This is a genomic window from Streptomyces sp. NPDC127038, from assembly GCF_042725875.1.
In the GTDB taxonomy this organism is placed as follows: Bacteria; Actinomycetota; Actinomycetes; order Streptomycetales; family Streptomycetaceae; genus Streptomyces.
Genome location: NZ_JBHXDQ010000002.1, coordinates 1 through 115,343, shown reverse-complemented (window position 1 = coordinate 115,343; position 115,343 = coordinate 1). Strand labels below are relative to the sequence as shown.

Sequence of the window (115,343 nt, the reverse complement as noted above, 5' to 3'; positions counted from 1 at the left end):
GAGCGGCGGCGGGTGACGAGTCCGGCCCGCTCCAGGCGGTCGATCCGCTTGGTCATCGCGCCGGTGGTGACCATCGTGTGCGCCGCGAGTTCACCCGGTGCCCGTTCGTAGGGTTCACCGGCGCGGCGCAGTGCGCACAGCACGTCGAACTCGCCCTCGCCGAGCCCGTAGCGCTCGTAGACGAGGCGCAGCTCCTCGCCGAGGCGGTCCGCCAGGCGGTGCAGCCGGCCGATTACGCCCTGGGGGGTGACATCGACGTCGGGGCGCTCGCGGCGCCACTCCGCCTGGATGCCGGCCACACGGTCGAGGGGTTCTCCGTACTCCATGCCCCCATGGTAGCTTCCCGGGAAGGTATATTAGCTTCCATGGAAGCTAATATACGAAGGGTGGCCCTGACCGCGTTCGCGCCCGTGGCCTGGGGAGCCAACTATTTTGTGACGCACGAGTACCTGCCCGCCGACCGGCCGCTCTACGGGGCGGCTCTGCGGGCGCTGCCCGCCGGACTCGTTCTGCTCGCGCTGCGCAGACGGCTGCCGCACGGTGCCTGGTGGTGGCGCTCCGCGGTGCTCGGACTGCTCAACATGAGCGTGTTCTTCGTCCTCGTCTACGTCGCTTCCCAGCTGCTTCCGACGAGCGTGGCCTCGACGGTCATGGCGGTCGCGCCCCTGACGATGATGCTCATCGCCTGGCCCCTGGTGTCCGAGCGGCCCCGGCCCGCCCACCTGGCCGGCGCCGTGACCGGGCTCGCGGGGGTCTGCCTCATGCTGCTCACCGGGGTGGACGCCGTGAGCCTGCCCGGGGTCCTCGCCTCGGCGGCCGCCATGCTGGTGTCGTCCTTCGGTTTCATCCTGGCGAAACGGTGGAACGCCGGTGCCGACGTGCTCGCCTCCACCGCCTGGCAGCTCATCGCCGGGGGTGTGTTCCTGCTGCCCGTGGCCGCCGTCGTCGAAGGCGCTCCGCCCGCGCTCTCCGGACCGACCCTGCTCGCGTTCGGCTACGTCACCCTGATCGCGACGGCGCTCGCCTTCGTCGCCTGGTTCACCGGACTGCGGCAGCTGCCGACGGGGACGGTCGGACTGATCGGACTGCTGAATCCGGTCACCGGGGTACTGCTCGGCACGGTGGTCGCCGGAGAGGTGCTGACCCTGCGGCAACTGGGCGGACTCGTCCTGGTCCTGACCGGAGTCGTCCTGGGCGGACCGAGGCGCGCGGACCTACCCGCGGCCAGGGAGGCGCCTCGGCGCGGACGGCCGACGGCACGGACACCGGGTCGGTCGAGCCCGTGCCCGGGACGGACCGGTGCACTCCCTGACGAGGCCGCAACTGGTTGCCCCGACCGATTGCCCTACCGGTAGCCCCTACCGGTAGCCCCTACCGGTTGCCGCGTACGAGGAACTCGTTGCCGTCGGGGTCGAGCAGCAGGACTCCCTCGCCCAGGACCTCACCGTCGGCGGGGCGGGTCGCGCCGAGCGAGACCAGACGGTCGATCTCGGCGTCGACGGCGGCGCCGTCGGGAAGCGACAGCTCGAAGAACAGCCGGTTCACGCCCACCTTCGGCGCCACCGGGGGACCTCCCCAGGTGATCTTCGTGCCGCCGTCCGGTGACTGGATCGCGGTCTCCTGGTCCTGGTCCCAGACCAGCGGCCACCCCAGCGCCTCGCTCCAGAAGCAGCCGACCTCCCGCGTGCCGTCGCAGGCCAGCGCTCCGATGAAACCGGTGTCGGCGAGGAACTTGTTGCCCGCCTCGATGACACAGAACTCGTTGCCGTCCGGGTCGGCGAGCACCACGTGTCCCTCTTCGGGGCGCTGGCCCACGTCGAAGTGCTCACCGCCGAGCTCCAGGGCCCTGGCCACCGTCTGCCGCTGAGCCTCCGGGGAGGCACTGGTGAGATCGAAGTGCGCCCTGTTCCGGCCGGACTTGGGCTCCTGGCTCGGCAGGAACCGGATACGGAACCCGGCGCCGTCGGGCGGCACGATCACGACGCCGCCGTCGGCAGCGCCGTGATCGTACGGAGCCCCGGCCGGGCCCCAGCCCAGGACGCCCGACCAGAACCGCGCCAGATCCGACGGCCGACCCGCGCGAAAACAGATCGCGAACAGCTGACTGGTCATAACTCGAACAACTCCGATCCGCCGACGGCCGACTCGACCCCGTACCGGGGTACGCGGGCGCAGCCTAGGGACGACCGAGCGACCCCCGCATCCGAATAACCGCTGACCGAGGGCCAGTTGAATCCGGTGGTCCCGAGGCACGGCCCGAGTCCAGCTCAAACGTCGACGTCCTGTCGGGAGTTCTGGCCGCCGGTGCTCCTCCGGGCAGTGCCCGGCGACCCATCTCCCCGTGATGAGGAACGTCGTCCCGTCCCTGCCTCTTCCCGGCGAAGCGTCTCGAATAAGGACAACGTAACCCCGTGCCCTCGCAATACGGCCAGGTGTGGCATATCGCCAGGCCGGGGCGCCTTGTTCTGACGTTCCGGGGCCGTGGCACCGCGTCGCCGTGGTGAGTGCACCGGCGAGCGTCGTCGTTGCGTTCGTGCTGGTCCGCCGCCTGTCGACCGGTACCCGGCGCCAGGTGTGGATGAGGGGCCGGATATCGACGGGGCTCTGAACCGCCCGGAGGGATCTTCCGTCTCGTCTGGCCGGCGGGCAAGTGATCGCCCGGCCGACAGTCCGCGTACCACCCGCTCGACACACGAATCGGAGGCGACCCGGTTCCGCCCCGCGGCCGGTAGGGCCGCACGGGGAGGTCGGCGGGCCCATGAGTCCTCCGCGCCGCACGGCGCGGAGGTCAGACGGAAGAGGCTTGATCCGTGAGCAGAGAATCCCGTCCGCAGGACCTGTGGACGACGAAGGCGTTACGGCGGTCACCGCGGTGGATCACCGTCCTGGTCGCCGTCCTCAGCGCGGCAGCGGCCCTGCTGAGCGTTCCGCTGACCGCCGCGCCCGCGCACGCCGTCAACGGTGACGGCACTTCCCGCTTCGCCTCGTACAACATGCGCGGCTCCGACAACGGCGGCCGCTGGGACTCGGAGCTGGTCGAGCTGGTCCGGCGGAATCCGGTGGTGGCACTGCAGGAGGCCGGCTCCGGTCCGCCGCCTCCGGGGCCCCAACTGCAGAACAACTTCGAGAGGCTCCGGCTCCACAGGACCCGCCCTTACAACCAGCCCGACGTGGTCACGGTCACGCGCTGGCCGCTGGGTTCGGAGGGCCGGGGTGAGAGCCGCTTCGTGTACTTCCTCCAGACCGATCCCCGCAGGATCACCGGTACCAGCCAGGACACCTGGGACGGCGGCCGGGTGAACCTGGCGACCGTCACCGACGCCCGTGCCGACGAGGTCGAAGTCATCGAGAACCCCTCCTACGACCCGGACCCGAACGCCCCGAACAACCGCTACCGGGCCCGTCCGTTGCTGGGCCTGCGATTCGGGAACACGTGGTACTGGAACATCCACGCCCGCGGCGAGGACGTGGTCGAGCACAACGGCCGGCCCGGACTGCTCGACGAGCTCCGCGACTTCGCCGCCAGGCCTGCCCAACGCGGCCGGAGCTGGGTCCTGGCCGGCGACTTCAACCGGGACATCCTCAACCGCACCGACAGCGACGCCCGCGACCGGACCCTGCACCTGCGCGCCGACGAAACCCTGCTACGCACCAACCGGCCGACGTACATCGACGGCGACAGGCCCAGCGAGCTGGACTACGCGATCACGCACGGTCTGCCCGGCGGCTTCAGGGCGACCGTCCCGCGCGGTGCCGGATCCGACCACGCGGAGGTGCACTACGCCCGGACGGCACTGCCGGACCAGGGACCCACCCCGTCACACACCTACTCCGCCGCTCTGGGCACCATCACCGGCAACCAGATGCAGCTGAACCCGAACGGGACGTTCGGCGTCGGCCCCGCCGACTTCGGCAGCAGCCAGACGTTCCGGCAGAACACCACCGGCGCGGGCGCGCACACCCTCCAGGCGGGTGCGCGGGGCTGTGTCTCCGTGGCGTCCGCCGTCCGCCGGGACGTCTCCGACGCCCGGATCGTCGCCGGTCCGTGCGACGACCCACGGGCACAGTGGACGATCACCGACCCACGGCCCGACCCGCAGTGGAACGAGGACAACGGGGGACCGCAGCTCTGGCGGAACGTGGCCTTCCCCACGCTCTGCCTGACGCCGTCCAACAGGCAGGTGACCGCGACGGCCTGCAGCGCCGACGACGTTTCCCAGCGCTGGTGGAGCAGCGCCGTCGGACTGCCCAAGGACTGGCCGACGACCGCCGACAACGTGCGCCTGGAATCCGCCTTCATGGGCGGCCGCCTGCGGCGTTCCGGATCGGTGCCCGGCACCGGCGTCTACACCCAGCCCGCACCGCCCTGGTGGTGGTGGATCTACTGGCTGGCCTACGAGCGCAAGGACTACGGCTGGAACATCCAGCAGATCGAGCCGAGCGACAACCTGGTGCGCTTCCAGAGTCTGGACGGTGACAACCGGTGCCTGGGCGTGCTCAGCGAGCGTGCCCCGTCGGGGACCGACGCCGTGCTGCGGACGTGCGACGACGCACGCGGCTTCGACGCGGCCGGCCAGCGCTGGCTGGCCGAGACCTATGCGGACGGCACCATCCGCTACCGCAACGAGGCCGACCACCTGTGCCTCCTCGCCCCCGACGCCACCCACGGCAACGTCACCCTGGCGTCGTGCAACGACACCCTGGCCCAGCGCTGGAAGGTGGAGACTCCCTAGGGTCTGTCCGACGACCTCTGGTCACCGGCCCGGTGTGCCGTGTCCAGGGTCCGGTGTCCAGGGAGTGTGCCGGCCGCCCTGTGCGAGGGGTTGGTGTCCCGCGTCCAGTACTGGGCCAGGGCACCCTCCTTGTACGGGGCGGGGCTGACGCTGAGTTCGCCGGCGAACGGGCGGTCCAGGACGAAGACCAGGAGCAGGCTGAAGCCGACGAGCCCGGCGACCGAGGCGACGAAGAGGACCTGCACCCTCAGTTTGCGCATGCCGTAGAGGAAGGTGAGGGGCACCAGGACCATTGCGCCGCCGAAGGCCAGGACCTGGAGCAGCGGGGGGAGTTCCTGGCGGGCCATGGTGATGCGGGCGCGGCGCTGGGAGGCGACGTCGTTGAGGTGGGTCACGGCCTCCTGGTAGAAGACCTGCTCGCTCTGGCTCTTCGGGTCGTACTGCTGGAGCGCCTGGAAGGCGGCGCCGAGGTGGACTTCGGTGGCTCCGTAGCTCGGGTTCCCCGCGCGCATCCGGGGCCACTGGTCCTCGACGACCGCGTGGACGTATCCGTTCATGGTGGAGTCGAGGCGGGTCCGCACCTGCGCCGGGAACGCGGCGGCGTCACGGGTGATGAGCGCCGCGTCGGTGGCCTCGGTGGCGACGATGGTCTGGGTGTCCTCCAGTTGGGTCCACAGGGTGACGATGACGAAGGCGAGGATGATCCCGTAGATCGCGCCGAACATGCCGAGGGTCACCCCGACCATCTCGTTGTGTTCGCCGCGGGCCACCGAGGGATATCTGCGGCGCAGCAGCACGCTGCCGCAGACGGCGAGGAGGACGGTTCCCCCGACGATCGCGACGGTCAGCGTGAAGGTGCTGAAGTGGTTGAGCAGCCAGAGCGAGAGATGCGTGGAGTCGAGAGGGGACACGCCTGCCCAAACGCCCGCCGCCGACAGGCGCTACGGGTGTGGCCTGCAAGTTCACACCACCGGGTGAGGGACCAGCCCGTCGTAGGTCCGGAACGTGTAGGTCGCGTCGTAGGTCATCAGATTTCCGGTCGGCGCGGGCAGTCCCAGGCGGCGGTCGAGCGCCGGTGTGAGGGGTCCGCAGTGTTCGGCGGCCGGGGCGGTGAAGCTGTCGTCGTAGGCCGAGAACTCGATCACGGGCGGATCCTGCGAGATCCACACCGAGGGCCCCGAGCGCTTGAGCCGGAAGTCGAGCGGGGCGCTCGCTCCGATGGTGCATCCGTGCGCCAGCAGCGGGCTCGACAGCCTCAGGCGCAGGCTGAACTGCCCGGTGTAGAAGTCGGATCGGCCGCCGTACACGGGCTGTATCGCCAGGCGGAGCAGTCCCGCGCGGTCGCCCGCCGCGGTGCCGGTCAGACCGCCGGGAACGGGGGTCGGCGTGCTGCGCATGGCACCCCAGACCTGTCCCGGAGTGCCGTCGGGCATCGGTCCTTCGGCGTGGGTCATGGTGATCGGGGCGAGGGCCACGTGGATCTTGCCGATCGTCAACAGCGGCGCCGCGGTGTGGACTTCGCAGCGCCAGCGGGACGGGTCGGCCCCGGCGGGCAGGGCGGGGCAGTCGCTGAAGTCGGCCGCGGCCGGGGTGGCGGTGGAACTCCCCTCCGCCCAGGCGTGGTTCGGCGTGTACGCGCCCACCAGTCCCGTCAGGGCGGCGGCACCGGCGAGGGTGAGCGCGGCGCGGCGGGCGAGGGAGGGGCGACGGCTGTCGGGTGTCGTGTTCAACATGGTCACAGCGTGCTCGCCGCGCCCCGGTCGCCGCCATCGGTGACGTCCCCGCCTCGACCCTGAGACGACCCTGACGGCATGTCAGGGGTCGGCGGGGGCAGGGCTCGTGTCCACGGGCGCGTGGAGCCGCGGGGGCGGGATAATCCCGGTGTGACCCTCACCGAGCGACAGCTCACCCTGGCGACCCTGGACCGTCAGCTGCTCCTGGAGCGCGGGCGTCTGGACGTGACGGAGGCCGTCCGGCGCGTCTGTGCCGTACAGGCCCAGGCCCCCGCATCGCCGTACCTTGCCCTGTGGAACCGCGTCGAGGGCTTCGTGCCGGAGGATCTGGACGCGGCGTTCGCGGACCGGCGGATCGTCAAGGCGACCCTCATGCGGATCACCCTGCACGCCGTCCACGCCGACGACTACGCGCCCTACCACGCGGCCATGGTCCGGAGCCTGCGGGCCTCGCGGCTCTACGACCGCCGCTACACCTCGACCGACCTGACCGAAGAGGACGCCGACGGGATGCTGGCGGAACTCGCCGCGTTCTTGGCGCGCCCGCACGTCGGAGCCGACGTGGAGCGGGAGTTCACGGCAGGCTTCGGTGAACGGGCACAGCGTGTGTGGTGGGCGCTGCGGACGTACGCGCCGATCCAGCACACGCCGACCGGCGGACCGTGGTCCTTCAGACTGCCGAACACCTATCTCGCCTCACCGGTCGACCCGGGGGAGGAGACGCAGGAAGCTGCGGCGGCCGGTGTACGACGGCTCCTGCTCGACCATCTCCGGGCGTTCGGACCGGCGACGGCGCGGGACTTCGCCCGGTTCACCCTGCTGGGACGCCCCGTGATCACGCAGGCGCTGAGCGAGCTCGGCGACCGGGTCGTGCGGGTTCACGGACCGGGCCGGGCCGTCCTGTACGACCTGCCGGACGCCACCGTGCCCGCCGAGGACACCCCCGCACCGCCGAGGCTGCTCCCGATGTGGGACAGCACGCTCCTGGCCCACGTCCTCCCCGGGCGCGTCCTGTCCCAGGACCACCGGCCCCTCGTCGTCCGGCGCAACGGCGACATCCTGCCCACCCTGCTCGTCGACGGCCGGGTCGCCGGTGTGTGGCGCGCCCTCGACGACGGGCTGGAACTGACCGCGTTCCACGAGCTGGGCAAGGCGGCCTGGCGCGGCCTCACCGAGGAGGCGGAGAGACTGGCGGCCCTGCTCGCGGAACGCGACCCTGCTCCGTACAGCCGGTACAACCACTGGTGGGACAAGGGGATCCCGGGCGTCGAGACCAGGATGGTCAAGGGCGGCTGACCGGGCGCGAACGGGACCGGGCCGCGCCCGGAACGGGGTTCTCAGCCGACGCCGGGCGGCCCCTGCGGTGAGATCAGGCCGCTCTCGTAGGCGAGCACGACGGCCTGCACCCGGTCCCTCAGGTCCAGTTTCGACAGGATGCGGCCCACGTGCGTCTTGACCGTGGTCGGGCTGAGGAAGAGCCGGTCCGCGAGTTCCGCGTTGCTGAGGCCGGTGGCCAGCAGGCGCAGCACCTCCAGTTCACGTGGGGTCAGCCCGGACAGATCGCGGTGCGTGCCGGTCCGCGGGGACTCCTGCCGGTGCGCGAACCGCTCGATCAGCCTGCGGGTGATCGTCGGCGCGAGCAGCGCGTCACCGGAGCGCACCAGGCGCACGGCCGCAACGAGATGCTCGGGAGTGACGTCCTTGAGCAGGAAGCCGCTCGCTCCGGCGGTGAGCGCCGCGTACACGTAGTGGTCGAGGTCGTACGTCGTGAGGATGATCACCCGGGTGGCCACCGGGCCGTCGGGTCCGCCGCCGAGAATGCGCCGGGTGGCCTCGATGCCGTCCATCCGTGGCATCCGGATGTCCATGAGGACGACGTCGGGGCGGGTGCGTGCGACGGCCTCGACCGCCTCGGCCCCGTCCGCCGCCTCGGCCGTCACCTCGATGCCGTCGGCGGCGAGGATCATCCCGAACCCCGTACGCACCAGGGCCTGGTCGTCCGCGATCACGGCGCGCAGGGCGGGCCCGTTCACACCGCCTCCCACGGCACGCGGGCCGTGACCCGGTATCCGCCGGTGGGCGCCGGACCTGCGGTCAGCTCGCCGCCGTAGACCGCCAGCCGCTCGCGCAGGCCGATCAGTCCGCGGCCGTTGCCGTCCACCGACGGCGAGTCCCGGACGGCTCCCGTGTCCGTGACCTCCAACTCCAGCCAGGAACCGGCGAATCCGATCCGCACCGCCGCCTCGGCCCCCGCCGCGTGCTTGATCGTGTTCGTGAGGGCCTCCTGGACCACGCGGTACGCCGTGAGCTCCACCCCGGGCGGCAGCGCCCGGGGCGGCAGAGACACCGTGAGGCGCACCGGTGTCCCGGCGGCCCGCACCCGCTCGGCGAGCGCGTCGAGCCGGCCGAGACCGGGCTGCGGCTCCAGGCCGTCGGCGGTCTCGGCACTGGAGCCCGGACCCGCCAGCAGACCCATCACATGGCGGAGTTCGGCCATCGCCGCACGGCCGCCTGCCTCCACCGCCAGCAGGGCCTCCTTGGACCGCTCCGGGGCGGCGTCCATCACCTTGCGCGCCGCGCCCGCCTGTATGACCATCACGCTCACATTGTGGGTGACGACGTCGTGGAGCTCGGCGGCTATCCGGGCGCGCTCCTCCTCCACGGCCCGGCGCATGGCCGCCTCCTGGGCCCGCTGGAGGTCGGTGAAACGCTGTCGGCCGGCCTCCAGCCGCAGCCGCCCGAGCCGGACGAGACTGGCCAGCACCCCGACGACCAGGAGCACGACGGCGGGGCTCGACCAGCCCGGCAGCATGGGATCCGTGTCCCGGAACGCGACGCCCGCCAGCACGGCCGTGAAGATCAGCGCCGTCAGGGCCCGCGCCCGGTAGCGGCTGTGCGCGACGGCTCCGTACGCGGCGACACTCCAGGTCAGCACGTTGATCCAGGAGACGGCGCCCCCCAGGGCCAGCACGGCGGCGGCGATCACCCCGAACGCGAGCAGCGGAAAGCGGCGCCTGGCCATGAGCGGCAGCGCCGACAGGACGACCAGGACGGTGGGCGCGTTGGACCGCGGGTCGTCCACGTCCCCCGGGCCGGGAGCCGGAGGCGCCGGGGGCGTGAGCGCGTCCCGGCCCACGGTCACGGCCCTGGAACTGATCCGCACCGGCCCGTCGCCCGGGTAGCGCGCCGCCACGACCAGCGCGACCACCGTCAGCACGAGCGCCAGTACGACGTCCACGCGCACCGCACGCCGGGACAGCGGTTCGGGCTCACCCTCCGGCCCCATCGCGGCACGCATCCGCGCCCACCACGTCCCCGACCGGAGTCCCTCACACACCCGCGCCCACCACCAGTCCGGCCGCAGCCCGTCGGGCGCCCGTCCCGTCCCCGGCCGCGTCGCCCCGCTCATGTCCGCCCGTCCCGTGGCCGGCAGCGGTACGTCACGCACCCGCGGCCTCCCCGAAGCCGTACGCCGTGGGTCCGCTCCCGCCGGCCGTCCGCCCCTGACCCCTCACCCGGCCGCTCGTACGGCTCCTCGTGCTCCATCCGCACATTGTGCGGGCCCCGGCCACGGGTCCACGTCCCCCTGCGCGACCGGCCCGCCCGTCCGCGGGGAGTACTCCTCCAGGATGACCCCGCGGCCTGGTCCTCCCGGGGGAGGGCCCCATGTCGGTGCCACGGCCGACGCGCCCCGCCCGCGTCCGCCCGTACGTTCACCGGGCCCGCACCGGGCAGCGACCTCCCGACCGACGAAGGACGGACACACCCATGACTCACGTGATCGAACTGGAGGGCGTGGCCAAGCGGTACGGCGGCGCCGACGCCCCGGCACTGGGGCCGGTCGATCTCGCCGTGGCCCAGGGCGAGGCCCTGGCCGTGACGGGGCCGTCCGGCAGCGGCAAGTCCACGCTGCTCAACCTCGTCGCCGGTCTCGACCGGCCGAGCGAGGGCTCCGTGACCGTGGCCGGGCAGCGCATCGACCGGCTGAGCGAGCACGCCCTGGCCCGGTTCCGGCGCGAACACATCGGCATGGTCTTCCAGTTCTTCAATCTGCTCGACGACCTGACCGTCGCCGACAACATCCGGCTCCCCGCCCAACTGACCGGAACCGCCCGGCGCGTGGCCGCCTCCCGCGCCGCGGAGCTCATGGAGGTCCTAGGCATCCAGAAGCACGCCCGCGCCTACCCGGGCCGGTTGTCCGGCGGGGAGCGCCAACGGGTCGCCGTCGCAAGGGCCTTGGTGAACAGGCCCGCCCTGCTGCTCGCCGACGAGCCGACCGGCGCACTGGACACCGCGTCGGGGCAGGAGGTCCGCGACCTGCTCGTGGACCTGCACCGTGGTGGGCAGACCGTCGTGCTGGTCACGCACGATCTCGAACTGGCGCGGGCCTGCGCGCACCGCACCATCCATCTGGTCGACGGTCACGTCGCCGTCGACACGGAAGCGGAGGCCGTCCGATGACGCGGTTCGGCAACGGGGCCCTGGGGCGGGTCGTACGGTCCGGGGTCGGCAGACGGCGCGTCCAGACGGTCGTGATCGCCGTGGCCACGATGATGGCGGTCGCCTCGGCCGTGGTCGCCGGTTCCCTCCTGGTCGCCACGAACGCGCCCTTCGACCACGCCTTCGCCCGGCAGCACGGGGCGCATCTCACCGCGGAGTTCGACCCGCACCGGGCGAGCGCGGCCCAACTGGCGGGCACCCGGCGCCTGGAGGGGGTCACGGCGAGCGCGGGACCCTTCCCCTCCATGACGATCAGCCCGGTGGGCACGGACGGCGGACACCTGCCCGCGCTAACGCTCGTCGGACGGCCCGGAACCGGGAAGGACGTGGACGAGCTGGACCTGAAGTCCGGCCGCTGGGCCCGGAGTCCGGGCGAGATCGTGCTGTCCCTCGGGTTCTCCGGCCCGCTTCTCAAGCTCGGCTCGACACTGATGAGTTCGGACGCCGCCGACGCCCGGAGCCTGACCGTCGTCGGCTTCGCGCTGTCGGCCGGCCAGAGCGGCGACATGTGGGCGACCCCCGCGGAGGTCAGGTCCCTGGCGACCGGGGGCACCACCCTCACCGACCAGATGCTCTACCGCTTCGACTCCGCGGCCACCACGTCGCAGATCGCGGCGGACCGGAAGAGGCTCACCGCCGCCGTGCCGTCAGGGGCGCTGGTCGGCACCCAGTCGTGGCTCGACACCAAGCGCGCCACGGAACGGGGCACCGCGGCGACCATCCCCTTCCTGTTCGCGTTCGGCGTGCTCGGCATCGTCATGTCCGTGATCATCGTCGGCAGTGTGATCAGCGGCGCCGTCGGCACCGGTCTGCGCAGGATCGGCATCCTCAAGGCCATCGGATTCACCCCGCGCGAGGTCGTACGGGCCTATGTGGCCCAGGCGTTGATCCCCGCCGCGGCCGGCATCACGCTCGGCGTCGGCCTCGGCAACCTGCTGGCACTGCCGCTGCTGCGCGACACCGAGTCCGCGTACGGCACGGTGTCGCTCTCGGTCGCCTGGTGGGTGGACGTCGTGGTGCCGGCCGGCGCGCTGCTCGTGGTGGCCGTCGCGGCCCTGGTACCCGCGCTCCGGGCCGGGAGACTGCGTACGGTCGAGGCCATCGCCGTCGGCCGGGCGCCGCGCACCGCCCGCGGCCAGTGGGCGCATCGCGCCGCGGGACGGCTTCCGCTGCCCCGCCCGGTGACGTACGGACTCGCGAGCCCGTTCGCCCACCCCGTGCGCGCCGTCGCGATGGTGCTGGCGGTCGCCTTCGGAACCGTCGCCGCGACGTTCGCCGTCGGGCTGACACAGTCCCTGGACGCGGTGGCGCACGCGCAGGATCCCGAGAACCGCGCCGATGTCACAGCCGTCAGCGGCGGCCCCGGCCCCGGCTCAGGACCGGGCGTGGTGGAGAGGAAGGGGAAGCCGGGGGCCGGCCCCGCGCGGTCGGCGACCCCGGGCTCGAACCGGCAGCAGGGGGCCGCGGGTTCGAACCAGGATCGGACTCCCGCGGACCCGGCCGCGATGCACGCCGCGATCGCCGCCCAGCCCGGCACCGCCTCGTACTACGGCACGGCGACGGGCGACGCCACGGTGTCCGGGATCTCCGGCACCGTCCGGGCCGTCCTCTACCAGGGAGACTCCCGACCCGGCGGCTACGAGATGATCGCCGGGCACTGGCTCTCCGGGCGGGGCCAGGTCGTGGTGCCCAGCCGCTTCCTGGAGCGGACGGGCACCAGGATCGGCGGGACCGTGCGGGTCACGTTCGAGAAGGAGACGGTGACCCTGAGGATCGTCGGCGAGGCCTTCGACACGTCGGACGACGGCACGCGGGTCCACGCGGACCTCGACAGCTTCACGAAGGCCGAGCCGACGGCCTTCCACATCGAGGTCAAGCCGGGAGTCGCGCCCGCCGACTACGCCGAGAAGCTCAGCGCGGCGGTCAAGCCGCTGGGCGGTGACGCGTTCGCCGAATCCTCCCCCGAGGGAGGGAACATGATCGTCCTGCTGGAGGCGATGGCTGCCCTGCTCACCCTGATGCTGGTCTCCGTCGCGGGGCTCGGCGTACTCAACTCCGTCGTCCTGGACACCCGCGAGCGCGTCCACGACCTCGGGGTGTGCAAGGCGCTCGGCATGTCCCCGCGTCAGACGGTGAGTCTCGTCCTCGCCTCGGTGGCCGGGATCGGTGTGGTCGGCGGAGCGATCGGCGTCCCGGCCGGGTTCGCGCTGCACGACTATGTGCTGCCGGTCATGGGACGGGCCGTGAGCACCGGCCTGCCGCCGTCGGTCCTCGACGTGTACGACCCCGCGCAACTGGCGCTGCTGGGCCTGGCCGGGGTGCTCGTCGCGGTGCTGGGGGCGCTGGCCCCGGCGGGATGGGCGGCGAAGGTCCGCACGGCCACGGCGCTGCGAACGGAGTGACGGGCCCGCGCCCTTCGACCGGGACCGGACCTGCGCCCTTCGGCCGGGGCGGCCTGCACCCTTCGGCCGGGACGGCCGGTACGCGAGCCGGACGGCGGTTGCGACCGCGTCCGGCCGCACCCGGCCGGTCAGTTGCCCGTCACCCGGCCGGTCGGCCGCGCGTCACGCGCCCGGCCAGGTTCCAACTCCGCGGGCCGGTCAGCCGCGAGACACCCGGCCGGTCAGCTGCACGTCAGCAGGCCCGCCTTCTGCTTGGCGTTCAGGACGCGGTGCACGCTCTGACCGACCTGTGTGCGGAAGGCCGAGCTCTGCGTCATCCGGTTCTGAACTGCCTTGGTCATGGCCGGGATCAGGTTCGGTTCGACCGTCAGGACCACGTCACCGCCGGCGGAGATGAACTTGACGGCACGGTCGCCCGGGGCCACGGCCCTGACCGCCACCGCGTTGCCGAGGTCGTCCGAGATGACGACACCCTTGAAGCCCATGTTCTTGCGGAGCATGGTCTGGATCACCGTGGGGGAGAACGCGGCCCGGTTCCTCGCGTCGATCTTGCTGTACGTCGCCGAGGAGATCATGACGAACGGCGCCCCGGCGTCGATACCGGACTTGAACGTGCTGACGCTCGGGCTCGAACTCGTGGTCACGGTGTCCACGACGTTGGCCGTGGTGTCGGTGTTGCCGCGGACGAAGCCGAGTCCGGGGAAGTGCTTGAGCGTGGCCAGCACCCCGGACTGGAGCGAACCTTCGAGGAACGCGTTGCTGTGGGGCGCCACCACCGCCGCGGTGTGGCCGAACTCGCGGTTGAACTTGCCGATCGGAGCGTTGGCCGTGCCCAGGCTCGCCGGCACGACGTCCGCGACGGGCGCGAGGTTCAGGTTGACTCCGGCCGACTTGAGCTCCTTGGCCCACACGGCGGACTCGCTGCGCAGCTTCGTCGTCGTCCACGTTCCCTGCGTCAGCGCGCTCGGCATGGTCGAGAAACCGGGCCCGGTCAGCACCTGGACCTGGCCGCCCTCCTGGTCCGTCGAGACCAGGAGTCCCACGCGGTGCCCGGCCACGCTGTCGGCCTTCGCCTGGAGACCGTTCACCAGGTTCTTGGTCGCCGCCGTCCCGGCGTTGCTGCGCCCGGCGAGGAACACCGAACCGACGTGGTACTGGCGCATGAGCGCGATCCGCGCGCTGTTCGGAGCGGACGGCGTGACCGACCCCATGAAGAGCTGACCGACCCGCTGTGCCGTCGTCATCGCCGAGTACGTCCTGTCGGCGCAGGTGGACGCCGCGAGCTTGGAGGCCGGAACGGACGGGTCGATCGTCGCGGCCTGCGAGATCTGCACGCCCCCGACTCCGGCCGCCGCGATGCACACGGCAAGCGAGGATGCGATCCAGACACGTCGGTCGACGCCGGAGCGACGGGTGGGCGACTGGTGTGAAGCCATGGAGACACTCCGAGGATGCCTGCTGGGGGGCCGCTTGTGGCGTGAGCGGAAGGGCAGTTGCCGTGTCCAGCGTACCTCCGTACCGATCGGCCGACTCCGGACGTGCGGGACCGCCCCCCTGCGCCGCGCGAAGCAGGGGGGCGGAGGCCGACGGAGTGGACGGGAGTTCCCGGCGCGGTGACAATTGCGTGGGGACGGGGACGGCTCAGAGGGTCACCGGCCGGCCTCCCTGACCTGCTGGCAGCGGGTGCAGTAGCGGGCCTGGGGCACGATCAGCAGCCGCTCCCGGGCGATGGGCCTGCGGCACAGATGGCATCCGCCGTAGCGGCACTCGTCCATCCGCTTCAGCGCGGCCTCGACGTCGGCCAGAACCATGCGGGCGGACGCCGCGAGCTTGACGCGGACCTCGGTCTGGGAAGCGGCCTGCCGGTCGAGGAACGCGTCGGCCCGGAGCGCGGCGGCCGAGAGCTGCTGGAGCTGTTCCCGCCGGAACAGGCGCTGTTCGTGCAGGTTCTCGCGCAGTGCGGCGAAGTCCTCGACGGACAGACTCGTGTCGCGGTCGTCGATGGTCTGGCGGTTCACCAAGTCACCCCCTGGGCAAGGCGGGAGGAAGAGCGGACTGCTGTCTGTCAGACGGTGTCGCGCTGACAGGGGACGCAGAAGCGCGTGTGCGGCAGGATCTCCAGGCGTTCCACCGGAATGGGCTTGGAGCAGTTCCCGCAGAGGCCGTAGCTGCCGTCCCCGACCCGGGCGACGGCGGCCTCGACCTCCTTGAGGACGCGCCCGATCGTGGCCTTCTGCGCGGCCATCACCTGTTCCTCCGCGTCCGGCCCCGCCTCGCCGATGGCCCGCAGCTGGGTGAGGCGGGAGGCACGTTCGTGTTCGAGGCGCTGGAGGGCCTCGTGCGCCGTCAGCCGTTCGTGACGGGTCGCGGTCTGGGGCGAATCGAGCGACATGACCGTTCCTTCTTCGAGCAGGAGGGGGATCGCCCCGGCGGACGGCGGGCAGGCAGCCGCCGGGGCGATGTCAGGGGCCGCGGGGGCCGTGACGTCTCCACCCTGGCCGTGGTGCCCCGTGAATCCCATCGGGCGCGATACCCATCCGCGGCGGCCCCCGGGTCCGTCACGGCGTGGGCGGCCCCGGCCCGGGAAATGGGCATGGGAACCCATGTACGGGAAGACGCGCAGCGGGCAGCCTGGTCGGCAGGCCGGTCGGGACGAGTGGCCGCGGCTCGGGCGGGGACCTGTCCGGTCGATCGCGGTGGAGAGTGCCGACGGCGCTCGGCGTCTCCACCGTGGTCGACCGGAGAGGTCCCGGGGTGCACGGTGGCCGAGAGTAGAAGGCAAAGCGTGTCACTCAGCGAGAGGCGTCATCCCGGTGTCCATGTTCTGGCGGATCTACGCGCTCAACGCGGTCGTGCTGGGAAGCGCCACCGCGCTGCTGCTGTGGGCTCCCGTGACCGTCTCCGTACCGGTGGTGCTGACCGAGGCGGTCATCCTCGTGGCCGGCCTGGCCGTCATGCTGGTGGCCAACGCGGCCCTGCTGCGGATCGGCCTGAGCCCGCTCGACCGGCTCACCCGGATGATGACCACGGTCGACCTGCTGCGCCCCGGCCAGCGGCTGCCGGAACGGGGCCGCGGTGAGATCGCCGAGCTGATCCGCACCTTCAACGCCATGCTCGAACGCCTCGAACACGAGCGGGCCACCAGCAGCGCCCGCGCCCTGTTCGCGCAGGAGACGGAGCGCCGCCGTATCGCCCAGGAACTGCACGACGAGGTCGGCCAGAGCATGACCGCGATCCTGCTGGCCCTCGAACGGGCCGCGGGCGAGGCGGACGAGCCCCTGCGCGGTGAGCTCCGGCAGGTGCAGGAGATCACCCGGGGGAGTCTGGACGAGGTGAGCCGGCTGGCCCGCCGGCTCCGGCCCGGCGCACTCGACGACCTCGGTCTCATCAGCGCCCTGACCTCGCTGACCAGCGAGTTCGCCACGCATGTCGGACTGCGCGTGGTGCGACGCTTCGACACCGGCCTGCCCGCGTTCGACCCGCAGACGGAGCTCGTGCTGTACCGCGTCGCCCAGGAAGCCCTGACCAACGCCGCCCGGCACGCCGAGGCGGACCAGGTCGAGGTGAGTCTGCGCCGCACCGGCGAGGCGGTGGTGCTGGCCGTCGTCGACGACGGCCGCGGCACCGGCGTCGCCCGTGAAGGGGCCGGCATCCGCGGCATGCGCGAGCGGGCCCTGCTCATCGGGGCCACGCTGGATGTCACCTCCCAGCCGCAGACCGGCACCCGGGTCGAACTGACCGTGCCCCTCCTCAGGAAGCAGCCATGAGCACCCCCCACAGCTCCGTGATCCGTATCCTCCTCGCCGACGACCACGCCCTGGTACGGCGCGGGGTTCGGCTCATCCTCGAACGGGAACCGGACCTGGAGGTCGTCGCCGAGGCGGGGGACGGGGCGGAGGCCATCGAGCTGGCCCGCACCCACGAGGTCGACCTGGCGGTGATGGACATCGCCATGCCCCGGCTGACCGGCCTCCAGGCCACCCGGGAACTGCTCGCGCTGAAGCCCGGGGTACGGGTGCTGATGCTGACGATGCACGACAACGAGCAGTACTTCTTCCAGGCGCTGAAGGCCGGCGCGGGCGGCTATGTGCTCAAGTCCGTGGCGGACCGCGACCTGGTGGCGGCGTGCCGGGCCGCCATGCGGGACGAACCCTTCCTGTATCCGGGCGCGGTCACGGCGCTCATCCGCAACTACCTCGACCGGGTCCGCCACGGCGAGGAACTGCCCGAGCGGGTGCTGACCGCGCGCGAGGAGGAGGTCCTCAAACTCGTCGCCGAGGGCCACTCCTCCAAGGAGATCGCGGAGATGCTCTTCATCAGCATCAAGACCGTCCACCGGCATCGGGAGAACATCCTGCACAAGCTCGGTCTCCGTGACCGGCTGGAGCTCACCCGCTACGCGATCCGCGCCGGCCTCATCGAGGCCTGAGCCCGCCCAGCGCCTCAGGGTTTCGTACGTACAGCTTTCAGCGGACGGTCACCGACAGACGGGGGGACGGGGGGATGCGGACAGGGGGACGGGGGGTGGTCCGCCGCGCGTGCGGCGTTCAGGGCATCCGTGGCCCGGGCCCGACGGCGCGGCCGAACGCGCTGCTCGCCGTCCTCGTCGGCCTCCTCACCTTCCTCGCCCTGCTCGGCCCGTCCGCCCTCGGCAGCGCTGAACACCCCCGGGCAGCGGACGCCGACACCGTGCACAGCCTCGACAGCGCGTACAGCGCCGACGGAATTCGCAGCGTCGACAGCGTGCACGGCGCGGGCGACGCCGACAGCAGTCACACCGCCGCCAGCCCGCACAGCCCGCACAGCCCGCACAGCCCGCACAGCGTGCACAGCCCGCACAGCGTGCACAGGGCGGACGACGGTGACCCGGGTGTCCGTGCAACTGCCGTCCGGGGCCATCGGGACGCCGTCGGCCAGCGGCACGTTCCTCCGTTCTCCGCCCCGGGGGCGTCGCACCGCACGGCAGGGGGCCCGCTCCGGCCCGGACGGAGTCCGGTCACGGCGGCAGGCCCGCCCGCATCGGAACGACCGGCACTCCGCCATGGGGTCCGGGCACCCCCTCGCTCTCCGGCATCCGAACCCAGTCCTTCCCTCTCTCCCTTCTGACCGCGGCCACAGTCCTGGCCGCGGTGTGCCTGCCGGAGGCCCGCCGTGAACCGATCCCAGCGCATCAGAGGGCTGATCGCCCTCGCCGCCGTCGCCCTTTCCCTCTACGTCGCGCTGACCGTGCCCGTCCATCTGGGGCTCGATCTGCGGGGCGGTACCCAGATCGTGCTGGAGACCCGCCCCACCGACGACGCCGACGCCGGCGGCGAGGCGACGGACCGCACGGTGGAGGTGCTGCGCGGCCGGATCGACGCGCTCGGTGTCGCCGAGCCGACCATCGTCCGCTCCGGCAGCGACCGGATCGTCGTCGAACTTCCCGGCCTCCAGGATCCGCGGAAGGCGTCCGACGTGCTCGGCCGCACCGCCCAGCTCACCTTCCACCGGGTGCTCGGCACGGCGGCCGACGCCCACGAGACGCCCCAGCCGCTGCCCAAGCGGCCCCACGAGCGGGTGATCGCCGACGAGTCCGGTCAGCCGCTGCGCCTCGACGCGGCCGCGCTGACCGGCAAGGACGTCGAGAAGGCGGTCGCCGGCTTCGACCAGCAGGGCGGTGCCGGCTGGCACGTGACCGTCGACTTCAAGGGAACGGGTGAGAAGGGCTGGGCCCGCCTGACCGGCGACGCGGCCTGCCACCCGGCCGGAGCCCCGGCCCGCCGGGTCGCCATCGTCCTGGACGACAAGATCATCTCTTCGCCGCAGGTGGCCCCCTCCGTCGCCTGCCGGTCCGGCATCGACGGCGGCACCACGCAGATCACCGGAACCTTCGGCGACAGCGAGGCCAAGGAACTGGCCCTGCTGATCAACGGCGGCGCCCTGCCGGTGCCCGTCGAGACCGTCGAGCAGCGCACCGTCGGTCCCACCCTGGGCGCGCAGGCCATCACCGCCAGTGCCTGGGCCGCCGCCATCGGCACCGCTCTGACCGCGCTGTTCATCATCGCCGTCTACCGGGTCATGGGCGTCCTGGCGACCGTGGCGCTGGCCTGCTACGGACTCATCTCCTACGCCGCCCTCGCCGTCCTCGGCGCGACCCTCACCCTTCCGGGCCTGGCCGGGTTCGTGCTGGCCATCGGCATGGCGGTGGACGCGAACGTGCTCGTCTTCGAAAGGGCCCGCGAGGAGTACGCCTCGCGCCGGTGTCCCACCCCGCGGTCGTCCCTGACCGCGGGATTCCGCAGGGCCCTCAGCGCCATCGCCGACTCCAACATCACCACCCTCATCGCCGCGGGCCTGCTGTTCTTCCTGGCCTCGGGGCCCGTGCGCGGGTTCGGCGTCACGCTGGGCATCGGCGTGCTCGCGTCCATGGTCAGCGCGCTGGTGGTCACCCGGGCCCTCGCCGACCTCGTCGTCGCCCGCCCCCTGCTGCGCCGCCGTCCCCACCTCACCGGCCTCGCCCACATCGGCGCCGTCCGCGCCCGTCTCACCCGGAGCGGGCCGGACCTGATGCGCCGGTCCCGCCGGTGGCTGGCCGTCTCCGCCGCCGCGCTCGTCCTCGCCACCGCCGGTATCGCCGTGCGCGGCCTCGACTTCGGTGTCGAGTTCACCGGCGGCCGCCTCATCGAGTACGCCACCGCCGGGCCCGTGGACGCCGACCGGGCCCGTACGGCGCTCGCGGACGCCGGCTTCCCCCGGGCCGTCGTCCAGACCTCGGGCGAGAGCCGGCTCACCGTCCGTACCCATCAGCTGACCGACGCCCAGGCGGCCACCGTCGACGGCACGGTCGGGGGGCTTGCGGGCCGGGCCGACAAGGTCCGTGACGAGGCCGTCGGGCCGAGCCTCGGCAAGGAGCTCCGCCAGGGTGCCCTCATCGCCCTCCTCGTCGCCCTGGGCGCCCAGCTCGTCTATCTCGCCGCGCGGTTCCGGTGGTTCCTGGGAACCGCCGCCGTCGCCGCCCTGGCCCATGACACCGTGATCCTCGTCGGCGTCTTCGCCTGGCTCGGCAAGCCCGTCGACGGCGTCTTCGTGGCCGCGCTGCTGACCGTGATCGGCTATTCGGTCAACGACTCCGTCGTCGTCTTCGACCGGATCAGGGAACTGGTCCGCCGCGACGGCAAGGAGCCCTTCGCGCGCATCGCCAACCGGGCGCTCCTGGAAACGCTGCCCCGCACCGTCAACACCGGCATGGGCGCCGCGTTCATCCTCACCGCGCTGGCCGTACTCGGCGGCGACACCCTGACCGACTTCGCCCTCGCCCTCCTCATCGGCCTGGTCGTGGGCACCTACTCCTCGATGTTCACCGCCACACCGCTGGCCATCGTCCTGCACCGGCGCACATGAACGGTGCCGGAGCCGCGCGATCCCGGGAAACGCTCCGCATATCGTCAGCTTGACGATATGGTGGCGATGTCGTCGGGCGGGCCCGTGCGGACGCCGTACCGCCGTGCGTCCGTACGCCCGCACGCGCATCCCTGGAACCCGCAGACCTCGGAGGATCCTGTGACACTCGGCGAAGACACACCCGGCACGGTGGCCGTCCGGTGCGAACGGCTCGTACCGGGCGACCCCGACTGGCTCCAGGACTTCCACCGGGCGCACTCCATGCTGCTCGCTCCGCTGGCCGCCGCGGCGGAGCGAGAGCCGGCCCACCTGCCGGACGGCGTCGACCCGGTGGCGGCCCTCGCGGCCTGGGAGTCTCTCCGTGCCGCGCTCCCCGAAGCGCTGGGCTCGCACGTTCAGGAGTCCGCCGGTGACCTGGCCGGACCCGGGGAAGGCACGGAACGTGCGGACGCAGAGGGGCCGGCGAGCGACCGCGTGCACCGGCAGGCCGTGGAGGAGCGCGACCGGGCCGCCCGGGGCAGTGGCCTGCGGGCACCCGACGGACGCGAACACATACCCGTACACCTGGTGGAGCTCTCGACGGGCGACCTGGACGCGCTCGCGGCGCTCCTGGACCGCCTGACGCGGGTCCTCGCCGAGCGGTTGCCCGGGGCCGCGCTGCTGGACCGGATCGCCGGGCAGCACCCGTATCCGCTCGGCCCGTCCACGGGGTCGAGCCTCTGCGGCCATCTGCGCGTCCTGCTGGACACCCTGCGTCCCGAGCCGGCGCCGGAGGACCTGGCGCTGCTGCGGCCGCTGCTCGCGCCGGCCGCGCGGGAGGACGCCGGTGAACCGGTCCCGCGCGTGCTGACCGCCGAACAGGAGGCCGCCTACATGCGCTTCGCGTACCGCGTCGCCGAGGCCGTCTGCCCCGGCGACCTCCGGGAAAGCGCGGCCTTCGCCTGGCGGTACTGACCGTGTCCTCCATCCTCCGGCGGCCGACCGGTCAAGTGCCGTTCGGGGCCGTGCAGTCGGCCTCCGGGGGCTTTCCGTTCGGCCAGGCCAGCGCGACGAACCGGGCCGTCCTGGAGTCCGGTTCCAGTTCCACCACGGCCAGCGCCTTGTCGTAGGGGTTGCCGTGGCTGTCGAGACAGATCCAGCCGCCCGTCCCCTCGACCTTGTGGGCGGAGTGGATCAACTGCCAGGTGCCGGCGACGTCGGCGATGCTCGGCACCGTCTCGGGACGGTCCGTCGGGTGACTCCCGGAGAAACTGAGACGGATGCCCTGGATCGCCGTCCACACGGTGTCGTACATGACCATCGTGCGCGAGTCGGTCAGGTCGGTCGGTCCTATCGGGCCGACGGGTCCCCTGGAGGCCCGGTCGACCAGCGTGACGAGCTGCTTGACGTCCTTGGCGGCGCCGCCGTCGACGCGCTTGCCGGTCCACATGTCCGGGTGCGCGAGCGACACATAACGCACCGTCACCTTCTTCTTCAGCGCGGTCCACTTGAGGTCGGAGTCGGACAGCAGGGCGTTCGCCTCGGAGCCGGTGACGAGGGTGAAGGGCCGGGAACAGCCGCGCTTTCCCAGTCCGTTGATGAACTGCTGAAGCTGGGTGTAGCGGCCGGCGAAGTAGATGGTGTCCGCGTCCGACTGGCAGATGTTCTGGATCACGATGTCGAAGACGTTCGAGGTGTTGCCCGGGTCGACGATGTCGGCGGGTGAGGTGAAGGTCTCGGGCGTGTGCCGGGCCGAGGACGCGGTGATCCGCTCGAAGGCGTGCTTGAGGGTGCTGATGTAGTTGTCGTCGTCGCGGCTGTCCTCCACGACCACGGCCTTCTCCGCGCGGTCCCGGCCCGGGTAGGCCGCGAGCGCGTCGGCCTCACCGGTGTTCGTCGGGACGGTCCTGACCAGCCCCGGGTAACGGTCGGGCGCCTGCTTGTCGTTGGCGAGGTCGTCCGCGGTGATGGCGCCGCCGACCACGGGGATGTGCAGATCCCGGGTGAGGTGGGCGATCGTGTCCTTGGTGGCCGGGACGCTCCGGTCGAATCCGGTGACCGCGCGGAGGTTGTCGCTGGACGAGGCCGCCATACGGGCCAACTGCCCGGTGACACGAGGCCAGTCGAAGCTGTCCGAGCCCGGGTTGGCGAGCACCAGCCGGATCTTGGGGGCCTCCGACTCGTCGTGGTTCGCGTGGTACTGGGCGAGGTAGGCCCCCTGGACCTGGCGCAGGATCCGGTCGGTGTCGACCGCCTTGGTGAAGCCGGTCATCGGGACCATCACCGCGACGGTGACGTGCGGATGGCCGTCGACGGCGTCGTTCTCGGTCTTGATCCGGGCCGAGACCTCGTCCAGCCACGGCGCGTAGCTGAACGCCCCGTCGGTGACACCGGTGCACTCCCCGTCCGGTGTCCTCTTGTGCACGCCCTCCGCGCAGGTGAGATCGGGGCGGGTCATCATCCAGCCGCCCCAGACCGCGCCCACGACGACGGCCACGGCCGTCACCAGGACGAGCGCCCTGGTGAGCCGCCCCATACCGGCGAAGCGTTCGGCGATGCTCACGCGTTCCCTCCCTGTCCGCAGTCCAAGTCCGGTGCCTGCACGCCCAGTCGAAGCTGCCCGGGCCAGCCGAGCCAGGCCCGGCGCAGTACGCCGTCGGTGTCGGCGGTCTCCTTGCGGAGAGCCTCCAGCTGTGCCTCGATCTCGGCGATGTGGCCCTCGTCCGGGACCGCAAGGGGGGAGGACTGCGCCCACAGCGCGTTCAGGAGCCGGGAGATGGCCAGGTGGACGCCCGCCGCGTTCGGGGCCGCCGCCGGATCGCCGCAGGACCCGCAGGCCGCTACCGCCGGTGCCTGGGCGCCGGCCGGCCGGTCCGGTGGGCGGGGGGCCGCGCAGACCACGTTCAGCACGGCCAGCCAGTCGGAGAGTCCGCCGTCGAGGAAGCGGCGGTGCAGGGCGTTGCCCACCTCCGCCGAGTCGCCCAGCGCCAGCGCGTGGTGAAGGTACTTGGCCTCGACGTCGACCGGGTGGGGGCCGTCGCCGGGCAGCGGGTGGAGGTCTCTGAGGAAGCGGTGCAGCCGCCCCCAGTCGGCCCAGGACGTCTCGGCCCGCAGGAGCAGCAGCAGAAGGTCCCGCAGGGCGCGGTCCGCCACGAACGGGGCGGCGGTGTCCACCACCGGCCAGCGGTACGGGACCGGGTGGCCGGCCGCCACGTACGCCAGGGTGTCGTCGACCCGGTCGACGGGGTCGGTCTCCGGCCGGTGGGAGGTCAGCAGGCCGATGGCCGCGGTCCGGTCGAGCGCGGTGGCGAGCAGCCGCAGCCGGTCCAGCACGGCCGGGTCCATCCGCAGGGCGCCGCGATCGGGCGAACCGTGGCCGGGGAACAGCTGGTTCACCAGCTCGCGCAGCAGCCCGGCGACGGGCCCGGTGCCGTTCGGCGAGCGGAGCTGATCGACGATCGGGCCCAGCCCGCCGCCGGCGTCGTCGTAGGCGTCGAGCAGGGCGGACGCGACCCCGGCCCGGTCACCGCTCAGCCGCTCGACGAGGAGCGGGAGGCCCGGCGGGTAGAACCTGGTCCCGAGCATCGTCTGGATCTGCCGCCGGCCCACGCGTGGCAGGCCCATGCTCACCCACGGCCGGTCGGGGGCGGGGTCGGCGGTGAGCGGCGACGGGGTTCCCGGCGTGCCCCGGCCGGTGACCACGAACACCGGGTGCGTGGCGGCGCGGCGGCCGTCCGGCAGGTGGCCGAAGGCCTCCTTCAGCGCCCTGGTGAACCGGTCGCCGGGCAGGGCGTCGATGTTGTCGATAAGCAGCAGCGGGCGGGGGACGTCGTCCATGCGCCGCCACAGGTTGTAGTGATCGTCGATGTCCGCGAGCAGGGCCGCGGTCAGGAGTTTCTCGGCCTCCTCCCGCCGCTGGTCGCGGTACTGGAACGCCTGCCCGAACCAGTACAGCTTCTGCACGGGGTCGCCTTGGTACCGCAGTTGCTGGAGCCGCTCGTTCCACCAGTGCAGGGCCGCCTGGTCGCCGCGTGGGGCGAAGAACGCCTCCCGCGCGCTCGTGGCGGCGGTCTGGAGCAGGGTGTCGGCGCCCGGAGGCATGGCCGTGACGGCGGTGGCCACGGGGGCGAGGGCGTCGAACCACTGGCGGAGGAGCTCCTTGCGGCGCCCGCGGTCGGCGCTGTCCGCGGTGACGACGGCACGCAGCCGCTCCATGCGTTCCATGAACAGCGCGGCGGGGTCCTGTCCGTCACCGGTGGGCTCCGGTACGGCGGTCGCGGTCAGCCAGCTGGTGACGACCAGCAGTCCGAGCGGGAGCCGGCGGAACTTCAGGGTGGACCTGAATCCGTCGCCCCCGAGCTGGAGGTGACCGGACAGCAGGTACAGCAGACTGGTCAGATGGGAGGCGTTCGGGCGGTCGTCGCCGGGCAGGTCGCCCAGCCCGTCGAACCCGAAGGCCGGTGCCGCCAGGTCCGCGCGGACCAGTGGCACCCGGTTCAGATAGCTCGCGGCGAGCTCGTCCAGGAGGGCGGTCTTCCCGCCGCCGCGTCCGCCGACGAGATGCACGACGGGCGCGCCGCCGCGGTACGGGAACCGCCGGTTGTTCTCCCGGCCCAGCCCCACCAGCCGCGGAACGAGGTCGTCCAGAACGGCTTCCTGCCCATAAAGCCTCACGTGCCCGGTCTCCCTGTGCCTCATAGTCGTCGGACGTGTCGGGGAGATTCGGGTGAAGTGGGCTGATTGTGCTGAATTCTGTGAAGTTGATGATCATTAGTGCGCTGAACTGATCCCCCTGTGACAGCGATACCCAGCCGCCCGTGGCGAAATGCGGCCGATGGTGCCGCCGTGAGCCGGGGAGGTCCCTGGTGGGAGCCGCGGGCGGAGAGCCCGGCCGGCACCAGTGTGGCCGGATGCACATCGTCCGCCGGCGAGGGATCCGGGTACGGGCGAACAGCCGCTCCCGCTCGACCTGTTGGGCCCTGCGACGGGTGGGACGACCGCCCCGCGCCCGTTGTGCCACGGGCCGTCGGGCGTGCGCCGGGACCACCGGTGTCCCGAGCGGCACCGGAGGGGGCCCGGAGGCCCGTACACTCGGCAACCGCCTCCGTGTCCGGCGCGAGGCCCCGAGAGGAAGGACGCGTTGTCCGTGTTCCAGGAAGCCCCGATCTACCGCCAGCTCGTCGCGGAGCGCGGTGACGTCCCCGCGCAGGTCCGAGGTGAGGCCGAGCGGATTCGCAGCGACCTGCAACGGGTGATGCCGCCCCTGCGGAACTCGGCGCCCGCCCCGGCCGAGAGCTCCTGGACCGGCGCTCCCGCCGGCCTGGCCCTCCCGCCCGGGAACCAGCAGGGCTGATCGGCCGTACCCGGCCGCGCCCGCACTCCACCGACTCGACCGCCCGGAAGCCCACGGCTTCCGGGCGGCTGTCGTGATGGCGCGCGACCGATGGGGGGCTCTGCCCTAGGGCGGCGCGTGACCGTTCACGGCCGCCTCGGTGACCGGGCTGCGCCGGCCGAGCGGGTCGACGACGACCAGGGCATAGCGGGCGTACGCCGGAACCGGTGCGGCGTCCTGCCACGACAGGGCGTCGGAGGCGAGGGACAGGACCGCGAGCTCCCGCGGCACGCTGTCGGGCGTGCCCCGGTAGATCTCCAGCCGGTAAGGGCCGCCCGACGCGGGGTGCGTCACCGGAAGGCCGCTGAGGGCGAGCGTCACCGAGCCGTCCGCCGCCGTGGTGAGCACCGGAGCGGCCGGAGCCGCGGGCGGACCCGGCGGAACGAGCAGGGACACGGCCGGCAGGGACGGTTCGCTCCAGATCCCCTCCGCCGCGTCCCCGATCGCTCCCCACACGGGTTCCACGCCACCGTCGACGGGCACGGGGGTGGTCCCCGGCGGCAGCGGCGGCTCCGGTGGACAGCGCACCTCGGCGTACCAGTCGGTGGGCACGAACGGGCCGAGCGCGCTCGCCGGAACCGTCACCCCGGCCGTCCACGGCGCGCCGCCGCCCGGTGCCGTCAGCTCCCCGGTCGTCCACACCGGCGCGAAGCGGCGGTCGGCGCCGGTACGGGTGCGGCGGATCCGGAACTCGGGCGTGCCGCCCGCCGCCGCGGCGAGCAGCTCGGGCCGCAGACCTCGGGCCCGTACGGTGAGGGCGACGCCGCCGTCCGCGGTGGTCACCGCGTCCAAGAGGGGCGGCTGCGGCCGGTCGGCCCGGGGGACGGCGACCGGGACGAGCCCGCACGTCGCGAACGGGGCCTCCGCGCCCCCGGCCGTCAGCGGCACGATCCGCAGGAACTGGACGCCGCGCAGTCCTCCGGGAAGCCGGGTGGAGAAGTGGATCCTGCCGTCGGCCTCAGGCGTGCCGCCGGTCTCCCCGAGGAACGTGAACACCCCTTTGTCGGTGAGGCTGCCGCCGACGGCGTGGAGCAGCTGTGCCTGCGTGGCCCGGACGGGGCCGTCGGGGAGCGTGACGGGCGGGACGAGCGACCCGGCCAGGCGACGCGCGTCACCGAGGTAGACCCGGTAACGGGCGGCGCCCTCGCACGGCGGCCAGCGCAGCGACAGTTCGGCCGTGCCGGTGGAGTCGGCCCGCGCGGTCCAGACGAGCGTCGGCGAGGTGGGCACGTTCCGGGGCGCGCGGGCGTCATGGGCGGGCACGAGGACGGTGGACCGCTCCGACTCGGTGCCCTCGGCGTCGACGAACCAGGAGACGACCGGCACCCGGCGCTGCTGACCCACCGCGAACGCCGTCGGCCGGGCCTCCAGAAGCACCTCCTGGTTCTCCGCGACGGACTGGACCGGCAGCGCGATCCCGTCGGCCTCGACCCGCAGTTCGCGGACGGGCACGCTGCCCGGGGCGGTGTGCCCGGAGTCCGGGACGGCGCAGCGCAGCCGGAGCGTGCCCGGGACGCGTGGCCCGCCCGTCCCGTCGTCGGCGTCCGCGGCGAAGTACGCCTCGATCACGGGCGGCGGCGGGGCGGGCCGGGCGGGCAGGGGCGCGGTGAGGTCTGCGCCCTCGGACCACTGGCCGAACTCGTCGGCGCCCCACACCCGCCAGCTCGCGCCCTCAGGGTCGGCGGGGACCGCTGTGTCCGCCAGGATCCGGCGGTTGTTGCCCGCCCAGTTCGGTACGAGCGCCAGCGCACGGCTGACGTAGCCCTGGCCGAAGGGCGGCTCGAAGCGGTGCAGCGGCGCGGCCGGTTCGGGAGCCGTCCGGACGTATCCGACCATCCCGCGGGCCGGCTCGTCGCCCAGGGACAGCGTCTGCCGCCAGCTCTCCGGTCCGGGCCGCCCGGGATCCGGCCGGGGGTTCCACGCCCCCGGGGAGCCGACGGCGAGCCGGAAGGGGTCGGGAGGGTCCTGCTGCGCGTCGCCCGGGGCGACCGCGAGCGCCAGGAGCGTACGACAGCTCCAGGGGCCGGACTCACCACCGTCCACGGAGGACAGGCCGGCGATCAGGGCGGGCGCGTCGGGGAAGAGATCGTCGAGCGTCCGATCCAGGCCGCCCGGCGGTGCGAGCGCGGGGCCGAGCATGTCGCCCAGGGTGACGGGGCCGGTGAAGGCACTGCCCGGTTCCCGGACCACCCGCTGCTCCTGCACCGCCCAGCGGGCCGCGATCAGCCAGACGTTGCAGTCCTCGACCGGCCCGGTGGCCTCGTACGGAACCAGCGTCGCCAGCCCGAGATAGCGGGCCGTCTGCGGGTCCACGGACATGGTCAGCAGCGAGGCCGTCACCGGGGCCGTGGCGCGGCCGGTGCGCCCGTCGTCCAGGGTGAGCGGATCGCCGAAGGAGGTGAGGGCCGGGGCGGTGGCGGGGTCGCTCCAGCCGGCGGCGAGCCAGGGGTCGATCAGCTCGGGCCCGATCCTCTCCATGATCCTGTCGGTGTCCGCACCGGGATCGGGCCCGGAGGGATCCGGCCCGTACGTGTCCGGCGGGCCGAGCCGCGGAGGGACGGCCGAGGCGACACGGTCCCGTGCGGCGTCCCGCGGAGGGGTGCCGGGGTCCGGGGCGTACCAGTACGGGGGCAGCTTGACGGGCAGTCCGAAGATCTCGGGGCGCAGGTCGCCGAGGCCCGAAAGGTTCACGTTCGACTGCCGGACTCCCCGTGTCCCGTCGATCGTTCCGGCTCCCGTGGCCCGCAGCCGGACGACGGGTGTGTGGCCGAAGCGGAAGTACTTCGAGGTACGGGTGGCGATGACACGGTCGCCCCCGCCGGCCGTGCGGTGTGCGTCCAGCAGGTCCACCCGCAGCCCCCGGTCGTCGGGCACGGAGACCTCGGCCCAGATGTACGGGTCGTCGGCCGGGCTGCCGAAGAGCGTCCCCTCGGCCCGCCCGCCGGCCTCCTCCAGCTCGAACGGGACGGACAGCCGCCGTCCGCCGGCGTCGCGCCAGACGACCGGCATCGGCTCCGTCTCGACGCCGGTCAGCCGCCACGCGGCGAAGGGGTGCAGCGGGAGTCCGAGCCAGGGACTGACCCGCACCCGGAGGTGGAAGCCCTCGGCGAGCCAGGTCGTGTCGCTCACGGCGAGGGCGCTCGCCCGGAACAGGGAGGGCTGGGCGACCGGAGTGCTCATGGCAGGTCCTCCGCGAATCCGGGCGTCGCCGTGACGGGGCAGACGACGTCCGCGGTCGTCGCCGTGGTGGCGGCCTCCAGCGGTACGTCCTGCACCGTCACGGACAGGGCGAGCGGTCCGGACGGCCGGAACGGGTCGGCGGTGAGGAAGAGGAGCCGGTCGCCGGACCCGCCGCGGATCACCGTCTCGAAGGTGTGCGTGCCGCAGCGCAGACCGCCCACCCGCAGCCGGCCGCCGTAGCCGCCGATACCGAGGGAGTCGGTCCGGTGGACCGGTTCGGGTGCCTCCACCAGCACCCCGTGCAGGGCCCAGGTCCCGCCCCGGTCCACCCACAGGGCGCTCGTGCGTCCCGAGTCGACGGGCGTGGACCGGCCGATCCCGAGCCGCACCAAGGCCTGTTCGAGAGCGCCGTCCGCCGTGGTGTCGCCCGGCGCCTGCGGCACCCGCACGGCCGGCAGATCGCCGGCGAGCCCGCCGCCGGTACCGTCGGGCGTGAACCCGAGGTCTTCGAGGAGCGCCGCGGGACCGCTGTAGCGTGAGGTGCCGAAGATCCCGCCGAGGATCTCCGCGCCGCCCGTGTTCCCGGTGCCGCCGGAGTCGCGGAACGGGAAGGCCAGGGAGAGTTCGTACGTGCTCCGCGGCTGGAGCGCGGGTCTGCCGCCCGCCGTGGCGCCGGGCTTCGGATAGGCGCAGGCCCCGAATTCGCCGAGCGCCTTCTGGAGCAGCTGGTCCGCCTGCGGCTGCGCCTCCGAGACGACGGTCTTCCACAGATGCAGCGCCGCCGGGAAGGACTGCTCCTCGAACGGGTCCGGGTTGCCCTTGGTCGGGTCCGTGCGGCGGACCCGGACGATTGTGTCGTGGTCGTAGGCGGCCGCGAGGGCGGGCACGTGGTCGACCTCCAGCTGGACGCCGACGGGGTCGCCGTGGAACCAGTCGGCGGTCCTGTCGCCGGGCAGCCAGGACAGGACGTAGCGCTGGAGGTAGACGGGGTCGAAGCGGTCGGTCCGCTGGTGGACGCTCGGGGCCGCGACGAAGGCGTCGTAGTGGGCCTCGGCCGCGGCGCGTGAGGCGGGCGTGGGGGGTGTCGGGCCCTGTACGTACTGCTCGCCGGCGCTGGGGGCCGGGCCCGACATGTCGGCGGTGCGGAACCAGTAGCGGTCGGTGTGGTGGACGAGGTTCCCGTCCTTGCCCTCGCGTCTGCCGCGGCCGTCCATGCCGACGTCGACGCGGTAGACGGTGGCGGGCCGGAGCATGGGCCGCGGTGTCACGTTCGCCGCCTTCGCCGCCGCGGTGCTCCCGGCCTGAAGGCCCGCGGACGTGGCCGACTCGGCGGTGTCCCAGGCCGTTCGGGTGACGGCCCGGAGTCCGAGCACCTGGGGGGCGAGCGCGGGGTGGTAGCTGAGGGCGACTCCCGTGTACGGCGCGCCGTCCCGCAGCTCGTAGCGCCGTACGAACGTGTCGCCGAGTCCCGGTCCGTCGTCCGCGGGCGTGTACGGGAACGGCGTCGACGAGCCGTCGGGTGCGAGCAGCCGGACGTCCATCCGGTCCGCGAACCCGTCCGGCCAGAAGGGGAGTTGCAGCAGCAGGCACGGCTCCTGGAGCTCCTCGGAGAACGCGAGGAAGACGTCGAACCACACCTCCCCGACCCCGGGGGCGCTCTCGTCCGGGTCGCTGTCGAGCGGCAGCCCGTCCACGTGGGGGAGGGCGAAGGCGCCGGTGAACGGGCGCTCGGGCGTGTCCAGTTGCTCCCCGAAGGAGACGGGGGTGCCGAGCCGCAGGGGGAAGGTGTACGGGTGCAGGCCCGCGGTGGTGTCGTCCAGCGGGAGCCGGCCCCAGACGGCGTCGGCGCGGGCGTCGAACACCGAGGCGTACGCGCCGGTCGCGGGTTCGGTGGGCAGCCGCCACGGGGTTCCCGGACCGGTCCGGTCGCCGAGTTCGCCCAGTGCCCATCCGGGGTCGGGCTCGTACCGGGTGCGGCAGCGGTGCGCGATCTTCTGGGCGGGGTTGTTCGGGTCGAGGGCTCCGCCGTCCGCGAGTTTGCGGGTCCACAGGGCCGACTCCCAGGTCAGCAGGGCCAGTTCACGGGCGCCCCGCTGGCCGGGCGCACCGGCCTTGATGTCCTGCCAGGCGGCGTCGAGCGGTCCCGCCACCGGTGTCTCGGCACCGGTCGCCGGGTCGACCGCGGTCAGGTCGAGCGAGGTGAGGGTGTACGTGTGGCTGATCCGGTCGTTGCCGACGACACCGTCGCCGATCTCCGCGGCGGCCCAGGCGAGGCCGTCGGTGAACGGGCCCGGCCCGAGGCCGTCGGCCGGTCCGCCGGTGAACTGGAGCAGGGGGATGGCGTCGGGCCACACGGTGGGCAGGGAGTCGGTCGGCGGCCGGGTGTCCGAGCGCACGGCGTCGGCCGTCCTGGTGTAGCGGTGGTCGGCGAGGCCGACCGATTCGAGCGGCCAGTCGACCGGGTCGGGGATCGTGTCGCCCTTCGTGCCGAGTTCGACGCCGGCACAGCCCTGGAGGCTGAAGAAGAACAGGTCGACCTCGCCGCACACCTTGAACTGGACCCAGGTGTCGCCGAGTTCGGGTGCGATCTGGAAGGTCACCTCGGCGCTGGCGCCGATGGAGACGGGTCCCAGGTGCAGACTGCCGGAGAGGTGGCCGACGCCGGCCAGCAGCACCGGGCGGGTGCCGAGGGCCAGCAGGACGGAGGCGTTGACGTCGACGTGGATGAGGGGGATGCCGTACCGGGCGGTGAACCCGGCGCCGAAGCCGAGCGAGAAGCCCGCCGGTGACAGCGCGGGGTCGCCGCCCAGGCGCGGGATGCCGTCACCCTCGACCATCAGATAGGCCCAGGCGCCGATGGGGAAGAAGTCCGGCAGCACCCGTACCTGGAGCGGTCCCGGACCGCGGCCCAGTACGTCGTCCGAGCCGAGTCTGACGTACCAGTCGCGTCCCCGGGCGGGGAAGCGGGCGCCGAAGGGCGCGTCGGCGGTGAACAGGACCGGCACCTCGTAGTGCGCGCGCAGCGCGGCCGTGACGCCGTCGTCGTCGACGGTGAGCGCGCCGACCAGGCTGCCGCCGGCCGACGGCGGTCCCAGGTCCTCGGTCATGCGCACCCGGGGCGACAGGAACCGGCCCTGGAGGGAGGCGCGTACGGCCACGTCCGGCAGTCCGATCACCAGGACGCACTTGGCGCTGAAGGTGAAGCCGAGGTCGGGCGCGGTTCCGACGACCGCGCCGAGGCCGAACACGCTGCCGTCGGCACAGGTGTAGGCGTCGGTCCGGAACGGGTCGAGGCCGAGCTGGAAGAGGACCGGATCGACGCCGGGGCCGGGCCGGGGCAGCGCCGCGTGGACCCCGAAGACGCCGCCGAGTCCGTAGAGGCCGAGTCCGCTGTTGCCGAGGGGGATGGGCCCCGGCAGGTCGGTGCGCAGCGAGAGAACCAGCTGGTTCACGCCCGACCCGCAGGGCTTGTACGTGAGCGCGGCGGCCGTGGCGATGTTCAGCGGGACGATCCGCGCGGCGAGGGCGAGGTCCAGCTGCCCCGCGCCCAGGGAGGCCCGGCCCTCGCCCTCGAACAGCCCGGGCATCTCAAGCGCCGCGTCGAGTCCGCGCAGCTGCGGATGCAGGGCGCCGCTCGGGGAGAGCGTGACGCGGACGGTCGCGCCGCTGACCTTGACCGGGCCGAGGTCGAGCGCGAAGCGCAGATCGATCTCGAACCACTGGGAGCCGTGGCCGGAACGGCTGCCGAGCACGTCGAAGAGGTCCTTGAGGGTTCCGGGCGAGTCGACCCGCCAGCCTCCGGGGTCCTCCACGTCCAGGTCGGCCTCGCCGTACGAGAGGTGGAAGCGTTCGAGCCCGGACTGGGCGAAGTCGACCAGCAGCCGGACGTCGCGATAGCGCAGGCGCATCGGGACGTCCGGTTTCATGCCGATGCTCATGAACCCGAGGTCGATGTTCTTGACGAGCACGTCGACGCTGTAGTCGACCCGCAGACAGAGCTTGGTCCCGGCGGGGGAGAAGCCGGAGTCCACCTCGACGGCGTGCACGGTGACCGTGCCGTTCTCGGTGAAGGCGCTCAGCCCCACGGCCGCCACGAGCAGCGCGTGGAGGGTCGCCCCGAAGCCGTCGTACTCGGGCTGCTGCGCGGTCGGCGGGTCGGCGTCGGCCATGAAGGCGGCGGCGACCGCGGCCGCGGTGACGACGACCATGCCGGCCGTGCCGGGACCCTTCACGACGAGCAGTCCCTGATCGCCGTCGGCCTCGACGATGAGCCCGAAGTCGAAGTCGCTCGTGCCGGACCTGCGGGTGAAGCGGCCGGTGACGCGCAGCGGGCGCCCGCCGAGCCACTCGATCGATCCGACGCCGGGAGGCCCCGGTGTGATGTCCGGGCTCCAGGAGACGCGGATCTCGATCATGGCCGGGAGTGCCGTGGCGAGCGAGGTGGCACCCGGGTCGTCCCAGACCACGGTGGCGTCGAAGGCCGGGCGTGATCCTTCGGCCGGGACACGGGCCTCGGTCCGCCCGTACAGACCGACGGGTGTGCCGAGATCGAGGTCGACGGGGATCGGTCCCGCACCGACCAGAGGAGTGGTCGCGGGCAGGAAGAGCTCGGCTCCCCGGAGGGCGATGCCCTGCCAGCCCGGCGTCTCGGAGGGCGGCGGCCCGCCGGTCCCGCCGGTCCCGCCAGTGCCGCCGGGGGCGGGCGGGGGTGCGAGCGTGGGCGAGGAGTCGACGGTGAGGCCGCCGGGCAGACGCAGTCCGAAACCCTGGCCGCCCAGCAGGAAGGCGGCCGGGGCCGTACCGACCGTCAACAGGCCCTGCCCGGCCGCGTCGAGGGCGACGACGCCCTGCCGGGCGACCCCGCCTGCGCTGCCCTCGATCCGTACGGCCAGCGGATCCGTGCCGTTGAGCGTCAGGGCGACGCTGCCGCCCGCCGGGTCGGGGACGAGGCGCTGCTCGCCGGTGACGGGGTCGGTCCGGACCGCGGCCGGACCGCAGGCGGCCGGCAGTTTCAGCAGTCCGCTCGCCGGTATCAGGTCCAACTCGAAGCCGGTACGGGCCGCCACCGGTCCGGTCAGCCGCAGCGTGAAGGGGATCGCGGGTCCGAGCGGGCTGACGGACAGCCGGGCGAAGCCACCGGCGGAATCGTCGGCCGTCGCCTTCAGCGTCCCCGAGAACGGACCCGTGACGGGCCCCGTCGGTGCCGCCGGATCGGGTGCCAGATGATCGAGGATCCCGCGTATCTCGGCCGGAAGGACGATGCGGGACAGAGCGTCGGGGAGGAGCGGTTCGAGGAAATCGAGCATCGTCACGGTCACGACAGACCTCTTCGTAAAACCGGCACCTAGGGAAATGCTGCGCTTCCGCCGGGTGATCCGCAACCGTACGGCGGATCAGACGCCTGCGTTTGGCGGACCAGACACCTGCGTTTGCGTGTCCTGTTGCGGGAGAGAACCATGGATCGCAGGTGAACGGCAGCGAATTGACGCCTGCAAGAGGGTGCGTGCCATGGGAGCCAAGGTCTACTTCATCAAGGGCGACAGCTATGCGCGCTACGCGCTGGACCCTGATCCCGGAACCGTGGAATACGTCAAATCGATCGGCGCGAACTGGGGCAGCATGGCCGTGCGCGGATTCGGCCAGGGAATCGACGCCGCCGTGAACGACGGTGCGGGATACGTGTATTTCTACCAGGGCGGCAACTACGTCCGTTACGACATCGCGGCGAACAACATCTCCGACCTGGTGGGTGAACCGCCCTATCCGTGGCCGCTCACTGACGGGTGGTCTAACTTCCTCACCGGCACCGGATTCGAGAACTACATCGACGGCGCCCTCGACGTGGGAGACGGCACGTGCTGGTTCTTCCACGACGACATGTGTCTGCGCGGGGACGCCTCCAGCGGCATCATCACCGGCCCCGACCCGATCGCCTCCCTGGCGCCGAGCCTCGACTACGCGGGACTCGGCTCCGACATCGACGACGCGGTACGCCTCCCCAACGGCAAGGCGTACCTCTTCAAGGAGGACATGTACGTCCGCGCCGACCCGCTGACGCTCACGGTCGACAGCGGCTACCCGCTGACGATCGCGGACGAGTGGGTCGGCTGGCCGTCGACGTTCACCGCGCGGGACTTCGACGCGGTGTGGATCAATCCGAACCACCCCTGAGTCCCGGGCGCCGAGGGGTCCCGGCCGCCGACGGATCGTCAGCGCACGGGGAACCCGAAGGTGTGACCCTGCGACTTGAGCCAGGGAAGGAGCCGGCGCAGGGCCTGGACCGTCTCGGAGCGGTCGCCGCCCGCGTCGTGGAAGAGGAGCGTCGGTCCGTTCGGCAACTCCCGCTGGACCGTGGCGACGACGGCGTCCGTGCCCGGCCGTTCGAAGTCCTTCGAGTCCACGTTCCAGCCCAGGGGCCGCATGCCACGGGAGGCGGCCAGCTTGCGGCTGTAGGGGGTGAAGGCCCCGCCGGGCGCCCGGTAGTACATGGGCCGTACGCCCCCGGACGCCTTGGTGATCATGCGCTCGGCGCCGAGTATCTCCTGCGACTGGTACGCCTCGGACTTGGTGTCCATGGCGGTGTCGTGCGAGACCGAGTGGTCGCACAGCCGGTGGCCTTCCGCGACGACCTTCTTCACCAGGTCGGGGTGGGCCTGGGCCTGCGTGCCCACCATGCAGAAGGTCGCCTTGACCCCGTACTCCCGCAGCACGGCCAGTACTTGGGGGGTCCACACGGGGTCAGGGCCGTCGTCGATGGTGATGTTGACGCCGTGCGGTCCCTTGTCCGAGGCGTGCACGATGGTCACCGCCACCGCCGCGGGTTTGGCTCCGGGCAGCCCGGCGGACGAGGAGGGGCGGGGCGACGAGCCGTGCACGGCGCCGGCCTGCGCGGTCCACATCGAGGCACCCGCGGCCAGCAATGTCACCCCGAGCGCCGCCCCGGCCACCTTGCCGTACCAGCCCCGCCTGCTGCCGTGCCGTGCCATGTCCGCCCCACTCTTTTGCAGTTGCCCGGTCGCCGCCCGACCACCTGGCAGGACGAGCGGAGGCCGCCGGGGGATCCGCCTGTTACCGATCACGGACAATTCCGGGAGGGTTCCAGGACAATACGGCGCGCGGAGCGGGGCAATAGGGCCGCTCGATAAAGAAGTTGAGCGGTTCGGCTCCCCTCAATACGGTGACCCGATGTCATCCATCAGGCAGGTCCAGGTCACCTTCGACTGTGCGGAACCCGAGCGTGTCGCCCGCTTCTGGTGCGAGGTGCTGGGATACGTCGTGCCGCCGCCGCCCAAGGGGTTCGCCAGTTGGGAGGGATTCAAGGCTTCCCAGTCGCCCGATGACCGGGATGCGTGGTTCGTGTGCGTCGATCCCGAAAACGGTGGACCGCGCCTGTATTTCCAGCGCGTTCCCGAAGGCAAGGTCGTCAAGAACCGGGTGCACCTCGACGTACGGGTCGGCACCGGACTCGTGGGTGAGGAACGTCTGGCCGTACTCGAGGCCGAATGCGCGCGACTGGTCGCGCTCGGCGCGGTCCATGTACGCACCCTCGTCGCCGACGAGGAGAACGAGTCCTGCATCGTGATGCAGGACGTCGAGGGCAACGAGTTCTGCCTCGACTGAGGTCACCCGTCCCGCCGTGTCCTCCTTGTGATCCGGCACCCGTGGCCCCGCCGCGCGGTGCTTCCCGGGCGTTCACCGCGCGGGGGCGAGACGCCTCCGCCGCGGTGATTCCCCAGCCCGGAGGGCGAGTTCGGACCTCCGGGTCCGCCCCGGCCCGGGAACACCGGCGGAGCGAGCCCGGGCCACCGCGCCTCCCGGACCCGGCCGGCGGCACGTTACCCGAAGAAATTCCTGCTCACAGGCCTTCCGCGTGGCCTTCGCACTGCTCTATGTTCTCCATCCATGCTCCTTGCCGATGATCAGCGCGGCGGCCGTCGGCTCGGCCTCACCGCCTCTCTCACCACCGCGGTCGTCCTCGCGGTTCTCTGCGCCGTTCTCGGTTACGCCGACGGGACCGGGCTGTTCGCTCCGGAGAACTGGCCGGACGCGGGGTTCGTCCCCCGCGACGCGGTCGGCCCCGCCTGGGCCACCGTGGTGTTCCTGCCGTTGCTGATCGGCGGCAGCGCGCTGGCCGTCCACCGGCTGGTCCGCGCCGCCGCCCCCGCGGCACGTGCGTGGTGGGTCTTCGGCGCCGTCTGGTCGAGCCTGGTCCTGGCGGCGTTCCTCGCCAAGCTGGTCTACAGCGTGCTGCTCCTGGCGGTCGCCGGGCCGGGCGGGCTGCATCTGTTCCCGACGGCCGGCGCGCTGCTCGCCGAGTGCGGGATGACCGGTGCCAAGTACGCCGTGTTCGGGCCGCTGGTCGCGGGCCTGGCCGCCGCGGCGTGCCGGATCGCCGTGGGCCGCGTTCGCGCCGAGGGCGCCGAGGTCACCGAGAACGGGAAGGACGACGCGCGCGGTGAAGGCGGCGCGCGGACGGAGAGCGACGAGCACGCGGAAAGCGATGATCGCGGCGCGGGCGGTGGACGCGTCGCCGCAGGAACGGGCCGCGGTCTGGCGGGCGTCGCGGGCATCGCCGGGTTCGCCTGGCTCCCGGCAGGCGCTGCCGTCGCGCTCCAGGCGGCCGGCGGCGGCTTCGCCTGGGCCTCCGGCCCCGTACCCGGCGGCCTCGGTACGGCCACCCTGCTCACCGGGGTCACGGCGGTCGTCGCCGGCATCGGGCTCTGGCGCCGCGTCGTCTCCCCGGGTCTGACCCGCGCCGGCACCGGCGTGACGCTCTGGTCGCTCGCCACCACGCTCACCGCCGCGGGCGCCGTCGGGTTCGCCCCGCTGTGGCTTCTCGACGGCTTCCTGAACGGCTTCGGCGGAGCGCTCTTCCCGGTCGCGTCCGTGCTCGCCCACCTCGCGCAGGGCGTGACGGCGGGCGTGTGCGCGGGCGTCGTGTGCCTGCCCTGGGTCGCCGAGCTGGCGTGGCGGCGCCGTACGGAGCCCGCGGCCGAGCGCGGCGGCCTCGCGCTCGCCGTCCGCTGGGCACCGCCGGTCGCGATCGCCGCCGTACTCGCCCTCGCAACCGGCACCCTCGCACCGGGAACGGTGATCGGAGTGGCCTCCGTCGACGCGCCGACCCAGCCCGCCGCCCTCGGGGACCGGACCGGTCTGCTGCCGCTGACCGTGCTGCGCCAGGACGGCGAGGACCCGGTGATCGGCGACAGCACGGGGCGCCAGGTGCTCCTGCGCGGGGTCAACGTCAACCAGCTCATCGACTACGGACAGCCCGACCCGGCCAAGCCCACGGTGTGGCCCCCGGAGGACTCCGACTACGCCCTGATGGCCCGGTACGGGTTCGACGTCCAGCGTCTCGCCCTGTCCTGGTCGGCCCTGGAGCCGAAGCGGGGCGTCTTCGACGACGCCTATCTCGCGCGGGTGCGCACCGCGGTCGACCAGGCCGCCGCCCACGGCATCCACACCGTCCTCGACATGCACCAGGACACCTTCTCGAAGTACGTCAGCGCCGCACCGGGAACACGGTGCCGCGCCAACGCCTCACCGGAGTTCGGCAACGACGGCGCCCCGAAGTGGGCGACCCGCACCGACGGCGCCAAGGCCTGCGGCTTCCTCGGCCGCGACCTCGCCCCCAACGTGCAGCAGGCGTTCACCAACCTCTACGACGACACCGACGGCATCGGCACCGAGTTCGCCCGCGCCTGGGCCCACCTCGCCGACAGCTTCGCGGACGAGCCCGCGGTCGCCGGCTACGACCTCCTGAACGAGCCCGGCCCCGGCAACGCCCCGGGTGTGACCTCCTCGATCCTGCTCGGGCGCCTCTACCAGCAGGCGATCACCTCGATCCGGACGGCGGAGTCGAAGGCGCCGGGCGGCTTCCACCACCTGGTGTTCTTCGAGCCCTCGATCCTCTGGTCGGGTCTGGGCTTCGACACCACCCCGCCCGCCGGGTTCGCCGACGACCCGCTTCTCGTCTTCTCGCCCCACCTGTACAGCGAGTCGATCACCATGGACCAGGGCCTCGGCGTCACCCTGACCTCGGTCGAGCAGGGCTACACGACCGCCGAGCGCACCGCCCGCGCGTACGGGGCACCGCTGTGGTCGGGCGAGTGGGGCTGGTTCGGGGAACCCGACGACTTCCGCGCCCGGTTCGACCGCTTCCTGGAACGGCAGAACACCGACGTGCTGGGGTCGGCGATCTGGGTGTGGAAGAAGGCCTGCGGTGATCCGCAGAACGACCCCGCGGCCACCACCTCGGGCGGCGGTGTGGTGCTCTACACCTGCCCCGACGGCAAGCCGCTGCCGAGCCCGGCCCACGAGATCACGGCACTGTCCCAGGCGTACCCGCGCAGCGCTCCCGGTCGGCTGACCTCCCTGCGCTCCTCCCTCACCGGGCGAGATCTGCGGCTGGCGGGCACAGGGACCGGCACCCTGGACGTGTGGGTTCCCGGCGCGCCACGGCCCGAGGCCGAGCAGCGCGGTCTCACGGATATCCGGATGGACCGGCAGCCCGGCGGCTGGCGGCTCACCGCGCGGACCTCCGGTCACTACACCCTCCGCGTGGCGTAGGGACCGCACACCCTCCACGTGGCACCGGGACCACCGTCGCCCGGCCCCGCCTCGGGGGCGGGCCGGGCGACGGTCCAGAGGCTGCTTCTACCGGCGTCCAGGGCGCTCGACCGATGGTCCGGGGGCTTCAGCCGACGGTCCAGCGGCTGAGCTTCTCGGGGTTGCGCACCACCCAGATGTGCCGGATCCGGTCGCCCGCGACCTCGAAGCCGAACACCGTGACGGTGACGCCGTCCTGCTGGGCCACCAGGCCGGGCCGGCCGTTGACCGTGCTTTCGAGCAGCGTCATGCCGTCGGCCCTGCGGCGGGCGAGTTCGGCCCAGGCGTACGCGATCCGCTCGCCGCCCTCGATGGGGTGCAGGAAGGTCGCGGCGAGGCCGCCGCCGTCGGCGACCGCCGTCGCGTCGGGATCGAGCAGGCCGATCAGGGCCTCGATGTCCTGGGCCTCCCACGCCTCCTTGAAGGCACCGACGACACCCGCGTGCCGGCCCGTCACGGCCGGGGAAGGGCGGGCGGCCCGCACCCGGCGGCGGGCCGAGGAGGCCAGCTGGCGGCAGGCCGCGGGCGAACGGCCGACGACGACGGCCACTTCGGCGAACGAGTGGCAGAAGACGTCGTGCAGGACGAACGCGACACGCTCGGCCGGGGTCATCGATTCGAGCACGACCAGGAACGCCAGGCTGACCGACTCGTCCAGCGTCACCCGGTCCGCGGGGTCGACGCTCGCGCCGCCCGTCCGCCCGCTGATCCACTCGTCGCGCCCCGGCAGCGGCTCGGGAATCCACTCACCGACATAGGTCTCGCGCCGCACCCGTGCCGAACCGAGCACGTTCAGGCAGACGCGGCCGGCGACCGTCGTCAGCCAGGCGCCGGGGGACTCGATGGCGTCCTGCTCCTCGCGGGACAGGCCGTACCAGCGGGTGTACGTCTCCTGGACCGCGTCCTCGGCCTCCGTCAGCGAGCCCAGCAGCCGGTAGGCGAGATTGACCAGATGACGCCGCTCGCTCATCACCGCGTCCAGGCCCGGACCGGGCCGGCCGTCCTCTGGTTCGGATCGCGTGGTCATGGTGCCGACAGCTCCCTCGGTCGTATCCGCTCTCACCGGTACGACAGGACAGCGCACCGGAATGTGAGGTCCGCGCCGCAGCCCGCCTCGGGCGGGGACCTCACATTCGGCCGGGCTGCGTTGTCGAACGGGTGAGACCGGCACATCATCCAGCGGACAGGAAGACCGGAGACATCATGACTGCCTCGACACCGGCGACGTCGTCCAGCACCCCGGCGGCACCGTTCACGACCCCGGCGACCGACGAGCGGCTGGAGCGGGTGGCCGCCGTGCTGAAGGAGAAGAACTTCGACGTCGAGATCCTCGACGACGCCGCCGCGGCGCGGGCCCGCGTCAAGGACCTCGTGCCCGAGGGCAGCTCCGTGTTCACCGCGGCCAGCGAGACCCTGCGGCTGTCCGGGATCGACGCGGACATCAACGACAGCGGGCGCTACGACTCCGTCAAGGCACGTGGGCAGGTCATGGACCGCGCCACCCAGATGGCCGAGATCTGGCGGATGCTCGCCTGCCCCGACGTCGTGGTGGGCAGCGTCGTCGCGGTCACCGAGACCGGCTCCCTCGTGGCGGCCTCGGCCAGCGGAAGCCAGCTCCCGGCCTTCGCGGGCTCGGCGCCCCGCGCGATCTGGGTCGTCGGGGCGCAGAAGGTGGTCCCCGACCTGGACACCGCGCTGCGCCGGCTCGACGAGTACTGCGTCCCGCTGGAGGACGAGCGCGCCAGGAGGGTCTACGGGGTGCCCAGCGCCCTCAACCGCCTGCTCGTCCTCAACGCCGAACCCCACCCGGGGCGCGGTACCGTCCTGCTGCTGCGCGAAGCCATCGGATTCTGATCCGGCGGCACCGGCCGCGCCTGCCCGCGCGCGGCCGGTGCCCATGGGCGCGGATCAGGAGACGGTCGCGCTCGTGCCGGACTTCCCCCGCTCCGGTCCGGGCAGCGGAACCAGCTGCTCGGCGGCGAGCGTCAGGCTCCGGGTCCGTGCGTCGACAGCGAGCTGGGTCACGCCGTCGGCGTCCAGGAGGGCGCGGGCCGCGGCGAGTTCACGCTCGAACACCCCGAAGTCGATCGTGTCGTAGCGCTCCGCGTCACCGGAGAGTCCCGCGTACCGGTCGATCGCCTCGCGCAGGCCCGACGTGTCCGCTGCGGTGGGCGCGTCGACGTGGTCGAAGGTGATCCGGCCCAGGTTGGCGACGTAGGGGTGCGAGGCGTCGGGGGTCGTCACCAGCCGCAGGTGGACGGCACGGGTACCGGTGATCGCCCCGGGCAGCGTGAGGCTCGCCGTCCCTCCGGACGACCAGGCGGCTCCCGTGACGGGCAGCGGGACCGTCGCGTACGGGGTCCCGGGGGCGGCCGCGTCGAAGGAGGCCAGGTAGATCTGGACGGCCGAACCGGTGCCGCAGCGGGCCGAGTTGTTCACATAGGTCAGGGTGACGGTGTTCTTCGCGGTGGTCCCGAAGTCGACGTCCCCGTAGTCGAGCCAGGCTCCGTCGTAGGTGCCGCCGAGGTCGGTGGCGGAGCCCGCTCCGCTCCAGCCGGCCGGCTCGCTCTTGAGGCCGCCGCCGCTGCTGGAGCGGAACGCGGTCGCGTCGAACGCCACCGGGGAGGCCTCGTCCGGCGAGAACCGGTACCAGTCGAAGTTCGACACCCAGGACTGACCGGCCGGGGAGTGGAACACGAAGGTCGCGCTCGACGCGCCCAGGAGGGCGTCCGGGTCGGTGACGGCCGCCCGTACGGTGCTGTAGTACTGCCAGCCGCCCGTCCCGGGGAGCTGGACGGTGGCCACGAGAGGGCCGTCGGCGGCACCTGCGTGGATGTCGACGCTGCTCGGATTCGCGCTTGTCGCCTGAGCGTTGGCGTAGCGGACCGAGACGCTGCGCGGTGCGGTCCCGTCGAAGTCCAGCCGGGTGAACCGTTCCCACGATCCCTCGGTGACACCGCCGAGGTCGCCGTCCGAGTAGTACGCCTCGCTCACCAGCGAGGGGCCCTCCTTCTGGTCCGGGTCCTCGGCCTGGAGGACGGCGTAGCCGCCCTCGTCGATGGTGAGCGCGTCGGCGGCCGACCGGAGCGTGTCGTCCGCCGCCATGAGCGTGCCCGTCGCTGAGGAGGTGTCGGCGAGGACGGCCTGCGCGCGGTCGAGCGCCGACCGGAACACCTTCCAGGAGCCGTCGGAGTAGTTCGTGCCGCGCACCAGCACCGCCTGGCCGACGAGATCGCCGAGTTCCTCGCGGTGCAGCGCGGCGGCCGACAGGAGGAGCGGTTCGGTCGGCGACACACCGGTGCCGCGCAGCGTCGAGGCGGTCACGCCATGGCGGTATGCCGCGTCCCGGAACGTGATGCCGATGCGGGCGTCGGTCCGTGCCTTGCCGGTGAGGGACAGCCGAGCCGTGTGCGACCCGGTGACGCGGAGGTCCGCCTTGACCCCGTCCGGCAGCCCTGTGACGGTGGCGGCCCCGGTGCCGGTCAGGCTGGTTCCCCCGCGGGCGGCGAACGACGCCCGCCCGGAGAGGGTGAGCCGTACGTCGCGGTCGACGGAGCCGTCCGCCGTCGTCTCGACTCCGGCGGGGCGGGCCGAGACGACGGTGCCGCCCTTGCCCGCTCCCGTGCCGTCGCCCGTGCCGCCCGCACCGGTGTTCAGCGAGAACGCGGGCCGTGTACGGGCGCCCCACGCCGAGGGCCGGGATCCCATGGTGAAGTCCAGGGTGCCGCCGGAGACGATCCGGCCGTAGTCGAGCCAAGTGTCGGAGAAACGCCTGCCGTTGAGCTTCGCGCTCTGCACGTAGTAGTGCTCGGGCGACACCCCGTGGGCCTTCACCGTGAACCGGGCGCCACTGGCGTAGCGGATCGTCGTGGAGTCGAAGAACGGGCTGCCGATCTGGAACTGGCTGGAGCCCGCGGTCACCGGGAACAGACCGAGGGCGGCGCCGACGAACATGGTCGACATGGTGCCGGCGTCGTTGTCCATGGTCGGCAGGAAACCCTTGGGGGAGAGCTTGTAGACCTGGGTCCTGACCGGCGGACGGAACTCGCCCCCGGAACTGGGGACTTCGTTCGAGGAACCCGTCGCGATGTAACGGTTCCAGGTCGAGCCGGTGTAGATGGCGCGCACCCACTTCTGCGTCAGGCTCGGCTCGCCCACGTAGTTGAAGAGGTACGGGGCCTGGAGGTCGATCTCGTTCGCGTTGGAGTGCAGCATCGTCGAACCGTCGTCGGCGCCGGAGTCCTCGCCGAACATGTGCTCCACGGCGGCCCTCCCCGCCTTCGCTCCGCCCATGGCCTCGATGAGACCGCCCATGTCGTAGGCGTCGTACCAGTGGTACTGCCAGAGCGTTCCCTGGTAGAGGCCGGCCGCCTCGAACCTCTCGTAGTCGGCGCTCTGCCAGTCGCCGTTCGCGGCGCGCGGGGTGAGCAGGCCGACCCCGGTGCCGTCGGCCGCGGTCCAGGCGCCGGACTTCACGAGGTGGTCGATCGCCATGGTCGACTGCGCCCGCAGATTCTCCGCGTCGGCGGTCCTGCCGAGCGCGTCGGTGATGACGGAGAGCGCCCACTGGTCGTAGCCGCGCTGCACGGTCGTACCGGGATCGCCCGCGATGTACCCCTGCCGCGACTCGGCGTCGGTGTAGGACCCGGTGTACGTCACCAGCGCCGGATACGCCTCGTCGAGCCGGTCGAAGTCCTTGTACCCCTTCGACAGGGCGTCGGCCACCAGCACGGCCGAGCGCTCCCAGCGGACGGTCGGGACCGAGTGGGTCAGGGCGCCCGGGTTCTTGCCTGCGGCGTGCGCGTCGGCGAACAGCTCGATGAGCGACTGCACCATGTCCCGGTACGTCGGCGGGTCGATGTACGCCTCGACCGAATACTTCCTGAAGTCGTCCCAGGTGGACCAACCGTCGTAGTACGTATAGCCGTTGGTCCGGTGCACCACCCCGTCCACGCCCCGGTACGTGCCACTGGTGCTGGTGGCGTTCACCGGCAGCGCGTACATGCGGTACAGATGCGTGTAGAACTCCCGGGTGAGCGTCGACCCGGGGTCGGACGTCGCGGAGGCGTGTACGTCGACGGCGCCGAGCGCGCGGTTCCAGTCCGCCCGGGTCCGGTCGCGCGCCTGGTCGAAGGTGAGCCGGCCGACCTCGTTCCGCTGGTCGGTGGCGGCCTGTCCGGCGCTGACCGGCGACAGCGTGATGCGCAGTTCCACGTCCTGGCCGGCGGCCGGGTCGAACCCGAGGACCACGCCGGTGTCGGCGCCCTCCTGGCCGGTGGCGTCACCGAGCTTGCCGTCGGCGCCCCAACTCCTCAGCGAGGTCACGGGGATGTTCGTGGTGGCGTCGTAATACAGCTGGTACGAGGCGCCGTTGAACGACCCCGCGACGAGTCCGGTGATCGAGGTGGTCCCGTCGGGGAGCGTCGTCGCCTTGAGAGTGGAACGGGTGCGGCTGGTGAAGTTGTCGGCCAGGTCGAGGACGAGTTCGGGGTTCGCTCCTGAGGGGAAGCGGTACCGCTCCAGTGCGGTGCGCGTCGTCGCGGTCATCTCCGCCTCGACGGTCCCGGAGTCCTGGGTCACCGAGGTGCCGGTTCCGGAGACGGACCCGAGACCCGCCCGGTAGTACCCGGGGGCCGCCGTCTCGTCGTCGTGCGTGTAGGTGTGGGCGTACGTGCCCGGGGAGGGCCGCTTGTCGTACCGCACGGAGGTCGGGACGACCAGCAGGTCGCCACCGCCTCCCGAGCCGCCGACCCCGTCGAGGTCCGTGGCGGTGAACCCGGCGATGTGGTTCTCGTCGTAGTCGTACCCGGAGTGGTTGCGGCCCGGCGTGGTCATCGGGTTGACCTTGGCCAGACCGTGGGGTGCCTGCGCGCCCGGGAGGTCGTTGCCGTCGTCGCCCGCGGTCGACACGAACGGGTCGACGAGTTCCGTGTAGTCGGTGCCGGCCGACGGTCCGCCCGCTGTCGCGCCGGACCCGGCGGAGGCACCTGACCCGGCGGATGCCGAGGACGCCGCGGACGACGTGGCGAGGGGCACGGCCGCGGCCGTACCGCCACCCGCCGCGGTGGCGAGGGCGAGCGCCCCGGCGAGCAGTCCGACGGCCGTGGCGCGCAGCGGCCGGTGACGTCCGGCGGCGGCCCTCGGCGGGAGCACGGGGGGCAAGGGGATGCGGGTTCTGATGGGCACGAGACCTCTCCAGCGTCGCTCATTCGCACGCAGGGGTCCGGCCTGGCGGGCAGACAACGTTGTCGGCCCGGGGTACCGGGCGTGCGACCCGGAGTGAGAAGGCGGTGGACACACAGGATGGCAGCCGTACGCCGGATCGCACCCTGTCGTGTTCACGACCATGTGCAAGGAGACACGGAGAAGGCGTACGGCGGGCGAACGGCACGCGTACGGCGGGCTTGTGCCGGGCGGAGCGGAGCCTGTTCGGGGGTGTGCCGGGGCGGGGCGTGTTGGAGGGCGTGAGTCGGTGGGCACGCCTGCGGAGGCTCGTGCCGGCCGGAAGGTGTTCGGGGGCGCGTACGGAGCTGATGGCGTACGGCGGGGGCGTGCCGGCCGGGACGTGTGTGAGGGGGCGAGCCGGCCGGAACGTCGGGCGAACCCCGGGCGCCCTCGTCCCGCTTCCGGCATGGCAGAGTATGTGTGTGCCCACCACTGATTCCGCCCGTGCCGCGGATGCCGCAGACACCCCCGATGCCTCCCGCGCCGTGAACGCGGGCGGTGCCGCCCAGGACGGGCGCGGCCGCGTCATCGACCTGCGCAGCGACACCGTCACCCGGCCCGGCGAGGCGATGCGCCGCGCGATGGCCGAGGCCGAGGTGGGCGACGACGTCTTCGGTGACGATCCCACCGTCAACGCGCTCCAGGAGCGGATCGCCGGGCTCCTCGGCTTCGAGGCCGCGCTGTTCGTGTCCTCGGGGACCCAGAGCAACCTGTGTGCCCTGCTGACCCATTGCGGCCGCGGGGACGAGTACATCGCCGGTCAGATGGCCCACATGTACCGGTGGGAGGGCGGCGGCGCCGCCGTGCTCGGAGGCATTCAGCCCCAGCCGCTGGCCCACCGGGCCGACGGAACGCTGGACCCGCTGGACATCGCGGCCGCCGTGAAACCGGACGACGCCCACTTCGCGCGTACGCGGCTGCTCTGCCTGGAGAACACCATCGGTGGCCGCGCCGTGTCGCAGGACTACCTGAAGACGGCCACCCACCTGGCCCGAGACCACGGACTCGCCACGCACCTGGACGGGGCGCGACTGTTCAACGCGGCGGTGGCCGAGGGCGGCGACCCCTACGAGCAGGCACGTCGGATCGCCGGCCACTTCGACACCGTCTCGGTCTGCTTCAGCAAGGGCCTGGGCGCGCCGGTCGGCTCGGCGCTCCTGGGATCACGGGAGTTCGTGGCCGAGGCGCGGCGCTGGCGCAAGGTGCTGGGCGGCGGGATGCGGCAGGCCGGAGTGCTCGCCGCCGCCGCGCGGTACGCGCTCGACCACCAGGTGACACGGCTCGCCGACGACCACGCGCACGCCGAGCTGTTCGCCGAGGGCCTCAAGGACGTGCGGGGCCTGACCATGGAGCCGAGCGGGACCAACATGGTCTTCGCGAAGTCCGACCCCGGCGTCGAGACGGACGACCTGCGCGACCGGCTGGCCCGTCGCGGTCTGCTGTGCGCGGGATACCCGGGCCAGCTGCGCTTCGTGTTCCACCTCGACGTGACGCGGGCCGACGCGGAGGCGGCGGTGCGGATCGTGCGCGAGACGCTGACGGAGATGTCGACGGGCTGACGCCGACGGGCAGTTGGCCCGCCCAGTTGCGTCAGTCCACCGGCCAGGTGTGCACCGGTGCGTTCAGATGCATGTAGTCGATGTACTGCCGTGTCATCCGCCGCAGCGCCTCGTGGCGGCCGCAGTGGTCCGACTTCTCCAGGCGGTGGAGCATCTCCTTCTGCCAGATCGCTCCGTTGCGCGCGGTCACGCAGCGCTGCTCGATGATGCCGAGCAGCGGCTCGCGCCAGGCCTCGTCCATGCCGGTGCGCTCCAGGCCCTGGTGCGCCAGCGGCAGCAGCCGGCGCAGGACGAGTTCGGGCACCGGGACCTCACCCGTTCCCGGCCAGTACAGCCGGGCGTCCATGCCGTGCCGCGCCGCGGTGTGCAGATTGTCCTCGGCGGCCGAGAAGGACATCCGGGACCACACCGGCCGGTCCTCCTCCACCAGGGCGCGGGTGAGACCGTAGTAGAAGGCGCCGTTGGCGAGGGTGTCGGCGACCGTCGGGCCCGCGGGCAGCACACGGTTCTCCACCCGCAGGTGCGGTCTGCCCCGGTTCACGGCGTAGACGGGACGGTTCCACCGGTAGATCGTGCCGTTGTGCAGGGTGAGTTCGGGCAGTTCCGGTGTGTCACCGCGGTCCAGCGTCTTGGTGGGATCCTGGTCCTCGCACAGGGGCAGGAGCGCGGGGAAGTAGCGGAGGTTCTCCTCGAAGAGGTCGAAGACGCTGGTGATCCACCGTTCGCCGAACCAGACCCGGGGCCGTACTCCCTGCGCCTTGATCTCCTGCGGGCGCGTGTCCGTCGCCTGCTCGAAGAGCGGGATACGGGTCTCGTGCGCCAGCTCCTTGCCGAACAGGAAGGGCGAGTTGGCCGCCAGCGCCACCTGGACCCCGGCGATCGCCTGCGCCGCGTTCCAGTAGTCGGCGAACTCCTCGGGTGAGACCTGGAGGTGGAACTGCGTGCTCGTGCACGCGGCCTCCGGCGTGATGGTCTCCGCGTACGTCCGCAGCCGGTCCACCCCGTCCACCTCGATGAGCAGATCCTCGCCGCGCGCCGCGAAGACCTGCTCGTTGATCAGCCGGTAGCGGGCGTTCTGCGACAGGGCCTCCGGGCCGACGTCCGCCTCCCGCAGGGTGGGCAGGATGCCGATCATGATCAGATGGACGCCGATCGACCTGGCGCGCTCGTCCGCGTGGTTCAGGGCGGCGCGGATCTCGTCCTCCCAGGCGTCGGGACCACCCGCGATCAGCCGCCTGGGCGGAATGTTGATCTCCAGGTTGAAGCGGCCGAGCTCGGTGTCCCAGGCGGGATCGGCGATGGCGTCGAGGACGTCCGCGTTCCGCATCGTCGGTTCGCCGTCGGTGTCGGTCAGGTTCAGCTCGATCTCCAGGCCGACCTGGGGCCGCTCGGCGTCGAACCGCGACTCCCGCAGCATCTGCGCGAAGGCGTCGAGACACTCCTGCATCTTGATCCGGTACCGGCGACGGTCCTCGCGGGTGAAGACCAGCGCCGGAACATCGCGTCCCATCGGTCCTCCCGGTGGTCCCACGGATACCTCGCCCCTCCAGCGTCGCACCATGGGACGAGTCTGACCATGCGGGACGGCGCGACCGGCCTGCCCGGCCGGCCCCGGCGATGTCCGGCTCACCGCTTCCGGCTGCGCGGGGCCGGCCCTTTCCGGTTTCGCGGGCTCGCCTCCCGGCCGTACGCGGCAATCCGGGCCCTCGGGCGCGCGCCCGATCCGACGGTCGCACCTCGTGCCCGCGGGGCATCTGGGCCCACGGAGGAGCCCCGAGCCCATGGTCGCGCCCGTACCCCTGGCTGCGCCTTTGCTCGTGGCTGGGCCGAGGCTGATGGCTGCGCCCGCGCTGAAGGCTCCGCCCAGCCCTGTCGCCACGCCCGTACTCACGGCTGCTTGCGGTCTCCTGGCCGAGGCTGCTCCCACGGCCGGCCAGAGCCGACGCTTGGCCCCGCGCGCCGGCCCAGCCCAGGCGCCCACCCCCCCCGGCGGGTATCCCGGCCGGGATACCCGCCCTCCGAATCATGGCCGTGTCACCGGCCGTGCCGTGCCCTCCGGCCGGACGGCCCGCCGCCCGTGCTCCCTGCCCCTCGGCCCCTTGCCCCTCGGCCCCGTGCCGCCTGCGCCGTGTCCCCTGGCCTCTGACCCCTGTCCCCTGCCCCCTGGCCGGGACCGTTCCGTCTCTCGTGACCCCCGGGCACCGGCCGAATCAGCCCGTTGCCGCTGTGACGGCAGATGTCGGACGCTGCCTACGAGCCGGACGCCGGTCGATTCGGGGGGCGAATCCCGTGCTGCGCATCCACTTCACGCCCGAGGACTTCACCCGCATCCGGGTGGCGGGCACACCCGACCCGCTCTGGGAGATCACCAGCAGCCTGCACAGGCTCCAGACCAGGCGCGGGCGCTGGGCGTACGCCGACTGGTACCGCACCACCCGGGACACCCTCGCCGGCACCGGACTCGGCTCGGCGGTACGCCAGTTGCTCGTCCCGGTCCTGCCCCGCGCGGTGTACCTCCCCGACTTCCTCACCCCGTACGAGGCCGCCGACGGGCTGGACAGGGGGCTCGCGGAGATCGTCGACACCCCGCCCGCCCGCGTCGCCCGCGAGGTCCGCATGCTCGGCCGGCTGAGCGGAGCCCCGTCCTGGGCTCCCCGGCTGGTGGAGCGCGGCACCCGCGAGGAGCTGGTGAAGGCCCTGCGCGCCTACCACGAAGCGGTCATCGCGCCCCACCACGACCGCATCCACGCGGGCATCGCCGGAGAACGCGCGCTGAGGGCCCGCCACACCATCGACGCAGGCATCGACGGACTGCTCGACGGCCTGTCACCGGTCATGCGCTGGCGCCCGCCGGTCCTGCACGTCGACTACGTGGAGGACCGGGACCTGTACCTCGGCGGCCGCGGGCTGCGCCTCGTCCCGTCGTACTTCTGCTGGCAGACCCCGATCTCCATGGCCGACGACACCCTGCGTCCGGTGCTGGTCTACCCCCTGCACGACTCCCGGCCGCCCCCCGCGGCCCCGGCCGAGGACGCCCCGCTCGCCGCCCTGCTCGGCGGAACCCGTGCCGCCACGCTGCGCTCCCTGGCCCTGGGCGCCACCACCTCGGAGCTGGCGCGATCCGTCGGGGTCTCGCCGTCCACCGCCACCCACCACACCTCGGTGCTGCGCGAGGCGGGCCTGATCACGAGCCGACGGTGGCACAACACCGTGCTGCACACCCTCACGCCCCTGGGGGCCGCCCTGCTGCGCCGGACACCGGAGACACCCCGCGACGCGTAGGCCCCGTACGTCGACTTCCGGTCATGACCCACGGGTCGCGTCGGGGCGAGCCGGTCGCGTCCGGCCCCATGGGCCCCACCGGCCGCACGGACCCCGCAGGAGTGAGGGACTCCGCCGCCGGGCCGGGGACTTTCGAGCCCGTTCGAAGGTCGTGGTCCCCGCGCGCCCGCTCTGCGAGCGTCTGCGGCGGGACCGAAGAACCAAGACCCGAGACCGAAATGGGGAAGCATGACCCGAGCAATCGTCGCGGGCGCGTTCGCGCTCGTGTCCGCCGCGGCCTGTCTGACGTTCGCGCCGGCGGCGGCCTCGGCCGCCCCGCAGGCCTGCGTGACCTCGACGCTCACCACGGGGGGCAACGAGGGCGTGGGAACGATCCGTTACAAGTCCGCGAGCAGCAGCTGCGGCGACCTCAACCTCACCTACTCCGACGACTCGACCTCCCCGTACGGGGACTACTACGCCGGCCGGCTGCGCAACTCCAGCGGCGTCTGGCACACCTGCACCAAGGGCTACGTCTGGGCCTCCGACGGCAGCCACAGCGTCAACGACTCCACGTACTGGCTGTGCACCGACGTGAACGACAACACCCCGTTCACGGTGGCGAGCCAGCTGGACGGCGGCGACTCCGTCAAGATCACGAACTGACCGAGGACTCGCCCGGGGGTGCCGTCGGCACCGGGTCGACGGCACCCCCGCCAAGGCGAACCGCACGGGAACGACACAGAGTTGGGGGAGTGATTCGGATGGTCCGTCCCGTCAGGGGGCGTCACCGTCGGCGCCGGGCCGACCGGCACCGGTTTCCGCTCTCGGCCCGGCCGTGGGTTCCGGTTCCGGGCGGGCGCAGGGCCGCCGGGCGGATCGCGGCCGTGACCGCCGCCGCCCTGTTCGCCGCGGCGTGCTCGGCCGCCCCCGCCCCGCAGCCGGATCCGCCCGCGGCGGCGCACGTGTCCGCCGCCCGCCTCAGCGCCGCCCTGCCCGACGACCCGGTCCGCATGGTCCTGCCCGCGACCGGCGCCGAGACCCGGTGGACGCAGGGCCTCGACGTCTTCGTACGACAGCAGGCGCGCACCGCCGCCAAACGGTGCGCCCGTGCCCAGGGGGCCGCCCTGCCCGAGCAGGCCCCGCTCACGTTCATCCGGTACTACGAACTTCCCGACCTGGCTTTCGTGGCCCGGCACGGACTGAGCGGGACCGCGGAGGTGCCCGACGCCACGCCCGGACCGGCGACGGACGCGAGCGCGACGGCCACGGCAGCACCGGCGGTCGTACGACGGTGTCTGGCCGAAGGGACGGCCGCCGCGGCGGAGTTGCGCGACCGCTTCGCCGCGCTCCAGGGACAGTGGTTCGACACGCTGGTCTCCCTGCGCCGCGACCCCTCGGTGGTACGGGCCCTGCGCACCCTGCCGGGCTGCCTGGCCGGCCACGGGATCCGGGTCCGCGACGAGAACGGCTTCTTCGCCCTCGCCGACACCCGCGAGCAGACCACCGCCCCCGACCGGCTGCCCGCCGTCGAACGTGCCCTCGGCAGCGCGTACGCCACGTGCATGCGCCCCGTCGAGGCGGTACGGGAGCCCGCCCGGCTGCGGCTGCGCGCACGCTTCCTCACCGACCACGCCACCGAGGTCAGGACCCTGCGCGCCACGCTCGTCCCGTCACTCCACCGCGCCGAGGAGAAGAACGGGGTACGACTGGTCTTTCCGGCTCCTTAGCGGGGTGCCCGCCCCAACCACCCGATGGCGCAAGCGTGTTGGCGGAGCGAGAGACGCCCCTCGTTCCCGCCGTCGGTCACAGGGAGGTGGCGGCGCGGACCAGGCCCGCGACCGCCGTCGAGCGGCTGTGCGGGGGCCAGGCGATGACCGTGGTGACACGGGGGGCATCGAGGACCGGTACGGCGGTGAGGCCCTCGCGCAGGCCGGCGCGGCCCGACTCCGGCACCACCGCGCAGGCCCGGCCCAGGGCGATGAGCTGGGTGAGCTGCGTGTGGTCGCGCACCTGCGGCCCGGGGCCGTCCGGGAAGGTGCCGTCCGGGCGGGGCCAGCGGGGCAGGGGCAGGTCGGGAAGGTCGGTGACCTCGGCGAGCCGCACCTGGGGGCGGGTGCCGAGCGGGTGGCCCGCCGGGAGGATCGCGACCTGACCCTCGGACCGCAGCTCCTCGGTGTCGAAGCCGGCCGTGTCGTCGAACGGCCGATGCAGCAGGGCCACGTCGGCCCGTCCGTCGTGCAGCAACCGTGCCTGCTCGCCCGGCCCGCACAGCACGACGTCCACGGCGACGGCGCCAGGCTCGGCGGCGTAGGAGTCGAGGAGTTTCGCCAGCAGTTCACCGGAGGCGCCCGCCTTGGCGGCCAGGACCACGGCGGGGCGGCCGGTCGCCGCGAGGGCGGCCCGGCGGGTGCGCCGCTCGGCGGCCTCGACGGCGTCCAGGGCCGCCCGCGCCTCCCGCAGCAGCACCGCCCCCGGCCCGGTCAGGGCGACACCGCGGCTTCCGCGCTCCAGCAGGAGGGTGCCCAGGCGCCGTTCGAGCCCGCCGATCGCCCGCGACAGCGGGGGCTGGGCGATCCCGAGCCGCTGCGCGGCCCGGCCGAAGTGCAGTTCTTCGGCCACCGCGACGAAGTACCGCAGCTCACGTGTCTCCACCCCGCAAGCCTAACCGGCACGGCCAGGAGTGATACCCGGGCGGTATCGCCGCCCACCCGGTCGGTCTTGGACGCCTGCCCGGCGGGGGAGAAGTATCGACGTCATGAGTGAGACGAACACCGTGAACCACCACAAGGTCGCGCTGGTGACCGGGGCCAACAAGGGCATCGGCTACGAGATCGCCGCGGGGCTCGGCGCCCTCGGCTGGTCCGTCGGAATCGGCGCGCGGGACGAGGAGCGGCGCGAGGCCGCCTTGGACAAACTGCGCGCGGCCGGAGCCGACGCGTTCGGCGTGTCGCTGGACGTGACCGACGACGCCAGTGTCACAGCGGCGGCTCGGCTGATGGAGGAGCGGGCCGGGCGGCTCGACGCGCTCGTCAACAACGCCGGGATCACCGGCGGCGGACCGCAGGAGCCCACCACGGTCGACGTGGACCGGGTACGGGCGGCCGTGGAGACCAACGTGATCGGCGTCATCCGCGTCACCAACGCCCTGCTCCCGCTGCTGCGCCGCTCGCCGGCGCCGAGGATCGTGAACGTCTCCAGCAGCGTCGGGTCGCTCACGCTCCAGACCACGCCCGGGCGTGAGACGGGCCCCATCTCCGTCGCCTACGCTCCGTCGAAGACGTTCCTCAACGCCGTCACCGTCCAGTACGCCAAGGAACTGGCCGGCACACCCATCCTGATCAACGCCGTCTGCCCCGGCTTCACGGCGACGGACCTCAACGGCTTCCGGGGAGTGCGCACCCCCCAGCAGGGCGCGGCCGCCGCGATCCGACTGGCCACCGCACCGCCCGACGGTCCGACGGGCCGCTTCTTCGACGACGAGGGGGAGGTGCCCTGGTAACACGCCTCTGTTCCGGGGCATCCGCACCGAACCAGGCGCTCTCAGAGGAGACCGAACCGGATCAACGCTGTTGCCGCTTTATTTCCTCGACCCTTGCCCTGGTCCGCCTCATCACCCAGGGGCCTGCTATCAGGACCGCCACGGCAAACACACCCGAACTGATCAAGGTTTCGGTCCACGGAGTTCCGCTCTGCCTCCACACCACGATCGTCGACACAGTCACCACAGCGTCGATCCCGACCAGGACCGCCCACAGGCGGCCCGTTGACAACGATCCATCAGACATGGGCCGTACCTTACGACGTGCTGCGTGATGATGATCAGAGGATCGTGGTCGCCCACAACCGGGTGGCCTCTGCTGGTTCCCGGCCGAGTAGGCCTGTGGGAACTCCGACGAAAGGGAGAGTTCTTCTGATGACCGCACATCCTGCCCGCCCACGGCTCAGCGGCCGCGAGAGCGCCTCGATGATGGAGGTCCCGCCGTTCAAGCCCGCCCTCGTCAAAGCGGTGTTCAGGGACGTGACCTCGATGCACGTCTCCCGGGCGGCCGCGTGGGCCGCCGCGTCGGTGACGCGGACCGTGCTGACGGAGATCATCGACGGCGCGAGGAGAGCGGCGGCGGAGGAGGCCCGCAAGAAGCTGGTTCCCGGGGACCTCCTCTCGGCGATCGACCGGAACGTCGAGCTCGAGGTGGGGTGCAAGTGGTACGACCACAGCCCGACGTTCAAAGGCCTGACCGGTGTCCTGTACGACGCCGAGGGTGTCATCGTTCCTACTGGCGAGCGCAGGGGTTCGCGCAAGCCGAGTGCTGTGGTCGGCGCCCACAGGTTCGAGGCCGGGATCAAGAAGCTGCTGCGGAGCCACGGGGTGACGGCCGTCCCGGCGATGGGCCGCGACCTGGACGGAATCGCGAGCGTGTTCCTGACGGACCTCGCCCGGGACGCCGCAGGGTCCGCCCGCAGGAATGACGGGCGGACCGTTGGCAGGGGTGACATCCTGGCCGCCGCCACGATTCAGTTGTTCGGCGGCGACCTCCGGCAGCGAGCCCTCACCGAGGCACGCGCGGCGACGCATCACACTCCGGCCGGCTGGGCGGCCACGGCCAACACTGCTGCCTTCACTGTCACTTGCTGAGGCGGACTCCCCGTATGGGGTGACCTGTCCTGTTAGAATGGGGGACATCACACAAGCCTTCTCGGCGCGGAGTCAGATCCGCCGAGGAGGCTTTCTTCATGCCAGGGGTCCGCCTGGTGCGACGCCGGTGGTTCCTCTTCGAGGTTGTCGTCCCGTCGAGCGATCCGAACGCACCGGGCCCCACCCGTCGGTTCCTCGTTCCGCACCGCAAGAGGAGATCCATCTCAATGAGTTCACATACGAACACCGCTTCCGCCGGCGGTACTTGGCGGCTCGGTGATCGGACCGTCAACCGCGTCGGGTTCGGCGCCATGCGGCTCACGGGTACCGCGCCCTTCGACCAGGGCGTGCCGCGTGACCGCGACCGGTCGATCGGCGTCCTCAGGCGGGCGGTCGAGCTCGGCGTGAACCACGTCGACACCGCCGCCTTCTACTTCTCGGCGACGCGCTCCGCCAACGAACTGATCAACCGGGCCCTGGCGCCGTACCCGGAGGACCTGGTCATCACCACCAAGGTGTGGCCGGGCCGCGATCCCTCGGGCGCCTGGTGGTGGGCGGAGCCGGCGCAGTTGCGCGGCCAGGTCGAGGAGAACCTGCGCCAACTCGGCCGCGATCACCTGGACGTGGTGAACCTGCGCGTACCGCCGAGCCTGCGGACCGGCTCGATCGGCGAGCACTTCGGGGCGCTGGCCGACCTCCGCGACGCCGGGCTCGTCCGCCATCTCGGACTCTCCAACGTCACGTCCGGGCAACTGGCCGAGGCCCGGGCCATCGCCCCGGTCGTCTGCGTGCAGAACCCGTACGGGATCGGTGCGTCGGACGAGGACCAGGCACTCCTGCGGACCTGCGGCGAACTCGGCCTCGCCTTCGTCCCGTTCTTCGCGATAGCCGGTCCCGGGGCCGAGGCGAGTCCGGCCGCCGGTGACGACGAGACGGTGCGCGCCGTCGCCCGCGCGCACGGCGTGTCCGTCGCACAGGTCCGGCTGGCCTGGACCTTGCAGCAGGGGTCGCACGTGCTGGCGATCCCGGGGACCGGCGACCCGGAGCACCTCGTCCAGAACGTGGCGGCCGGCTCGCTGCGGCTCTCGGAGGACGACTTGGCCCTCCTCGACTCGCTCCGCCCGCCCGGAGACCGGGGTCTGTCCGACGGCTCGCGTCGTCGGCCGCGAGGCGGACGGGAGTCGTCGGACAGGTCCTAGGGGTCGTCCGGCGGCGCCGGCGCCGGTCAGCCGCCCTGGCCGGCGCTTCCGACCGGGCCGACCTTCACCGGTTCGCCGGAGCCGTCCGTGACCGGCAGCGAGGCGGCGCCCGGCCAGGCGAGGGCGACCGTCTTGGTCTCGTTCGGCGGAGTCACCAACAGGCCGGTGATGCGGACGCCGGAGCCGCCCGTCGTGTTGAGCGGGTAGTTGATCGGGAAGTCGATCGACTGCCCGCTCTTGAGGACCGCCTGAGTGGCCTGCTGGCCGGTGCGCTTCGCGGACACCGTCCCCGAATTGGTCTTCAGGTCGACACCAGCGTACCCGGAGATCGTGCAGGCCTGACCGCTGTGGTTCTTCAGCTCCACGACGACGGTGCCGTCGGGGTCGCCGCTGATGGTGTCGTCCTTCGCCGTGATCTGCAACGCGTCCGTGTGGCACCGGCCGGCCTTGGCGCTCCCGCCGGAACCCGTCGTGGATCCCGATCCCTTGCCCGTAGACCCCGTAGACCCCGTGGAGCCGGTAGACCCCGTGGAACCCGCAGAACTCTTGCCGGCACCGCCGGTTCCGCCGCCCTGGTCTGAGGCGCCGGAAGACGAACCGCCAGAGGAAGCCGCTCCGGCCGGGGACGAGGGCGCGCTCTGTCCCGTGCCGTCGTCCCCGTTCTGACAGGCCGTCAGCGAGAGGCCCGCGACGATGGCCAGAGCGGTGAGGGTGAGGTGGTGAGCGCGCATTGATTCTTCCCCGTATCGGTCGGTGGTGCCGGCGCCTCGCTGGTAGCGAGCGTCTGTGCCCACCAAGAGCCACTGGCCCCGCCACCCCGTTCCGTCCGACCGGGCCGTAGTACAGGGCTGTTACACACACAGCCGCGCAGCGGCTACTCCGCGTCCGCCCACGCCCGCCCCCAGGGCACTCACACCGGGCGCTGCATGCAGACCAGTTGATCGCGTTCGTCCCACGACTCGGTGACGGTGAAGCCGTGCCGCCGGTACAGGGCGATGGCGCCGGTCCGCCAGCTCCACACCGACAGCCGCACACCGCTCGCACCGCACTCCGCGGCCCGCGCGAGCGCGGCACCGAGCAGGCCGGACGCGATGCCGCGGCCCCGGACCGCCGGGTCCGTCCAGAGCCGTTTGACCTCGCACGTCCCGTCGACGGGTGCGGTCACCACGAGGCATCCGACAGCCCTGTCCCCGAGCACGGCCAGGAGCACGACATCGTCGGCGAACGCGGTCCCCGGGTCCGAGATCTCCGCCCGGTAGCGCTCGGGCAGCTCCTCCACACCGGCGACGGCCGCACCCTTCTCGGCCTCCGTCCGCAGATGGTAGGCGGCCAGGAGCGCGGAGAGTCCGTCCTCGGCGGCGGGGGACCGGTCCGGCCCTCGGACGACCGCGACCTCGGGTTGATCCGTCATGACGCAAGCCTTGCACGACGCCCGGAACCGGCGCCGCACACCCTCCGGCACCGGTTCCGCTCCGTGTCCCGGCGCCGCGCCCCCGTCGGGACATGGCGATCGGCGCAGCGACACCACCCGGGCGGGCGACTATGCGGCACGAGCGGTTGCGCGGTTCCTACGGTCGTGTTCGAACCCAACGGAACAAAGCGAAGGAACGATCCGTGAACCGCACAGTCGCCAGGGCCGCCGTACTGCTCGCCTCCGCCCTCGTCGCCCTTCCCTGCACCGCCGCGAGCGCCGTCGCCGCCGACCGGGGTGACGGCCCTCTGGTCGTCATCAACAACGTGAACCAGCGCGCGGACGGTGACATCTTCAACGTCGGCCACGACAACATCGTCGGCTCCGGCAACGGGAACGGGGCGCCGTCGACGGGCGTCGGCGCTCCCGGCGCGGGCGTGGCGGTGGTGCGCATCGTCGCGGGCGTCCGTGTGCCGTTCGAGGGAGTGCAGCTCGTCTCGCACGACGGCAGCGGCGACTACCCCCGCGCCATCTACCCGAACTACCTCGTCAACGTCGCGATCGACGGCCCCTCCACAGCCGTCTACGAGTCCGCGGGCGGCGCCGGGAAGTTCCGGGTCACCGCGACCGTCGGCTCGGACGGCAAGGTCATGCCGAACTGCTCCGCCGAGGGCAACCTGACCTGCACCGTCAACTACGACGGGCAGGGCCAGTACCTCATGATCGACGGCCGCTGACCGAGCGACCACGTGGCGGGGCGCTCCCGGCCGGGCCGAGTTCCACGGCCCTCGGCCATGCCGGGGTCGCCCCGCCAGGATCGCCGCGACCGCGATCGCCGGGTCGGGACCGCCGGGTCGGGACCGCCGGGTCGGGACCGCCGGGTCGGGACCGCCGGGTCGGGACCGCCGGGTCGGGACCGCCGGGTCGGGACCGTCGGGTCGGGACCGTCCGCCGGAACTCCCGGGTCGGGACCGTCCGCCGGAACCGCCGCGCCGGGCACCACCCGCCAGGGCCGCTGGGACTGCCGGGACCGTTGGGATCGCCGCGACCGCCGCGCCCCGGACGACCCCGCCTCCACCTCGTCCTCGACCCCGGATGTCTCTCAGCGCCCGTCGCGCAGTCGAAGGAGATAGGCCGCGGTCAGAGCGACCGCGCGGTCCGTGTCCGTCGACAGTTCCACCAGCGCGTCCGTGGCCCCCGTACCCGGGATGCCCGCCAGCGCCTGTGTCAGCCGGCCACGCGCGGGAACCGGCGTCGCGGGGTCGGCGAGGCGGTCGACGAGCCCGCCCGCGAGCCGGTCCGCGGCGGCGGAGTCGCTCGCCAGCACGCTCAGCGCGTCCGCCGCCTCCGTGTCGCTGCGCCCCTCCACGATCATGTCGAGGAGCGTCGGTACGGCGTCGGCGCCCCCGCGCGCACCCAGCGCCAGCGCCGCCTGTCCGCGGACCACGGCGTCGGCGTGCGCGAGGGCCGCTCGCAGGCAGGCGGCGGCCTCGGCTCCGGGCATCTCGGCGAGCGACCGGACGGCGCGTTCCCGCACCGCGGCCTCCGCGGAGTCCAGGCCCTCCGCGAGCAGTTCCGTTCCGCGGCCGCCGGAGCGCGCCAGCGCCCAGCGGAGGGCTCCGGCGACGTTCGGTTCCTGCTCGCCGAGAACCGCCTCGGCCAAGGCCTCCACCGGCACGGGGACCTCACCGGCCGAGGACAGCGCCGCACGCTGCCGTGCGTCGGCGCTCTTGGAGGCCAACGCGTTGAGCAGCGCGACGACTTGGAGCACGTCCTCCCAGTCGGCGGGCTCCGCGTCCCGGATCCGGTCCAGCCGCGTGAGCAACTCCTTCTCCGCCGCGATGCGTTCACGCGTCCGACCGATCAGGCCGCCGACGAGGGCCGACGGCGCGAACTCCGGATCGTCCAGTGCCCGCCCGATCTCCCGCAGCGACAGCCCCAGCGAGCGCAGGCTCTCGACATGGAAGATCCGCCGGATGTCGTCCCCGGAGTATTCCCGGTACCCGGAGCCGGTCCGCCCCGACGGGCGCACCAGACCCAGCGACTCGTAGTGCCGCAGCATGCGGGCACTGACACCGGACCGTCGTGCCACCTCACCGATCAACACGCCCTATCGTCCCTCCTGTCCGGGCCCGTCGAGGACCGCGACGCGCTTGGCCTCCTCGATCGCCGACTCGAATCCGGCGTCCGGATCGCGCAACAGCCGCTCCGTGGCGAGCGCGTGCGCCCGTACGAGCGGGTCGGGCGCCGCCGTCGAGGCGAGCAGGACCGGCACGACGGCGTCCCCCAGCGCGACCAGTGCCTGGCTGAGACTCAGTCGCGTCTCCCGCCCGCCGCGCCCGAGCCCCTTCGCCAACTCGGCCGCCAGCACGGCCTCTTCGCCGGGCGGTACGAGGACGACCGAGGCCCGCCAGGCGCTCCGGGCGACCTCCTCGTCGGCGTCGGAGAGCAGGGCGGGTGTGATCGCCGGCCAGGCCCGCCGGTCCCCGATCTTGGACAGCGTGTGCAGTGCCTGGCTCCGCGCCTGCGCCCGGTCGGAGCGGACCTCGTCGAGCAGCGCGGGAAGCGTCAGGGAGACCGGATGCCGGGTGAGCGCCCAGGTCAGCATGTCGCGGACGAAGAACTCGGGCTCGACCGCGCAGCGCCGGACGAGCGGGGGGACGAAGCGTGGATCGGGCGTACTGCCGACCGCCAGTGCCGCCCGCAACCGTACGGACGAACGCTCGTCCTCCAGTCCCCGCAGCAGCTGTACCCCATCGGCGTCCTGTCCCGTGACCGTCATGAGACCACCTCCTCGGTGAGCAGTGAAGGCCTTGTCACGGTGTCAAGGTCAAACGGGGCCGGTGCGTGCGAGGCCGGGTGTTCGTCCGGTACGGGGGTGCGACCCCCTCCGGGGCCGATGAACTCGGACGCCCGGCCAGGAATAGCCGGCGGGTGCCCCCGCGTTTTGGTGATCATGACATCGAACGCGAAGCGGTCCGAGGTTCTCCGCTACACCGCCTTCTCCGGCGAACCGGAGGGTGGGAACCCCGCCGGCGTCGTCCTGGACGCCACGCACCTGGACGACGGCGACATGCTGACCATCGCCGCCGACCTCGGATACTCGGAGTCCGCGTTCCTGACCGCGCTCCCGGACGGACTCGACGGCCACGAGGGCCGGGCCTACGCCATCCGCTACTTCAGCCCGAAGGCCGAGGTGCCGTTCTGCGGGCACGCCACCGTCGCCGCCGCCATCGCGCTCGCCGAACAGGTCGGGCCCGGGGAGCTGGTGTTCAGCACGCGTGCGGGCATCGTGCCGGTGAGCGTGGCCGAGGTGAACGGAACCGTCCGGGCCACCCTCACCAGCGTGGAGCCGCACCTGGCCGAGATCGACGGCGCCGACCTCGACGAGGCGCTCGCCACGCTCGACTGGCCGGAGGCCGATCTCGACCCGGCCTTCCCGCCCCGCATCGCGTTCGCCGGAGCCCGTCACCTCGTCCTCGCGGCGGCCACCCGCGCTCGCCTCGCCGATCTCGCCTACGACTTCGCCCGCCTCGAAGCCCTGATGCACCGCCTGGACCTGACCACCGTCCAGCTGGTCTGGCGCGAGTCGGCCACCGTCTTCCACGTCCGTGACCCGTTCCCCGTCGGCGGTGTCGTGGAGGACCCGGCGACCGGCGCGGCGGCCGCCGCGTTCGGCGCGTACCTCCGCGAGCTCGGCCTCGTTCCCGAGGACGCCGTCCTCACCCTCCACCAGGGCGAGGACCTGGGCCGCCCCGGCGAGCTCACGGTGACCCTGCGCACAGGCGACCCCCGAATCCGGGTGAGCGGCGCCGGAGCGCGTATCGGCTAGGGGGTGCCGGCGGCGGCCGGTACGGTCGAGTCCGCGACCTGGTCACCGGCCACGACGAGCCTCGGCGCCCGCCCATCGCCGTCGGCGCCCAGCTGTCCTGGTTGAACGAGATCGGCTTGCTGGCGGCCCGGCCATACGCGATCTCCCCGCTCGTGGACTCGCCGATGTACCCGCCGGGACTGTGCCACCTACCCCGCCGCCCTCACCCTCGCAGTGTGCTCAGGAAGCCGATGGCTGGTGGGTGTCAGATGCCCTTCGTCGAGTGAGCCGACGACAGCGGGCCGACCGGGGATCAACCGGAGCCTGAGCCGTCCACGTGCATTTCTCCGTGCGCCATGCCGCAGATCCCCGTCCGCACCGGGACGTGCTGGTGCCATTGTTCTAACGTCGCTGCATGAAACAGGAGTTGAGGGTGGCGGCCTACGCCGTGTGTGTGCGGGACGGGGCGATGCTTCTCGCACGCTGGGTAGCGAAGGACGGCAGCAGGCGCTGGACGCTCCCCGGCGGAGGCATGGAACACGGCGAGGACCCGTACGACACCGTGATCAGGGAGGCCGAAGAGGAGACCGGGTACGCGATCGAGCCGCTGGCGCTGCTCGGTGTCGACTCGCAGCGGCACACCTATCCGCGCCGCCTCGGAACCACCGCCGACTTCCAGAGCCTGCGGATCGTCTACGAGGCTCGGGTCACCGGCGGCGAACTGCGCTACGAAACAAACGGCTCCACCGACATGGCGGCGTGGCACCCGCTGGAGGAGGTACCCGCGCTCGACCGGGTGCTGCTTGTCGACGTCGGGCTCACGCTCTGGCGGAAGCGGCCGGCAGTCGGCCGCACTTCGCGTGGTGCCGGTCGCGATGGCGGGACAGCTGCCGCCCCATCTCCGCTGTAGGACCACTCGATCGCGGCGCTGTCAGTCGCGACCGTCGTCGCCTTCCGCGGGGTGGGTGTAGCGGATCGGCTTGCCGAGACACTTCGCGTAGGCGATCTCGCGGCGGGTGGACTCGCCGATGTAGCCACCGGGGTTGACGACCAGGACCCGGTCGGCCAGGTCGATCTTGCGCAGGTGGAGGGCGCCCAGCTGGGCCTTCTGCTCGCCGCTGATCAACTCGTCCGCTTCGCCTGGCGCGACGACGATGACACCGGCCAGGGTCAGCTCACGGTTCGCCGCACGCATCTCGTCCGCGAACCGGGCGGAGCCGCAGATGCAGACGATCGGTGGTCGGTCGGGCACGGTTCGGTCCTTCGGTCGAACGGGAAACCGTCGGTGCGTACGTCGACATCACAGCCGGGCACACCAGCCGGCAGTTTACGCAGCGGGGTGGACAGCACACGGTTGCACCGTCGTGGACGGGAGTTGCGGTCCGCACGCGACGCGCAGCGGCCCACCAGCCCTCCCGCCGCGCTGAGTTGCGGGAGGAGGCCGGTGGGCCGGTGTGGTGCGGGTGTGTGTAGGGCGTCGATGGGCGGACGGGAAAGGCAGGCGGGTTCTAGCGGGCCATCGCGGCCTCGTTCGAGGACTGGGCGCGTGGGTCGGCGGGAAGGGCGCGGAGGATGTCCTCGACGCTCTGCTTGGCGTCGCCGAAGAGCATGCCGCTGTTCTCGCGGAAGAACAGCGGGTTCTGCACGCCCGCGTAGCCGGAGGCCATCGAGCGCTTGAAGACGACGACGTGCTCCGCCTCCCACACCCGCAGCACCGGCATGCCCGCGATCGGGCTGCCCGGATCCTCCTCCGCGGCCGGGTTGACCGTGTCGTTGGCACCGATGACCAGCACGACGGAGGTGTCGGCGAGGTCGTCGTTGATCTCGTCCATCTCCAGGACGATGTCGTACGGCACCTTGGCCTCGGCCAGCAGCACGTTCATGTGCCCCGGCAGCCGGCCGGCCACGGGGTGGACGCCGAAGCGGACCTCCACACCGCGCTCCCGCAGCTGACGCGTGAGCTCGGCGACCGGGTGCTGCGCCTGGGCCACGGCCATGCCGTAGCCGGGGGTGATCACGACCGACCGTGCCTGCGTCAGCAGCTCGGCCACCTCCTGGGCGTGGACCTCACGGTGCTCACCCTGTTCCTCGTCCCCGCCCGAGGACGCCTCGATGCCGAATCCGCCCGCGATGACCGAGAGGAAGGAACGGTTCATCGCCTTGCACATGATGTACGACAGGTAGGCGCCGGACGATCCGACGAGCGCACCGGTGACGATCAGCAGGTTGTTGTCGAGCAGGAATCCCGCCGCCGCCGCGGCCCAGCCGGAGTAGCTGTTGAGCATGGAGACGACGACGGGCATGTCGCCGCCGCCGATCGAGGCGACCAGATGCCAGCCGAGGACCAGCGCGAGGACGGTCACCGCGATCATCAGACCGAGGTTCGGGGTGATCGTGAACCAGACCGTCAGCGCCACGAAGGCGACCAGGGCCGTGACGTTGAGCGCGTTCTTGCCCGGCAGGACCAGCGGACGGGACTTGACGCGCGCCGACAGCTTGAGGAAGGCGACGATGGAGCCGGTGAAGGTGACCGCGCCGATGAAGATGCCGATGAACACCTCGGCGTGGTGGATCCCCAGCAGGTCGGACGTCACATGGGTCTGCGCGTCACCGTGCGCCTCGACCTCCAGGTAGCTGTTCCAGCCGACCAGGACGGCCGCGAGGCCGACGAAACTGTGCAGAACGGCGATGAGTTCGGGCATCTGGGTCATCTCGACCCGGCGTGCCCGCCAGATGCCGATCCCCGCGCCCAGCACCATCGCGACGACGATGAGCGTGACCGCGCCCGCGGTGATGCTCTGCGCCGCGAGGACGACGGTGGCGACCAGGGCGAGGGCCATCCCGGCGATGCCGTACACGACACCGGCGCGGGAGGTGCGGTGCTGGGAGAGCCCCGCCAGGCTGAGGATGAACAGCAGGGCGGCGACCAGGTCCGCCGCGTGTGAGGCCGTGGTTGAGGTCATGGCGGCTCAGCCCTTCGAGAACATGGACAGCATGCGGCGGGTGACGGCGAAGCCGCCGAAGATGTTCACGCTCGTCAGCAGGATCGCCACGAACGACAGCGTGGTGACCACCGCGCTCTCGTGCCCGATCTGAAGCAGCGCTCCGATCACCACGATCCCGGAGATCGCGTTGGTGACGGACATCAACGGGGTGTGCAACGCGTGGTGCACCTTGCCGATCACGTAGTAGCCGATCACCACCGCCAGCGTGAACACCGTGAAGTTCGCCGCGAGTTGCGCCGGAGCGAAGGCGACCAGCGCGAACATCGCCAGCATGCCGGCACCGATCAGGGCGAACCGGACCGCCGGGGTGAGCCGCGACTGCTTCGGCTCCGCGACGGCCACGGGCGCGGGCTTGGGCGCGGCCGGTGCCGAGACGGCCACCGGCGGCGGGGGCCAGGTGACCTCGCCCTCGCGGACCACGGTCACCGCCCGCTGGACCACGTCGTCGAAGTCGATGACGAGGCGGCCGTCCTTGCCGGGCGTCAGCAGCTTGACCAGGTTCACCAGGTTGGTGCCGAACAACTGCGAGGCCTGCGTGGGCAGCCGGGACGCGAGGTCGGTGTAGCCGATGATGGTCACGTCGTTGTCGGTCACCACGGTGCGGCCCGCGACGGTTCCCGCGACGTTGCCGCCCTGCGCGGCGGCCATGTCGACGATGACGCTGCCGGGCTTCATCGCCGCCACGTCCTCCGCCGTCAGCAGACGCGGGGCCGGGCGGCCCGGGATCAGCGCGGTCGTGATGACGATGTCGACGTCCTTGGCCTGCTGGTGGTACAGCTCGGCCGCGGCACGGTCGTAGTCGGCGGAGGTCGCCTTGGCGTAGCCGTCGGTGCTCTCCTCCTGGACGACGTCCACCCCGAGGTACTCGCCGCCCAGCGACCGCACCTGGTCGGCCACTTCGGGCCGCGGGTCGGTCGCCCGGACGATCGCGCCGAGGCTGGAGGAGGCGCCGATCGCGGCCAGTCCGGCCACACCGGCCCCGGCCACCAGGACCTTCGCCGGCGGAACCTTGCCCGCGGCCGTCACCTGACCGGTGAAGAAGCGCCCGAACACGTGCGCCGCCTCGATCACGGCCCGGTAGCCGGCGATGTTGGCCATGGAACTGAGCACGTCCATGGACTGCGCCCGCGAGATGCGCGGTACCGCGTCCAGCGCCAGTACGGTGATGGGCCTGCTCGCGAGCTCCGTCAGCAGGTCCGCCCGCTGGGCCGGACTGATCAGCCCGATCAGCGTCGCCCCGTCCGGCACGCGCGCGATCTCGCCCGGCGAGGGGGAGTTGACCTTGAGGACGACGTCCGTCCGCCAGGCGTCGCCGATCCGCGCGCCCGCCTCGCAGTAGGCCTCGTCGGTGAAGCCGGACGCCGTCCCGGCCTCCGACTCGACGACGACCTCGTAGCCCAGTGCCACCAACTGGCGCACGGTGGCGGGTGTCGCGGCGACGCGGGTCTCCCCGGGAGTGGACTCGGCCACCACTCCGATGTGCTGCGGCGGGTGGTGGGCCGTTTCTTGAGCGGGCATGGCGATGTCTCCCTCGGAGGGCGCAGATGTACGGCACGACTGTGCGATCAGGGGGAGTCCACGCCCCTTGGACGCAGGAACTTACCCGGAGGTGCAGCCTGTTTGGCACAGCACGCAGCCGTGACTTGTTTCACGCGAGGTCTGTTGCCGACAACACGACGTCAGAGGCGCCGTGATGCCGCTGTGGACAGGCTTTCCACCGTTTCGGCGTCTCAAGAGTGGGTAGAGGCCGGAACTCCGTCCGAGCTCGCCGAACCCGTCGCGGACGGAGGAATTCCGCGTATTCCGGGCGACTGCGTATACCCGGCGACTGCGCATTCCGGGCGACCGTGGTCAGGGCTCCGCGGACCGTGATCCCCGGCCGTCAGGACTCGTGGGCCGGCTCCGGAGCCGCGTGGGCGTGCGGAAGCCGCGCGGGCGCGGCGGGCAGCCGCAGTTCGAAGAGTGCCCCGCCGGACGGGGCGTCACCCACGGTGAGCGTGCCCCCGTGATGCCGCACGACGTCGCGGGCGATGGCCAGACCGAGCCCCGCGCCGCCGTCGTCCCGGGCGCGCGCCTCGTCCAGCCGTACGAACCGCTCGAAGATCCGCTCACGCTCGGCGGCCGGGACGCCGGAGCCGTCGTCCGCGACCGTGAGCACGACCTGGTCGCCCTCGTCCTCCACGCGGACGACGACCTCGGTGCGGGTGTGCCGCTGCGCGTTGTCGAGGAGATTGCCGATCACCCTGGCCAACTGGACGCGTGATCCGCTCACTTGACAGGCCCCTTCGGAGTGGAAGGACACCGGCGTCCGGCCCCGGCGGCGGCGGCCCGCCTCCTCGTGGACCAGCTCTCCGAGGTCGACCCGCCCCTGCCCCGGCCGTTCCCCGGCGTCGAGCCGCGCGAGCAGCAGCAGATCGGCCGCGAGGTGCTGCAAGCGCTCCGTGTCCTTGACCGCGCCGGGCACGTCCAGCAACTGCGGGTGCGCCGAGCCCACTTCGAGCTGGGTGCGCAGCGAGGCGATGGGACTGCGCAGCTCGTGGGAGGCGTCGGCGACGAAACGGCGCTGGCGGTCGACGGCGGCCTCCAGCGCGCTGAGCGTCTCGTTGGTCGTGCGCGCCAGACGGGCCACCTCGTCGTGCGAGGCGGGTTCCGGTACGCGCCGGGAGAGGTCCTCGGAGGCGGTGATGGCCGCCATCTCGCTCCGGATGCCCTCGACGGGGGCCAGGGCACGCCTGGTCACCAGCCAGGTCACACCGCCGACCACCAGCAGGACCAGTGGCAGTCCCGCCAGCATCGCCGCCGCGGCGCTGCGGACGGCACTCTCGCGCGCGGTCAGGGGCGCGCCCGCGTGGACGATCACCGTTCGCCCACCGAGGTCCGTGGCCTTGACGGTGGCGAAGCGGTACGGGGCGTCGTGCCCGTCGATCACGGCGTGGCCCGAGCCCTCCTGGACGGTGTCGCCGATGGTCCCGACGGCCGGGTCCCCTGCCTGGGGCGTCGGGCTTCCGGTCGCGCCGTGGTCGTCCGTACCGTGGTCGTCCGAGCCGCGGCTGCCGGAACCCTTGTCGTCCGCGGCGCCGTCGTCGGCGCCCCGACCGCGTCCCCGGCCACGCCCGCCCCCGTGGTCCTCGGCGGTCGCGGTGCCGAGCTGCGTGGCGGGCGCCGGGACCGGCGTCGGGGAAGCGGTCACGCCAGGAGAAGGTGCGGCGGAGGAAGGAGTGGCCCGCGGCACACGCACGGCCGTCACACCGGTGCCGCTGATGCTCTCCAGCCCGCCGCCGACGGCCAGCAGCCGGCCCTGCTCGTCCGTCACCTGCACGGGGACTCCCTCCCGGGCACCCTCGGGCAGTACGAGCCGGGCGTCGCCCCCGCGCCAGGTGGCGACCCCGAGGGCGATCCTGCGGGCCGTGTCGTTGGCCTCGCCCTGCGCCTGCTCGGTGAGGTTCACCCGCAGGGACGCCAGCACCGCGATCCCGGCGCCCACCAGCGCGACCGTCACCACCGCGGTGGCCCACAGGACCATCGTGGCCTTGACGGACCCGAACAGCCGGCGCCTCACGAGGTCACCAGCCGGTAGCCGGCGCCGCGCACGGTCTGGATCGTCTCCGTGCCGAGCTTCCGGCGCAGCGTGCTCACGTACACCTCGACGATGTTCGGGTCGCCGTCGTACGCGAAGTCCCAGACGTGTTCGAGGATCTCGGGCTTGCCGACCACCTGCCCCGCCCGCGTCACGAGCTGCTCCAGTACGGCGAACTCCTTCGCGGTGAGCGGCACTTCGGTCTCGTCCCGGCACACCCGGCGGGTGGCCGTGTCGACGACGAGCCCTCCGACGCGCAGGACCGGCGACGCGCCCGATGAACCGCGGCGGCGCAGCAGGGCCTTGACGCGCGCCACCAGGACGACGTACGAGAACGGTTTCGTCAGGTAGTCGTCGGCACCGGTGTCCAGACCTTCCGCCTCGTCGTACTCACCGTCCTTGGCGGTGAGCATCAGGATCGGCACCTCGTGGCCGGCCGCGCGCAGGGCCGCGCAGACGCGATAGCCGTTCAGGCCCGGCAGCATGATGTCGAGCATCACCAGGTCGTACACGTCCTCGGAGGCCAGACGCAGGCCCTCGTTCCCGTCGTGGACGACGTCCACGGCGAAACCTTCGGCCCGCAGGCCCTTTGCCAACGAGAGCGCGAGCCGCGTCTCGTCCTCCACGATCAACAGGCGCATGTGCCCAGCCTCCCAAACGGAACCTGAAGCGATCTTCAGGTGGCTTCAGGTCCCCTTCAGCTTCGCCCAGGCACATTGGCGTCACCCAACAGCCAGGACACAGAAACGACACAGGCCGGACAGTCGTCCGGCCGGGGAGGCTCGACATGAAGCGCACCGCATCCATCACCACCGCCCTCGTGGCCGCCGTACTCGTCGGCAGCGGAGGGTACTCGGCGCTGGCGACGGGCGGCACCGACCGGCACGGCGCCGGTCCCGAGGACCGGCCGTCCGCCACGGCTTCGCCGGCACCCACGACGTCCCCGTCGTCCAACCTTCTGACGGCCGCCCAGGCCGCAGCCGTCGCAATGAAGCGGTACCCGGGAACCGTCGTCCGGGTCGAACGCGACGAGGACCACCCCGGCTGCTGGGAGGTCCACCTCGTCGGCGCCGACCAGGTACGCCGCGAGGTGCGCGTCGACGCGCGCACGGGCGCCGTCACCCTGGACCGGCGCGGCGGGGCCGGCCGTGGCGGCGACCTCACCGGTGACGACCGCGGCGGGCGCGAGGCCGGGGACGACCGGCTGCCGGGCACCAGGCACGCGCCCGAGGCGGGGGACGACCGGGGTGGTGCGTCCGAGACGGGGGACGACCGGGGCGGGGCGCACGAAGCGGGGGACGACCGCGGCGGTGTGCCCGAGACGGCGGACGACCATGGCCGGGACGACCGATCCGGTGACGACGGCGGCCACGGCGGCGGCGACGACCACTGACGAGAGTCCGCGGCGCGCGTCTCGCCGCCCGGGACGCGTGCTCCTCGGTCTCGCGCAGTCCGTCGCTGGAGCAGTAGGTGCGGGTGGACAGGAGCTCGGCGCGGTCGGCGGCTGTCATCTGGTTGATGTTCAGCGCGACCTGTTCGGCCAGGCCGCTCCCGCTGATCGCGAGTGCCTGTTCGCGGTTGGCGGCGGACACTCGCGCACCGTGTGGCCGAAGCTGTCATAGCCGGTGGTGGTGATGTGCCCGCCAGGTGTGGCGGTGTTGACCGCCTGCCCGGAGGCATCGGTGCACGTGATTGTTGCCCGCGTGTACGCAGTGGCCGCGAGGTTGCTGCCTGTGTTGGACGCGGGCACCGAGTCCGGCGGGAAGACGGCGGTGGCGTCGGGACCAACATCGCTCGGCACGCCCAGGCCGGCCGGGCCGACGTGGTGCTGACGACCGACGGCCGTGAGGTACGTCTGAAGGTCTCCGACGACGGGGTGGGCATTCCGGCGGACGGCCGCCGCAGCGGACTGCGCAACACCGGTGGTGCCGTGGTCGACTGGCAGGTCCCGCTGCCGGCGAAGTGGGGCGTTCCCAGCGACACGGGGGATCGATCGTGTATTTCGGGCCCGCTCGGCCCACGACGCGGACGTTTCCGGATGGTCATCGCCACTGTCTCCGGGGCCGGTCGGCCGCCCGAGGAGGAGCAAGGCCGGGTCCGTCTCGCTGATTCCGGCACATCACGTGCTGTCCCGTTCCGGCTGGCATCCCCTGCCTCGCGATCGGCCGGAGCGCATATCGGCGCGTCATGGGCGCACTTTCGGGTCACGACATGTCAGCAGGGGGCCCAGTAGGGTGAGTTGCCGGTCTACGACTGGTGGGAGCGCACGGAGCTCCCGGGGTAGCGGCTGCACGGAGCATGCGGCCGGAGGGGTGTCGCCGGGCGACGCCGTGCACTGGGGGCCGGGCCCGCCCCACCACTGAATGGTGACCGGCTCACGGGGCGCGGGCCCGCTCCCGTGTCCCACCGGCTGACGGGTGAGGGAACGCGCGTAGGTGCTGACGCGTGCGGCGCACGCCGTCAGCTCACCCGCGGTCCCGACCGGAGGCGTCGACCGGCCCCGGAGACCGTCGCGGTCCGGCCACAGGGCCGGATTGTGTTGGTGACAGGGCTCGAGGCCGGTCTCGTCCGTCAGTCGTCGCCGTGCTGCGTGGCCGTCTTCGAGTAGTTGTCGTGCCAGGCGGCCTTGGCGCCCGAGTCGCCGATCCGGTAGACGTCCACCACGGCGCCGACCGCGACGGCAACCGCAACGATCGCGACCGCGCCCCGGACCAGTGCCGAGGACGACCAGGAGGAGGCACCCGCCGTGCCGTCCGCGGCGGGCGCCGAGCGGCGGGCCGTCCACCAGATGACGGCCGAGATCACGAAGAGGCCGAGTACCCAGGGCAGCAGGCCGTCGCCGAGTTCGGCGTGCTTGCGCACCAGCGGGTCGCTGCCGACGTGCCGTTCCAGCCACTCACCCGCGTGTGTGGACACCGGCACGGTCGCCAAGGTCACGAGCGCAAGGACGGGCAGCAGCAGGCCGAGCCGCCGGGCTGCCTTGGGCCACGCCGCGCACACTACGAGCGCCAGGGCGCTGAGCGGCACGAGCACGATGACAAAGTGGACGAAAAGGACATGTGCGGGTAGTCCGTTGACGAGCGTGAGACTCATGTGGGCTTTCTCCATGGGGGGTTGGACGGACCAATGGCGTGCGGATTGGATCTCTGGAGGAACGTCGGCACCTTTTCACAGCGATTTCTCAGTTGCCTCTGAGTCTCGTCCGGATCGTTGACCCCTTGGGACACGAGCAGTCCGGCTCAGGGAGCGAGGGAGAAGTAGCTCTCCTCCTCCTGGCTGAAGTGCAGACGGAGAACGGAATGGAGCCCGTACAAACAGGCGCGCAGGTCGTCGAGTTGTTCCGGCCTCAGGCCGCCCGTCTCGTCCGCCATGCGCAGGTGGGTCGTGATGCGGCGGCACAGACGGGCGATCTCGGTGTGGGCCCGGCTCATGGTCTCGGTGGTCTCCGGTCCGCCGAGCTGTCTGTTCAGCGCCGGGTAGAGCTGGTGCTCCTCCGCGAGTTCGTGAGGGAGCAGCCGCGTCGTGAGCAGGTGGTCGACGTGGCGCACGGCGGCCAGAGACCCCGCGGCGTCCTGCGCCGAGAGCAAGCCGGCGGCTTCACGGATGGCGTCCAGGGCGTCCCTGAGGTCGTCGTGTTCGGCCGCGAAGCGGTGGATGAGGTCCTCGGCGTCCGGTTCGAGAGCGGTGCGGGCGCTGCGGGGCGGGAGCAGCGCGCGCAGGGCGTTGAGGATGACGGCGACGTCGATGCCTTCTTGAAGAAGGGCTCCGACGGCGGGTGGCAGCCATCCCAGGGAGGCCGCGATCATGGCGGCCAGCGACAGCGCCATCCCGACGACGGCGCTCTGGACCGCGATCCGGCGGGCCCTGACGGCGATGTCCATGGCGTCGGCGAGTCGGTCCACCCGGTCGGTCGTGAGGATGATGTCGGCGGCTTCGGAGGTCGCGGTGGAGCCGCGAGCTCCCATGGCCACGCCGATGTCGGCGGCGGCCAGGGCGGGAGCGTCGTTGACACCGTCGCCCACCATGACGGTGACGGCCCGTGCGCGTTCCGCGCGCACCGCCGCGACCTTGTCGGCGGGAAGCTGACCTGCCCGGACGTCGTCGAGGCCCAGCACGGCTCCCACCTCGCGGGCGGGCTCGGCACGGTCGCCGGTGAGCATCAGCAGCCGGGTCAGCCCGGCCGACCGCAGCCTTCGGACGGTGCGGGGGGCGTCGTGGCGCAGCGGGTCCTGGAGCAGGACGGCACCGGCGAGGGTGTCGTCGACCGTGAGCCAGGCGACGGCGGCTCCGTCGAGAACGGCGCGGTTGTCCACGACGTGGGCCCAGTGGGGGAGTGCCGCCGGGGCAAGCCCGGGCCTGCCGACGGCGAGGCGGAGGCCGTCCACGGTGCCTGCGGGGCCGCGGCCGGGTTCCTCCGTGGCGTCGGCGGGCATGGACAGCGTGAGGTTCCGTGCTCGTGCCTCGCGGACGATCGCGTCGGCCAGCACATGCGCCGAGACCTGGTCGAGCGAGGCGGCCAGCCGCAGCACCTCGGAAGGGGAACGCCCGGGTTCGGCGGCGACCGCCAGGACGCGCGGCCGTCCGACGGTCAGGGTGCCGGTCTTGTCGATGACCATGGTGCGTGCCCGGCCCAGCCGCTCCAGCGACCCGCCGTCCCTGACGATGACACCGCGACGCGCCGCCCTCGACAGTCCCGAGACGACGGCCACAGGGGCCGCGAGCAGCAGCGGGCAGGGAGTCGCCACGACGAGGACGGCGACCGCGCGTTCGGCGGAGCCGCTCACCAGCCAGGCGAGGCCGGCCATCCCCAGGGACAGCGGCAGGAACCACGCCGCGTAGCGCTCCGCCAGCCGCACGGTCGGTGCCCGCTCCGCGCCCGCGTGCTGAGCCATCCGGACGATCTCCGCGTACGTGCTGTCCCGTGCGGTGGCGGTCGCCCGGAGTTCGAAGACACCGCCCGCGTTGACGACGCCACTGCGTACGGGCTCGTGGGTGCCGCGTTCGACCTGGGCGGACTCGCCGGTCAGCACGGACTCGTCGAGTTCCGCTGTACCGGCCAGGACGCTTCCGTCGACGGGGACCACATTTCCTGGGCCGACCACGAGCACGTCGCCGACGACGACATCGGCGAGCGGGACCACGGAGACCTCACGGCCGGTGCGGCGGCGGGCCGAGCGGGGTGCGTGCTCCAGCAGTGCCCGCAGGTCGTGGGAGGCGCGGCGCTCGGCCGCGGCGTCCAGTGCCCGGCCGGTCGCCAGCATCAACGCGATCAGCGCGCCCGCCAGGTACTCACCCACCGCGAGGGTCCCGACCAGCGCCAGCACGGCGATCAGGTCGACGCCGGCCCGTCCCTTGCGCAGCGCGGCCACGACCCAGGACACGGCGGGAAGGACGGCCAGCACCGTCCCGGCCGCCCAGCAGGCGTCGGCGACGCCGTGGTTGCCGGCCGCCCAGGCGATTGCGCCGCTCACCAGGGCGAGTGCCGTCGAGGCCAGCAGCGTCGGTTCGAGCAGCCGACGGACATCCCGGGCCCGCGGCGGTGCCTGTCCGTCTCCGGTGTTTCTCGTGTGCGACACGGCAGCGGGCCCTCCGGCGTCTCCGGACATGTCACGCCTGCGAGCGCGACAGCGTCTCCGGCTGTCCATGCAACCGCGCGCACCGCGCCGGAGGGGAGGGCCGCACGGGCCACAGAGAGGGGCCCACCGGCCAAATCCGGGCACGGACGACGGACCGTACGATGTCGGTGTGCTTGTTCTGGTGGTCGAGGACGACCCGGGGATCGCCGCCTCCCTCGTACGGGGCCTGGAGCGGGCCGGGTACGAGGCACGCGGCGTCGGCACGGGGCGGGAGGCGCTCGCGGCGGTCCCGGAACCCGACGTGGTGCTGCTGGACCTGGGGCTGCCCGACCTGGACGGCCTGGAGGTCTGCCGCTGGATACGGAGCCGTTCCGACGCGGCGATCATCGTCGTGACGGCGCGCGGCGAGGAAGCCGACCGGGTCGCGGCCCTGGACGAGGGCGCCGACGACTACCTGGTCAAACCGTTCGGCCTGGCGGAACTGCTGGCACGGATCCGGGCCGTGCTCCGCCGCGTCCAGCCGTCCGGTTCAGCGTTGCTGCGCCACGGCCCCCTCGCGGTGGACCCGCGGACCCGCAAAGTGACCGTCGACGGCCACGACGTCGCGCTCACACCCAAGGAGTTCGACATCCTGGAGTGCCTGGCCGTCGACCCGGGGCGGGTGGTCACCCGGCAGGAGGTCCTGGAGCGCGCCTGGGACGCCCACTGGTACGGCCCCAGCAAGGTGCTGGACGTGCACATCGCGGCGCTGCGCCGCAAGCTCGGCGTCCCCGGACTGGTGGAGACCGTGTACGGCCGCGGATTCCGCCTCGGCGCACCCGAACCGGGCCAGGAGCCGGACGCCGGTGCGCGATGACCCGACGCATCGCGCTGACCTTCATGGCCCTGATCGTCCTGCTGCTGGTGCTGGCGGTGGTGCCGCTGGGACTGTCCATGACACAGCGCGAGCACACCTCATTCCGGGACACGACCGAAGCGGCGAACCGGACGATCGCCGCCTCGGCCGAGGAGTACCTGTCGGACCACCGCTCTCCCGCCGACATGCGACGGCTCCTGGATCAGGCCGAGCGGGCAGGTGACTGTTCCGCGGTCTTCGACACGGCGGGACAGCCCGTGGCGGCCACCGGATGCCCCGGACGAACCGAGGGCGATGAGGACGATCAGGCCGCAGGCAACTGGGGCGACCTGGCGCACCAGGTGCTCGTCCACCCGGGAACAGCGGCACGTGAGCGGGACGACCGGCTGGTCGTCGCGGAGCCGATCGGCGACACCACGCGTCCGGTCGGGGTGTCCGTGCTGTCCCGGTCGGCGGAGAGCATGCACGACCGTATCGCCTCGATGTGGTGGCGACTGGCGCTGATCGGCGCCGGCGCCCTGGTGGCGGGCGTGCTGTTGTCGGTGGCGTTGGCCCGCTGGGTCGGGCGCCCGCTGCGGGCCGTGGACGCCGCCGCGCTGCGGCTCGGCGAGGGTGCGCTGGACGTCAGGGCGCCGGGCGGGCGGGGGCCGCAGGAGGTGCGCCGACTCGCCTCGACGTTCAACACCATGGCGGCCCGCACGGAGACCCTGATCCACGGGCACCGCGCGGTCGTCGCCGACGTCTCGCACCAGTTGCGTACGCCGTTGACGGCGCTGCGGCTGCGGCTCGACCTGCTGGCGGCGGGCGCCGACGACGCCACGGCGGCGGAGTTCGCCGGTGCCCAGGAGGAGATCGCCCGGCTGTCCCGGCTGGTGGACGGGCTGCTGGCGGTGTCCCGGGCTGAGAACGCGGTGCCCAGGCCGGTTGCCGTCCGGGTGGACCAGGTGGTGGACGACCGGGTCGTCGCGTGGGAGCCGGTGGCCCGGGAGCGGCGGGTGTCGCTCACCGGGCGCTGCGGCGCCCGGCTGACGGCATACCTGGGGGCGGGGGATCTGGAACAGGTGATCGACAACCTGGTGGCCAACGCCCTGGATGCCGTGGGCGAAGGAGCGGCGGTCCGCATCGAGGGAGAGGCGACGCGTGAGCGGGTGCTGCTGCGCGTGGTGGACAACGGGCCCGGGATGAGCGAGGCGGCACGCGAGGCGGCTTTCCGGAGGTTCGGTAATCCGGAAGGGTCCGGCAGCGGCCTGGGTCTGGCCATCGTGCATCGGCTGGTCACCGCCAACGGCGGCTCCGTACGGCTGGAGGACACGGCCGGAGGCGGGCTGAGCGTGATGCTGGAACTTCCCGCGCCGGCGCCGCACGGGCCGTCGCGTGGTCCGCGGACGGGATCTTAACCGCTTGTGAAGAACTCCTGAACTGGTTCCCGACGGGCCGCGAGGCAGCCTGGTGAGTGGGACAACCGGCCTACTGGCGAGGAGTTCATCCATGCCGCTTCCTGAGCAGCCCGCAGACTCGGACCGATCCGTGCGGGACGCCGTCCGGCGCCGTGAACGAGGGCGGCGACGCGTGAGCGTCACGACCCGGTGGGCGGCGGCCGCGGCCGTCGCGGGTACCGCGGTACTGGGCGCCGGTTACGCACAGGTGATCCCTGGGATCGCCCAGACCGCCGCACCTGCCGGTCACGGCAGCGGCACGTCCACCGGCACGAGCGGTGGCCTGAAGCCTTCGAGCCAAGCGCCCACGCCGACCCCGCAAGCGCCGCAGACCCAGTCGGGTGCGTCGTGAACGCCACACCGGCGGGCGCCGTCGGTCGCCCCGGAACCGGCACGCGCACCACACCCCCGGCCGGAACCGCTCGCCCCGTCACCAACAGTCCGGCCCACGCAGAGCCCGCAACAGCGGTCTTCTCCGCGCTCGGTACCACGGCCGTGCTGCTCACCGCGGACCCGTCCCGGGCCGGCGACGCACTGCTGATCCTGCGGGCGGAAATGGCCTCCATCGACGCGGCGTGCAGCCGGTTTCGTCCCGACTCAGAGCTCTCCCGCGCCAACGTCACGGCCTGTGCCGGTCCGGTGCCGGTGAGTGCCCTGCTCGCCGAGGCCCTGGAGGCGGCCCTGCGCGCCGCCGAACTCACCGACGGCGCCGTCGACCCCACGGTGGGCCCGGCGGTCGCGGCTCTCGGCTACGACCGCACCTTCAGCGAGGTGGCCGCGCGGCAGCCCGAGGGCACTGGACCGACGACCGCGCCACTCCCCGCCGCCGGCTGGCAAACAGTCCGCTGGGACCCGGCGCTGCGCCTCCTGCGCCTTCCCGCCGGCACGACGCTCGACCTCGGCGCCACGGCCAAGGCCCTGGCCGCGGACCGGGCGGCCCGGCGGGCCGCCGCCGCAGTGGGCTGCGGCGTCCTGGTCAACCTCGGCGGCGACCTGTCGGCGGCCGGCGATCCGCCGGACGGCGGCTGGCGGGTCGCGATCGCCGACGACCACGCGGCTCCGGACGCGGGACCCGGACACCCGGTCGTCTCGATTCGTGACGGCGGCCTCGCCACGTCCGGCACCACCGTACGGACCTGGCGGCGCGGTGGCCGGACGCTGCACCACATCGTCGACCCGGCCACCGGCGACGTCCCGCCGCCCGTCTGGCGCACCGTCAGTGTCGCCGCGGCCAGTTGCGTGGATGCCAATACCGCCACCACCGCCGCCCTGGTCCTCGGTGAACGCGCCCCCGACTGGCTGCGCGGCACCGGGCTTCCGGCCCGTCTCGTCCGCACCGACGGAAGCGTGCTGTACCTGGGGGCCTGGCCCGCCGACGGGGACAGCCGATGAACGGCGCCGTCCTGCTCGCCTCGGGTCCGAGCCCGCTCTGGTACGCCACCAGGGCCAGCGGCACGGTCTCCCTGGTCCTGTTGACCGCGGCGGTCGCACTCGGCATCGCGGCGGCGGGCAAGTACGCGCCGTTGCGCCTGGGCCGGTTCGAGGTGTCCGCGCTGCACCGCAATCTGTCGCTGCTCAGCCTGGCCTTCCTGGGACTGCACATCGTCACCGCGATCACCGACGGCTACGCCCACCTGACCTGGCCGACGGCGTTCGTTCCCTTCGTGGCCTCCTACCGTCCGCTCTGGGTCGGCCTCGGCGCGGTGGCCCTCGACCTCCTGCTGGCGGTCGCTCTCACCAGCGCCGTACGCGGGCGCCTGGGCCGCCGCCGGTGGAAGGCGGTGCACTGGCTGGCGTACGCGGCCTGGCCGGTGGCGCTCTTCCACGCGGCCGGTACCGGCACGGACACCCGCCTGAGCCCGCAGCTCGCGCTGTACGGGGCCTGTCTCCTGACCGTCGTGGTCGCCGTGTGGTGGCGGCTGGTCCGGGCCGGGACGCAGGCGGATCGGGTCCGCCGGTGGGCGACGGCGGCCACGCTGCTGGTGCCCGCGATTCTGGTCGCCTTCCTGGCCGCGGGCCCGTTGCAGCCGGGCTGGGCGCACCGCGCGGGCGGCACGACACAGGCGCCCGCCACCGCCCCGTCCACCCCCCACCCGTCACCGACGCCCCAACAGCACACCCAGCAGGACGAACACGAGGGAGACGACGCCGAATGAACTCCGACACCGCCACCGTCCTCGCCGGAGCACATCCGGCGGCGCCCTGCGGCCCGCACGGCGAACGCCTGCTGTCCGGCTGGTGCGACACTGGCCGGCCCGCCGGCCTCACGGAACACCTCGCCCGCTACGGCCCTCCCCCGCTGCTCCAGGCACGCGGTCGCGGGAGCGCCATGCCACTGGTGCGCTCCGTGGAGGAGGCCGGGCTCACCGGCCGGGGCGGCGGCGGCTTTCCGACCGGCCGCAAGCTCCGCTCGGTAGCCGGGGTCAGGGGGCCGGCCGTGCTCGTCGCCAATGGGATGGAGAGCGAGCCGGCCAGCCACAAGGACGAGGTGTTGCTGTCCTTCGCCCCCCACCTCGTTCTGGACGGCGCGGCTCTGGCCGCCGTCGCGGTCGGCGCGAACGCGGTGCATCTGTGTATGCCCCGCACACGGGCGGCGCAGGTCGACCAGCTGACCGCGGCGGTCGCGGAGCGGCGCCGTGCCGGGCTCGACCCGGTGCCGGTGCAGATCCACGGGCTGCCTCACCACTTCGTCTCCAGCGAGGAGACGTCCCTGGTCAACTGGCTGAACGGCGGCGACGCCCGCCCCCGGTCCACCCCGCCGCGCCCCTTCGAGAAGGGCGTCGCCAAACGACCCACCCTGATCGGCAATGTGGAAACCCTGGCCCACCTGGCGCTGATCGCCCGCTACGGCCCCGCATGGTTCCGCGCGAGCGGAAGCTCCCAAGCACCGGGCACCGCGCTGGTCACGGTCTCGGGCGCCGTTCGTCAGCCGGGGGTGTACGAGATCCCGGCGGGGAGCTCCGTGACGGCGGCACTGAGCCGGGCCGGCGGACCTCACGGACGGCTCGGCGCCGTGCTCGCGGGCGGCTTCTTCGGCAGCTGGCTTCCGGTGCCGCTGAGTACCATGACGCCGGAACGGGGCGCGGGTGTCCTGGTGGCGCTGCCTGAAGGAGCCTGCGGGCTGGCCGAGACGGCAGCCGCGCTCGGCTACCTGGCAGCGCAGAGCGCCCGGCAGTGCGGGCCGTGCCGGTTCGGCCTGCCGTCCGTCGCCGAGGACTTCGCCGCGCTCGCCCGGGGCCACGCCGACGCCCAGCTGCTGACCCGGCTGCACCGCCGCCTCGGACTGCTCCCGCGGCGTGGCGCGTGCAGCCATCCCGACGGCGCGGAGCGGCTGGCCGCCTCGGCGCTGCGGGTGTTCGCCGACGACGTCCACCGGCATGTGCACACCGGACCGTGCGGGGCCGCGTTCGCCCCCCTCGTCCTGCCGGTGCCCGACGTCCGGCCCCCGGAGGAGGGGGAATGGCGATGACCCGTGCCCGGACCCGCGTACTCGCCGTCGATTTCGCCGCCTGTGACGGTCACGGACTCTGCGCCGAACTGCTGCCCGAACTGATCGGCTCGGACGAATGGGGCTACCCCGTGCTCAGGGACCCCAAGGTCCCAGCGGACCTTCTGGTCCACGCCCGACGCGCTGTCGCCGCCTGCCCGGTGATGGCACTCCGCCTGGACCGCGTACCCGCTCCCGCTCCCGGCGGGCCCCCGAGCCGCACCTCTCGGCACCCGTGAGATCAGGTACTCCCGCCGTTGAGGCAGCGCAACGTTGCGCACGGCCTGCGACGTCTCCTCGCATCACTGAGTGGCCATGGCCTGCTCGCCGAGGCAGCGGATCTTGGCGTGCGTGCTGTTGTGCCACCTGACCGCCGCTCGTACCCACGGCATCGTCGACGCACTCGCCGAGGCCGGAGTGAAGTGCTGGGCCGACAAGGCTTATCAGGGCGCTGGCGGTTCCATCCGGGTGCCCTTACGCGGCCGTCGCCTCAAGGCGTGGCAGCGCAGGGGCCTCCACCTCTTCAGCGCCTGTTTGCGAGCTCAGTTCTGAAGTGCGCCGGGAGATGGCCTGGTCACGATGTGGTGAACGGGCCGAGTCACTACGCTGAGCGCCTTCACGCCTCGGGCGGTTCGGTTGGTACGGCGGAGAACGCTCGGACAGGACTTTCGGCAGCTGTGGGGCGCCTACGCGATCAGCGCAGCAGGCAGTGCCGTCGGCATGGGGGCGTTGCCGCTGATCGCCCTGCTGGTGCTGGACTGACGACCAACTGGATCAGCGTAAGCGTCGGGCCGCCTGCTGGCGGGCTTCTGATCGGAGCCCTGGGCGCGGCCGCCACAGTGACGGTCGACGCCATGTCCTTCCTCGGATCGGCTCTGGGCATCCGTCGCATCCGGCGGCCTGAACCCGCGCCACCGCAACGCGCCGCCGGCTCTCACCTGGGCCGCGACATCGCTGCCGGATGGCAGTACCTCCTACGGCACCCAGGGCTGCGGCCGCTGTTCTTCAACGCGCTGCTCTTCGGCGGATCCGTCATGATGACCTCACCGCTGATGGCCGTTCTCATGCTGGATGATCTGGGCCTGGCACCGTGGCAGTACGGACTGGCCCTGGGGTTGCCGTGCGTGGGTGGCGTGCTGGGCTCACGTTTGACGGCACTGCTCACCCGGCGATTCGGGCAGCGTCGCATCCTGCTGCTGTCCGGTGTGGCACGCACGTTCTGGACGATCCTGCTGCCACTGACACCCTCAGGTGCCCTCGGCGTGTTCGTCCTCGCGGCCGCCGACTTCGGCCTGCTCTTCTCCGCCGGAGTCTTCAACCCGTCGTTCACCACGTATCGCATGGCGGCCACACCGGACACTCTCATGTCCCGCGTCGCCACCTCCTGGTCCGTCGGTTCAAAGACGTGCCAGGCCGCCTTCATGATCGCCGGTGGTCTCGTCGCCGCGGCAGCGGGAGTACGCGGTGCCCTGCTCATCGCCGGCCTGGTGTGCATGGCGAGCGCATTGCTCCTGCCATGGCGAAAGGAACCCATCTCCACTGGCCATGTTCCAGTGCCCACCACGGAAGCGGTTGCATCCTCGCCACAGACAGTCCCTCCGTCTACCAGGGCTAGCGCAATGAGGTGGATCGGCTCTGATCGCTGCGTCCGAGGCAGAGGTCGAGCGTTCGGTCCGCTGTGAGGACGTCGCCATGGCTCGTGTCGCGGACCGCGGCTACGGCCACGACATCCACCGCGACCAGGCCGGTGCCCGCAGCATCCACTTCCACCGGGTGCGCCTCACGGACACGGGCCGCGTGCGGAATCGGAAGGTGTACGAGATCGATGACCGCGAGGTGCCCTCCGCCGACCCGGCGAGGCTGACCGTGTTCGGTGCCCCCGGAAGTCCCAGGCGGCCGCCGGCGTCTGGCGGGTGTGGCCGAGGACGCGCCGTCCGGCAGCAGTGGAGCGACCTCGACGTCGAGGGGCGCGCTGTGGCGGACTTCCTGCTCGTCCGGCTGCCGTCCGAATGGTCGTACGGCAAGGCGAGCTGGGAGATCAACCTCGGCTGAAACTACAACTGCAAGCACTGTTACCTGGGACTGAAGGTCAACTCGGGGATGCCGTGGGGGGACAAGGAGCGCTGCCTGGACGCCATGGCCGAGGCGGGCGTGCTCTTCCGCAGGTCAGGGGAAAGTCGCAGGTCAGAGCGTATTTTAGAGTCCCACTGACAGGGGCATCGGCCGCCGACGCCGTGGCGCAGGACGCGTACGGCCCGGACGCCTCCTGGACGGCAGCCGTCGTCTGCGGGGCGCTGCTGCTTCTGCTGGCGGCCGCCGGGCTCCCGGTGGCGCGGTCCGTGGCCAGGCACCGCGGCGCCCTGACGCGGGACCCCTCTGCGCGGACCCTTCCCGGACCTCCGTCCGAATCTCGAACACCCTTGCCGTGTGGCTCAGTTGGGCCTCCTGGTTCGGATCGGGAGCCCGGCCTCGACGCACTATCGTGTACGACATGTCCACCCCTGAGCTGATCCGTATCGTCTCCCGTGACTCGCCCATGGCCCTGGCCCAGGTGGAGCGCGTCCGCGCCGAGCTCGGCGTGCTGCATCCCGGTCTTCGGACCGAAGTGATCCCGGTCAGGACGACCGGCGACAAATGGATGGGAGACCTGTCCCAGGTCGAGGGCAAGGGGGCGTTCACCAGGGAGGTCGACGCCGCGCTGGTCGCGGGGGAGGCGGACCTCGCGGTGCACTGCGTCAAGGACGTGCCCGCGGACCGGCCGCTCCCGGCCGGCACGACCTTCGCCGCGTTCCTCAAGCGCGACGACATCCGGGACGCCCTCGTCCACCCCGGCGGCCTGCTCCTCGACGAACTCCCCGCGGGTACAAGGGTCGGGACCTCGTCGGTGCGCAGGGTCGCCCAACTCGCCGCCTCCCACCCGCACCTGGACTGCGTGCCGTTCCGCGGCAACGCCAACCGCCGTCTGGAGAAGCTCGCTTCGGGAGAGGTCGACGCCCTCCTGCTGGCCGTCTCCGGACTGGAGCGCATCGGCCGCACCGACGTGATCACCGAGATCCTGTCGACCGAGACGATGTGCCCGCCGATCGGGGCCGGCGTGCTCGCACTCCAGTGCCGCGAGGCCGACACGGCCACCATCGACATCGTCAGTGGCCTGAACGACACCGCCACCTATCGGGAGGCCACGGCGGAACGCATGTTCCTGCATGTCCTCCAGGGCCACTGCAACAGCCCGATCGCCGGATACGCGAAGGCGTCCCGCGGTGATCTGTCCCTGCGCGCCTGCGTGTTCACCCCGGACGGCAAGACCGTCCTGAACGCGCACGAATGGGCCGGGCGGCTCAGCCCCTCCGACCTCGGGGCCTCCGTCGCGCTGGCCCTGCTGCGCCAGGGTGCCCGTGAGCTGATCGACGGCATCGCCCACTGACGCGGCGAACCGGCCCGACGGAAAGCGGTGCGACCCCCGGGGTGGGGGAGTCGCACCGCTGTCGTCGAACGGGTCAGCTGGTGAAGGTGAACCAGTTGATGTTGGTGAAGTCCGCACCACTGCCCGTCGAGAAGACCAGGTAGACGTCGTGGACTCCGGTGGCGGAGGCAACGACGTTCGCGGGAACGCTCTGCCAGGTCTGCCAGCCGCCGCTGCTGGCGAAGTTGATCTCGGCGATCTTCGTGCCGGTGGTGCTGTCGAGCCGCACCTGGACGGCACCGCTGACACCGGCGGCCGCACCCGACGCCAGCCGGGCGATGAACTGCTTCGGTGAGGCCGAACCGAAGTCGACCGAGGAGAACTTCAGCCAGTCACCGTTCCCGATGTAGCCCACGTCGCTGCCGCCCCCGGTGTCGGAGCAGCTCTCGGTGGTGGTCCCGCTCTGCGCCGAGTAGGACTCCGCCTGGATGGTGCTGTAGGCGCTCACGTTGCCCGTGCCGCCCCCGCCGCCTCCGCTGCTGGAGCCGCCGGCACCCAGGGTGATGTTCCACGAGGTGGGCGCGCCGTCCTGGATGTGCCCGTCGACGGGGGCCGCGCCGGTCGGGCCGACGTCGTCGTAGGGGAAGGCGTAGCCGATGGTGGCGTACTTGTGGACCAGCCGCGCGTAGTGGTTGGTGATCGGGTCCGTGTAGTACTGCGAGGACGTCACGCCGTCGGGGTTGTTGTTCCCGCCGGAGACCAGCAGCGAGCTGCGGTTGATCGCGGCGGCGAGCCGGGCGGCGATCGCCCCGCGCGCGTCCCCGCCGGAGTTGTACAGCGGACCGGAGGCGCAGCCGAAGATGTCCACGGCGCTCGGCTTGGTGAACGGCACGCCGTTGGTGTTGAGGCCGGAGAAGACGATGGCGTTGCCGGACACGGTGCCGGTGTAGTTGCCGATGCTGCCCTGGCCGTTGATGGTCAGCGGGGTGGACGCGTAGTGGCTCCAGACCCGGTTGAGGTAGTCGTCCCAGTAGCCGCCGAAGTCCGTCGGCGAGTGCGAGGGCGCCATGACGCGAAGTACCCCGCCGGAGGCGTCGGTGACCACCAGCTTGTCCCAGGGGGCGCCGTCGGACGCGTGCTGCGCCTGGAGACCGGAGGCGATGGAGGCGAGGGCGCCGGAGGGCAGCGGTGTGACCGACTGGTTGCCCCCGCTGCCGGTGCTCGACATCGAGATCGGCAGCGCCACCATGTCCACGTAGGAGATGTTGGCGTAGAGGTTGGCGCTGTTGAAGGTGAACTCGCAGAACGTCCAGCTGGTGGCGTAGTTGGGGTCGCCACTGGTCAGGGCCGGCTGCACGACGCCGGGCACGCTGCCCGGGTTGACGAAGAACTGGAGTTTCTTGTCGACCGAGAAATAGACGCGGCCGCTGGTGACGTAGTTGGTCAGGTTGACCGTGGTGGCGGCCGAACCTGAGGCGCCCAGCGCGATCGAGTAGTCGGCGATGGGGGTCACCGCGGAGGACGGGTTGGGCAGCCGGTTCAGGGCGCCGTTCGCCGAGACGAAGACCGGCCAGCCGCTGCTGTCGGTGCCGGATATGTACGCGTAGACGGTGTCGTGACCGGAGTTGTTCGCCAGTTTCACGGGGAGTGAGACTCCCGCCGCCGCCGCTGTGGACGTCAGCGGCGAGACCGGTGAGAACGGGCTGAGCGTGGCCGCGCCTGCGACGGCAGCGGCTCCGGTCAGGAAAGAACGTCGGGAAACCACGGGGGCCCTCCCGGAGGGGGTGATGTTCCGTCAACAACGTGACGGTTGGGGGGAGTTGTTTGCTGTGGGGTTCTGTGCGGAGGTGACGTTATTGGACTGGACCAATACAGTCAAGGTTGCGGAACTGTTTCTTCCAGGTAACGGGTGTCAGCACTTGATCGAAAAGGTCGGCGGTGGGGAATCGCGGAGCTCCGAGCTGCTCGGGACCACGGAGGCGCCGGAAATCCGAACGCGGGGGGACGGGCGGCTCGTATGATCGCCGCAGGGACAGGGCGCGTAGCGCAGAGGTCGTCGCGCCTTCACCTCATGTGGGAGGACGCCGGTTCGAATCCGGCCGGCCCTGTCCTGTTCAAGCCCGGCCGCGCAAGCACCCCGCGTGCCGGTCCGGTGCCGCGGCCCGTCGATCGCCGGGAGCGAGCGGGGCCGTTCGGCGGCGGCGGGTTCGACGCCTCCGGCCCGCCGAGTCCGACGTCCTCACCTCACCTGCTGTCGCTCGACCCGGTTCCGGGGAGTGCGGCGCGTCCGGCCTCCAGGCGCGCGACGGGGACGCGGAACGGGGAACAGGACACGTAGTCCAGGCCCGCCGCGTGGAAGAAGTGCACGGACTCGGGGTCGCCGCCGTGCTCACCGCAGACGCCGATCTTCAGTCCTGGACGTGCGGCGCGGCCCTCGTCCACCGCGATGCGGACCAGCCGGCCCACTCCGTCTCGGTCGAGCGTCTCGAACGGGGAGGCGGCGAAGATGCCCTTGTCGAGGTAGGCCGAGAAGAACGCCGCCTCGACGTCGTCGCGGGAGAAGCCCCAGGTCGTCTGGGTGAGGTCGTTGGTGCCGAAGGAGAAGAACTCCGCCTCCTCGGCGATCCGGCCGGCGGTCAGCGCGGCCCGGGGCAGCTCGATCATGGTGCCGACCGGGCAGTTCACGGGGATGCCCGACTCCTCGGAGACCTCTGCCAGGACGCGTTCCACCTCGGCCCGCTCGATCCGCAGTTCCTCGACGGCGCCCACGAGCGGCACCATGATCTCCGCCTCGGGACGGCCCCCGGCCCGCGTCCGCTCGACGACGGCCTCGGCGATCGCGCGGACCTGCATGGCGACCAGCCCCGGCACGACCAGGCCAAGACGCACACCGCGCAGCCCCAGCATGGGGTTCTCCTCGTGCATACGGGTCACCGCGCCGAGCAGCTCGCTGTCGTGCGGGTCCGGCCGCTCGCCCCGGGCCTCGGCGGCCGCGATCCGTACGGCGAGTTCCGTGCGGTCGGGCAGGAACTCGTGCAGCGGCGGGTCGATGAGCCGGATCGTCACCGGCAGCCCGTCCATCGCCTCCAGGATGCCGCTGAAGTCCTTGCGCTGGAGCGGCAGGAGCGCGCCCAGGGCCCGTTCCCGCTCGGTCTCGTCACCCGCCAGGATCATCGCCTCGACCAGGGTGCGGCGCTCGCCGAGGAACATGTGCTCCGTACGGCACAGCCCCACGCCCTGCGCGCCGAACCGCCGGGCGCGGGCCGCGTCCTCGGGGGTGTCGGCGTTCGCCCGCACCTCCAGTCGTCGTACGCGGTCGGCCCGCTCCAGCGCGTCGGCGACGGCCCCGACGAGCGCGTCCGGCCGCTCGCCGGTCTCGAAGTGTCGCATCACCGCGGAGTCGACCAGGGGAGCGGCACCCAGGTACACGGCACCCTGCGAGCCGTCGACGGAGACGACCGCGCCCTCCTCGACGACGGTGGTCCCCACGGTGAACCTGCGCGCACCGGTGTCCACCGTGATCTCCTCGGCCCCGCACACGCACACCCGGCCCATGCCCCGGGCGACGACGGCCGCGTGGCTGGTCCTGCCGCCGCGGCTGGTCAGCACCGCCTGCGCGGCGATCATGCCGGGCAGATCGTCCGGGGTGGTCTCCTGACGCACCAGGACGACCTTCTCGCCCGCCGCGGCCCGGCGGACGGCCTCGACCGAGTCGAACACCGCGGCGCCCACGGCAGCGCCGGGAGAGGCCGGCAGACCGTGCGCGAGGGGCTCGCCCACGGCCGAGGTGTCGAACCGGGGGAACATCAGCCGCGCGAGCCCTTCCCCGCCGACCCGGGCCAGACCCTCGTCCCGGGTGATCAGGCCCTCGTCGGCCAGTTCGGCGGCGATGGCGAACGCGGCCTCGGCGGTGCGCTTGCCGACCCGGGTCTGGAGCATCCACAACCGGCCGCGCTCGATCGTGAACTCGATGTCGCACAGATCCCGGTAGTGCCGTTCCAGCGTGGTCAGATGGGAACGGAGCTGCTCGTACGACACCGGGTCCAGCTCCGCCAGCGCCGTCACCGGGACGGTGTTGCGGATGCCCGCGACGACGTCCTCGCCCTGCGCGTTCGCCAGGTAGTCGCCGTAGAGCCCCGGCCGCCCCGTCGCGGGGTCCCTCGTGAAGGCGACACCGCTGCCGGAGTCGGCGCCGAGATTGCCGAAGACCATGGTCTGCACGGTGACCGCGGTGCCCAGGTCGTCGGGGATGCGCTCACGGCGGCGGTAGATGCGGGCACGCTCGCCGTTCCAGGACGCGAAGACGGCCAGCACCGCCTGCCGCAGCTGTTCCGCCGGGGACTGCGGGAAGTACGCGCCCGTCTCCCGGTGGACCAGGTCCCGGTACGACTCGACGAGCCCCGCCAGGTCCGCCGCCGTCAGATCCAGGTCGGTCGCCGCGCCCCTGGCCCGCTTCAGGTCGTCCAGGACGCCTTCGAACAGGGAACCGTCGACGCCCATGACCGTACTGCCGTACATCTGGATGAGACGGCGGTAGGAATCCCAGGCGAAGCGCTCGTTCCCGGAGACCTTCGCCAGCCCGACGACGGACTCGTCGTTGAGGCCGACGTCGAGGATCGTCTCCATCATGCCGGGCATCGAGAACCGCGCGCCCGAGCGCACGGACAGCAGCAGCGGATCGTCCGGCTGACCGAGCCGCCGTCCCGCCGCCTCCTCCAGGACCGTGAGACGCCCGGAGATCTCGCTCATCAGACCGTCCGGTTCTGAGCCGGTGGCGAGGAAGGCCCGGCAGGCGTCCGTGGTCACGGTGAAGCCGGGCGGGACGGGCAGTCCCAGCCGGGTCATCTCGGCCAGGTTGGCACCCTTGCCACCGAGCAGCTCGGCCAGATCGCGGCTGCCTTCTGCGAAGTCGTACACGAAACGGGCCATGACGCCGGTCTCCTCGGTCGGGTTGCGAGCGGGGGCACATCTCCAGCATGCGACCGGCGCGGGCGAGGACGCAGGTGCTGCCGGGCCCCTCCATCGGGCCGGTCGGCCCCTCGCGCGGGAGCCGGGCCGCTCGTACGCGTGGCCGGTGGGCCGTGCGGACGCGAAGGCCGGGACCAATGGGCCCGCGCGGGGAGGCTCGGCCTCTGCCCATGGGTGCCGGCAGCGCGAAGAATCGTGCCAGGACCGGCCGATCCGACGGTCCTCCGCCCCACCCGGCCCCGTTTCTCCGCGTCGCTTTGGGCTGCCAGTCGGAGAGCCACCCGCCTTCACGACAGCCCGCCCGCCGTCACGACCATCCCGCTCGCCCCCTTGGAGGACCGAGTCATGCGCATCGTCATCGCTCTGGGCGGCAACGCCCTGCTGCACCGCGGCGAACGACCCGACGCCGTCGTCCAGAAGGCGAACATCGACCGGGTCACCGGCGCGATCGCCGCCCTCGCCCATGACCACGAGATCGTCATCACGCACGGCAACGGTCCGCAGATCGGCCTGCTCGCCGTGGAGAGCGCCGCCGATCCGGCCCTGAGCGCCCCCTACCCCCTCGACCTGCTCGGGGCACAGACCCAGGGCTTGATCGGCACGCTGCTGGCCCGCAGCCTCCACGACGCACTGCCCGGACACCGGACCGCCGCCCTGATCACCCACACCCTCGTCCGGTCCGACGACCCGGCCTTCGGGCACCCCACGAAGTTCGTCGGCCAGGTGTACCCCTACGACATCGCGTCGGCGCTCGCGCGTGCGCGCGGCTGGCACATCGCCGCCGACACCACCGGCTGGCGCCGTGTCGTCCCCTCCCCGGAGCCCGAACGGATCCTGGAGACGGACACCGTCCACGACCTGCTCGCCGGCGGCACGCTCGTCATCTGCGCGGGCGGCGGAGGCGTGCCCGTCGTCGCCGACGCGGACACCGGAGCGCTCACGGGAGTGGAGGCCGTCGTCGACAAGGACCTCACGGCGGCCCTGCTCGCCGAACAGGTGAAGGCCGATTTCCTCCTCATCCTCACCGACGTGCCCTGCGTCTACACCGACTACGGAACCCCCGGCCAGCGGCCGGTCCTCGGCGCCACGCCCGCCGAACTGCGGCGGGGCCGCTTCCCCGCGGGCTCCATGGGACCCAAGGCCGAGGCGGCGGCCCGCTTCGTGGAACGCACCGGGGGACTGGCCGCGATCGGCGCCCTGGACGCGGCGTACGAGATCGTCCACGGCACCTCGGGGACACTCGTCCGCCCCGGCCTTCCGGTGGTGTGAGCGGCACCCGAGAGCCCGCAGGGGCCGGAGAGTCCGCCGGAGGGCGCGTCGTGCGGCGCGGCCGGCGGTTCAGGAGCCGTGCGGCCCCGGTTCACCGGCGTCCTCCGGCCCACCGGTGAGCCGCGGTTCGACGTCCACGACGCCCTCGACGGCGCGCACCAGACGTACCGCGACCGAGACGAGGGAGGTGTCACGGATGTGACCGCGCAGGGTGACGACCCCGTCGTGCACGTTCACGTGGATGGCGTGGCCGAAGCCCGGGAAGAGGGGGGAGACCACCGTACGGCGGACCTCCTCCGCGATCTCGTCGTCGGGCCGCAGGAACACCTTGAGCAGATCGGCGCGGCTGACGATGCCCTGGAGCATGCCGATGTCGTCGACCACGGGCAGCCGCTTGACGTGCCGGACGGCCATGATCCGGGCCGCCTGCGCGAGGGTGGCGTCCGGGTGGACCGTGACGGCGGGCGTGCTCATGAGTTCCGCCGCCCTGGTCGCCCCGGCCTTGGCGGTGTCCGTCAGACGCAGCGCCTGCTGGGAAAGGTTCCGCTCCTCGTAACGGAACTCCTCCTTGGGCAGCAGGTCGGCCTCCGAGACGACGCCGATGACACGCCCCTCGCCCTCCAGTACGGGCATGGCGCTGACCTTCCACTGCTCCAGCGTCCGCACGATCTCCTTGAACGGGGCGTCCCGTCCGACGGCCACGACCGTCTGGGTCATCACGTCACTGACGGTGAACTGAGTCTCGGTCATGTGAGAACACCTCTATTCGCCCTGCTCCTCTCTCCACTCTCCGCCCGGACGGAAGGCGCCGACATGGGCCGGACGGCCCCAAAATCAGGCCGAAACCGACGGTCCGGTACTCAGAAGAAGCTGAGAAATTCCTGTGCCAGGCTGGCGCGGCTGATCAAGACCGTGAGGTCCCACCGTTTTGAAGGAGTTGTCGATGAGCCTGGTCAACGGCCTGCCCGCGCACGTACTGCTGGTGCATTTCGTCATCGTTCTCGTACCGCTGACCGCGCTGGCTCTCGTCGTCTGCGCGATATGGCCCAAGGCCGCCCAGCGCCTGGGCATCGTGCTGCCGGTGTTCGCCTTCGTCACCCTGGCGAGCGTGCCGCTCGCCACGAACGCGGGTGAATGGCTGGAGCGGCACGTCGAGAGCGACGCGCTGGTGCGCCGTCACGCCGAGCTCGGTGACGGCCTTCTTCCCTGGGCCGGGGGCCTGTTCGTCCTGGCACTCGCCATCTGGTGGGCGCTCGGCCGCGCCGCGTCCGGCGCCTCGGACGGTGCCCGCCGCCCCGCCACGCTGGTGCGGGTCGCGGCCGCGGTGCTGTCGCTGGTGGTGGCGGCCGGTGCCGTCGTGGACGTCTACCGCATCGGTGACTCGGGGGCGAAGGCGGCCTGGCACGACGGCTTCTCCAAGACGGCCTCGCACGGAGGCGACCAGGGCTGACCCACGGCCCGCGCGACCGGCGGCGGGACCCTATCCGCCGTCCATGTGCAGGGCCAGGCGCGGGCAGGCGGCGACGGCCCGCCGGGCGTGGCCGCGCAGCCGGTCGGGGACGGTGCTCTCGTCGAGAACGGGGTAACCCCACTCGTCGAGGCCGATCAGCTCGGGGAGCAGTTCGGCGCACAGTCCCCGGCCGGTACAGGCCACGCGGTCGACGCGCAGGGTCCGGTCAGGGGTCATCGCCATGTCTCCGGGGGTGTGGCGGGCGGTACGGGGATCCGCGGCGGCTCGTACGCCGCGGGGCAGGTGCCCTGCGTCAGATGGCGGTCGACGTCGTCGGCGAAGGCGAGCAGCGCGGAGGCGGCCAGCCGGGCGGCCCCGTCCGGGTGGCCGCAGGCCCCGCGCCCGGAGAGCAGACCCGTCCGATGGCGCAGGCGGGACAGCAGTTCCTCGTCGGCCCGGCCGTCGGCCAGCGCGGCGAAGTCCTCTGCCACGGCGGGCAGTCCGTACCGGCAGGGGCCGCACTGGCGGGCGCTCTGGGCGGCGAGATAGCCGAGCACACGGGCCGTCTCACGGAGCCCGCAGGCCGGGCGGGGGAGGGCGATGAGGACACCGGCGCCCGGCGCGGCCCCCAGCGGAGCCAGTTCGCGGCGCGCCAGAGGGGTCCGGAGGTGCTCGGCCCGGAGCCAGGTTCCACCGAAGCCGCCGAGCAGGACCGCCCGGAGGGGCTCGGCCGGGCCTCCCGCACGGTCGAGGACGGTGGCGATCGGGGTACCGAGCGCGGCTTCCAGGACACCGGGGGCGGTCACCGCGCCGGAGACGGTCAGGAGTGTGGTGCCGGGTTCCTCCGGGGTGCCGGTGCGCCGGAACCACTCGGGTCCGTAGCGGGCGACGAGGGCGAGATGGGCGAGCGTCTCGGCGTTCTGGACGAGGGTGGGGCGGCGGGCCACACCGCGCTCGTGGCTGCGCGGCGGGTTCCCCGTCGGCAGGGCCGGACCCCCGTTCAGCCAGCGGACGAGCGAGGTCGACTCGCTGGAGACGTAGCCGTGGGGCAGGGCGTGCAGACGTATCCGGACAGGGTCCGGGCGGGCACGTCGTCGTTCCTCCACGGCCGCTTCGAGTTCCCGCTGCTGGACGGGGCGGGTGCGGGGCAGACACACATGGATCGTGTCCGCTCCGACCGCGGCGGCGGCGAGGACGGCACCGTCGAGCACCAGATGGGGTGCGACCGCGAGGAGGAACCGGTCCTTGCGGCTTCCCGGTTCGCTCTCCATGGCGTTGACGACGAGTACGGGCCGGCGGCGGCCCGCGGCGACGGCCCGCAGTTTCCGGGCGGTGGGGAAACCGGCTCCGCCGCGTCCGGTGAGCCCGGCCGCCTCGACGGCCTCCACCAGCGGCGGCGTCGTACGTCCGCCTGCAACCGTGGCGACGGGGGGCGGTCCGTGGCGTCGCAGGTGATCCGTCAGGCCGGCGGGCCGGCCGGTGGCGTACCAACCCGCCAACAGACGTGCGGCGGGGTCGTCCGGCCCGGGCACACGGCGGGCGGCCGCGGAAACGGCCGGGGCCGCGAAGCCCGCCGAGGCCGCGGAGACCTCAGGTACCGCGCAGCCCGTCGGGACCGCGAAGTCCGCCGGGACAGCGGACACCGTCGCGGCTCCGGAGGCCGGCGTGGCCGAGGGGTTCACCGTCCGCCCCCGGACAGGAGGGCGGCCGCGGCGGCGCGATGGGCCCAGCCCGGCTGGAGCGGCCCGGCCGCCAGGAACGCCGTCAGCGCCACCGGCACCGCCGTCGCGGCGGCCGCACCCACCAGGCGTCCGGGCACCCGTCCCGGACCGGCCTTCGCCAGACGCCACCACACGGCCGAGACCACCGCCGCCAGGCACACGGCGTAGATCCACAGCTGGACCGGTCCGCGGGTGTCTGTGCCGGTCGCGACGCCGTGGAAGAGCGCGAACGGCCAGGCGGCGTAGGCGAGATGGTGCACCGCCTTCCAGCGGCGCACCCCGAGCCGGACCCGTACCGCGCTCGTGACGAGCACCGCGAGGAGCAGGTCGAAGGCGATCGTGCCCAGCCCGAGCCACAGCGGCCGGTACGAGGCCCCGAACGGGACCACGGTGACCGCCCACCCCAGGTGCACGAACGGATCGAGGACCATCGTCACCACGTGCACGACGAGGAACACCAGGGTGAGCAGGGACAGATCGCGGTGCAGCAGCCCGAGCTCGAAACGGCCGATCCGGCGGGGCGCGGACCGCCCGCCGGAGGCGATGCCGAGCACCACGGTCGCGGTGAGCAGGACCAGCGACATCGTTCCGCCGGCACGGCCCGCGTACCACAGGGGGCTGCCGGTCAGGGCGAGGACCGTCATCGCGGACCTCCCGAGCCGGGCGCCGGGAGGTCGGGCGGCCAGCCGCCGACGCGTACGACCGTGCCGTCGGGACCGACCAGACGGGCGGGAAGGCCGGTCGTGCGCAGCCAGGGCAGCGCCCGCTCGCCGAGCACGACCGCGGCCGTACTGGCCGTGTTGGCGTCCACGCAGGTGGCCGCCGCGACGGTGACCGTGCGCCACACGACCGCGGCCGGCTCCCCGGTGGCCGGGTCGACGATGTGATGGAGGACGCGTCCGCCACGCCGCCAGCTGCGCACCCGGACACCCGAGGTCGCCAACGCCCCTCCGCCGACCGTCACGGCGGGGCACCGCTCCGTCGCGGACTCGGCGTGGTCGTCGGCGAGGGCGATGTGCCAACCGCCCCGCGGCGCGGGTCCGGCCGTGGCCAGGTCGCCGCCGAGGTTGACCAGGACGCCGCAGCCGCCGGCCGCGGCGGCGAGCCTCGCGGCACGGTCGGAGGCGAGCGCCTTGGCCGTCGCGCCCAGGTCGAGACCGGTGTGCGGCGGCAGGCACAGCCGCCGGGTGCGAGGGTCCCACCCGACCCGTCGCCAGCCGGGCGCGGGCCGGCCCACGGGTACGGAGCGGGTGTCGTCGGGGCGCACGGAGGCGAGGGTGCGGTCGTAGCCGAGCGCGATCACCGCGCGGCCCACGGTCGGGTCCACTGCGCCGCCGGTGATCCGGGCGGCTTGCAGGGCGGCCCGGAGCGCTTCGGCGAAACGCTCGCTGACGGTCGTCGGGGCGCCCGCGCCCACATTGACGCGGGTGAGTTCCGAGTCCGGGCGGAAGCGGCTGCACGCAAGGTCGACGGCTCGGAGCTCGTCGCGCAGCACGGCCTCCGCCACCGGCAGCGCGTCCGGGTCGGTGACGAGGAGTTCGGCGGTGGTGCCCAGGGCGGGAAAGGCGATCCGTGCGGGCGGGGGTGCGGTCGTGCGCGTGGTCATGACGCCCCCGTCGTCGTGTGCGGCTGCTGGGCGGAGGGCGTGGGCGGCCGGGCCGGGGGCTGCGGTGCCGAGGGCGCGGCGGGGGCCGCGCCCTCGTCGTCGTTCCCCTCGTCGTGCTCACCGGCGGTGGTGGCGGACGAGGTGGGGGCCGGCGTCACGTTCCCGGCGGACGGGGCCGCGGCGGGCGGCGGTGCTGCCGGACCGCCTGGCAGCAGGTGGGTGTAGAGACCGCCCAGGGCCGCCGCGCCGGCCACCGCGGTGGCGGCCGCCCACCGGGTGGTACGGCGGCTGCGGCGCAGCCCGCGATCGCGGGCGAGCGGGGAAGGTGCCGACGAGGGTGTCGGCCGGAAGGCGTCGGGTGAGGATGCCATGGCGGGGCTCCCGGAGGTTCGGCGGCCGGATCGGCTGTGCGCATCTCCAGGCTGTGCCCGCGGTTCCCGGGAACGCGCTCAGGACTTCTTCGGAACCGGTAAAGATCTCGGTCCGCCGCCCCGCTCGCGTCCGGGCTCCGGCCACAGCGGCAGGTCCAGTGCGACGGTCAGGCCGCCGCCGGGAGTGTCCTCCAGCCGGGCGCCGCCGCCGTTGACGGTGACCAGCCGGTGGACGATGGCGAGGCCCAGGCCGGTGCCGCCGGCCTTGCGGCTGCCGAAGCGCCGGAAGGCGGCCGCCTTCGCCTCGGCCGTCATCCCGGGACCGTCGTCCCGCACGTACAGGGTCGCGGTGGTACCGGCCGCACGGTGCCCCAGGACGATGTGCCCGCCGGGTGGCACGGCGTCCACGGCGTTGGCGATCAGGTTGTCGAGGATCTGTTCCAGATGACCTGCCCCCGACGCGACGGTCAGCGCCCCGCCGCCGGGCTCGGCGGTCAGCCGTACGCCGCGCTCCTCGGCCACGGGGGTCCAGGCCGCCACCCGGTCGGCGACCACCTCGTCGGCCCGGACCGCGGTCGCGCTCGGTGTGGCCTGCTCGGCGCGCGCGACCGCCAGCAGTCCGTCCACCAGCCGGGACAGCCGGGCGATCTCCTCCTGGGCGGCGGCCAGTTCCGTGGCGGTCGCGTCGTCCGCGCCGGCGGCCAGGACATCGAGGCGCAGGCGCAGCGCGGCCAGTGGGGTGCGCAGTTGATGGGACACGTCCGCGACCACGGCCCTGTGGCCGTGGACCAGGGCTTCCGTGCGGGCCGCCATGGTGTTGAACGTGGCCGCGAGACGGCGTACTTCGGGGGGACCCGAGGCGACCTCGGCCCGCTCGTCGAGGGTGCCCTCGCCCAGCCGCCGGGTGGAGGCGTCCAGTGCCGACAGCGGGCGGCTCACCCAGCGGGCGAGGCGCACGGACAGCAGCACGGACGCCGCGAGTCCCACCGTCCCGATCACGGCGGACCAGCCCCAGATCGCCGCGACACGGGCATCGAGCGGAGCGGCGGAACGGGCCAGGACCACGGCGCCGGCGGGCCCGCGCACGTCCCCGGCCGGCTCCGCCGTCAGCAGCCGGCCCTCGTTCTCCGGGGGTTCCGGCTCGCGGCCGCGCAGCACGTCCTCCGCCAGTGCCTCCGCTGCCTTCCCCGTAGCCGCCCGGCAGGGAGTACTGGCCACCAGGTGCGCGGAGGCGTCGTACACGGCGGCGCAGTCGCCCCTTCGGGCCGTGGCGGCGAGTTCCTGGTGCAGGGTGGTGGCCGGTCTGCCGTCGGAGAGATGTTCCTCGGCCACCGCGGCGACGACCCGGGTGGCGCCACGCTGGTTGTCGCCGTAGGAGACACGCTCACGAGCCGTCAGTGACGCCGCCAGCGGTATCACCGCCAGCGCCAGCAGCAGGGAGGTCAGGACCACGAGCGTCCAGGCGATCCTGCGGGTCACGGTCGCTCCCCGGCGGCCGTGACCGTCCCGAGCCGGAAGCCGTGCCCGTAGACGGTCTCGATCAGTCCCGGCGCTCCGAGCTTGCGCCGCAGCGCGGCGACGTGGACGTCCAGGACCTTCGTGGGTCCGTACCAGTGGGCGTCCCAGGCCCGCTCCAGGATCTGCCGCCGGCTGACCACGCGGCCCGGATCGGCGGCGAGGCACTCCAGAATGCCGAACTCCTTGGGAGTCAGCGCCACCCCACGTCCGTCGACCGACACCTGCCGGGTACGCAGGTCCAGTTCCAGCGGCCCGTGCCGGACGGTCTCCGGCCCGGCCGGGCGGCGTCGGCGCAGGACCGCCCGGATTCTCGCGAGCAGTTCGGCCAGCCCGAACGGTTTCACCAGATAGTCGTCCGCCCCCTGGTCGAGGGCCACCACCCGGTCCGCCTCCTCGCCGCGCGCGGTGACCGCGATGATCGCGGCGTCCGACCGGGCACGCAGTCTGCGGCACACCTCGACGCCGTCGATGTCCGGCAGTCCGAGATCCAGCAGGACGACGTCGGGGGTGGCGGCCGCCAGCGCGGCTCCACCGGTGCGTACGTCCTCGACGGCGTAGCCGGCCTGCCGCAGTCCGCGCGCCAGCGACTCCGCGATGCCCCGGTCGTCCTCCACGACCAGCACCCGCGTCTCCTCGTCCGCGCCGGTGGTCCGAGTGTTCATGGGCGAACCGCCTCCCGTGGGCCGGGACCGACGGGACGGATCCGTCGTCCGGCCCTCTGTCCCGTCGGGGACCTGGTGGCGCCGCGTCGGGCGATCAGGCCGCTTTCGGGGCGACGTTCGGTACGACCGCCACCGGGCACGCGGCGTGATGCAGCAGGGTGTGGCTCACGCGGCCGAGCTGGAACCCGAAGCGGCCGGACCTGCGACGCGCTCCGAGGACCACGAGGTCGGCGGCGGCCGAGCGATCGACCAGGACCTTGCGCGCGGCGCCCTCGACCGTCGTGCGGCGCAGCCTCACGTCCGGGTGGGCGGCGGACGCGTCGAGGACGAGGTCCTCGATGAGCGCGGCGGCCTCCTTCTCGTGCTGATGTTCCGGATCGTCGGCCGGTGCGTCGTCCGTCCCTTTCCGCGCCGGGCATCGCCAGGTCCGGACCACATCCAGCTCACAGCCGCGGGCCTCGGCCTCCCGGAACGCGAACGCGACCGCGTCCCGGCAGGTGTCGGGGTCACCGGCACCGAGCAGGACGCGCTCGTGCGATCCGGCCAGGGCCGTCCTGTCGCCCCTGACCACGATGACCGGGCAGTCCGCGCGCGCGGCGACGGCCAGGCTCACGGAGCCGAGCAGCGTGCCCTTCAGTTCTCCCCTGCCGCGCGAACCGGTGATCAGGGCGGTGGCGCCGTGGGCTTCGTCCAGGAGAGCGGAGACGGCCTCGGCGGCCGCCGTCGCCGTGGAGACGTCCAGACCGGGGTCGATCCGGCGGGCCCGTTCCGCCGCCGAGGCGACGATGTGCTCCGCCAGCACCTGTTCGGAGGAGCGTTCGCGGGTCAGCGTCGGCAACGATCCCTCGTAGCGCTCCCACAGGGACGCGTGGACCAGCCGCAGGGGAAGCCCCCTACGTGTGGCCAGATCCACCGCCCAGTCGATGGCCAGGAGGCTGCCGTCCGATCCGTCGACGCCCACGACGAGGGGGAGTGTCATGAGGTCCACCGCCTTCTCTCTCGTCCGCTCATGCGCGGGAGGGGGTGTCACCTCCCACGGTGCCCTTGGCGAGGGGCGGGCGGCATGGGCCGTTCAGCCCTGGATCCCGGCTTTCAGCCCTTTCGCGCACCGAGGCCGGTGACGCCGACCGGCCGACCGCGTCGGGGCGTGACGGTGCCGGTCCGCGCGTGACCGTGTCAGAGGAAGCCGAGCACGTCCGTCACCGGTCGCCGGGGGCTCGCCGCGCCCTCGGGGCCGTGGCCGATGCGGATCACCATCTGGACGTGCGCCATGGCGGAGACCGGGTCGCGGACGGCCCACCGGATGTCCTGCCACTCCAGCGGCTGGGAGGTGATGGAGGCGACCAGGCCGTCCGTGGTCGCCTGCAGGAGGACCCGTTCCAGGGCCTGGCCCGCGCGCAGCCAGTCCACGGGCTCGTCGCGGGCCGTCCCGAGCAGGGCGATGTTCGGGTTCTTCTCGAAGGCCGTCCTGTCGCGGCCCGGCATCGGACGGCCGACGGCGAAATCGCGTATCGGGGCGGAAGTGCCGCGCTGCCGCGGTCCGAAGGCCTCGGCGGGGATGCCGTCCGCCGCCGCGCCGACGGCCGACGGCTCCGTACGGGTCCAGCGCACCGTCTCCGCGCGTACCCCCGGATCGACCGCTTCCGAGTCCTCGGCGTCCCGGATCAGATCGAGGATCGCCCGTACGTGCCAGGCGTCGGGGAAGAAGAGTTCCGCCCCTTCGAGTCGGGCGGCCTCGGACAGCTGTTCTCTCGTGGCGACGGGGAGCTCCTGGTCGCGGAAGGGGAGGCGGCTGGAGTGCCGACGCCGGATCGAGGGGGCCAGCCCCGCGAGCGTGTCACCGGGCGGCCCGGTTCCGGACAGCCGCACCTCGGCGAGGAGATCCGGGGAGGCGGGATCGGGGAGCAGCAGCACCTCCGGGGTCAGCCCGGCCGCCGCGGCGGACACCCGCAGATTGAACAGTGCCGCGCCGCAGCCCATGTGCAGACCCCGGTTCTCCGGATCCGTGTGCGGAAGCGCGCGCTCCGGGTCGGCGTACAGCCGGACGACACCGGTCTCCCGCACGCAGCGGAACACCCAGGGCTGGGCGTTGTGCAGCGAGGGTGCGGCGACGGCGTCCGTCACGAGCTCCGTGATCGTGTCGGTGTCGAGGGGTTCGGTGTTCACGGTGGCTTCCCTTCGTGCGGCTCCTCGGCCCACGGCCCGGTGTCAGGACCGGTGGCCCCCGCCGGGCGGACGCTTCGTCCGCGGGAGCGCCGCGCACGGTCCCGTGACCGGTGGGTCCCGCCACCGTCCGGCAGCGGTTCGCCAGCGCTCACTCCTGTTCCCAGTCTCGGACGGTCGCGGGGCAGGGTCATAGGCCGAAGGTCCCTGGTGGACCGGTTTCCGGCCCCGGGAGCGGGGAGGCGCGGCCCGGGGGGAGGAGTTCGCCCACCAGGGCCGCGACCTGCTCCACCTCGATGAGGAATCCGTCGTGGCCGTACGGCGACTCGATCAGCCGGAGACCGTCGGCGGCCGGGATGCCCGCCGCCAGTTCCGCCTGCTGGGCCGGCGGGTAGAGGCGGTCGGAGCCGACCCCGGCGACGAGGGTGGGAGCGGTCACCCGGCGCAGCGCGGCGCGCACACCTCCGCGCCCCCGGCCGACGTCATGGCTGTTCATCGCCTCGGACAGCACGACGTAGCTGCCCGCGTCGAAGCGGCGCACCAGCTTGTCGGCGTGATGGCCCAGGTAGGACGCGACCTGGTACCGGCCGCCGTTCCAGGGATCCTCCGAGCCCTGCGGCGTACGGCCGAACCGGGTGTCGAGTTCCGGCTCGCTGCGGTAGGTGACCTGGGCGATCCGCCGGGCCAGACCGAGTCCGGTCAGGGGACCGCGGCCGGTGTCGTGGTAGTTGCCTCCGAGCCAGTTCGGGTCGGAGCGGATGGCGTGCAGCTGGATGTCGGCCCAGGCGATCTGCTCGGCGCTCGCCGAAGCGGTCGTGGCGAGCAGCAGGAGCGCACCGGTCCGCTCCGGATACGACACGGCCCACTCCAGCGCCCGCATCCCGCCCATCGAACCGCCGACCACCAGCGCCCACCGTCCGATGCCGAGAGCGTCGGCGAGACCGGCCTCGGCCGTCACCTGGTCGCGCTGTGTCAGGAAGGGGAAGCCACCGCCCCAGCGGCGCCCGTCGGGTCCGGGCGACGAGGGACCGGTACTGCCCTGGCAGCCGCCCAGGACGTTCGGCGCCACCACGAACCAGCGGTCCGGGTCCAGGGCGCGTCCCGGTCCGACCAGCCCGTCCCACCAGCCGGGGGTCGGGTGACCGGCCCCGGCGGGCCCGGCGACATGGCTGTCGCCGGTGAGGGCGTGCAGGACGAGGACCGCGTTGGACGCGTCCGGCGCGAGCCGTCCCCAGGTCTCGAACGCGAGCCGTGCACCGGGCAGTTGGCCTCCCGCCTCCAGCGAGAGCGGTTCTTCGTGGCGGTACCACCGGCGACGCCCCGCGGGATCCCCCTCCCGCCAGGCACCCGTGGCCGGCGGAAGGGGCTCCTGATGGGTCGTCAACACGGTGTTCAGGAGGCGCCCTTGGCGGCCCGGAAGCCCGCCTCCAGGTCCGCCTTGAGGTCGGCGAGGTTCTCGATGCCCACCGACAGACGCACCAGGCCGGGGGAGGTGCCCGTCGCCGCGAGCTGTTCGTCGTCGAGCTGGCTGTGGGTGGTGGACGCCGGATGGATGATCAGGCTGCGTACGTCGCCGATGTTGGCGAGATGGCTGAACAGCTCGACCGCGTCGACGAACCGCTTGCCCGCCTCCACGCCGTCCCGCAGCTCGAAGGAGACCACGGCACCGGCGCCGCGCGGCAGGTACTTCCGGCCCGCCTCGTACCAGTCGCTGGACGGGAGACCCGGATAGTGGACGGCGGCGACCTCGTCCCGCCGCTCCAGCCATTCGGCGAGCGCGAGGGCGTTCGCCGAGTGCCGCTCGATGCGCAGGCTCAGCGTCTCCACGCCCTGGAGCAGCAGGAAGCTGGAGTGCGGGGAGAGTGCAGGGCCGAGGTCGCGCAGCAGCTGGACCCGGAGCTTGACGGCGAAGGCGCCCGGGCCGAGGGCCGGCCAGTACCGCAGCCCGTGATAGCTCGGGTCCGGCTCGGTGAAGTCCGGGAACCGGTCGGGGTGTGCCCCGAAGTCGAAGGTGCCGCCGTCGACGACCACGCCCGCGATGGTGGTGCCGTGCCCGCCGAGGAACTTGGTCGCCGAGTGCACCACGATGTCCGCGCCGTGCTCAAGGGGCCGCAGCAGATAGGGAGTCGGGACGGTGTTGTCCACGATCAGCGGCACCCCCTCGGCGTGCGCGACGTCCGCGACCGCCCGCACGTCGAGCACGTTGCCGCGCGGATTGCCCAGCGTCTCCGCGAACAGCGCCTTGGTGTTCGGCCGGATCGCCGCGCGCCAGGCCTCGGCGTCGTCGGGGTCGTCGACGAAGGAGACCTCGATGCCCAGCCTGGGGAGCGTGTGCCGGAACAGGTTGTACGTGCCGCCGTACAGCGACGTGCTGGAGACGACATGGTCGCCCGACCGCGCGAGCGTCAGGATGGCCAGGGTCTCCGCCGCCTGCCCGGAGGCGAGCGCGACGGCCGCGACTCCGCCCTCCAGTGCGGCGATCCGCTGCTCGAAGACATCCTGGGTGGGGTTGTGGATGCGCGTGTAGATGTTGCCGGGCTCGGCCAGCGAGAACAGGTCGGCCGCGTGCCGGGTGTCGCGGAACACGAACGACGTCGTCTGGTAGATCGGCGTCGCCCGGGCGCCGGTGGTCGGATCGGGCGCCGCCCCGGCGTGGATCTGCCTGGTCTCGAAGGACCATGCCGAGGTGTCAGGTCCCGGGGGTGTCTCTTCCGGGGTGTGGCCGGCGGTGACGGAGTCGATGGGCTGGCTCATGGTGGCGCTCCTTGTAAGGAGGGTGGCGAAGGGAGGGCGCGGGAAGCACGGCGACGCGAACCACCGCCCGTACGGTGGCGGCGGTGCTCGGCGCGGCGAGGTGAACGCGGCGAGGTGAACGCGGTGGTGGGAAAGGGCGTGCCGAGACGGGCGCGGTGAAGGGGTTCTCAGCGCGAAGCGGTGAAGCAACCGCTGGTCAGAGGCCCGAGCGTGGTGTCAGCTCGCGGCGGGACAACCGGTGGTGGTGACACGCACGTAATCGACGTGGCGGCGGGTCACGAGCACGGTCATGACCCCAGATAACCACATGGCGGCGTCACGAACCAGCCGGACCGGCGTGTTTCGTCGGGCGCTCCCGGCAGACGGAGAAGCTCACCTGTCCGCGATGCAAGACCGTGGTCCGAATTCCTTGACCGCCGCCGGGACCGTCTGCTGAACTCCCGTCCCATGAACCCGCGCGTGGACCTGACCCGGCGGCGCCACATCGATCTGGCGCATGTCGCCAGTGCGTTTTGTTGTCGCTGACCCGGTAGTCGTTCCCGGCAGCCACCGCGCACCCGCTGTGCCCCGTCGTCGCTGACGTGGTGTCAAGCAACCTCTGCAGCAAGGCTGTTCCACGGGAACAACCACGCCCGCCTCTCGAACCGGCGCGTTCGCGACCTCACCGCTCACTCCCGTACGCCCGGCGCGGTCGGAGACCGCCGCGCCTGGAGCGGCGGTCGGCCGCGTACGCCTTCGGCGTGACCGCGACGCATGTCCGGGCCCTGTCCGTCCGGACCCTTGTCCGTCCCGCCCTGGTTCCTGTTCCACCTCGGTTCCTGTCCCGGCCCGGTTGCCGTCCCGCCCCGGTTCCTGTCCCGGCCTCGTGCCGGTCATGGACCTGGTCGGCCGGCCCGTGGCCGGTGCTTCGCCGTCGCTCCGTTCCTCAGCACACGGTGGTATCCCCGCCTTCCCGAGAAGGACCTCCCCATGACCCTGTCCCTCCATGAACCCACCGGCCGCGCCGGCCCGTCGGCCGATGCGGTGGGCGAGCGTGAACGCGAAGTGTTCCTGCCGCGCGACGCCCGCCGTCCCACTGCGCTCGGCGCACTCCGCGAGCGCCTGCGCTGGCCGCTCGGCATCTACACCACCCCCGTCGTGATCCTCCTCGCCTGGGAACTGCTCGCCCGGGCCGGGATCCTGACCAGGACCTACGCCCCGGCGCCGACCTCGATCGTGAAGTCCGCCGTCGACCTGTGGCGGCAGGGAGTGCTCGGGCCCGACCTGGCCATCTCGTTGCAGCGGGCCGGTATCGGTCTCGCGATCGGTCTGACGGCGGGCATCGTCGCCGGAGTGCTCGGCGGGCTCCTGCGCAGCGGCGAATACCTGTTCAACGGCCTCGTCCAGGTGCTCAACACGATCCCCCTCCTGGCGGTGCTGCCGCTGATGATCGTGTGGTTCGGCATCGACGAACTGACGAAGGTGCTGCTGATCTCCTTCGGCGCCGGCGTCCCCATGTATCTCAACCTCTTCGCCGCGATCCGCGGTGTCGACCAGCGGTTGATCGAGATGGCCCGCACGACCGGAGCGGGCACCTGGCGCCTGGTGACGCGCGTGCTCGTGCCCGGGTCCCTCCCCGGCTTCCTGGTCGGGCTGCGCTTCTCCCTCGCCTACAGCGTCCTCGGTCTCGTCGCCGCCGAAACGGTCAACGCCGACAAGGGACTTGGCTTCCTGATCACCCAGGGACAGACCTACCTCCAGACCAACCAGGTCTTCGTGGGGCTGGTCATCTACTCCCTCCTCGGCCTGCTGGCCGACCAGTTCGTCCGGGCTCTCGAGCGGGTGCTGCTGCGGTGGCGCCCCGGATTTGAGGCGTCATGAGCAGCACAGCCACGACCGGCCTCCGCCGCAGGACCGGCGTCGTCGCCGAACGGGTCGTCCGGCGGTTCGGTGACCGGGTGGTGCTCGACCACCTCGATCTCACCGTCGACGAAGGGGAGTTGGTGATCCTCCTCGGTCCCTCGGGCTGCGGCAAGAGCACCCTCCTGCGGCTGCTCGCGGGACTGGACCGGCCCGACGGCGGACGGGTCGAGGTCCCGGCGAAGCGGGCCGTCGTCTTCCAGGCCGACCGGCTGCTGCCCTGGCAGCGGGTCCTGCCCAACGTCACCCTCGGCCTGCACGGACCCGACGCCGACCAGCGGGCCCGCGACGTACTCGCCGAGGTCGGACTCCCGGGACGCGAGAAGGCATGGCCCAAGGAGCTCTCCGGCGGTGAGGCCCAGCGCGTGTCGCTGGCCAGAGCCCTCGTCTCGGAGCCCGAACTCGTCCTGCTCGACGAGCCGTTCGCCGCCCTCGACGCCATCACACGGCTGCGCATGCACGACCTCGTACGCGCCCTGCGGACCCGGCACCAGGCGGCCATGCTGCTCGTCACCCACGACATCGACGAGGCGATCGCCCTGGCGGACCGCATCCTCGTGATGAGCGACGGCCGCATCGGCACCTCGCACGAGGTCCACCTCTCCGCCGCGGACCGCGAAGCGAGCCTCGCACGCGAGGAACTCCGCGCCCGCCTCCTCGACGACCTCGGCCTCGCCGGGCAGCACTGACCCCCGAACACTCCCTCCAGCACAGAGAGCACAGGACAATCCCATGCGCAACGCCATCAGCAGGCTCGTCATCGCCGCCGGTCCACTCGCCCTCGCGGGCTCGCTCGTCGCCTGCGGATCCTCCTCGGACACCACGGCGCCGCTGAGCAACGCCGGCAACGCGAGCAGCGCCGAGCACCCCGAGTGGAGCAAGTACACCTTCACGATCGGGGACAACGGCGGTGACGGCAGCCAGGCCCTGGCGAAACTGACCGGTGTCTTCGACAGCGCGCCCTACAAGGTGAGGTTCGCCCGCTTCACCTACGGACCACCACTCGTGCAGGCCGCGGCTTCGGGGGACATAGACCTGGGCAGCGTCGGTGACGTACCGCCGATCACCGGCGCCGCCAAGGAGTACGGGTTCAAGATCGTCGCCGTGAACCGGTCGCTCACGCCCGACCAGGCCGTGGAGAACATCATCGTCCCGAAGGGCTCGAAGCTCAGGACGGCGGCCGACCTCAAGGGCAAGCGGATCGCCGTTCCGCAGGGCAGCTCCGCCCACGGGCTGGCCCTGAACGCGCTGAAGAGCGCCGGGCTCGGCCCGAAGGACGCCAAACTGGTCTTCCTCGACCCGGCCGCCGCCGCGACCGCGTTCAACACGGGCAAGGTGGACGCCTGGTCGATCTGGAACCCGCAGTCGGCGATCGCGGTCAAGAACGGTGCGCGGATCCTGGTCAAGGGCCTCCCGCCGATCGACCAGACGAGCAGCTACTACGTCGCGAGCGACACGTCGCTGAAGGACAGGACCAAGCGCGCCGCCCTCACCGACGTCCTCAAGCGGCTCGCCCGCGAGTACGCCTGGGCGATCAAGCACCCCGATCAGTACGCGAAGGCACTCTCGCAGGAACAGGGCATCCCGCTGGCCGACGCCAAGGCGTCCCTGGCCGCCATCGAGAACCGCGTGACCCCGGTCGAGAAGGCGGACATCGCCCTGGAGCAGAAGCTCGCGGACGCCTTCCTCGAAGCGGGCCAGATCACCAAGAAGGTCGACCTCGCGTCCATCACCGACAACCTCCTCCCGGCGGGCTACGACAGTTCCCGGCTGACCTTCGACTGACCCCGCCCCCACCACGTACGCGAAGACGCGAAGGAGACACCCCGTGACCCAGAAGCAGCGCCGGCTCCACCTCAACGCCTTCCTCATGGAAGCCGGCCACCACGAGGCCGCCTGGCGGCTCCCGCACAGCAACCCCCGGGCGGACTTCGACCTGCGGCACTGGATCGAGCTGGCGCGGCTCGCCGAGAGCGCCAAGTTCGACTCCCTGTTCCTGGCGGACGGCCCGGCGCTCACCGGAACCGGCGAGTTCCGGCCGCCCGGCCAGCTCGAACCACTGACGCTGCTGACCGCCCTGTCCCAGGCGACCAGCCGGATCGGTCTCATCGCGACCGTCTCGTCGACGTACAACGAGCCCTACAACCTCGCCCGCCGGCTGGCCTCCGTCGACCACGTCAGCGGCGGCCGGGCCGGCTGGAACATCGTCACCTCGGCAGGGGCGGACGAGGCCGCCAACTTCGGCCTCGACGACCGGCCCGGTCACGCCGAACGGTACGCCCGCGCCGACGAGTTCCTGAAGGTCGCCAAGGGCCTGTGGGACAGCTGGGAGTCCGAGGCCGTCGTGGCCGACCAGGTCGCGGGGCGCTACGCCGACCCCGGGCGGCTGCACCGGCTCGACCACCGGGGCACCTACTTCAAGGTCGCCGGACCGCTCAACGTCGAACGGCCGCCGCAGGGTTACCCGTTGCTCGTCCAGGCCGGTTCGTCCGAGGACGGAAGGGGCTTCGCGGCCCGCCACGCCGAGGCCATCTTCACCGCCCACACCACCTACGAGCGCGCCGCCGCCTTCTACGCCGACATCAAGGCGCGGACCGGCAAGGCCGGGCGGGACCCGGACGGCGTGATCGTCCTGCCCGGCATCGTCCCGTACATCGGGTCGACCGAGGCCGAAGCCCGGGCACTGGCCAGGGAGTTCGACGAACTCCGGATCCCCGAGTACGGACTGCGTCAGCTGGCCGCCGTCTTCGAGACCGAACCCTCGGCCTTCGAACTCGACGCTCCGTTGCCGGACTTCATCCTCGCGAGGCCGAAACTGGAGGGCTCGCAGAGCCGTTCCGACCTGATCATCGATCTCGCGGTACGGGAGCGGCTCACGGTCCGTCAGATCATCTCCCGGCTGGGCGGCGGCCGCGGCCACTTCGAGTTCGTCGGCACGCCCGAGCAGGTCGCGGACACGGTCATCGCCTGGTTCGAGGGAGGAGCGGCCGACGGGTTCAACATCATGGCGCCCGCGCTTCCTTCGGGTCTCGCGGCCTTCATCGAGCACGTCCTGCCGATCCTGCGCGGCAAGGGCCTGTTCCGGGAGGAGTACGAGGGCACGACCCTGCGCGAGCACTACGGGCTTCCCGTGCCGCGGAACCAGTTCCGCTCCTGACCCGCTCCGGCCCGCCGCTCCAGGCCCGGCGCCTCCGGCCCGCCGCGTCGTCCCCGGGCGACGCGGCGGCGCTCCACCCGCTCCACCCGCTCCACCAGGGAAACGCTAGGCCAGCCAGCCCCGTTCGGTGGCCCGGGCGCCGGCCTGGAAGCGGCTCCGGGCGCCGAGGCGTTCCATGAGATCGGCGGTGATGCGGCGGGCCGTGCGCGGGGAGACACCGAGCTTGCGGGCCACGATGGTGTCGGTGTCGCCCTGGGCGAGCAGACGCAGGAGATCGCGCTCCTGGCCGGTGAGGCCGTGGTCGTCGCGCCTGGCGACCGTCCCCAGGGGCTGGGCGCCCGACCAGAGCTGGTCGAAGAAGGCGCTCAGCGCCATGACGGTCGCCTGGCCGCGGATCAGGAGGGCGCCGGCCGAGGAGTTGTCCGGGTCGGCGGGGATGACGGCCAGCTCACGATCGAAGACGATCATGCGGATCGGCAGGGTGGGCAGTGTGCGGACGGCGCCGCCGAGGTCGCTCAGCCACATCGCGTACGCGGTGGTCGGACCGTCGTTGCGCACACTGTCGAGGTAGATGGTCAGGACGGCGACGCCACGTCCGAGGAGTTCGGCGTCGAGATCCCGGCTGGCCTCCATGTTCGCCGCGGTCTGGGCGCCGTCGGGCATGAGGGACAGCACCTCGCGGGTGGTCCTGCGGGTGAGGAACTCGAGCCGGTCACGGATCGCGTCGATCCCGTGGAGCTCCTCGATGTCGGTGTGCGCCTCGGCGGCGATGCTGCGGGCGTGGTCGGCGCTGAAGAGGGCCGCCTTGGCCCGGTTCTCGACGATCTCGGCCTGGCGGCGGACCAGATCGGCCTCCTGATGGGCCAGCAGGGTGTTCACGGCGATGTCGGGCCGGACCGGCCGGAGCGTCTCCGGGTCCTCCCAGGAGGGCCGGAGCAGGGACAGGCGGGCCAGCTGGTCGAGCGCGTTTCGGACATCGTCCTCGGCGCAGTCGAGTTCGGACGCCAGATCGTAGACGCCGCTTCCCGGATGCGTCAGCATGGCTAAGTACACGGCTTCCGTACCGCCGTCGAGACCGAACGCTTCCCACACTGGCCGCTCCCCCCTGAAGAGCCATCCCCGTTCACCGGGCGTTAGTACACCTGTTCCAGTAAGCGCTCTCGGGTGATTCTGGCTGACCATTTGCGGCATGGCAACAAGCGGGCACCGCGCGGGCCTGTCGGACGACCGGAATTCTGACCACGCTCGTAGCTGTGTATCTCATCGTTGCTCAGGTCATCGGCACCGGCGCGACCGCCTCCGTCGGGCGGCTCGGCTCGATCCTGGAGGTGTCGAAGGATCCGGGGGACGGCCTGGAGCACGTCTACGCGCAGGCGATGGACGGCGGAGCCCTGCTCGCCATGTTCTTCGTCGCGCCCGGGCTCGACACCGCGGAACGGACCGCCCGGAAGCTGTGCACCCGGGCGCTGACCACGGCTCCGGGTCTGGACGGCTGTGTGCTGGGCCAGTTGCTGGGGGTCGAGGGAATCCTGTGAGCCCCCGCGCCGGGCTTCGGCGCGGGGGCTCACGGAGCGGGTCCTTCGTCCGGTCAGGTCGCCCCGGCCCCCTGGCGTGCGCCGGGACCACGGCGGCGCAGGTTTCCGACCAGGAAGTAGCCGACGTCCGACCAGGCCTGCAGTTCGTTCTCGCGCTTGGTGAACCCGTGCCCCTCGTCCTCGTACACGTCGTAGCGGACGTCGGTGCCGCGGGCCCGCAGCCGGGCGACGAGCCGGTCGCCCTCGGCCCGCGAGACCCGCCGGTCCTTGGCGCCCTGCACCACGAACAGCGACGCCTCGATCCGGTCGGCGTACGTCATCGGGGAGCGGGCGGTGAGCATGTCCGCGTCCGCGTCCGGGTCCCCGACCCACTCGGCGAGCAGCGGCCGCCAGGTCGCGGGGACCTCGCGCAGGAAGCTGACGAGGTCGGTCGGGCCCATCACCGACACCCCGGCGGCCCAGTACCGCGGCAGCCGGGCCAGACAGCTGAGCGCGGCGAATCCGCCGAAGGAGCCACCGAACACGGCCAGGCGCTCGGGGTCCACCCACGGCACCGCCCGCAGATACAGCGCGGCGTGTTCGAGGTCGCCGAGTTCGCCGCCGCCCCAGTCGCGGTGGATGAGCCGCTGGTAGCCGGTGCCGTAGCCGGTGGAACCACGGACGTTGGGAGCCAGCACGGCGATGCCGTTGGCCAGCAGGTACTGGTAGAGGCCGGCGTAGCGGTACACGGGCCGTTCCTGTTCCTCGGGACCGCCGTGCACCGAGAGCACCACGGGGAACGGCCCGTCGCCGTGCGGCCGGTAGAGGAACGCGGGGACCTCGCGGCCGTCGTGTGTGGGATAGCGGATGACCTCGGGCGCGACCAGGGGCGTCGGGCCGGACGCGGCCGCGGGGCGGTTGTCGGTCAGGTAGCGGAATCCGCCGCGGTCGAGGTCCACGACACAGACCTCCGTCGGCCGGGTGGCGCAGTCGAGCAGGAACGCGAGCGCGCGTCCGTCCGGCGCGGCCGTCAGGCACCGGACCTGTCCGACGGGGACCTCGGGCGCCGGCAGCTCGACGCCGTCCCGGCGCACCCGGATCACGGAACGGCCGTCCTCGTTGACGGCCCAGGCGAGGGTGGAGCCGTCCGCGGAGACGACCGCGCCCTCGACGTCCCACGGCGGGGCCGCGAACGGTTCGGCGGTGTCCCGCACCAAGTCGTGGAAGACCAGAGCGAGATGATCGCGGCCCGCGTCGGTGATCCGGTACAGACCGCTCGAATCCGGCGCCCACGGACCGGGGTTGTGCAACTGACGGCTGTCGTGCGGGGTCAGACACAGCCAGGGGGCGTCGGTCTGCTGGGGATCGAGCAGATAGAGGTCGGTGTCCACGGTGGTGCGCTCGGCACGCACCAGGATCATCTTGCCGTCCGGGGAGAACCCCATGGGCTCGGTCACCTGGCCCTGCCGGGCGGTGAACCGGAGCGGGGTGCCGCCGCCGAGATCGCGTACGACGATGTCCTGGGCCGCGGGATCACGGTCGTTGGCGGCGTACACGAGCTGTGTGCCGTCGGGGGAGAAGGGTTCGACGGCCAGGAAGTGGTCCGCGTCCGCGGAGGTGAGGGACACCGGCTCACCTCCGGCCACCGGAACCACGTACAACTGGCGCAGTTCGCCGCCGTGATGGTCCGCGCTGAACGCGAGCGTGGTGCCGTCGGGGGAGAAGGCCACCTGACGCACCGCGTGGTCGGTGAAGCGGGTCAGCTGCCGCGGGCGGCCGCCGTCCAGCGGGTGCAGCCACACGTTGTACTGGCCGGAGAAGTTGCTGGAACAGGCGAGCCGGGTCCCGTCCGGCGAGAACGCCAGCGTCTCCTGGTACCTGCACAAAGGGGCGTAGGAACGGAAATCGGTCATCAGGGCGGTCCTCCGGTCAGGCCCGTGGTTCGCTGGACGGCTGTTCGAGGTGGGCGGCGTGGAAGGCCAGGGTGTCGGCGCACAGTTCGATCGCGAGCGACAGCGCCCGCGCGCCGTGCCCGACACCGGCCTCCCGGCGGTAGAGCACGGGCCTGCGGCCGGTGCCCGCGTGCTGCAGGGCGGCGGCGAGCTTGCGGGCGTGCAGCGGATCGACGCGCGTGTCGCCGTCGAAGACGGTGAACAGCACGGCCGGGTAGTCGGTGCCCTCGGTCACCCGGTGGTACGGGGAGTACGAGAGCAGCCAGTCGAACTGCTCGGGGTCGGCGGCCGAGCCGTACTCCAGCGCCCAGGTGGCGCCGAGCCCGAACTGTTCGTAGCGCACCATGTCGAGCAGCGGCGCCGAACACACCACCGACCCGTATTTCTCGGGGTGTTGAGTGAGGGCCGCGCCGACCAGCAGTCCGCCGTTGGAGCCGCCGTGGATGCCGAGCCGGTCCGGTGTGGTCCAGCCGTTGGCGGTGAGCCAGTCGGCCGCGGCGTGGAAGTCGTCGTACACGTTCTGCTTGTTCTCCAGCATGCCGGCGCGGTGCCAGCGCTCGCCCTCCTCGCCGCCGCCCCGGATGTTGGCGACCGCGTACACCCCGCCGGACTCGACCCAGGCGAGCATCGGGGCGGAGTAGCCGGGGGCGAGGGAGACGCCGAACCCTCCGTAGCCGTTGAGGACCGTGGGCCGTGGCCGGTCGGGACCGCTGGTCGGGCCCGCGGCGGTGGCGGGGGCGATGACGAACATCCGCACGGTGGTGCCGTCGGCCGAGGAGTAGCAGACCTGACGGGTGGTGACCGCCGGGACGTTGACCAGCCCCGGCGCCGCGGCCCAGCGCCGCACCTGACCGCTGCGCCCGTCGTAGCAGTACACCCCGCGGGGCGTGGTGAAGTCGGTGTAGCCGAACCACGCCTGGTGTCCGCCCTCGGGGCGGGTGGCCAGGGTGCTGGCCGAGCCGAGCCCGGGCATCGGGACGGTGTCCTCCAGGTGCCCGCTGTCCAGGTCGTGCACGGTGATCTCGCTGACCGCGTGCCGGGTCCACCGGGTCAGCAGCAGCGGCCGGGACATGAGCGGGCCGTCGAGGACCGTGTAGTCCTCCAGGACGGCCTCGGGGTCCTGCGGGATCAGGTCGCGCCAGTTCTCGTACGACAGGTCGCCTGCCGTGGTGACACATATGCGGCCCTGCGGCGCGTCCCGGTCGGTGCACAGATAGACCCGGTCCTCGTGCGGGGTGCCCGGGCGGCCGAACCGCACCTGCGTGAAGGCGTCCTCACCCTCCTGCAGGGCGCGGAAACGCGGGCTGTCCAGCCGCGCGTCCCGTTCGGTCTCGTCGCCCCCGTCCTCCCACAGATCGGCGATCCACAGGTCGTTGCGGGGCGCGGTTCCGGTGGAGGAGCTGACGGTCAGCCAGCGGCCGCCGAGCGACACCGCCGCGTTGTAGTAGTTCCGCTTGTCCCGGCCGTCGCCGAAGATCAGCCGGTCCTCGGCGGGGTCGGTGCCCACCCGGTGCAGCCACACCCTGCGGTGGTACTGCGCCTCGCCCTCGGGCACCAGGGCGGGATCCAGCTTGCGCACGTAGTAGTAGGCACGGCCGCCGGGCACCCAGGCGACCGAGGAGTAGCGCAGCCGGTCGATCGGGCCGTCCACGATCTCCCCGGTGTCCACCCGCATCACCCGCAGCACCGACTCCTCGGTGCCGCCGGTCGAGAGCTGGTAGGCGAGCAGGTCGCCCTCCTGGGACGGCTGGTAGGCGTCCAGGGTGGTGCGGCCCGTCGGGTCGGCGAGCATCGGGTCGACGAGCACGCGTTCCGTGCCGTCGGCCTCGGTCACCAGCAGGACGGCGTGCTCCTGCCCGGCCGAACGCCGCATGAAGAACTGCCGCTCACCGCGCCAGGCCGGGGCGGACACCCAGCCCGCCGCCAGCAGGTCCCGCATCGCGTCCCGCATCCGGGGCAGCGCCGTCATGCCCTCGCGGTGCTCGGCGAACAGCCGGTCCTGCTGGTCGGCCCACTTCGTGGTGCGGGGGTCCTCGGGGTCCTCCAGCCAGCGGTAGGGGTCGGCGACCTCCCGGCCGTGCAGAACCTCCACGAGGTCGAGCCGGGGGGCCGCGGGATAGGGGCGATCGATCCGCTCGGGGCCGGAGCGCCTCGGGCGGGGCCGGGAGATGGTCACATGGATGCTGTCCACGGTCAGCGGTCCTGTCTGTCGGGCCCGGCCGCCGCGGACTGGGGCGGCCGGGGCGGGGGTCAGACCACGGTCGACGGGAAGGGCCAGCGGCGGACCCGGTAGGGCAGCCACCACTTCAGGTCACCGACGGTCCCCAGCAGATCCTCGGCCTCGAAGTCCGCGAGCACTCCGGGCGCCACGGATGCCGGCGGGGCACCGGTCGACAGGGCGGCCACCGCGTCGAGTTCGTCGGTACGGTCCAGCGTCAGGCACTCCAGCCGGCCGCGTCTGCGGTCCCGCACCTGGAGGAAGCCCGGGCCCTGCCGGTACACGCACTTGCACACATAGAACTTCGCCGTCCACTCGCGCAGGGCCTCCGCCGCCCCGGGCACACCGGTGAGTTCGGCCGGCGGGTACAGATGGCACAGCGACCGCCAGGCGTCCGGGCCGGCCGAGCCGTCCAGGCCGAGCCGCCAGTCCACGACGATGCCGTGGCCGGTGAGCTCGCGCACCAGCGTCAGCGCCCGTACGGTCTCGCGCGGAGCCCGGGACGACGCCGGCTCGACCGGCTCCCGCAGCTCGGCGCGCCGGGCCCCGCCCTCGAACGCCCGGGCGGCCTGGGCGGCGGCGTCGTCGGCGGCAGGAGCGGAGCCGAGCCACATACCGGGCGCACGGCGGGCGGCCGGCTCGTACTCCCGCCAGAACCCCACCGTCGGCGGGGCCACTTGGGTGGTCACGATGAACTACCTCCTTGGGGTGAGGGCCGGTCCGCCGCGCTACGCGGGAAGCAGCTCGGGGGTCTCGGCGCCGTGCCTGCGGCCCCGGCCGTCGTGCTCGCGGGCGATGCGGAGCACTTCCTGGTTGCGCGCCTCCGCCGCGATCTGCACATAGGTGCCGCTCTCGGTGAAGACCAGGCCCAACCGCCGCCACCTCGCCAGCAGTTCGCCGATCCGCTCCGGATCCGCGGACAGTTTCCTGGCCAGCGCCGCGGGGCTGTGCGGCTGTCCGAGCAGCCGGAACGCGGACAGCTCCAGGGGATCCTCCAGCCGCAGCACCGTCCAGTCGAAGCCGTTCCGGCGGCTGACCAGGGTGATGGCGTCACCGAGGTCGCAGAAGGTCAGCCTGCTGTAGGGGTAGGCGTGCTTCCACGTCTCGAGCGCGGCCTCCAGGCGGTCGGCGGAGGCCTTGCCGATCCCTTGCGGGGGTGAGCTGAACAGATAGGCCAGCTCCGCGAGTTCGGACTCCGGCAGGTCGTAGATGAGGGAGTACTGCGGGTCCGGGTGGCGTTCGGCGAAACCCCGCTCGGGCTGGTTGAAGTAGGGGCTGAACCGTTCGATGGCGATGCGGCTGCTGCCGCCGGCCGGATACAGGTGGTGCAGGGCCGGCATCTGGGCGATGACGTCGTCGTAGTCGGCGTCGCTCTCCCCGGGGAAGCCGAACAGGTAGTTCCACGAGACCGTCAGTCCGTGGGTCTCCGCGTCCCGCATCATGCGCACGTTGTGGCAGCCGGTGACGCCCTTGTCCATCAGCTTGAGGACACGGCTGTTGAGGCTCTCGATGCCCGGCTGGACGTGCATGAGGCCGGCCTCGGCCAGGACACCGATCTGTTCGTAGCGCATGTTGGACTTGATCTCGTACTGCACCCGCAGGTCGTAGCCCGCCTCGACGATCCGGGGCAGCACCGACTTCACGTAGGCCATGTCGAGGATGTTGTCGACGACGAAGATGTCGAGGACCTGGTGGCGCCTGACCAGGTCCACCAGTTCGTCGAAGAACTTCCCGGGGCTCTTGCTGCGGAACTCCATGAACGAGCCGTTCAGCCCGCAGAAGGTGCAGTGGTGCTTCTCGCCCCACCAGCAGCCCCGCGCACCCTCCAGGACCAGCTTCGGCTCGACCCAGCCGCATGCCTTCGACGCGTACAGCCGCTCGAAGTAGCCGTCGTAGTCCGGGCTTTCGATGTCGCCTGGCGGGAGGGGGCGGGCGCTCATGGCGTTGGCGACGGCCCGTCCCTCCTCGTCGCGCCAGCACAGGCCCGGGACGGCGGAGGGGGCTTCACCGTCCCGGAGCGCGGTCAGGAACTGCGGGAAGGCGGCCTCGCCCTCGCCGCGCACGACGTAGTCGACGAAGTCGAAGTTCCGGTGCAGCGCGGCACCTTGCTCCCCGTCGCAGTTGGCCCCGCCGAAGATCGTGACCGTGCCCGGTACCAGACGCTTGATGTGCCGGGCGGCGGCGAGCGCGGCGGCGTTCTGCTGGAACGTGGAGGTGAAGCCGACCACGTCGGGGGCCAGATCGGCGATCCGCCGGGCCAGCTCGGTGACGAACAGCGGCGCCAGCGCGTGCAGTTCCTCCGACAGCGCCAGCTCGGACTCCGACATTCCGGGTCCCAGTCGTTCCCTGAACTCGTCCAGCCGCCACTCGGGGTCGTCGTAGAGCGCCGAGGAGAACACCCAGTCGCCGCAGCCCTTGAAGTAGCTCACCAGGGAGTAGTAGTAATAGTCGCGCCCATGGAATTCGACCCGCTCGGTGATCCAGTCGACGAAGTCGAGATTCGCGTGCAGAACGTCGATCTCCACGTCGGGCATGGTTTTGGCGACACGATTCCTGAGGATTCCCAGGGCGAGTGAGGGAACCTCGATCGGCGCCCACGGCATATTGACCAGCAGAACACGCACAGCAGTTTCACTCCCTGGAATAGGTAGGACTGCGGGGCCCGCCCGGCGCGCCGCCGGGCGCCCCCCCCCCAGGCCGCCCCCCCCGCCCAAACCGCCCCCGGTTGGAAAATTGAACCCCGCGGTGTGTTGTGGCAGGGGAACCACCAAC

90 protein-coding genes, 1 tRNA gene and 2 pseudogenes (1 of these 93 running past the window's edge) are annotated in these 115,343 nt (G+C 72.5%); 45 read left to right on the top strand and 48 right to left on the bottom strand.

Translation table 11 applies throughout. The annotated features are described in order from the left end of the window. A protein-coding gene (locus ACFWI4_RS01940; RefSeq protein ID WP_387189787.1) for a MarR family winged helix-turn-helix transcriptional regulator crosses the window boundary here: on the bottom strand, positions 1–326 show its 5' portion. Its footprint begins 199 nt before the window's first position; the window shows 326 of its 525 coding nt (coding positions 1–326); it begins with the start codon at positions 324–326; its stop codon lies off the left edge, out of view. A gap of 39 nt (positions 327–365) precedes the next feature. On the opposite strand from ACFWI4_RS01940, the gene ACFWI4_RS01935 reads away from it, so the two are divergent. Further along, positions 366–1,355 carry an EamA family transporter gene (locus ACFWI4_RS01935; RefSeq protein WP_387189785.1) on the top strand — a complete coding sequence of 330 codons (990 nt, stop codon included), beginning with the start codon at positions 366–368 and terminating at the stop codon, positions 1,353–1,355. Positions 1,356–1,371: 16 nt separating this feature from the next. Here the strand turns inward: ACFWI4_RS01935 and ACFWI4_RS01930 are convergent, their stop codons facing one another. After that, entirely contained in the window at positions 1,372–2,112 is a 741-nt protein-coding gene (locus ACFWI4_RS01930) for a VOC family protein (protein ID WP_387189782.1), read from the bottom strand. Positions 2,113–2,810: 698 nt separating this feature from the next. Here ACFWI4_RS01930 and ACFWI4_RS01925 point away from each other — a divergent pair. Next, entirely contained in the window at positions 2,811–4,733 is a 1,923-nt protein-coding gene (locus ACFWI4_RS01925; protein WP_387189780.1) for a ricin-type beta-trefoil lectin domain protein, read from the top strand. On the opposite strand, the gene ACFWI4_RS01920 is transcribed toward ACFWI4_RS01925, so the two are convergent. Together ACFWI4_RS01920 and ACFWI4_RS01915 are read right to left on the bottom strand one after the other, a co-directional pair. Beyond that, the gene (locus tag ACFWI4_RS01920; RefSeq protein ID WP_387189778.1) at positions 4,730–5,644 is read right to left on the bottom strand and encodes a DUF4239 domain-containing protein; all 915 of its coding nucleotides are present in this window, start codon (positions 5,642–5,644) and stop codon (positions 4,730–4,732) included. The genes ACFWI4_RS01925 and ACFWI4_RS01920 overlap by 4 nt on opposite strands. Positions 5,645–5,695: 51 nt before the next feature. Continuing rightward, positions 5,696–6,466, bottom strand: coding sequence for a hypothetical protein (locus ACFWI4_RS01915; protein WP_387189776.1), 771 nt, complete (start codon positions 6,464–6,466; stop codon positions 5,696–5,698). A gap of 150 nt (positions 6,467–6,616) precedes the next feature. Between ACFWI4_RS01915 and ACFWI4_RS01910 the strand changes: the two genes are divergently transcribed. Then, complete coding sequence (locus tag ACFWI4_RS01910) at positions 6,617–7,762, top strand: winged helix DNA-binding domain-containing protein (protein WP_387189774.1); 1,146 nt, start codon at positions 6,617–6,619, stop codon at positions 7,760–7,762. A 41-nt stretch (positions 7,763–7,803) separates the two neighbouring features. Here the strand turns inward: ACFWI4_RS01910 and ACFWI4_RS01905 are convergent, their stop codons facing one another. Both ACFWI4_RS01905 and ACFWI4_RS01900 read right to left on the bottom strand, forming a co-directional pair. After that, positions 7,804–8,499, bottom strand: coding sequence for a response regulator (locus tag ACFWI4_RS01905; RefSeq protein WP_387189772.1), 696 nt, complete (start codon positions 8,497–8,499; stop codon positions 7,804–7,806). Then, a complete protein-coding gene (locus ACFWI4_RS01900; RefSeq protein ID WP_387189770.1) occupies positions 8,496–9,764 on the bottom strand; it encodes a sensor histidine kinase in 1,269 nt (422 codons plus the stop codon). Before ACFWI4_RS01900 ends, ACFWI4_RS01905 begins: the two co-directional genes overlap by 4 nt. A 470-nt stretch (positions 9,765–10,234) precedes the next feature. Between ACFWI4_RS01900 and ACFWI4_RS01895 the strand changes: the two genes are divergently transcribed. Together ACFWI4_RS01895 and ACFWI4_RS01890 are read left to right on the top strand one after the other, a co-directional pair. Next, entirely contained in the window at positions 10,235–10,927 is a 693-nt protein-coding gene (locus ACFWI4_RS01895) for an ABC transporter ATP-binding protein (RefSeq protein ID WP_387189768.1), read from the top strand. After that, positions 10,924–13,368 (top strand): ABC transporter permease, encoded by a 2,445-nt coding sequence (locus ACFWI4_RS01890; RefSeq protein ID WP_387189766.1) that lies wholly within the window; start codon positions 10,924–10,926, stop codon positions 13,366–13,368. The genes ACFWI4_RS01895 and ACFWI4_RS01890 overlap by 4 nt, the downstream gene beginning before the upstream one ends. A 221-nt stretch (positions 13,369–13,589) precedes the next feature. Here ACFWI4_RS01890 and ACFWI4_RS01885 read toward each other — a convergent pair whose 3' ends face one another. From ACFWI4_RS01885 to ACFWI4_RS01875, 3 genes are all read right to left on the bottom strand, one after another. Further along, on the bottom strand, positions 13,590–14,804 hold the full coding sequence (locus ACFWI4_RS01885) for a glycoside hydrolase family 3 N-terminal domain-containing protein (RefSeq protein WP_387189764.1): 1,215 nt from the start codon (positions 14,802–14,804) through the stop codon (positions 13,590–13,592). 213 nt (positions 14,805–15,017) lie between these two features. Beyond that, positions 15,018–15,389, bottom strand: coding sequence for a TraR/DksA family transcriptional regulator (locus ACFWI4_RS01880; protein WP_387189761.1), 372 nt, complete (start codon positions 15,387–15,389; stop codon positions 15,018–15,020). A 44-nt stretch (positions 15,390–15,433) separates the two neighbouring features. Further along, positions 15,434–15,760: a TraR/DksA family transcriptional regulator gene (locus ACFWI4_RS01875; protein WP_387189759.1), complete on the bottom strand. Its 327-nt coding sequence runs from the start codon at positions 15,758–15,760 to the stop codon at positions 15,434–15,436. Between the two features lie 421 nt (positions 15,761–16,181). On the opposite strand from ACFWI4_RS01875, the gene ACFWI4_RS01870 reads away from it, so the two are divergent. The 4 genes from ACFWI4_RS01870 to ACFWI4_RS01855 all read left to right on the top strand — a co-directional run bounded on the left by ACFWI4_RS01870 (position 16,182) and on the right by ACFWI4_RS01855 (position 21,702). Beyond that, positions 16,182–17,135 (top strand): HAMP domain-containing sensor histidine kinase, encoded by a 954-nt coding sequence (locus ACFWI4_RS01870; protein WP_385393681.1) that lies wholly within the window; start codon positions 16,182–16,184, stop codon positions 17,133–17,135. Next, positions 17,132–17,797, top strand: a complete 666-nt coding sequence (locus ACFWI4_RS01865; protein ID WP_385393679.1) for a response regulator — start codon at positions 17,132–17,134, stop codon at positions 17,795–17,797. The genes ACFWI4_RS01870 and ACFWI4_RS01865 overlap by 4 nt, the downstream gene beginning before the upstream one ends. A gap of 722 nt (positions 17,798–18,519) precedes the next feature. Next, positions 18,520–20,748 carry a protein translocase subunit SecD gene (gene secD / locus ACFWI4_RS01860; RefSeq protein ID WP_387189756.1) on the top strand — a complete coding sequence of 743 codons (2,229 nt, stop codon included), beginning with the start codon at positions 18,520–18,522 and terminating at the stop codon, positions 20,746–20,748. A 159-nt stretch (positions 20,749–20,907) separates the two neighbouring features. Continuing rightward, positions 20,908–21,702, top strand: a complete 795-nt coding sequence (locus ACFWI4_RS01855; protein ID WP_387189754.1) for a hypothetical protein — start codon at positions 20,908–20,910, stop codon at positions 21,700–21,702. A gap of 31 nt (positions 21,703–21,733) precedes the next feature. On the opposite strand, the gene ACFWI4_RS01850 is transcribed toward ACFWI4_RS01855, so the two are convergent. Together ACFWI4_RS01850 and ACFWI4_RS01845 are read right to left on the bottom strand one after the other, a co-directional pair. Next, on the bottom strand, positions 21,734–23,290 hold the full coding sequence (locus ACFWI4_RS01850) for an ABC transporter substrate-binding protein (RefSeq protein WP_387189751.1): 1,557 nt from the start codon (positions 23,288–23,290) through the stop codon (positions 21,734–21,736). Continuing rightward, a complete protein-coding gene (locus ACFWI4_RS01845) occupies positions 23,287–25,401 on the bottom strand; it encodes a hypothetical protein (protein ID WP_387189748.1) in 2,115 nt (704 codons plus the stop codon). The genes ACFWI4_RS01850 and ACFWI4_RS01845 overlap by 4 nt, the downstream gene beginning before the upstream one ends. 472 nt (positions 25,402–25,873) lie before the next feature. Between ACFWI4_RS01845 and ACFWI4_RS01840 the strand changes: the two genes are divergently transcribed. Further along, positions 25,874–26,080: a hypothetical protein gene (locus tag ACFWI4_RS01840; RefSeq protein WP_385393666.1), complete on the top strand. Its 207-nt coding sequence runs from the start codon at positions 25,874–25,876 to the stop codon at positions 26,078–26,080. Between the two features lie 105 nt (positions 26,081–26,185). On the opposite strand, the gene ACFWI4_RS01835 is transcribed toward ACFWI4_RS01840, so the two are convergent. Both ACFWI4_RS01835 and ACFWI4_RS01830 read right to left on the bottom strand, forming a co-directional pair. Continuing rightward, positions 26,186–29,299, bottom strand: coding sequence for a hypothetical protein (locus tag ACFWI4_RS01835; RefSeq protein ID WP_387189744.1), 3,114 nt, complete (start codon positions 29,297–29,299; stop codon positions 26,186–26,188). Beyond that, entirely contained in the window at positions 29,296–34,617 is a 5,322-nt protein-coding gene (locus ACFWI4_RS01830; protein ID WP_387189741.1) for a hypothetical protein, read from the bottom strand. Before ACFWI4_RS01830 ends, ACFWI4_RS01835 begins: the two co-directional genes overlap by 4 nt. Positions 34,618–34,807: 190 nt before the next feature. Between ACFWI4_RS01830 and ACFWI4_RS01825 the strand changes: the two genes are divergently transcribed. Beyond that, entirely contained in the window at positions 34,808–35,470 is a 663-nt protein-coding gene (locus ACFWI4_RS01825; RefSeq protein ID WP_385393659.1) for a hemopexin repeat-containing protein, read from the top strand. A gap of 38 nt (positions 35,471–35,508) precedes the next feature. Here the strand turns inward: ACFWI4_RS01825 and ACFWI4_RS01820 are convergent, their stop codons facing one another. Continuing rightward, a complete protein-coding gene (locus ACFWI4_RS01820; RefSeq protein WP_387189739.1) occupies positions 35,509–36,285 on the bottom strand; it encodes a polysaccharide deacetylase family protein in 777 nt (258 codons plus the stop codon). A gap of 199 nt (positions 36,286–36,484) precedes the next feature. Here ACFWI4_RS01820 and ACFWI4_RS01815 point away from each other — a divergent pair, with 199 nt between their 5' ends. Beyond that, positions 36,485–36,919: a VOC family protein gene (locus ACFWI4_RS01815; RefSeq protein ID WP_387189736.1), complete on the top strand. Its 435-nt coding sequence runs from the start codon at positions 36,485–36,487 to the stop codon at positions 36,917–36,919. Between the two features lie 282 nt (positions 36,920–37,201). Next, positions 37,202–39,868 carry a glycoside hydrolase family 5 protein gene (locus tag ACFWI4_RS01810; RefSeq protein ID WP_387189734.1) on the top strand — a complete coding sequence of 889 codons (2,667 nt, stop codon included), beginning with the start codon at positions 37,202–37,204 and terminating at the stop codon, positions 39,866–39,868. A gap of 127 nt (positions 39,869–39,995) precedes the next feature. On the opposite strand, the gene sigJ is transcribed toward ACFWI4_RS01810, so the two are convergent. After that, positions 39,996–40,934, bottom strand: a complete 939-nt coding sequence (gene sigJ / locus ACFWI4_RS01805; RefSeq protein ID WP_387189732.1) for an RNA polymerase sigma factor SigJ — start codon at positions 40,932–40,934, stop codon at positions 39,996–39,998. 176 nt (positions 40,935–41,110) lie between these two features. Here sigJ and ACFWI4_RS01800 point away from each other — a divergent pair, with 176 nt between their 5' ends. Further along, the gene (locus ACFWI4_RS01800; RefSeq protein ID WP_387189730.1) at positions 41,111–41,761 is read left to right on the top strand and encodes an LUD domain-containing protein; all 651 of its coding nucleotides are present in this window, start codon (positions 41,111–41,113) and stop codon (positions 41,759–41,761) included. 54 nt (positions 41,762–41,815) lie between these two features. Here ACFWI4_RS01800 and ACFWI4_RS01795 read toward each other — a convergent pair whose 3' ends face one another. Further along, complete coding sequence (locus ACFWI4_RS01795) at positions 41,816–46,093, bottom strand: glycoside hydrolase domain-containing protein (RefSeq protein ID WP_387189727.1); 4,278 nt, start codon at positions 46,091–46,093, stop codon at positions 41,816–41,818. A 461-nt stretch (positions 46,094–46,554) separates the two neighbouring features. On the opposite strand from ACFWI4_RS01795, the gene ltaE reads away from it, so the two are divergent. Then, positions 46,555–47,691, top strand: coding sequence for a low-specificity L-threonine aldolase (gene ltaE, locus ACFWI4_RS01790; protein ID WP_387189725.1), 1,137 nt, complete (start codon positions 46,555–46,557; stop codon positions 47,689–47,691). 31 nt (positions 47,692–47,722) lie between these two features. Here the strand turns inward: ltaE and ACFWI4_RS01785 are convergent, their stop codons facing one another. Beyond that, positions 47,723–49,201 (bottom strand): glutamate--cysteine ligase, encoded by a 1,479-nt coding sequence (locus ACFWI4_RS01785; RefSeq protein ID WP_387189724.1) that lies wholly within the window; start codon positions 49,199–49,201, stop codon positions 47,723–47,725. Between the two features lie 779 nt (positions 49,202–49,980). On the opposite strand from ACFWI4_RS01785, the gene ACFWI4_RS01780 reads away from it, so the two are divergent. The 3 genes from ACFWI4_RS01780 (at position 49,981) to ACFWI4_RS01770 (ending at position 52,682) form a co-directional block, all read left to right on the top strand. Continuing rightward, complete coding sequence (locus ACFWI4_RS01780; RefSeq protein ID WP_387189722.1) at positions 49,981–50,973, top strand: ArsR/SmtB family transcription factor; 993 nt, start codon at positions 49,981–49,983, stop codon at positions 50,971–50,973. 228 nt (positions 50,974–51,201) lie between these two features. Continuing rightward, complete coding sequence (locus ACFWI4_RS01775) at positions 51,202–51,618, top strand: hypothetical protein (protein WP_387189720.1); 417 nt, start codon at positions 51,202–51,204, stop codon at positions 51,616–51,618. A gap of 221 nt (positions 51,619–51,839) precedes the next feature. Then, the gene (locus tag ACFWI4_RS01770; protein WP_387189718.1) at positions 51,840–52,682 is read left to right on the top strand and encodes a hypothetical protein; all 843 of its coding nucleotides are present in this window, start codon (positions 51,840–51,842) and stop codon (positions 52,680–52,682) included. A 76-nt stretch (positions 52,683–52,758) separates the two neighbouring features. On the opposite strand, the gene ACFWI4_RS01765 is transcribed toward ACFWI4_RS01770, so the two are convergent. Continuing rightward, a complete protein-coding gene (locus tag ACFWI4_RS01765; RefSeq protein WP_387189716.1) occupies positions 52,759–53,607 on the bottom strand; it encodes a LysR family transcriptional regulator in 849 nt (282 codons plus the stop codon). A 103-nt stretch (positions 53,608–53,710) separates the two neighbouring features. Here ACFWI4_RS01765 and ACFWI4_RS01760 point away from each other — a divergent pair, with 103 nt between their 5' ends. The 3 genes from ACFWI4_RS01760 to ACFWI4_RS01750 all read left to right on the top strand — a co-directional run bounded on the left by ACFWI4_RS01760 (position 53,711) and on the right by ACFWI4_RS01750 (position 56,787). Then, positions 53,711–54,454, top strand: a complete 744-nt coding sequence (locus ACFWI4_RS01760) for an SDR family oxidoreductase (protein WP_387189713.1) — start codon at positions 53,711–53,713, stop codon at positions 54,452–54,454. Positions 54,455–54,868: 414 nt separating this feature from the next. Next, the gene (locus ACFWI4_RS01755) at positions 54,869–55,588 is read left to right on the top strand and encodes a hypothetical protein (RefSeq protein ID WP_387189712.1); all 720 of its coding nucleotides are present in this window, start codon (positions 54,869–54,871) and stop codon (positions 55,586–55,588) included. A 227-nt stretch (positions 55,589–55,815) separates the two neighbouring features. Then, on the top strand, positions 55,816–56,787 hold the full coding sequence (locus tag ACFWI4_RS01750) for an aldo/keto reductase (protein ID WP_387189710.1): 972 nt from the start codon (positions 55,816–55,818) through the stop codon (positions 56,785–56,787). Between the two features lie 26 nt (positions 56,788–56,813). On the opposite strand, the gene ACFWI4_RS01745 is transcribed toward ACFWI4_RS01750, so the two are convergent. After that, positions 56,814–57,518 carry a DUF4232 domain-containing protein gene (locus ACFWI4_RS01745; RefSeq protein WP_387189708.1) on the bottom strand — a complete coding sequence of 235 codons (705 nt, stop codon included), beginning with the start codon at positions 57,516–57,518 and terminating at the stop codon, positions 56,814–56,816. A 179-nt stretch (positions 57,519–57,697) separates the two neighbouring features. Next, positions 57,698–58,198: a GNAT family N-acetyltransferase gene (locus ACFWI4_RS01740; RefSeq protein WP_387189706.1), complete on the bottom strand. Its 501-nt coding sequence runs from the start codon at positions 58,196–58,198 to the stop codon at positions 57,698–57,700. A gap of 203 nt (positions 58,199–58,401) precedes the next feature. Between ACFWI4_RS01740 and ACFWI4_RS01735 the strand changes: the two genes are divergently transcribed. After that, on the top strand, positions 58,402–58,935 hold the full coding sequence (locus tag ACFWI4_RS01735; RefSeq protein WP_387189704.1) for a hypothetical protein: 534 nt from the start codon (positions 58,402–58,404) through the stop codon (positions 58,933–58,935). A 365-nt stretch (positions 58,936–59,300) separates the two neighbouring features. Here the strand turns inward: ACFWI4_RS01735 and ACFWI4_RS01730 are convergent, their stop codons facing one another. Both ACFWI4_RS01730 and ACFWI4_RS01725 read right to left on the bottom strand, forming a co-directional pair. Continuing rightward, positions 59,301–60,305 carry a HEAT repeat domain-containing protein gene (locus ACFWI4_RS01730; protein ID WP_387189701.1) on the bottom strand — a complete coding sequence of 335 codons (1,005 nt, stop codon included), beginning with the start codon at positions 60,303–60,305 and terminating at the stop codon, positions 59,301–59,303. Positions 60,306–60,308: 3 nt separating this feature from the next. Continuing rightward, positions 60,309–60,980 carry a HEAT repeat domain-containing protein gene (locus tag ACFWI4_RS01725; protein ID WP_387189698.1) on the bottom strand — a complete coding sequence of 224 codons (672 nt, stop codon included), beginning with the start codon at positions 60,978–60,980 and terminating at the stop codon, positions 60,309–60,311. Between the two features lie 174 nt (positions 60,981–61,154). Between ACFWI4_RS01725 and ACFWI4_RS01720 the strand changes: the two genes are divergently transcribed. Then, positions 61,155–62,030: a PhzF family phenazine biosynthesis isomerase gene (locus ACFWI4_RS01720; RefSeq protein ID WP_387189695.1), complete on the top strand. Its 876-nt coding sequence runs from the start codon at positions 61,155–61,157 to the stop codon at positions 62,028–62,030. A 394-nt stretch (positions 62,031–62,424) separates the two neighbouring features. Beyond that, complete coding sequence (locus ACFWI4_RS01715) at positions 62,425–62,919, top strand: NUDIX hydrolase (protein WP_387189693.1); 495 nt, start codon at positions 62,425–62,427, stop codon at positions 62,917–62,919. Between the two features lie 21 nt (positions 62,920–62,940). On the opposite strand, the gene ACFWI4_RS01710 is transcribed toward ACFWI4_RS01715, so the two are convergent. From ACFWI4_RS01710 to ACFWI4_RS01690, 5 genes are all read right to left on the bottom strand, one after another. Next, a complete protein-coding gene (locus tag ACFWI4_RS01710; protein ID WP_387189691.1) occupies positions 62,941–63,261 on the bottom strand; it encodes a hypothetical protein in 321 nt (106 codons plus the stop codon). A gap of 256 nt (positions 63,262–63,517) precedes the next feature. After that, positions 63,518–64,972 carry a Re/Si-specific NAD(P)(+) transhydrogenase subunit beta gene (pntB, locus tag ACFWI4_RS01705; RefSeq protein ID WP_387189689.1) on the bottom strand — a complete coding sequence of 485 codons (1,455 nt, stop codon included), beginning with the start codon at positions 64,970–64,972 and terminating at the stop codon, positions 63,518–63,520. A 6-nt stretch (positions 64,973–64,978) separates the two neighbouring features. Continuing rightward, positions 64,979–66,532 (bottom strand): Re/Si-specific NAD(P)(+) transhydrogenase subunit alpha, encoded by a 1,554-nt coding sequence (locus ACFWI4_RS01700; protein ID WP_387189687.1) that lies wholly within the window; start codon positions 66,530–66,532, stop codon positions 64,979–64,981. 364 nt (positions 66,533–66,896) lie between these two features. After that, positions 66,897–68,537 carry a sensor histidine kinase gene (locus ACFWI4_RS01695; RefSeq protein WP_387190162.1) on the bottom strand — a complete coding sequence of 547 codons (1,641 nt, stop codon included), beginning with the start codon at positions 68,535–68,537 and terminating at the stop codon, positions 66,897–66,899. Positions 68,538–68,569: 32 nt separating this feature from the next. Further along, entirely contained in the window at positions 68,570–69,232 is a 663-nt protein-coding gene (locus ACFWI4_RS01690; protein WP_385393600.1) for a response regulator transcription factor, read from the bottom strand. Between the two features lie 146 nt (positions 69,233–69,378). Here ACFWI4_RS01690 and ACFWI4_RS01685 point away from each other — a divergent pair, with 146 nt between their 5' ends. Then, on the top strand, positions 69,379–69,984 hold the full coding sequence (locus tag ACFWI4_RS01685; RefSeq protein ID WP_387189685.1) for a PepSY domain-containing protein: 606 nt from the start codon (positions 69,379–69,381) through the stop codon (positions 69,982–69,984). A gap of 390 nt (positions 69,985–70,374) precedes the next feature. Beyond that, positions 70,375–70,545, top strand: a pseudogene (locus ACFWI4_RS01680) (ATP-binding protein); the annotation flags it as partial. Between the two features lie 617 nt (positions 70,546–71,162). On the opposite strand, the gene ACFWI4_RS01675 reads toward ACFWI4_RS01680, so the two are convergent. After that, on the bottom strand, positions 71,163–71,684 hold the full coding sequence (locus tag ACFWI4_RS01675; RefSeq protein WP_387189683.1) for a DUF2231 domain-containing protein: 522 nt from the start codon (positions 71,682–71,684) through the stop codon (positions 71,163–71,165). A 146-nt stretch (positions 71,685–71,830) separates the two neighbouring features. Further along, a complete protein-coding gene (locus tag ACFWI4_RS01670; RefSeq protein ID WP_387189681.1) occupies positions 71,831–74,197 on the bottom strand; it encodes a heavy metal translocating P-type ATPase in 2,367 nt (788 codons plus the stop codon). A gap of 139 nt (positions 74,198–74,336) precedes the next feature. Here ACFWI4_RS01670 and ACFWI4_RS01665 point away from each other — a divergent pair, with 139 nt between their 5' ends. The 11 genes and pseudogenes from ACFWI4_RS01665 to hemC all read left to right on the top strand — a co-directional run bounded on the left by ACFWI4_RS01665 (position 74,337) and on the right by hemC (position 83,370). Next, positions 74,337–75,023, top strand: coding sequence for a response regulator transcription factor (locus ACFWI4_RS01665; RefSeq protein WP_387189678.1), 687 nt, complete (start codon positions 74,337–74,339; stop codon positions 75,021–75,023). Beyond that, complete coding sequence (locus tag ACFWI4_RS01660; protein WP_387189676.1) at positions 75,020–76,420, top strand: sensor histidine kinase; 1,401 nt, start codon at positions 75,020–75,022, stop codon at positions 76,418–76,420. Before ACFWI4_RS01665 ends, ACFWI4_RS01660 begins: the two co-directional genes overlap by 4 nt. Before the next feature lie 387 nt (positions 76,421–76,807). Next, a complete protein-coding gene (locus ACFWI4_RS01655) occupies positions 76,808–77,851 on the top strand; it encodes an FAD:protein FMN transferase (RefSeq protein WP_387189674.1) in 1,044 nt (347 codons plus the stop codon). Continuing rightward, a complete protein-coding gene (locus ACFWI4_RS01650; protein WP_387189671.1) occupies positions 77,848–78,615 on the top strand; it encodes a ferric reductase-like transmembrane domain-containing protein in 768 nt (255 codons plus the stop codon). The genes ACFWI4_RS01655 and ACFWI4_RS01650 overlap by 4 nt, the downstream gene beginning before the upstream one ends. Next, positions 78,612–79,928 carry an NADH-ubiquinone oxidoreductase-F iron-sulfur binding region domain-containing protein gene (locus ACFWI4_RS01645; protein ID WP_387189668.1) on the top strand — a complete coding sequence of 439 codons (1,317 nt, stop codon included), beginning with the start codon at positions 78,612–78,614 and terminating at the stop codon, positions 79,926–79,928. Before ACFWI4_RS01650 ends, ACFWI4_RS01645 begins: the two co-directional genes overlap by 4 nt. Further along, complete coding sequence (locus ACFWI4_RS01640; protein WP_387189666.1) at positions 79,919–80,185, top strand: ferredoxin; 267 nt, start codon at positions 79,919–79,921, stop codon at positions 80,183–80,185. The genes ACFWI4_RS01645 and ACFWI4_RS01640 overlap by 10 nt, the downstream gene beginning before the upstream one ends. Positions 80,186–80,318: 133 nt before the next feature. Then, positions 80,319–80,432, top strand: a pseudogene (locus ACFWI4_RS01635) (IS5/IS1182 family transposase); the annotation flags it as partial. A 150-nt stretch (positions 80,433–80,582) separates the two neighbouring features. Continuing rightward, positions 80,583–80,708: a hypothetical protein gene (locus ACFWI4_RS01630; RefSeq protein WP_387190176.1), complete on the top strand. Its 126-nt coding sequence runs from the start codon at positions 80,583–80,585 to the stop codon at positions 80,706–80,708. Further along, the gene (locus ACFWI4_RS01625; protein WP_387190160.1) at positions 80,705–81,628 is read left to right on the top strand and encodes an MFS transporter; all 924 of its coding nucleotides are present in this window, start codon (positions 80,705–80,707) and stop codon (positions 81,626–81,628) included. Before ACFWI4_RS01630 ends, ACFWI4_RS01625 begins: the two co-directional genes overlap by 4 nt. 10 nt (positions 81,629–81,638) lie before the next feature. Continuing rightward, entirely contained in the window at positions 81,639–81,998 is a 360-nt protein-coding gene (locus ACFWI4_RS01620) for a hypothetical protein (protein WP_387189664.1), read from the top strand. A gap of 439 nt (positions 81,999–82,437) precedes the next feature. Continuing rightward, complete coding sequence (gene hemC, locus ACFWI4_RS01615; protein ID WP_387189661.1) at positions 82,438–83,370, top strand: hydroxymethylbilane synthase; 933 nt, start codon at positions 82,438–82,440, stop codon at positions 83,368–83,370. Positions 83,371–83,443: 73 nt separating this feature from the next. On the opposite strand, the gene ACFWI4_RS01610 is transcribed toward hemC, so the two are convergent. Then, positions 83,444–85,114 (bottom strand): beta-1,3-glucanase family protein, encoded by a 1,671-nt coding sequence (locus tag ACFWI4_RS01610; protein WP_387189659.1) that lies wholly within the window; start codon positions 85,112–85,114, stop codon positions 83,444–83,446. Between the two features lie 269 nt (positions 85,115–85,383). On the opposite strand from ACFWI4_RS01610, the gene ACFWI4_RS01605 reads away from it, so the two are divergent. After that, positions 85,384–85,457, top strand: a tRNA-Met gene (locus ACFWI4_RS01605). 136 nt (positions 85,458–85,593) lie between these two features. Here ACFWI4_RS01605 and ppdK read toward each other — a convergent pair. Beyond that, complete coding sequence (ppdK, locus tag ACFWI4_RS01600) at positions 85,594–88,278, bottom strand: pyruvate, phosphate dikinase (RefSeq protein WP_387189657.1); 2,685 nt, start codon at positions 88,276–88,278, stop codon at positions 85,594–85,596. Positions 88,279–88,662: 384 nt separating this feature from the next. Here ppdK and ACFWI4_RS01595 point away from each other — a divergent pair, with 384 nt between their 5' ends. Continuing rightward, the gene (locus ACFWI4_RS01595; RefSeq protein ID WP_387189655.1) at positions 88,663–89,586 is read left to right on the top strand and encodes a carbamate kinase; all 924 of its coding nucleotides are present in this window, start codon (positions 88,663–88,665) and stop codon (positions 89,584–89,586) included. Positions 89,587–89,655: 69 nt separating this feature from the next. On the opposite strand, the gene ACFWI4_RS01590 is transcribed toward ACFWI4_RS01595, so the two are convergent. Next, complete coding sequence (locus ACFWI4_RS01590; protein ID WP_387189652.1) at positions 89,656–90,336, bottom strand: CBS domain-containing protein; 681 nt, start codon at positions 90,334–90,336, stop codon at positions 89,656–89,658. 193 nt (positions 90,337–90,529) lie between these two features. Between ACFWI4_RS01590 and ACFWI4_RS01585 the strand changes: the two genes are divergently transcribed. Beyond that, the gene (locus ACFWI4_RS01585; protein ID WP_387189650.1) at positions 90,530–91,036 is read left to right on the top strand and encodes a DUF2231 domain-containing protein; all 507 of its coding nucleotides are present in this window, start codon (positions 90,530–90,532) and stop codon (positions 91,034–91,036) included. A 30-nt stretch (positions 91,037–91,066) separates the two neighbouring features. Here ACFWI4_RS01585 and ACFWI4_RS01580 read toward each other — a convergent pair whose 3' ends face one another. From ACFWI4_RS01580 to ACFWI4_RS01530, 11 genes are all read right to left on the bottom strand, one after another. Continuing rightward, on the bottom strand, positions 91,067–91,279 hold the full coding sequence (locus tag ACFWI4_RS01580; RefSeq protein WP_387189647.1) for a ferredoxin: 213 nt from the start codon (positions 91,277–91,279) through the stop codon (positions 91,067–91,069). Further along, positions 91,270–92,679, bottom strand: coding sequence for an NADH-ubiquinone oxidoreductase-F iron-sulfur binding region domain-containing protein (locus ACFWI4_RS01575; protein WP_387189645.1), 1,410 nt, complete (start codon positions 92,677–92,679; stop codon positions 91,270–91,272). Before ACFWI4_RS01575 ends, ACFWI4_RS01580 begins: the two co-directional genes overlap by 10 nt. Before the next feature lie 35 nt (positions 92,680–92,714). Then, the gene (locus tag ACFWI4_RS01570; protein ID WP_387189643.1) at positions 92,715–93,401 is read right to left on the bottom strand and encodes a ferric reductase-like transmembrane domain-containing protein; all 687 of its coding nucleotides are present in this window, start codon (positions 93,399–93,401) and stop codon (positions 92,715–92,717) included. Further along, positions 93,398–94,363, bottom strand: coding sequence for an FAD:protein FMN transferase (locus ACFWI4_RS01565; protein WP_387189640.1), 966 nt, complete (start codon positions 94,361–94,363; stop codon positions 93,398–93,400). Before ACFWI4_RS01565 ends, ACFWI4_RS01570 begins: the two co-directional genes overlap by 4 nt. Next, positions 94,360–94,734, bottom strand: coding sequence for a hypothetical protein (locus ACFWI4_RS01560; protein WP_387189637.1), 375 nt, complete (start codon positions 94,732–94,734; stop codon positions 94,360–94,362). Before ACFWI4_RS01560 ends, ACFWI4_RS01565 begins: the two co-directional genes overlap by 4 nt. 78 nt (positions 94,735–94,812) lie before the next feature. Then, positions 94,813–96,213: a sensor histidine kinase gene (locus ACFWI4_RS01555; protein ID WP_387189635.1), complete on the bottom strand. Its 1,401-nt coding sequence runs from the start codon at positions 96,211–96,213 to the stop codon at positions 94,813–94,815. Then, a complete protein-coding gene (locus ACFWI4_RS01550; protein ID WP_387189633.1) occupies positions 96,210–96,914 on the bottom strand; it encodes a response regulator transcription factor in 705 nt (234 codons plus the stop codon). The genes ACFWI4_RS01555 and ACFWI4_RS01550 overlap by 4 nt, the downstream gene beginning before the upstream one ends. A gap of 94 nt (positions 96,915–97,008) precedes the next feature. Further along, positions 97,009–97,893, bottom strand: a complete 885-nt coding sequence (locus tag ACFWI4_RS01545; RefSeq protein ID WP_387189631.1) for a universal stress protein — start codon at positions 97,891–97,893, stop codon at positions 97,009–97,011. A 197-nt stretch (positions 97,894–98,090) separates the two neighbouring features. Beyond that, a complete protein-coding gene (locus ACFWI4_RS01540; protein WP_387189629.1) occupies positions 98,091–99,080 on the bottom strand; it encodes an Acg family FMN-binding oxidoreductase in 990 nt (329 codons plus the stop codon). Between the two features lie 187 nt (positions 99,081–99,267). Beyond that, a complete protein-coding gene (locus tag ACFWI4_RS01535) occupies positions 99,268–100,473 on the bottom strand; it encodes a homoserine O-acetyltransferase (RefSeq protein ID WP_387190157.1) in 1,206 nt (401 codons plus the stop codon). Beyond that, a complete protein-coding gene (locus tag ACFWI4_RS01530; protein WP_387189627.1) occupies positions 100,470–101,831 on the bottom strand; it encodes a bifunctional o-acetylhomoserine/o-acetylserine sulfhydrylase in 1,362 nt (453 codons plus the stop codon). The genes ACFWI4_RS01535 and ACFWI4_RS01530 overlap by 4 nt, the downstream gene beginning before the upstream one ends. Positions 101,832–102,800: 969 nt before the next feature. Between ACFWI4_RS01530 and ACFWI4_RS01525 the strand changes: the two genes are divergently transcribed. From ACFWI4_RS01525 to ACFWI4_RS01510, 4 genes are read left to right on the top strand one after another with little or no spacing between them, the layout of a single operon-like run. Then, the gene (locus ACFWI4_RS01525; protein WP_387189625.1) at positions 102,801–103,691 is read left to right on the top strand and encodes an ABC transporter permease; all 891 of its coding nucleotides are present in this window, start codon (positions 102,801–102,803) and stop codon (positions 103,689–103,691) included. Continuing rightward, positions 103,688–104,419 carry an ABC transporter ATP-binding protein gene (locus ACFWI4_RS01520; protein WP_387189622.1) on the top strand — a complete coding sequence of 244 codons (732 nt, stop codon included), beginning with the start codon at positions 103,688–103,690 and terminating at the stop codon, positions 104,417–104,419. Before ACFWI4_RS01525 ends, ACFWI4_RS01520 begins: the two co-directional genes overlap by 4 nt. Before the next feature lie 43 nt (positions 104,420–104,462). Beyond that, positions 104,463–105,515 (top strand): aliphatic sulfonate ABC transporter substrate-binding protein, encoded by a 1,053-nt coding sequence (locus ACFWI4_RS01515; RefSeq protein ID WP_387189620.1) that lies wholly within the window; start codon positions 104,463–104,465, stop codon positions 105,513–105,515. Positions 105,516–105,558: 43 nt separating this feature from the next. After that, positions 105,559–106,887, top strand: coding sequence for an LLM class flavin-dependent oxidoreductase (locus ACFWI4_RS01510; RefSeq protein WP_387189618.1), 1,329 nt, complete (start codon positions 105,559–105,561; stop codon positions 106,885–106,887). Positions 106,888–106,992: 105 nt separating this feature from the next. Here ACFWI4_RS01510 and ACFWI4_RS01505 read toward each other — a convergent pair whose 3' ends face one another. Then, on the bottom strand, positions 106,993–107,979 hold the full coding sequence (locus tag ACFWI4_RS01505; protein ID WP_387189616.1) for a LuxR C-terminal-related transcriptional regulator: 987 nt from the start codon (positions 107,977–107,979) through the stop codon (positions 106,993–106,995). A 161-nt stretch (positions 107,980–108,140) separates the two neighbouring features. On the opposite strand from ACFWI4_RS01505, the gene ACFWI4_RS01500 reads away from it, so the two are divergent. Then, a complete protein-coding gene (locus ACFWI4_RS01500) occupies positions 108,141–108,422 on the top strand; it encodes a hypothetical protein (RefSeq protein ID WP_387189614.1) in 282 nt (93 codons plus the stop codon). Between the two features lie 53 nt (positions 108,423–108,475). Here the strand turns inward: ACFWI4_RS01500 and ACFWI4_RS01495 are convergent, their stop codons facing one another. From ACFWI4_RS01495 to ACFWI4_RS01480, 4 genes are read right to left on the bottom strand one after another with little or no spacing between them, the layout of a single operon-like run. Further along, on the bottom strand, positions 108,476–110,314 hold the full coding sequence (locus ACFWI4_RS01495) for a S9 family peptidase (protein ID WP_387189611.1): 1,839 nt from the start codon (positions 110,312–110,314) through the stop codon (positions 108,476–108,478). Between the two features lie 16 nt (positions 110,315–110,330). Beyond that, positions 110,331–112,544 carry a prolyl oligopeptidase family protein gene (locus ACFWI4_RS01490; RefSeq protein WP_387189609.1) on the bottom strand — a complete coding sequence of 738 codons (2,214 nt, stop codon included), beginning with the start codon at positions 112,542–112,544 and terminating at the stop codon, positions 110,331–110,333. A gap of 59 nt (positions 112,545–112,603) precedes the next feature. Then, positions 112,604–113,260 carry a DUF5825 family protein gene (locus ACFWI4_RS01485; RefSeq protein ID WP_387189608.1) on the bottom strand — a complete coding sequence of 219 codons (657 nt, stop codon included), beginning with the start codon at positions 113,258–113,260 and terminating at the stop codon, positions 112,604–112,606. A gap of 39 nt (positions 113,261–113,299) precedes the next feature. Next, a complete protein-coding gene (locus ACFWI4_RS01480) occupies positions 113,300–115,195 on the bottom strand; it encodes a RiPP maturation radical SAM C-methyltransferase (protein WP_387189606.1) in 1,896 nt (631 codons plus the stop codon). Between the last annotated feature and the right edge of the window lie 148 nt (positions 115,196–115,343).

Coding starts and splice junctions, on each gene's coding strand:
- ACFWI4_RS01935 (WP_387189785.1), top strand. CDS start 366: ATGGAAGCTAATATACGAAGGGTGGCCCTGACCGCGTTCGCGCCCGTG.
- ACFWI4_RS01930 (WP_387189782.1), bottom strand. CDS start 2,112: ATGACCAGTCAGCTGTTCGCGATCTGTTTTCGCGCGGGTCGGCCGTCG.
- ACFWI4_RS01915 (WP_387189776.1), bottom strand. CDS start 6,466: ATGTTGAACACGACACCCGACAGCCGTCGCCCCTCCCTCGCCCGCCGC.
- ACFWI4_RS01900 (WP_387189770.1), bottom strand. CDS start 9,764: ATGCGTGCCGCGATGGGGCCGGAGGGTGAGCCCGAACCGCTGTCCCGG.
- ACFWI4_RS01895 (WP_387189768.1), top strand. CDS start 10,235: ATGACTCACGTGATCGAACTGGAGGGCGTGGCCAAGCGGTACGGCGGC.
- ACFWI4_RS01890 (WP_387189766.1), top strand. CDS start 10,924: ATGACGCGGTTCGGCAACGGGGCCCTGGGGCGGGTCGTACGGTCCGGG.
- ACFWI4_RS01885 (WP_387189764.1), bottom strand. CDS start 14,804: ATGGCTTCACACCAGTCGCCCACCCGTCGCTCCGGCGTCGACCGACGT.
- ACFWI4_RS01875 (WP_387189759.1), bottom strand. CDS start 15,760: ATGTCGCTCGATTCGCCCCAGACCGCGACCCGTCACGAACGGCTGACG.
- ACFWI4_RS01865 (WP_385393679.1), top strand. CDS start 17,132: ATGAGCACCCCCCACAGCTCCGTGATCCGTATCCTCCTCGCCGACGAC.
- ACFWI4_RS01835 (WP_387189744.1), bottom strand. CDS start 29,299: ATGAGCACTCCGGTCGCCCAGCCCTCCCTGTTCCGGGCGAGCGCCCTC.
- ACFWI4_RS01825 (WP_385393659.1), top strand. CDS start 34,808: ATGGGAGCCAAGGTCTACTTCATCAAGGGCGACAGCTATGCGCGCTAC.
- ACFWI4_RS01820 (WP_387189739.1), bottom strand. CDS start 36,285: ATGGCACGGCACGGCAGCAGGCGGGGCTGGTACGGCAAGGTGGCCGGG.
- ACFWI4_RS01815 (WP_387189736.1), top strand. CDS start 36,485: ATGTCATCCATCAGGCAGGTCCAGGTCACCTTCGACTGTGCGGAACCC.
- ACFWI4_RS01810 (WP_387189734.1), top strand. CDS start 37,202: ATGCTCCTTGCCGATGATCAGCGCGGCGGCCGTCGGCTCGGCCTCACC.
- sigJ (WP_387189732.1), bottom strand. CDS start 40,934: ATGACCACGCGATCCGAACCAGAGGACGGCCGGCCCGGTCCGGGCCTG.
- ACFWI4_RS01800 (WP_387189730.1), top strand. CDS start 41,111: ATGACTGCCTCGACACCGGCGACGTCGTCCAGCACCCCGGCGGCACCG.
- ACFWI4_RS01785 (WP_387189724.1), bottom strand. CDS start 49,201: ATGGGACGCGATGTTCCGGCGCTGGTCTTCACCCGCGAGGACCGTCGC.
- ACFWI4_RS01775 (WP_387189720.1), top strand. CDS start 51,202: ATGACCCGAGCAATCGTCGCGGGCGCGTTCGCGCTCGTGTCCGCCGCG.
- ACFWI4_RS01760 (WP_387189713.1), top strand. CDS start 53,711: ATGAGTGAGACGAACACCGTGAACCACCACAAGGTCGCGCTGGTGACC.
- ACFWI4_RS01755 (WP_387189712.1), top strand. CDS start 54,869: ATGACCGCACATCCTGCCCGCCCACGGCTCAGCGGCCGCGAGAGCGCC.
- ACFWI4_RS01750 (WP_387189710.1), top strand. CDS start 55,816: ATGAGTTCACATACGAACACCGCTTCCGCCGGCGGTACTTGGCGGCTC.
- ACFWI4_RS01745 (WP_387189708.1), bottom strand. CDS start 57,518: ATGCGCGCTCACCACCTCACCCTCACCGCTCTGGCCATCGTCGCGGGC.
- ACFWI4_RS01740 (WP_387189706.1), bottom strand. CDS start 58,198: ATGACGGATCAACCCGAGGTCGCGGTCGTCCGAGGGCCGGACCGGTCC.
- ACFWI4_RS01725 (WP_387189698.1), bottom strand. CDS start 60,980: ATGACGGTCACGGGACAGGACGCCGATGGGGTACAGCTGCTGCGGGGA.
- ACFWI4_RS01720 (WP_387189695.1), top strand. CDS start 61,155: ATGACATCGAACGCGAAGCGGTCCGAGGTTCTCCGCTACACCGCCTTC.
- ACFWI4_RS01715 (WP_387189693.1), top strand. CDS start 62,425: ATGAAACAGGAGTTGAGGGTGGCGGCCTACGCCGTGTGTGTGCGGGAC.
- pntB (WP_387189689.1), bottom strand. CDS start 64,972: ATGACCTCAACCACGGCCTCACACGCGGCGGACCTGGTCGCCGCCCTG.
- ACFWI4_RS01700 (WP_387189687.1), bottom strand. CDS start 66,532: ATGCCCGCTCAAGAAACGGCCCACCACCCGCCGCAGCACATCGGAGTG.
- ACFWI4_RS01695 (WP_387190162.1), bottom strand. CDS start 68,537: ATGGTCCTGTGGGCCACCGCGGTGGTGACGGTCGCGCTGGTGGGCGCC.
- ACFWI4_RS01690 (WP_385393600.1), bottom strand. CDS start 69,232: ATGCGCCTGTTGATCGTGGAGGACGAGACGCGGCTCGCGCTCTCGTTG.
- ACFWI4_RS01685 (WP_387189685.1), top strand. CDS start 69,379: ATGAAGCGCACCGCATCCATCACCACCGCCCTCGTGGCCGCCGTACTC.
- ACFWI4_RS01675 (WP_387189683.1), bottom strand. CDS start 71,684: ATGAGTCTCACGCTCGTCAACGGACTACCCGCACATGTCCTTTTCGTC.
- ACFWI4_RS01670 (WP_387189681.1), bottom strand. CDS start 74,197: ATGTCCGGAGACGCCGGAGGGCCCGCTGCCGTGTCGCACACGAGAAAC.
- ACFWI4_RS01660 (WP_387189676.1), top strand. CDS start 75,020: ATGACCCGACGCATCGCGCTGACCTTCATGGCCCTGATCGTCCTGCTG.
- ACFWI4_RS01650 (WP_387189671.1), top strand. CDS start 77,848: ATGAACGGCGCCGTCCTGCTCGCCTCGGGTCCGAGCCCGCTCTGGTAC.
- ACFWI4_RS01645 (WP_387189668.1), top strand. CDS start 78,612: ATGAACTCCGACACCGCCACCGTCCTCGCCGGAGCACATCCGGCGGCG.
- ACFWI4_RS01640 (WP_387189666.1), top strand. CDS start 79,919: ATGGCGATGACCCGTGCCCGGACCCGCGTACTCGCCGTCGATTTCGCC.
- ACFWI4_RS01620 (WP_387189664.1), top strand. CDS start 81,639: ATGGCTCGTGTCGCGGACCGCGGCTACGGCCACGACATCCACCGCGAC.
- hemC (WP_387189661.1), top strand. CDS start 82,438: ATGTCCACCCCTGAGCTGATCCGTATCGTCTCCCGTGACTCGCCCATG.
- ppdK (WP_387189657.1), bottom strand. CDS start 88,278: ATGGCCCGTTTCGTGTACGACTTCGCAGAAGGCAGCCGCGATCTGGCC.
- ACFWI4_RS01595 (WP_387189655.1), top strand. CDS start 88,663: ATGCGCATCGTCATCGCTCTGGGCGGCAACGCCCTGCTGCACCGCGGC.
- ACFWI4_RS01590 (WP_387189652.1), bottom strand. CDS start 90,336: ATGACCGAGACTCAGTTCACCGTCAGTGACGTGATGACCCAGACGGTC.
- ACFWI4_RS01585 (WP_387189650.1), top strand. CDS start 90,530: ATGAGCCTGGTCAACGGCCTGCCCGCGCACGTACTGCTGGTGCATTTC.
- ACFWI4_RS01580 (WP_387189647.1), bottom strand. CDS start 91,279: ATGGCGATGACCCCTGACCGGACCCTGCGCGTCGACCGCGTGGCCTGT.
- ACFWI4_RS01570 (WP_387189643.1), bottom strand. CDS start 93,401: ATGACGGTCCTCGCCCTGACCGGCAGCCCCCTGTGGTACGCGGGCCGT.
- ACFWI4_RS01565 (WP_387189640.1), bottom strand. CDS start 94,363: ATGACCACGCGCACGACCGCACCCCCGCCCGCACGGATCGCCTTTCCC.
- ACFWI4_RS01560 (WP_387189637.1), bottom strand. CDS start 94,734: ATGGCATCCTCACCCGACGCCTTCCGGCCGACACCCTCGTCGGCACCT.
- ACFWI4_RS01550 (WP_387189633.1), bottom strand. CDS start 96,914: ATGAACACTCGGACCACCGGCGCGGACGAGGAGACGCGGGTGCTGGTC.
- ACFWI4_RS01545 (WP_387189631.1), bottom strand. CDS start 97,893: ATGACACTCCCCCTCGTCGTGGGCGTCGACGGATCGGACGGCAGCCTC.
- ACFWI4_RS01530 (WP_387189627.1), bottom strand. CDS start 101,831: ATGAGCCAGCCCATCGACTCCGTCACCGCCGGCCACACCCCGGAAGAG.
- ACFWI4_RS01525 (WP_387189625.1), top strand. CDS start 102,801: ATGACCCTGTCCCTCCATGAACCCACCGGCCGCGCCGGCCCGTCGGCC.
- ACFWI4_RS01520 (WP_387189622.1), top strand. CDS start 103,688: ATGAGCAGCACAGCCACGACCGGCCTCCGCCGCAGGACCGGCGTCGTC.
- ACFWI4_RS01515 (WP_387189620.1), top strand. CDS start 104,463: ATGCGCAACGCCATCAGCAGGCTCGTCATCGCCGCCGGTCCACTCGCC.
- ACFWI4_RS01495 (WP_387189611.1), bottom strand. CDS start 110,314: ATGACCGATTTCCGTTCCTACGCCCCTTTGTGCAGGTACCAGGAGACG.